Origin of the sequence: Bradyrhizobium huanghuaihaiense (assembly GCF_007830635.1) — a bacterium.
Lineage (GTDB): Bacteria > Pseudomonadota > Alphaproteobacteria > Rhizobiales > Xanthobacteraceae > Bradyrhizobium > Bradyrhizobium huanghuaihaiense.
In genome coordinates this window covers 55,814-170,594 of record NZ_VLLA01000007.1, presented here as the reverse complement: position 1 = coordinate 170,594, position 114,781 = coordinate 55,814, and the positions used below count along the sequence as shown (strand labels likewise).

Here is a 114,781-nt window from a genome sequence, read left to right as displayed (position 1 = left end):
GACGTCCTCTCCGATCTTGCCCGGGAACCGCCGGGCGCCGCACGCCCGATCGCTCCGGATATCCGCCTGGAGGTGGAGATCGCCGCGGGTGAAAGAATTGGCTCCGCGATCCTGGCAAACATCGCCGATCCGGCGGCGCTGACCTGCCCCAGTTGCGGCGGAGTTCTCTCTTCTGTGAAAGAAGCGCGTCCCATGAGGTTTCGCTGTCAGGTCGGCCACGCCTACACTGCCGATGCCCTCGCCAAGGAGCAGGAAGGGCAAGTCGACGAAGCCCTGCGCGTCGCGCTCCGGATCATCGAGGAGCGGGCCGAACTGGTGCAGCGCATGGCCGCAGATGGCCGTCGCAGCGGCAGGCCGGCAGTGACCGAAATGTACGAGCGGCGTGCGGCCGAATACCGCGAATATGCCGACATGATCCGGCGCGTCGTGCTACAATCGCTTGATCCTTCCCTCCCGCGAGGGAAGTGAAAGGCCGATATGGCAGTATCCCTTGCAGAGCGCACGCAGCAACTCCGCGACGAGCGGCGCCTTCTGAAGAAGGCCGACCTCGACATCGAGGAAGGCTGGCAGCGCATCCACAGGCAGGAGGATCGGGTGCGGGATCTGCAAGCCAGCGGATATGACTCCCAGCAGGCGGAACGGCTGGTCGACCTGCTCAAGCAGACCCTGGTGGAATGGGAACGGCACCGCACCCTCATCATTCAGAGGGTGAGTTACCTCCAGCAGGAGGTCGATCCGGTGCCGCCGATCACTTAGCGCCGGCAACGGTCCTCGTCGCCATGCCGAGGCCCACGCTTCGTTGGATCCGCGCGCGGCCAAGGTCGAACGTTTCCCGCTTTTAGCTGTTGGGATGATGTCGATTTCTGCTATTTGCAGAGACTGGAATCCGTCGGCCCCAGGGCAATTAGAGTAGCGGCAACCATGGACGAAGTCGACACGACGGCGGAGGAGCCGGAGCCTCAGGCCAAGGCGCCGCTGGTCATTGGCGTCGGGGCGTCGGCCGGCGCAATCAACAGAATCGAGCGGTTCTTCGCCAAGCTGACATTGGCCGACGACCAGGCGATCGTCCTCGTCCTCCAGAATGCTGAGGCGCTCGACGAGGCGCGGCTCCGCAGCATCGTCCAGCGCGCCGACGGCGCGCGTCTTGCCGACATCCGCGATGCGATGGTGGTCGAAGGGGGCGCGATCTATCTCAGCCCCGCGGCCATGATCACCACGATCCAGGACGGGCGTTTTGCGGTGCGCAAGGCCGAACAGGGCCCGGGCGAGCGGGCCACCATCGACAGCTTCCTGGTGTCGCTGGCCGAGGAGCGTGCCGAGCAGTCCATCGGCGTTCTCTTGAACGGGACCGGCGGCGACGGCACACTCGGCGCGGCCACGCTGAAGGACCATGGCGGGCTCGCGATTGCGGAAAGACTGGCCGGCGACGAGCAGTCCGACCATCTGGTCGACAGCAACAGGCCGGCGGCGATCGCAGACTATGTCCTGCCGCCCGAGGACATCCCGGACCACATCCAGATCTATGCCCGGCATCTGCGGCGGCTAGAGGAGAAGCAGGGCTTCGACGAGGTCCTGGCCGCGGCGGCAACCTCGCTGTCGCGCATCGCCGACATCCTGCGCAACAAGACCGGCAACGATTTCCACGGCTACAAGCAGAACACCTTCCTGCGCCGCGTGCAGCGGCGCATGCAGGTCGTGCAGCTCGAGGAGATCACCTCCTATGTCGACTTCCTGCGCAACGACAAGGACGAGGCCCATCATCTCTTCAACGACCTCCTGATCGGCGTCACCGAGTTCTTCCGCGACAAGCGCGAGTTCGAGGTGCTCGAGACGCAGATCATCCCGAAGATCTTCGAGGGCAAGGGAAGCGGCCAGCAGGTCCGCGTCTGGGTGCTGGGTTGCGCCACCGGCGAGGAGGCCTATTCGATCGCCATCCTGCTGCGCGAGCACATGGCCACGCTCGATTCCGCGCCGCAGGTGCAGATCTTCGCGACCGACATCGACGGCCGGGCGCTCGCGGCCGCCCGCGTCGGGCGCTACCGCACCAATATCGAGCAGGACATGTCTCCCGAGCGCCTGGCGCGCTGGTTCGTGCGCGAGGGCGACACCTATTGCGTGGTGAAGGAATTGCGGGAGATGTGCATCTTCTCGCAGCACAACGTGATCAAGGATGCCCCGTTCTCCAAGCTCGATCTCGTCTCCTGCCGCAACCTGCTGATCTATCTCAACGCGGAGCTTCAGAACCGGGTTATCCCGCTGTTCCATTTCGCGCTGCTGCCCGAGCGCTTCCTGTTCCTCGGCAACTCCGAGAACGTGACGCGGCACTCCAAGCTGTTTGCGCCGGTCGATCGTCGCGCCCGCATCTTCAGGAAGCTCGATACCGGCACGCGGCTTCCGCCGGAATTTCCGATCGCGACCGTGGCGGGGCGTGCGCCGGTCGAGGTACCGCCGGTCCGCTCGTTCGGGCCGGACGTGGGCCTCGAGCGCCGCGCCCAGCGCATCGCCGAGCGCTATGCGCCCGCTTACGTGATTACGGACGACAATTTCCAGATCCTGCACTTCTCCGGCCGCACCGGACGCTACATCGAGCCGACCGCCGGTGCGGCCTCGCTCGATCTGCTCCAGCTGGTGCATCGCGATCTCAGGCTGGAGCTGCGCACCGCCCTCTCCCGCGCCTCGGAGACCAACGAATCCGCCCATGCCGAGCAGGTTCAGCTCGGCGTCAACGGCCATCGTGTTCTCGTCGACATCACCGTCGAGCCGATCCAGGATGGCGCGGGCGGCCATCGCAACTTCATCGTCCTGTTCAAGGACGGACCGGCGCGGGCCGCCGACGTCCCCGAGAACAATCCCGGCGCATTGGTGCGGACCGAGCATGTCGAACGTCTCGAAGGCGAATTGCGGGCGACCCGCGAACGTCTCCAGGCAACGATCGAAGAGCTCGAAAGCACCAACGAAGAGCTGAAGTCCTCGAACGAGGAATATCAATCGCTCAATGAAGAGCTGCAGTCTGCCAACGAGGAGCTGGAGACCTCGCGCGAGGAGCTGCAATCGGTCAACGAGGAATTGACCACCGTCAATGGCGAGCTGGCGCACCGGGTTCAGGAGCTGACCCGCGCCACCAGCGACCTCAAGAATTTCCTCGAAAGCACGCAGATCGCGACCGTCTTCCTCGACAACGATCTCCGCGTCATGAACTTCACCCCCGCGATCACGCACATCCTTCATCTGGTCGAAACCGATGTCGGCCGCCCGATTGCCCACATCAAGGCACGCATTCCGATCGAGGAGCTCTACGACGACGTGCGCCGCGTGCTGCGCACGCTTGCCAGCGCCGAACGCGAACTGACCGCGCCCGACAGCGGCACGCGCTACATCGTCCGCATCCTGCCCTATCGCAGCATCGACAATTTCATCGCCGGCGTCGTGGTCACCTTCATCGACGTCACCGCGGTCACCCGCGCAGAGGAGCGGCAGCGCCTCCTCCTCGCCGAGCTTCAGCACCGCGTTCGCAATACGCTCGGCGTGGTGCGGTCGATCGCGCGCCGCTCCGCGGAGACGAGCTCCACGGTCGACGAATATGCCGCCCATCTCGACGGGCGCCTCAACGCCTTCGCGCGCACCCAGGCGCTGGTGACGCGGGATCCGGAGGGCGGCGTCGATCTCGAATATCTGGTGATCGAGGAGCTGCTGGCCTATAATGCCCACGAGGGCGAGCAGGTTCGCGCCTCCGGGCCGGCGGTTCGTTTCAAGCCGAAGGCGGCAGAGACCTTTGCGCTCGCAATCCACGAGCTTGCGACCAATGCGCTCAAATACGGCGCGTTGAGTCAGCCGGGCGGTCGGCTCGAAATCTCGTGGCGTATCGACGGGGCGGTCGAGCTCCCGCAACTGCTGTTCGAATGGCGTGAGCGCGGCGGTCCGGCCGTGACGTCACCACCGCGCAAGGGTTTTGGCACCGAGCTTCTGGAGCGCACCCTTGCGTTCGAGTTGAAGGGGCAGACGACCATGTCGTTCAACGCATCCGGCCTCATGTGCCTGATCGCGATCCCTTTGACCAGGCGCACCTTCCATACGCCGTCGCCGGAGGGATGATGCGAGCTCACGGGACCGAGGGCGGTGTGGCGCAGGCGGTCTTTCGCCGCTTCAACGCCTTGCGCCCGCTGCCTGACGAGGACGCCGCTGCGCTGGAGCATGCCATTCTCGAAGGTCTGCTGCGGGCCGGGCCAGGCGAGGACTTGATCACCGAAGGCGATCCCGTCGACAGCGTCCGCATCGTGCTCTCAGGTTGGCTGTTCCGTCACAAGACGCTGGAGGACGGGCGTCGGCAGATCGTCAATTTCATCCTGCCGGGCGAGACCTGCGACGCCCATGCCTATCTCCTGTCCACCCTGGATCATTCGATCACGACGGCGACGCCGGTCGCCTATGCCGAGATCAAGCGCGCGCGCTTCGAACAGCTGATGGCGGCTCACCACGCGCTGGCCGAAGCCTTCATGTGCGAGACGCTGCTGAACAACGCGATCCAGCGTGAATGGATCGTCAACCTCGGCCGGCGGTCGGCCTTCGAGCGCGTGGCCCATCTTTTCTGCGAAATCTTCGAACGGCTGCGACCCGTGGGCCTGATCGACGGCAATTCCTGCTCGCTTCCGGTGACCCAGACCGATCTGGCCGACGCGACTGGCCTGTCGGTGGTTCATGCCAACCGCACGATCCAGGAATTGCGCGCGTCCGGCCTGATCGTCCTGAAGGACCGGACCCTGACGATCGGAGATCTCGAAGCGCTCAAGAATGCGGCGATGTACTCGCCGGGCTATCTTCGGCTCTATCGGGCGAAGTGAACGCGGCCGACGACTTCAATCTGGCGGCTTCAAGGTGGCCGCCATGTTTCCGACAGCAGCACTGCCTGACCTATTGGAATTTCGTACAGCCCGCATTGGCTCTGATAGGAACGAGTTTGCCGCCCATTAGCTTATGTTAAAGCGGACGTATCGGGGGAGGCAGATGCGAAGCGCCGACGCCTTCGGGGGAACAGTGCCGCTCATTGACGACGGAGCGCTCGATCCGTTCGCCAAGGACACATGCTCGCGGCTTGTCGCCGAGTAGCAGACATCGGCCATCGTGGCGCGACCGCTGGGGAACGAGGCATTGGAGATCTGAGATGGCACGTTATTATTTCGATCTTCGGGATGAAGATGAGTTGGCGCCCGACGAGGAAGGCCTCGAGCTTTCCGGCCTTCGCGCAGCCCAGGTCGAGGCCGCCAGATCATTGGTCGATATGGCGAGAGAGGCGGCCTGCACGTCCGCTCCCGTGAATGGCACGCACCGCATGGCGATCGAGGTCCGCGACGCCGGCGGCCCTGTGATGCAGGTCAAGTTCACTTTCGAGGTCGAGACGCTGAAGCATTGAGGCGGCCCTGGGCGCCGCCGCTGCCGGCGCTCGACCTCCGTGTCTTCGCGCCTCACACCGGCGTGTAGATCACCAGCTTCAGCGCAGGATCGTCGTTGGCCTGGAAACTCGTGTGCTCGAAATGCAGCACGCCCTTTGTCGGATGGGTCATGGTCTTACGACCCGACAGGGTGCCGTGCACCTCGTGCGCGCCCCACCATTTGACGAATTCGGGGCTGCCATCGCGCAGCCGCGCCAGCAATTCCGCGAAGGCGGGATCGCCGGCCCAGACGTCGTGGGTGGCGCGAAACATCGCGACCATGCGCTTGGCCACATCGGCCCAGCCCGCGCCGTAGGATTTCCGCGTGCGCTTGCTGGTCATCATCAAGAGCAGCGTGTTGCGATCCTCCTCGGGCAGCCGGCCAAATGCGAAGACCTCCTCGGCGGCATCGTTCCAGGCCAGCACGTCCCAGCGCCGCCCGGTGATGTAGGCCGGATGCGGCAGGCTCTCGACCAGGCGCCGTATGGGCGGCGGCACCACCTCGCGGGTAAACGTGCCCCTCGCGCCGTCGCGCGCCAGCGCTTTGAGGTGCGTATGCTCGGTCTTTGAGAGGCGCAGCGCGCGGGCCAGCGCGTCGATCGTGGTGACCGAGGGGCTGACGGTGCGGCCCTGCTCGAGGCGGATGTACCAGTCGACGCCAATGCCGGCGAGCTGGGCGACCTCCTCACGGCGCAGGCCCGCTGTGCGCCGCCGCCGGCCGGCCGGCAGCCCGACGGTCTTCGGTGACAGCTTTTCACGGCGGGATCTCAGGAAGTCGCCGAATTCGACGCGGCGTGGATCGGCCATGGTGACAGTCCTCGATGGAGGGTCTTGGAAATACTAGGATAATACCAGGCCTTCCTGTCGCTTCAAGGGCGACGCATATCCAACTCACCCGTCCCCGAGGTGAACATCATGAAAGCTGCCGTGCTCAAATCCTTCGGCTCGCCGCTGGCGATCGAGACTGCCCCCGACCCGGTGCTCGGTACCGGCGAGGTCATCGTCGACGTCGTCGCCACGCGTGTGCTGTCCTACATGAACGAGGTCTTCAGCGGGGAGCGCAACTACGCGCTCGATCTACCGATCATCCCGGGCCCCGGCGGCATCGGCCGCGTGCGCGCAATCGGCCCGGATGCAACGAAACTGGCAGTCGGCGACTGGGTGTTCTGCGACCCGACGGTGCGCTCGCGCGACGACGCCGTGGCACCCGATATCGCCCTGCAGGGGCTCACGGCCGCCGGCCCCGGCGGCATGCGCCTGCAACAGCATTTTCGTCACGGCTCGTTCGCCGAGCAGATGCGCCTGCCGACCGAGAACGTCAAACGCCTCGGCGCGATCACGTCGGAGGACGCCACGCGGTGGTGCGCGCTGGGCACGCTGCTGGTGCCCTACGGCGGCTTTCTCGCCGCCAACCTGCAAGCAGGCGAGACCGTGCTTGTGAGCGGGGCCACCGGCAACTTCGGCAGCGCGGCGGTGTCGGTTGCACTGGCAATGGGGGCGGCCTGCGTGGTGACGGCGGGACGCAACGAAAAGATCCTCGCCGACCTCGTCCGCCGTTTCGGCAGCCGTGTGAAGCCGGTCAAGCTCAGCGGTCACGAGGACGACGACCGCGAAGCGATGAAACGCGCCGCGCCCGGGCCGATCGACTGCGTGTTCGACATCATGCCGCCCTCGGTGAGCCCGACCGTCGTGCGCGCGGCGGTCATGACGGTGCGCGCCTACGGGCGCGTCGTGCTGATGGGCGGCGTCGGCATGGCCGGCGGCGCAGGGCTCGAGCTGCCCTACCCCTGGATCATGCGCAACTGCATCAGCATCCACGGCGTCTGGATGTATCCGCCCGATGCGGCGGCCCGCCTGATCGCGCTGGTGCGCTCGGGCCTGCTGCGGCTGGAGGAATATGAGACGACGGCCTTCGACCTCGACCATGCCAACGAGGCCGTGGCGCATGCCGCGGCCAATGGCGGGCCGTTCAAATTGACGGTGATCAGGCCCTAAAACAGCCACCTGCCCGGCGATGCGCGGTCAGCGCCGTTTTGCCCGACACATCAAGCGCCTGGCGGGCGTCGGGCCGGCGCTGGCTGAAACAAGCCGGCTACTGTGCATGGGGTTGTTTTCGCAGTTTTTTTATTCGAGCTCGACCACCTGGCCGTTCGACAGCGAGACCCGCCGGTCCATGCGGCCGGCGAGCTCCATGTTGTGGGTCGCGATCAGCATGGAAACGTGGGTCGCCTTGACCAGCTGCATCAGGGCCTGGAAGACGTGATCGGCCGTGTGCGGATCGAGGTTGCCGGTCGGCTCGTCCGCGAACAGCACGCGCGGCGCATTGGCCACCGCGCGCGCGATGGCGACGCGCTGCTGCTCGCCGCCCGACAGCTCCGCAGGGCGATGGGTGATGCGGTCGCCGAGGCCGAGATAGCCCAAAATCTCCTTGGCGCGCTTGACGCTCTCGGACTTCTTCAGGCCGCGGATCATCTGCGGCATCATCACGTTCTCCAGCGCCGAGAACTCCGGCAACAGCCGGTGCGACTGGTAGACGAAGCCGATGTCGGTGCGGCGCAGCTGGGTGCGCTCGATGTCGGGCAGTTGCGAGGTCGGCGCGCCGTTGACATAGACCTCGCCGGAATCCGGCGCTTCGAGCAGCCCGGCAATGTGGAGCAGCGTCGACTTGCCCGAGCCCGACGGCGCCACCAGCGCCACCGACTGCCCGGCCCACAGCGCGAGCTTGGCGCCGTCCAAAATCGTCAGCGGCACCTCACCCTGCAAGTACTGCCGCTTTATCTCGTGGAGATAAATGACCGGTACATCGTCCGCCCCCTGCTGCTGCTCCATCAGCCCCTCACTCGTACCGGAGCGCTTCGACGGGGTCGAGGCGCGCGGCGCGCCAGGACGGGTACAGCGTCGCCAGGAACGACAGCGTCAGCGCCATGATGACGACTGCCGTAGTCTCGCCGATGTCGATTTCGGCGGGCAGCTTCGACAGGAAGTAGAGCTCCGGCGAGAACAGCTCGGTGCTGGTCAGCCAGGACAGGAATTGCCGGATGGACTCGATGTTGAGGCAGATCACGAGGCCGACGACGAATCCGACCAGCGTGCCGACCACGCCGATCGAGGCGCCGGTGATCAGGAAGATCCGCATGATCGATCCCTGCGAGGCGCCCATGGTGCGCAGGATCGCGATGTCGCTGCCCTTGTCCTTCACCAGCATGATCAGGCCGGAGACGATGTTGAGCGCTGCGACCAGCACGATCATGGTCAGGATCAGGAACATCACGTTGCGCTCGACCTGGAGCGCGTTGAAGAAGGTCGAGTTGCGCTGCCGCCAGTCGACCAGGAACACCGGCCGTCCCGCAGCCTCCGTCACCGCCTGGCGGAAGGCAACGATCTGATCGGGATTGGTGGTGAACACCTCGATCGAGGTGACATCGTTGCTGCGGTTGAAATAGGCCTGCGCCTCCGCCAGCGGCATGAACACGAAGCCGAGATCGTATTCGGACATGCCGATCTCGAACACGGCCACGATCTTGTACGGTTTTATGCGCGGCGTCGTGCCCATCGGCGTCACCGCGCCCTTGGGCGCCACCAGCGTGATGCTGTCGCCGGCATGCAGCGACAGCTGGTCGGCGAGGCGCCGGCCGATCGCGACGCCCTGCCCCTCGTCAAAACCCTCGAGCGAGCCCTGCTTGATGTTCTTGGCGATCGAGGTGAGGTTGTTGAGATCGTCGGAGCGGATGCCGCGCACCAGGACGCCAGAGGCGTTCCACGGCGAGGACGCCAGCGCCTGGCCGTCCACCACGGGTGCGGCGAGCCGGATACCTTTGACCTGGCTGAGGCGGTCGGCGACGTCCTTCCAGTCGGTCAGCGGCGATTCCAGCGGCTGCACCAGGATGTGGCCGTTCAGCCCCAGGATCTTGTCGAGCAGTTCCTTGCGGAAGCCGTTCATGACGGCCATGACGATGATCAGCGTCGCCACGCCCAGCATGATGCCGAGGAACGAGAACCCGGCGATGACCGAGATGAATCCCTCCTTGCGGCGCGCCCGCAGGTAACGCGCCGACAGCATCCACTCGAAGGGCGCAAAAGGCGCGGTTTGCACGGTTTCAGTCATGGTCTCGTCCATCGCTCGATAATCCCATGATTCGGGGTCAATTGTGGCCGGATTGGCGGCCGCGATATCGGGCGATGAACAATATTCAGCCGACCAGCCTTATCAGCCCACAAGTCTTGCGACCGCGTCCGCAGGCGACATGGTCTCGCGGGAGCCGTCGCTACGCCGCTTGATCTCGACCTTGCCGTCGGCGAGCCCCTTCGGGCCGATCATGATCTGCCAGGGGATGCCGATCAGGTCGGCAGCGGCGAATTTGGCGCCGGCGCGCTGGTCGGTGTCGTCGTAGAGCACGTCGACGCCCTTGGCCTGGAGCTCGGCATAGAGCTTCTCGCAGGCCGCATCGACCGCGGCATCGCCCTGCTTGAGGTTGAGCACCACCGCGCGGAACGGGGCGACGGCCTCGGGCCATTTGATACCGGCATCGTCATGGCAGGCCTCGATGATGGCACCCAGCAGGCGCGAGACGCCGACGCCGTAGGAGCCGCCATGGATCGGCACGTCGACGCCATCCGGGCCCGCCACGAGCGCCTTCATGGGCTCGGAATATTTGGTGCCGAAATAGAAGATCTGGCCGACCTCGATGCCGCGGGTGTTCACCCGCTTGTCGGCGGGCACTTCCTGCTCGAACCGGGCGGCATCGTGAACGTCTTCCGTCGCGGCATAGACCGAGGTCCATTGCTTGATGATCGGCGTCAGGTCGCTCTCGTAATCGACGTCCTCGCCCGGCACCGGCAGGTCGAGCACGTCGCGATTGATGAACACGCCGGATTCGCCGGTCTCGGCGAGCACGATGAACTCGTGGCTGAGATCGCCGCCGATCGGGCCGGTCTCGGCACGCATCGGGATCGCCTTCAGCCCCATCCGCGCGAAGGTGCGCAAATAGGCGACGAACATCTTGTTGTAGGCAACGCGCGCCGCCGCCTCGTTGAGGTCGAACGAATAGGCGTCCTTCATCAGGAACTCGCGGCCGCGCATCACGCCGAAACGCGGGCGCTGCTCGTCGCGGAATTTCCATTGGATATGATAGAGATTCAGCGGCAGGTTCTTGTAGGACTTCACATAGGCGCGGAAGATCTCGGTGATCATTTCCTCGTTGGTCGGCCCGTACAGCAGCTCGCGCTTGTGGCGGTCGGCGATGCGCAGCATCTCCGGGCCGTAGGCGTCGTAGCGGCCGCTCTCGCGCCAGAGGTCGGCGAGCTGCAGCGTCGGCATCAGCACCTCGATCGCGCCGGAGCGATCCTGCTCCTCACGCACGATCTGCTCGATCTTCTTCAGCACGCGGAAGCCGAGCGGCAGCCAGGCATAGATGCCGGCGGCCTCCTGCCGGATCATGCCGGCGCGCAGCATCAGCCGATGCGAGACGATCTCCGCCTCTTTCGGATTTTCCTTCAGAATGGGCAGAAAGAACCGCGACAACCGCATGGCAATACTCTGGGAATCAGTGAGGGGTTGCAGTGAAACCGGATTGCGAGCGAAAACACAAGGCCGGGAATGAGGAAAAGCCGCTAACGCAGCGGAATTCCTGTCATTTTTCCGTTGCCTTCAGATTCAGCTTGAACCGGTTTGCCTACGGCGCCAGCTCGAGGTCGTCCTCCAGCGTGATCTGCTCGAAATCGGTCACCAGCGCATCGATCCGCACGTGCCAGCGGCCAGCGAAGGGCAGCTCGACCTTTCGAACATGCCAGTAGCCGTCGGGCCCGAGCGAGGCAGCCTGCGCCATCGGCTCGATGCCCCGCTCCGGCAGGCTCAGGATCAGCGTCACCTCCTTCGCCCCAAGCAGCGTCCCCTCGCCGGTCATGAGCTGGAGCACGAAGTCGTTGGCGCCCGCCTTCCCCGGAGAGACCAGCACCTGGAACATCGCCTTGTCGGTGTGGATGTGGATCGCGAGCGGCGTCTCGGGAACGATGGTCCGCGGCGGCGGCGTGAAACGCCAGCCGGCAACGAGGGCGAAGATGCCGAGGGCGATGGCGCATTCGAGCAGGATCGAACGCCTGAGCGCGGGCGCGGCTTTTTCGTCCCGCGCCAGGGCCGAGGTCAGCCGGAACCGATTGAGTGCGGCAAGCGCCAGCAGCAACACGGCCAGACCAAGCTTGATCGACAGGATCGCCCCGTAACGGGTGTCGATCAGCGCGGACGGCCTTTCGAGCTGAACGATGGCAAGGCCAAGGCCGGTCAACGCCAGCATACCGACGGCCAGCACGGCCATACGCGAAAAGCGGTTCACGACCGGCAGCGCCGCAGTCGCCGGCTTCGACACCAGCGCGGCGAGCGGCGCGAGGGCTCCGATCCAGAAGGCGACGCCGAGGCCATGGAAGAAGATCGCCGGGCGTGTGAGCATCTCGGGCGGTGCCGTTGCTGCGTGCCCCGTCATGGCGAGCGACAGGCCGACGCCGATGAATGCGATCATCGCAAAGGCGCGCGCGTACCACGCGCTTCGCAGAGCCATGATGGCGAGCAGCATCGATGCGACCGCGACGAGTAGCGCGGGGCCAGCGCTGGTCGCGAACGCGACCTTCCACGGAGCAGCCGTCACGAGCGCCGCCGGCGGCAGGCCAAGGAGATCGAGGCCCAGCACGCCGAGCGAGACGATCGCACTCGGAATGCCGATGAGAAGCGCCATGCGCGGTACTGTCATGCCCGTCATCGACCATGCAATCCAGCGCGCGAAGAACACGCCGCCGACGCCAACGAACAGGCCGAGATAGAGACCGATCCGCGCGAGCCAAATCAGCGCACTCAATCCGGCGTCCGTACTGGTCGGCGGCTTCGTTGCCGTCGGAGCGCCGACCGAGAAGATCACCGATCCCGCGACGGGATGGCCGTCCTGCGAGATCACGCGATAGCTGACCACGGCCGTGCCTTGCGGCAGGTCCGGCGGCATCACGACCGAAATGGTCTCGCCCGCTGCCTCGATGCGCGCATCATCCCGTGCCCTGCCCGCGCCATCGATCAGCCGGATCGCGCCCGGCGTCACCGTCTCGTTGAAGCGCAGCTCCACCGCCTTCGGTGCGGTCTTCAGGATGCTGCCGCTCGCCGGATCGACCGAGACCAGAGCGGCATGCGCAGACGCGCCGGTCGCGAAGCCGGCAACGAGGAGCAGCGTCGCGAGCGCGGCGAAGAGGCGCATCAGGGCTTTGGCAGCAGCTTCACGCCTGGCGCCGGCGACTTGCCCTCGTGCGAATGCCCTGCCTGTTCCGCCGGGATTTCGATCCAGCGGCTGACGCCCGTTTCGCATTCCTGGACGACGGGAAAGTACAGCGTCGTGTTCGGCTTGAGCGCGTCGGTGAGCAGCGTCTGCATGACGAATTCGTCATAGTACTTGTCCGGCAGCTTGCCGCCGGACCACGCGACCTCCTTGACGCCCGAGGAGAGCTTGTTGCCGTGATAGTCGTATTCGGTTGCATATTTGCCCTCGACGACATCGACGCTCCAGCCCGCTTTCGGCATCGGTTTCACCGCGATCACCCCTTCGGGGATCTGCACCCGGATCTTGACCGTGGGCGAGCCCGCGCAGCCGTGGGGCACTGCGAAAACGGCCTTGTAGTACGAGCCAACCGTCGCCTGCTTGGTCTCGAGCGTGACATGTGCGGCCGCTGGCGAAGCAGCGAGCGCGGCCATCAGGAACAGAATGGGTCGCTTTGACATGGTCAGCCTCACGAGCGTGGTCATTTGATCAGGATCGGCGATTCCACGCTGACGTGATCGGCCTCGGAGATCGAAATCCCGAGCCCCAACGTCCAGCGTCCGGGCGTCAACTGCGCCACCTTCACACGCCAGCCATCCTCGCCGTCGCGCGATGCCTCGACCGGCGCGAGTTTCCGGCCGGTCTGCGTATCCACCAGCGTCACCGAAACGGCCTTGGCCGAGAGCGGCGTCTCGTCCGTTGTCTCCAACTGGATCGCGATCTCGACCGGGCCGGCGCGCCCCGGGGAAACCGTGACATTGGCCATCGCCTTCTCGGTGTGCAGATGCGTGAAGAAGCTGTCGTCATCGGTCGCCGCGGCAAGCGGTGTTGCGGCCACCGACAGCAGCGCAGTCATTGCGAACACGAGGCCCGCGATGGTTCGATTCGAGCTCATGAGGGACTTGATCTGTTTCATCACATCTTCATTCCCGAATGATCGTGCATCTTCTTCATCATCTGCCCGCCATCGCCCGGCGCCTGCGCGCCGACGCCTTGCACATCCAGGGAGACGGTGACCTTGCCAGCCTTCTCGAACTGAAGCGTCACCGGAACCTTGTCGCCCTGCTTGAACGGCCCCTTCAGCTCCTGGAGCATGAGGTGATAGCCGCCCGGAGCAAGCTTCACCGTCTTCCCCGGCTCGATGGCGAGCCCCTGGTCGAGGTGACGCATTTTCATCACGCCGTTATCCATCGCCATCTCATGGACCTCGGCCTTCCCTGCGATATCCGCGGAAACGCTGACCAGCTTGTCCGCGGCCGTCCCCTTGTTCTCGATCGTGAGATAGCCGCCCGCGACCTTGGCGCCGCCCGGCGTCGCCCGACTCCACGCCTGCGAGACGACGAGATCGCCGGCCTTGACGTCCTCGGCAGCCGCTGGTGCAGCTACGAGCACGAGAGCGAGCGCGGCGAGCATCACGTCTTTCAACATAGTCTTCATGTTAGTCTTCCCGTTTGCAGACAGATTTCAATGTGTGCCGAGCTGCTGGCCCGACCATTTCTCGAGATCGGCCATCTCGGCCGAGCCTTCGATTGTCATGATGGTCCCGTCCCGCGCGATCAGCATGGTTCGGGGAATGTCACCCTGCCAGGCCGGATCGATCTCGAACCGCAGCCGTTCGACAAAGCCGTCGCTGAAAATGAAATTCTCGGTCGCTGACAGCCCTGCCTTGTCGAGCATCGATTGCGTGGCGGCCGGCAGGTTCGGCACGAGATCGGCGCTGATCGTGACGACGTCGATCCCGGGGTGATCCTTCGCGAACTGCCCGAGCAAGGGGAGCTCGACCTTGCAAGGCCCGCAGGTCACGCCCCAGAAATGCACCAGCGTGGGGCGGCCCGCATGTTCCCTGAGCACGCTTTGCCACGTGCCGCGCTCAAACGGTTTGAGAGCCGGCGCCGCCCCGAGCATAGCGACCGACGCGACCAGGATACCCAGACCCAGGAGCCCTGCAAATCGATGTTTCATGGCTGATCCTCGATAGCTGTAAGACGGTATCCGTCCGCCTTCGTCATCCATGACAGGTAAGCCTGCCGGCCATTGGATACGAGCAAAGGATGGTCGGACGTGTCGGTCGTGCTCGATATCGTCTTCGGCGATGACCATGTCTCGCCATCGTCGCGCGAGATCGTCATCTGGACCGAGGTCTTTTCGCCATCGAACTCCTTCCAGACCATGACTGTTCCGGTCGGACCCGCAAGCACGTAGGGGCGCGTCGGATTGCGCCCCGGCTGCCCCAACGGCATCGGCGCCGAGAACGTGCGGCCCTCGTCGCGCGAATGCGCATAGAACAATCCCTTCCGCATCTTTCCGTTTGTGTACCAGGCGACGTGATAGATCCCATTCGGCGCAACGGTGAGGCTCGGCCCGTGATGCGGGCAGGCATTGATCTGCCAGTCGTCGTTACTGACCCGGCGGATTTCGCCTGGAGTCGCGACGTCGGTGAAGGTCATGACCGCATGATCGCGCACGCCGCCGTCAAAAATGTTTCTGAAGATCACGGCCGGCCGCCCCGGCGCCGCGAATGTCAGCCCCAACCGGCAGCATTCGCAGTGCCTTCGCGCGCCAGTCGGGCCTCGGCGTAGGTGGTGCCGCCGTCGCTGGATGAGGCAAAGAACAGCCCCGCCCCCTCGTACTTCTGTCCCGCTTCCTTCGCGAGAACGCGATTGCGCTTATCCAGCCACGCCGCAAAGACCGTTCCATCCTGATCGAGCGCAAGCGCCTCGAAACGCTGGCTCTCGTTGCTGGCGGTGATCGGCTTCAGTTCGGCAAAGCTCTTCCCGTGATCGACCGAGCGCGTGTAGAGCACTTGGCCGCTGAAGGCCTCGTCCCTGAAGATCGAGAACGCGAGCGCGATGCCCCCCTTGCGATCGACCACAATCTTCGGCCGCGCGTCTGGCCCCCAATCAAGGTTCAGCTGCTTCGCCGTGACCTGGGTGGGCGTCGAGAAGCTGCGACCTGCGTCCTGCGAACTCGCAACCGAAACCTGCCCGCCCGCCATCCAGACCAGCCACAGCGTTCCGTCCGGACCAAAGGCGGGTGTCACCTTGGTTGCGCAGCGCAGCGTCGGTTCGTCACAGGCAGCTTCAGAGGCATGCTGACCGTGCATCTGCGCGAGCGCCATGCCCGGCAAGAGCGCGAAAGCGACTATCCCGAGCAAGCCGCGTCGGACCATGGTCCTACCCCCTTCAAGAGCCCGGATCATTTGAATGCCACCTTCATACCCGCAACGAACAGGCGCGGCGAGCCGGCGTAGATCGAACCCGTCGTGTTTGCGAGCACGCTCGCAGAATTTTGAAGGCCAGCCGCCGTCACCGTGTTGGCGATGTTGTTTGCCGACGCGACATATGTGCGGTCGAACACGTTCCTGACCTCGAGAAACAGGTTCAGCGATCTGAAGGTGTCGGACACCAAATCGGTCTTGTAGTGGACATTCACGTTGACCAGTTCGTAACCCGGCGCCTTCAGTAGATTTGCATTGTCCATGTAGAAGGAATCCTTCCACTGGACCTCGACGAAGCCTCCGAGACCTGCGAGCGGCCCCGCAAACTCGTCATAGCCAACCCGGGCTGTCAGCTCGTTGGGAGAGATGCCGGGTATCTTGTTGCCGGCACGGTTGAAGCTGAACACCGCGCCATTGGTGATATTCTCGACATACTCGGTGTAGACCTCATCGAGGTAGGTATACGCCGCCATGAACCGCCAGCCCGGATAGAACTTCCAGTCGGCGGCGAGCTCGACGCCGCGATGCTCCGATCGCGGCGCGTTGAACGAATAATTTACGCCCGCGACCGGCGTCGCCTGGTTGACGATCTCGTTACGGAAAAACTCGTAAAAGCCAGTAGCGCTGAGCTTAAGTGCGTTGTTCGGCGTCCAATCGAACCCGAGATCGTAGCCAAGATTCTTCTGGGTCTGGAGCTGGGTATTGTTGCCCGACAACCCTGTCGGCAGGATGAAGAGGTTCGAAACCTGCGGAGTGCCGTACCCGGTGGCAACCCGTCCCCGGAGCAGCCACTCATTGTTAAGATTGTAGAGCAGCGCCAACTCAGGCGCGGCATTTTGAAACTGCCGGTCCGCAGTCGTGAGCGTTGTAGTGGTGATGCCAGTGGGGCCAGCATATGCGTATGCCGTATTGATTCCCCTTAGGAGGGTAGTCTCCCAGCCGATGCCGGCAACGGCCGTCAGCGAAGCTGCGAGCTTGAGCTCCTCCCTGGCGCGAACACCATAGTTGGTAGTATCGCTATAGAGGTTGCTCGAGAGCCTGCCGAGCCTGGCATTCCCTCCCGGCATCACATTCCACGTATCGCTCGAAGCCGTCAGCGTGTTGTAGAAGGCACCGAAGAACGTAGTCGACTCCAGGCCGAGAATTTCGCCGCGCTTGGTGACGTCACTCATGAAATTGTACGAGGGAAAATCTCCGATCGCGCTGGTCGTGCCGGTTGGCTGGTTGATGTTCCTGTCATCGAAGACGAACTGGTTGCGCCAGGTCGTGGTGTTGTCGAAATCGTGCTCCCAGCGGCCACCGACGATGGTGCGGCGATCATTGCGGCCGAGCCCGGCCTGCATGGCCGTCTCCGTGTCGGTTCCGGCGGTTGCGTTGAAGCCATTGTTGAACAGTCTGACCGTGCCACAGCCGGCCGCGGCCGTGACGCCGGTCGCGCAGCCCTGCTGGAACGGGTTTTGATAGTACTGGTTCAGCGACTGCCGGATCGGCAACCGCGCGCTGAGATCGTTGTTGATGATCTTGACCGTGAAGCGATCGTCCGGCGTCGCCTTCAGCGTTCCGAGGAAGTTGACGGTCTGCGTGTTGAACCAGCTATTGCCGATATAGCCGTCGCCCCGCATGTCACTTGCGAACAGCGAGCCCTCGAAATTCCCGACCTTCTTTCCGGCGGCAAGATAGTTGTTGAGATAGCCATAGCTGCCACCGTCGACGCCATATTCGACGCCGTCGATCGTGCCGCCGGGCCGCGTCCGGAAATTGAGCGCGCCGCCGGTCGCGTAATTGCCGTAGAGCGCCGACGAAGGGCCTCGGACCACGTCGATGGCACCATAGGCATGGGGATCGATCAGATCGCTCCGCGACAGGCCGTCCGGCTGCGTCACCGGAAAGCCGTCGTCGAAGATCACGAGGTTGCGGATGCCGAAGCCGTTCCTCGCGTTGGATCCGCGAATCGAGATGCCGAAGTCGCGCGGGCCGTTGCCCTGCTTGATGGAAATGCCGGGGCTGTCGCGCAGGACGTCGCTGACCGAGAACGCCGGGCGGTTGTCGAACTGGCTGCGATCGATGGTTGTCGCGGTCTGGCCGGCCGGCGCCTGATTGAGGCCATCTCGCGCTGCGCTTGCAGTCACGGCCCTGTTTTGGGTCGGTGCGCTGGCGCTCGCGGTCGGCGCAGCGGGTCTCGCCGCACGCCCGGCCGAAGCGGAGCGCGGTTTCGATGGCCGGGGAATCGGTTTGGCACGAGCCGCCTGCGGCGCATCGACGGTAACCGGCGGCAGCACTGTGCTGCTGCTCTGGGCGAGGACTCCGCTCGACGACGCAAGCAGCGCAGCCTGGACGGCAACGACGCTCACACCGCGGCGGGCATGACAACCTAACATGGGGTATTCCTGACGCCGGTTTTCTTCCCGGCTGTTCGACAGCATCAATCGCCAGCGGTCGAGCCGCGGCGATTACGAGGGTCGTCAGGAAATTCGAGGAGGCGCGCGCGCCTGGGCGCTTGAGCCCTTGTGGGCGACAACGGCAGACACATCCGCCGCGCGCCACACCACGCGTTCGGCGTGGCGGAACGGAGTGGCGAGCGCCAGCTGCGGCGGCGAATCGAGCGACGCGTTTGCCTGCGCCAGACAACAGAGTGCACACGCAGCGCCATGCGCGGTCGGCGAGCCGGTCCGATCGTTGAGGCCGCCCTGATCGCTCGCGCTATGGCAGATGACAGCGGCAGACAGCGGATCGGCAACGGCCTGGCCCGCCGCGAGACAGGCGGCAATCGGCGCCAGCACCTGCATCGCCAAAGCGAGCAGGACCAGAGGTAGGAATTTTTGCAGCCGTGCGCGCATCCACCGAACCATTCGTTCGTGCGCTAACTAAACACCGCGCCGGCACCCGAGTCGAGACCAGTTCCGCCATCCGCTTGGCCCAGCGCAAATTTCACTGAAACTGTGGTCGGATCCCCCTGCCCGCGGGCGGGGTCCGGCATTTGAGGCAGCCCAACCATCCCCGCCCATCCACAGATTTCTTATATTTGTCATATGCTTAGATGGCCAAAAGCCCGAACATTTCGTCAGCTGCTCTTATTTTGAACAATCGTTGCCGAAAATGATGACAAGTGAGAAAAGTTGATCTAGCATCCTCTTGCTCAGGCGCTGACCGCGAGGTCGAGGCCTGGTGGTCCAAGTCTCGGGAGGAGCCCCTGGCGCGCAAAATGCAGCGTCGCCCCGTCAATCAAGATTAAATCTTAAGATCGGGGATAATAGGGTCGACACAATTTTTGAGCGGGGCCAGGGCCCCGCTCTTTTTTTGCCCGCATGGCTAAAAAGCCGATGAATGCTTCTCCCAATTTGATCGAACAGAGTTTTGAGATCGCGGCACAGCGCTGCGCTGATCTCACGCCGCTCGTCTACCAGAGGATGTTCGAAGCACATCCGGAAACGCGAACAATGTTCCGGACGCAAGGCAGCGAGCTCGTGAAGGGATCGGTGCTGGCGCTGACGATCGAGGCGATTCTCGACTTCGCGGGCGAGCGCCGCGGGCATTTCCGGCTGATCGCCTGCGAGGTCGCATCGCACGATGCCTATGGCACGTCGCGCGCGCTGTTCATCGCCTTCTTCGCCATCGTCAGGGATACGCTGCGCGACCTGCTCGGCGATGAATGGACGCCGGACATGGCACTGGCCTGGGACGCATTGCTGGTCGAGATCGACACATACGCCGGCATTCCAGCCTGACGCTTTGCGCTGCACCAACGCGCGGGCAGCGGCGACGCTGCGGCGATCTCGCGATTGATTGCAGATTGAGTGCCAACAACTCTTGTGAGAGACTTTCGGACATCGGTCGCGCAGGCAATGACGCGCCGACGACAAAAGATATGGGAGCGAGCGATGTCCGGGACGAAAGATTTCTCGACGACGAGGCGCGATCTTCTTCAGGCGGCAGCGACCGCCGGCGCCGGGGCTGCCCTGTTCGGCAGCATGGGCATAAATCCAGCACTGGCCGCCGAAGTCGGGCGCAGCGAGAAGCCGTTGAAGGCGGCATTCTCCAACGCCGGCCTTCAGGCGACGTGGTGCGCGCAAGGCAAGCAGGCGGCGGAATTCTGGGGCAAGCTGTTCAACGTCGAGGTCACCTGGTTCGACGGCCAGCTCGATGCGGTGAAGCAGCGCGCGGCGATCGACAACATGGCCTCGCAGAAATGGGACTTCGTCGCGATCCAGGCGTTCGGCATCGGCACCCTCACCCAGCCGGTGCAGAAGATGATCGACGCCGGTACGCCCGTGATCGACATGGACACGCTGATCGCGCCGCTCGATCAGATCAACGTCCACTCCTTCCTCGCCCCCGACAACGAGTTCATGGGCGCCTCGGTGACGCAGGCGCTGTGCAACGCCATGGGCGGCAAGGGCAAGATCATCATGACGCAGGGCGCGCTCGGACATACAGGCGCGCAAGGACGAGCCAAGGGCTTCAATTCGGTCGTCAAGCAATTCCCGGGGATCGAGGTGCTCGACACCCAGCCGGCCGACTGGGACGTCTCCAAGACCGCCCGCCTCTGGGAAACGTACCTGACGAAGTATCCCCAGATCGACGCGGCGTTCTTCCACAATGACGACATGGCGCTCGCGGCGGCCAACATCATGAAGGCGCGCGGCCGTACCAACATCCTGATCGGCGGCGTCGACGCTATGCCGCCGGCGATCCAGGCGGTCAGCGAAGGCCGCATGTTCGCAACCGTCCGTAATCCGTCCTGCCGCATCCATGGCGGCGCGATCATCGCGGGCGTCTCCGCCGTGGTCGGCGGCGAGAAGAGCGGACAGGGAATCCCCAAGAACGTCGTCACCGACGGGCCGGTCGTGACCAAGGCCAATGCCGCCGGGATGCAGTGGATGCAGGATCACTTCCTGATCTGAGCCTCCAAGATCTGATCCTTCATGCCTGAGGTGCGTTCGCCCATCCTGGAACTGCAGGGCATCACGAAGAGCTTCGGCGGCGTCGAAGCGCTTCGTGGTGTCGACTTCGCGCTTCTCCCCGGCGAGATCCACGGTCTCGTCGGCGAGAACGGTGCGGGAAAAAGCACGCTGATGAAGATCATCGCCGGCGTGCACACCGAATTCTCCGGCCGTTTCCTGATCGACGGCAAGGAGACGCATTTCCGTTCGACCCGCGATGCGCATGCGGCCGGCATCGCCATGGTGCATCAGGAGCTCTCTGTCGCCCCCGATCTCACGGTCGCCGAGAACGTCTTCCTCGGCAACCAGCCAACCAACGCCCTCGGCCTCGTGCAATGGCGGCGGATGGCGCGTGAGGCCGGCGAGCAGCTCGCCCGCTTCGGCATCGACGTCGATCCGATGACAAGGCTCGGCGATCTCCCGATCGGGCTCCAGCAGCTGATCGAGATCGCGCGCGTCCTGTTCTCCGGCGCACGCATCGTCATCCTGGACGAGCCGACCTCCGCCCTCTCCCCGCCCGAGGTCGAGCGGCTGTTCGCGACGCTCCGGCGGCTGCGCGAGGAGGGCACGGCAATCGTCTTCATCTCGCATTTCATCGAGGACATCCTGCTCGTGTCCGACACGGTGACCGTGTTCCGCAACGGGCGGAAGGTCGCGGAGACCGCGAGCGCGGCGACCAGCAAGGGCGCGCTGATCGAGGCCATGATCGGCCGCGGCGGCGAGGCGCTCGAGCACAGCTACACCGACGATCTGATGCTGCCGCAGCCGAGCGACAGCACGGTTGTGCTGAAGGCCGATCAGCTGTCGCTGGCGCGCAGCCTGAAGGACGTCTCCTTCGAGGCGCGCGCCGGCGAGGTGCTCGGCATCTACGGCTTCATGGGCTGCGGCCAGCAGGAGCTGTCGCGCATCCTGTTCGGCAAGCTGAAGCCGGACGGCGGCACGCTGGTGGTCGAGGGCAGGCCCAAGACCTTCGCCAGCACGGCAGCGGCCCGGCGCGCGGGCGTGGCGCTGGTGCCGGAGAGCCGGCGCGACATGCTGTTCCATCAGGAGCCGGTCTACAAGAACATCTCGATCAGCATTCTGGACCGCATCTCGTCCCTGCTGCTCAAGCCGGCGCAGGAACGCGACATCGCCAAACGGCAGGTCGAGCAGCTGCAGATCAGGCCGCCCGTGGTCGGCCTCGATCTCGGCATGCTCTCCGGCGGCAACCAGCAGAAGGTGGCGCTGGCAAAATGGCTGACCTATCCGCCAAAACTGCTGGTGCTGTGCGAGCCGACCCGCGGCATGGATGTCGGCGCCAAGAACGACGTCATCAACATCGTCCGCGACCTCCGCGCCAGGGGGCTCGCGATCATCGTGCTGTCGACCGAGCCGGAAACGGTGCTGTCGCTGGCCGATCGCATCCTGGTGCTCAAGCGCGGCACCTTGGTGCGGGAATTCTCGAACGAGCCGGTCAGCAAGGACCGCCTGCTGGAAGCGGCGTGACGGAGAGGCACATGAGCAGCGAGACGGCCTTTGCGGAAGCCCATCGGGCGCGAGGGCTCGCGCCCTTCCTGCGCTCGCAGATGCGCAACATCGCGCCGTTCCTGACGCTGATCTGCCTGTCCGCCTTCTTCGCCTTTGCCAGCCCCTCCTTCGCGACGCTGGACAATCTCGGCAACATCCTGACGCAGGTGTCGGTCACGGGCATCATCGCCGTCGGCCTCACCTTCGTGATCCTCTGCGCCGAGATCGACCTCTCGATCGCCAGCATCGCCAACGTCACCGGCATCGCGGTCGCCTACTTCACGCTGCAGGAATCCTACGTCAACATCGCCAACATCCCCCTGCCCGGCGCAGTCGCGATCATCCTGTCGATCCTGCTCTGCGCCCTGCTCGGCCTCGTCAATGCGCTGGGGCTGACCGTGATCGGCATCCCCTCCTTCATCATGACGCTGGCGATGATGCAGATCGCCGCCGGCATCTCGGCCCTCCTGGTGCGCGGCCAGATCGCCTACAAGGTCCCGAGCCTGATCACGACGCTCGGCTCGGGCTCGATCAGTGGCATCCCCTGGATCGTCATCGTCGCCGCCATCATGCTGCTCGGCGGGCACCTGGTGCTGACCTACACGCGCTTCGGCCGCTACGTCTACATGGTCGGGGGCAATCGCGAGGCGGCCGAATATTCCGGCCTCAACGTCAAGCTCATCTTGGGTGCGGTGATGGTGATCTCGGCGGTCTGCTCCGGCATCGGCGGCATGCTCGGCGTCGCGCATTTCGGCAGCGCGCAGCAGAACGAGTTCGACACCTACCTGCTCGACTCCATCGCCGCCGTCGTCGTCGGCGGCACCAGCCTGTTCGGCGGCCGCGGCGGCATCGGTAACACCATCGTCGGGCTCTTTGTTCTAGGTGTCCTGAATAACGGCCTCGACCACGTCAACATCGACAGCTTCCTGAAGATCCTGATCCGCGGCCTGATCCTGCTGGCGGCGCTGATCATCAACGTCTTTGCGCAGCGCTTGAGGGAAAAAGCGGCGGAGTAGACACCCCGCCGCTTGAAATCGCGAAAACAACCCCATGCACAGTACAAATCATTGAGGAATTCGGCGCGGGGCGGCCGGGACCTCCGCAGCAAAGACGTTTGACAGGTCGGGCAAGACACCTGCACAATTGCATCATGGCGCAGGTCGCGTGTCTGCGGAGCGCTGAGCCCAAGCCGGGGACGCCCGGCACCGTCGTTCGAGCCGCACTCGTCTCCTTAGGAGCTTGAATGACGGTTTGACGACAAAGCGGACAACACGCAGCCCCCAAGAACTCGCGCGTCCTCCCGAGTTCGACGCGCAGCCTGATGCGGGCATCGGCCTATTGTAGGAGGGCGGAGCAAAAAGCAGGTGCGGCGCCCCCCGCGACAGGCGCGCCACGCCAGTCGTTCTGCTATAATGTCACTATGACGATCGGGATTTCCGGACCCGAACGGAAGGCACCAGGGCGAAGCGCCGTGGTGGGATTCATCATCGCGGCCATCATCGCCGCAATCGGCCTGATCCTGCTCGCTCTCGTCGCCGACTTCCTGGTCGACTGGATGTGGTTCTCGTCGATCGGCTACAAGCGGGTCTTCTGGACCACGATCGGCGCGAAAGCCGCCGTCTTCCTCGTTGTTTTCGCGGCGACCGCCGCCGTCTTGTGGACAAACGCGCGCCTTGCACTTGGCCTCGCCGGGCGCCGAAGCCGGTTGCCTGCGGCCTTCGACCCGCCGCTTGCGGGCGCTGCGGCGTCGCCCGATCCGTTGGAATTCCTGCGCGAGCGGCTGCCGTGGCGCATTGTGATCGCCGCGAGTAGCGGCCTCTTCGCTCTGTTCGTCGCCTGGGGCGAAGTCGGCAACTGGAGCACTCTTCTGCGCTTCATCTATCAGGTGCCCTACGGCACCAACGATCCCTTGTACGATAAGGATATCGGCTTCTACCTCTTTTCCCTGCCCGCCCTGGTGGCCATGAAGAATTGGGCATTGCTGATGCTCGTCATGGGCGCACTGTTCGCCGGATCTATCTACTGGATGTATGGCGACATCGAAGACCGAGCCCAGCGAATATCGCCAGCGGCGATCTCGCACGGTTCGGCGCTTCTCGGCCTCTTCTTTGGCGTGAAGGCGTGGTCCTACAGTCTCGACCGCTATCTCCTGCTGTACGGCGACAACGGCGTGGTGGTCGGCGCAGGCTTCACCGACGTCAATGTGGAATTGCCGCTCCTGTGGCTGCTGATCGCACTTTCGATCGTCGCCGCCTTGGCGGCATGCGCGAACCTGTGGGTGCGTACCTACCGCCTTCCCACCGCCGCGATTGTGCTGCTGTTCGGCGGCGCCTTGCTGCTGTCGGGCATCATCCCCGCGGTCTTTCAGCGCTTCTACGTCGGGCCGAACGAGCTGGAGTGGGAGCGGCCTTACATCGAACGCAACATTACCCTGACCCGCGAGGCCTACAATCTCAATCGGATCGTACCGAAGCCTTTCCCTGCGGAACAGAACCTGACTTTCAGGGCACTCGAGGCCAACAAGGCCACCATCGATAATATAAGGCTGTGGGATTGGCAACCATTGGCCGACACTTACGCGCAACTGCAGGAGATTCGCACCTACTACAAACTGCGCGACCTCGATGTCGATCGCTACTGGTTTGGCGATACCTACCAAAGCGTGATGATCTCAGGCCGCGAGCTGAATTCCGCGCTGCTGCCATCCAACGCGCAAACCTGGGTCAACCGCCACATCCTGTTCACCCACGGCAATGGTGTGGTGATGAGTCCGGTCACCCAGAAGAGCAGTGAAGGACTTCCGCTTCTCTATCTGCACGACATTCCTCCGGTCGCGCACGGAGGTCCCGCCATTCGCGAGCCGCGCATCTACTACGGACAGCAGACTGAGGACTATGTCATCGTCAAGGGAACCGTGCCGGAATTCGATTATCCCAAGGGAAAGGACAATGTCTACGCGTCCTATGACGGCTCCGGCGGCGTGCCGCTGTCGGGCATGGTGCGGAGACTGATCTTCGCCCACCATTTCAACGATGTGAACCTGCTGCTGTCAGACTACATCGGCGACGAAAGCCGGATCATGATCTGGCGCAACATCCAGAAGCGGGTCGGCATGATCGCCCCGTTCCTCGCTCTCGATCACGACCCCTATCTGGTCGTCAGCGAGGGCCGGATGTTCTGGATACAGGATGCCTACACGACGAGCGAATATTTTCCCTACGCACAGCCTGCGCCCGGCCACAACCTGAACTATATCCGCAATTCGGTGAAGGTCGTGATCGACTCCTACAACGGCACCGTCGACTTTTACCTGATGGACCCGGCAGACCCGATCGCCGCGACCTATCAACGAATCTTCCCGGACCTGTTCAAGCCGTTCGCGGCCATGCCGTCCGATCTGCAAAAGCACATTCGCTATCCCGAAGACCTCTTCCTGATTCAGGCGCGGCTTTTCCAGACCTATCACATGGAAGCGGCCGACGTTTTCTATAACCGCGAGGACCTCTGGCAATTTCCGCGTCAGCCGGCCGGTGACGGCGTCTCGTCCATGGACGGCGTTACCACGATGGCCCCTTACTACATCATCATGCGGCTGCCTGGAGAGGCGCAAGCCGAGTTCTTCATCATGATCCCGATGGTGCCGAGCCGTCGCGACAACATGATCGCATGGCTCGCCGCGCGCTGCGACGAGCCCGGCTATGGCAAGCTGGTCGTGTACGAATTTCCCAAGGAGAAGCTGGTCTACGGACCGTTCCAGATCGAGGCGCGAATTCATCAGAACACGGAGATATCCCAACAGATATCGCTGTGGAACCAGATGGGGTCGCGGGTGATCCGGGGAAATCTGCTCGTGATCCCGATCGAGAATTCGATTCTCTACGTGTCGCCGCTGTATTTGCGGGCCGAGCAAGGACATTTGCCGGAGCTCAAGCGGGTGATTGCCGCCTATGGCGAGCACGTCGTCATGAAGGAAACACTTGCTGAGGCCCTGTCGGCACTCTTCGTGGACGATGGGCCCGCGCCGGCGCCGGCTGCGACCGCGGAATCGCCCAGCGATGGGTCCGCGGCAAGGCGCGCGCAGGAGGCGCTCGATCACTACAATCGCGCCATGGAGCGATTGAAATCCGGCGATTGGACAGGCTTCGGCAAAGAGATCGGCGTGATGCGCGGTATTTTGGAGGAGATCCGCCGGCAATCGGGTAGCCGCTGATTGACCGATGAGCGCACGACCCAGCCGTTCGCGAAGTCCGGCTGCCGGTCCCGCACTTTTCGCGCAGCGCCGGTGACGTCGGCGATGGCCAGGAATGCCCCGTCTCCACCATCACCGCGCGCGCGAGCCGCACGGCGCGTGTTTCGCCGATGCATCGCGCGGCGCACGCCCTCTTCAGGAGCTTGAATCACGGCCCGGTGGGATGGGCGGCAGCAGACGTGCCCTCCGTTCTAGGGATGCCCGCTTAAGCTCGACGCCAACGCCGCCTGACCGGCAATCTCCTCACTCCGCCAGCATCTCACCGCATGCCCGTCCGGCCGCGTCTCCAGCACCGGCCCCGGCTCGCTCCGACACACCGCTTCCGCGTAACGACACCGCGGGCTGAAGGCGCAGCCGTTCGGCGGATTGAGCGGATTGGGAAGGTCGCCGCCTGTCGTCGCCAGCGGTGCGTGGCGCAGCGGATCGGGGATGGCGGCGATCAGGGCTTGCGTGTAGGGGTGCGCCGGACGTTCGAAAATCTCGCGCCAGTCGCCGTTCTCGACGATGCGGCCGAGATACATCACGGCGACGCGGTCGCTCATGTGCTCGACGACGCCGAGGTCGTGGCTGATCATGATGTAGGACAGGCCGAGCGTGTCCTTCAGCTCCAGCAGCAGGTTGATGATCTGGGCACGGATCGAAACGTCGAGCGCCGAGACCGGCTCATCGCAGATGACGATTTTTGGATTGAGGATCAGCGCGCGCGCAATGCCGATGCGCTGGCGCTGGCCGCCGGAGAATTCATGCGGGTATCGGTCGGCCTGCTCGGGGCGCAATCCCACATGCTTGAGCATCGTCGCGACGCGGTCCTCGATCTCGCTTTTCGCGGCCACCCCGTGCACACGCAAGGGATCTTCCAGCGTGCGGCGAACGGTCTGGCGTGGATTGAGCGAGGCGTAGGGATCCTGGAACACGATCTGCACGGTGCGCGCCAGGGCCTTGCGATCGGCGGATTGGCTGTCCGTCGCGACCTCCCGCCCGTCCACCACGATATGGCCGTGCGTCGGCTTCAACAGCCCAAGGATCGACAAGGCGACCGTCGACTTGCCCGACCCGGACTCGCCGACAAGACCGAGGCATTCCCCTCGCCTCAAGCTGAGATCGACGCCGTCGACGGCACGGAGCAGCCGACGCTCGCGGCCGAACAAGCCGCCTCCCAGCGGAAAATGAACCGCGAGATCCTCGACCCTGAGGATGAGATCGTCGTCCGGCTTCCGCTGCGGCTCATGCATGGTGGTAACACCTGACGAAACCGCCGGCCTCGAGGACATCCGTGTGCGGCGCGACTGTCCGGCAGATGTCGGTCGCCTGGGCGCAGCGCGGATTGAACCGGCAGCCGTCCGGAAAACCGGTGATCGCCGGGACCACGCCCGCGATTTCCTTGAGCCTGGTACGACCAAGCGCAGCGCGACTGCCCAGCCGCGGCAGCGAGGCGACGAGGCCCTGCGTGTAGGGGTGCGAGGGCGCGCGGAAGATGTCGGCCGAGCCGCGCTCCTCGACAATGCGGCCGGCATACATGACGGCGACGCGGCGGCAGACATTGGCGACGAGGCCGAGATCATGGCTGATCATCAGGATCGCCGTTCCGCGCTCGGCACAGAGATTGCGCATCAGCTCGATGATCTCCGCCTGCACGGTCACGTCGAGCGCGGTGGTCGGTTCGTCCGCGATCAGGAGGTCCGGACCACACGCGAGCGCAATGGCGATCATGACGCGCTGGCGCATGCCGCCGGACAGCTGGTGCGGATAGTCGTTCACGCGCCGCTCCGGCGCGGGCACGCGGACGCTCGCCAGCGACTCGACCGCAAGCTGGTTGGCCTCCCGCCAGCTCTTGCCCTTGTGCAGCACGAACATCTCGGCGATCTGCCGGCCCACCGGCGAGACCGGGTTCAGCGCCGTCATCGGCTCCTGGAAGATCATGGCGATGCGGTTGCCGCGCAGCTCCCGCTGCCCGGCGGCGGAAAGGTGCTGGATCTCCTTCCCGTCGAACCTGATGACGCCGCCGCCGATCGACAAGGGCGGCCGCAGCAGCCCGATCAGGGCGAGCGCCGTGATGCTCTTGCCGCAGCCGGACTCGCCGACAAGGCCGAACGTCTCGCCCCGGTCGATGCGGAACGAAATGCCCTCGGCCGCCGCAACACGCCTCGATCCATCATCGAGATCGATGCGCAGATCCTCGACCTCGACCAGCGGCACGCCCGTCATGTCCGCCGGCTCCGCGAGTGGGGATCGAGGATGTCGCGCAGGCCATCGCCGAGCAAATTGAGGCCGAGCACGGTCAGGAAGATGGCAAGGCCCGGAAACAGCGAGAGCCACGGCGCGGTCGTGATCTGGTCGCGGGCCTCCGAGAGCATGCTGCCCCAGCTCGGAAAAGGCGGACGGACGCCGAGACCCAGGAACGACAATGCGGCTTCGGACAGCACCGCGCTGCCCATGCCCAGCGTGCCGATGACGACGATCGGCCCTAGCATGTTCGGCAGCAGCTGCGTGATCATGATGCGCAGATCGCCGTAGCCGAGCACGGTTGCCGCCTGGACATAGCCCTGGTTCCGCAGCGACAGCGCCGAGGCCCGTGCGAGGCGGCAGGTGAAGGACCAGTTGGTCAGCCCGAGTGCGATCAACAGGCTGGTAAGGCCCGGTCCAAGCACCGCCATGATGGCGAGCGCGAAGATCAGCGAGGGGATCGCGAGCATCAGATTGGTCAGGGCGTTGACGACATCGTCCCACCAGCCGCCAAAATAGCCGGCGCTCAGGCCTAGCGCCACGCCGATGACGCTGTTGATGAGCTGGGAGACGATGCCGACCGTCAGCGAGACGCGTGCGCCGTAGAGGACGCGGGAATAGATGTCGCGGCCCTGCCCGTCGGTGCCGAACCACCAGGTCCAGCTCGGCGGCTCCTCCGCATTCATCAGATTGGCGTCCATCACGGGGTCGGTGTGCGCCAGCCACGGCGCGAGCAGGCCGACGATGATCGCGAGCGCGAACAACGACCCGCCGATGACGAGATTGGCGCGGAGCTTCATGCGTATCTGATCCTGGGATCGATCACGCCGTAGAGCACGTCGATCAGCAGATTGATCGCGAGAAAGAACAGCACCACCACGAGTATGGAGCCCTGGACGGCGGGAATGTCGCGCTGCAGCACACTGTCGACCAGCAGCGAGCCGATGCCCGGCCAGGAGAACAGCTTTTCGACGACAACCGCCTGCCCCATCAGCGCGCCGAATTGCAGGCCCATGGTCGTGAGGATGAGGACGAGCGCGTTGCGCATCACGTGCCACTTCACGACGCGGGTCTCGCTCATGCCCTTCGAGCGCGCCGTGCGGACGAAGTCGGCCGTCATGATCTCGAGGACCGCCGCGCGGGTCGTTCGGGCCAGCAGCGCCATCGGCGACACGCCGAGCGTCACGGCCGGCAGGATCAGATATTTGAGGCCGCCATCGCCATAGCCAAAGCTCGGCAGCCAGCCGAGTTTGAGCGCGAACAGGTACATCAGGAGCAGTCCGAGCCAGAACTTGGCCAATGACAGGCCCGACACCGCCAGGACCATCGAGACGGTGTCGACGAGGCTGCCCGGCCGCAACGCCGCGATGAAGCCGAGCGGCACGCCGAGCAGAACCGCAAACGCCATTGATGCGAAGATCAGCTGCAGCGTCGGCCATGCCCGCTTGGCGATCATGGTCGTGACCGGCTCGCGCGTCCGGAACGAGGCCCCGAGATCACCGGTCGCGAGCCTTGCGACATAGGCGCCAAAGCGCATGTAGACGGGCTGGTCGAGGCCGAGCTGCTTCTTCATGCGCAGCTCGACCTGCGGATCGCTGTCGTCGCTCATGGTCGAGGCGATGCTGCCGGGAACCACGCTGAACAGCACGAAGACGAGCAGCACCACGGCGAGCACGGTCGGAATGGTCTGCAGGAGGCGACGGATCAGGAACGCGAGCATCTCAACTTTTCCCGGCTCCCTCCATCGCCCGTTGCGCCGGAGGGAGCGCGCGTGTCACTTCGCGGGCGAGGTCTCGTCGACCCAGAGGTCTTCGACGTTCTGGTGGGTCAGCTCCGTCGCGTTCAACTGAACTCCCTTGAGCCAGGGCTGCACCGCCATGACCGCCTTGTTGTAGTTGAAGAACCAGACCGGCGCCTCGTCATAGAGCAGCGCATTGGCCTTTTGCAGAAGCTGGCCGCGCTTGGCGGGGTCGTCGGCCTGCCCGGCCTCATCGACCAGCTTGTCGAAATCGGCATTCTTGAAGTTCATGTAGTTGCAGGCCGATTGCGGCGTCGATGAGTGGAAGCATTTCAGCGCCGCCTGGGGATCCGGGCCGCTCTGCTGGGAGTAGACGAAGGCCTGGTAGTCGCCGCTGCGAACCACTTCCGCCAGCACCGCGGTCTCGACCTGCTTGACCTTGGCCTTGATGCCGACCTTGTCCAGCATCGGGATCACGGCCGTGACGATCGGCAGGCCCCAGCTCTCATTCTGGCTGGTGGTCCATTCGAACTCGAAGCCGTTGGGATAGCCCGCGTCTGCGAGGAGCTGCTTGGCCTTGGCGGGATCATAGGCGTAGGGCTTCATGGTCTTGTCGTAGAGGGGCGAGGTCAGCGGCAGCCAGCTGGTGGCGCGATAGGCCTTGTTCTTGACCAGCTTGTTGATGATCAGGTCTGTGTCGATCGCATAGTTGATCGCCTGCCGGACGCGCTTGTCGGCGAACGGCTTGAAGGAGGGGTTCATCCCCATGTAGCGCGTGAAGACCTCGGCGACCTCGACGATGGTGCCCTTGAGGGCGGCGTCGGACTGGTAGGCGACATACTGCGCAGGCCCCAGCACCGAGGTGTCGATCTCCTTGTTGCGGAAGGCGACATCGCGTGCCGCTGCCTCGCCCATGACCGAGACGATGACCTTGTCGGCGTAGGGCTTGCCAGGTTTGTAGAACCGGTCCCACCGCTCCAGCACGATGCGCGATCCCGGCACGTGCTCGACGAACTTGAAGGGGCCGAGACCGATCGGCTTCTGGATAAAGCTCTCCTTGGCGGCCTCGTCGGCGGGATAGATCGAGGTCAGCGCGGTGAAGAAGTAGAAGCCCGGATCGACCTTCTCGGTCAGCTTCATCTCGAGGGTGAAGTCGTCGATCTTCTTCAGGCCGGAGATGTCCTTGGCCTGGCCCTTCTCCACTGCGGCGGCGCCCTCGATCACGCGGACATAGCGCGCGCCGGGATAGGCTTTGGTGCCGTCCATGATGCGATTGTAGGACCAGATGACGTCGTCGGCCGTCATCTTGCGGCCATTGTGGAAATAGGCGTCGTCGCGCAGCTTGAAGGTGTAAACGAGGCCACCACCCGAGACGACGGCCTCCTTGGCAAGCTCCGGAACCGGCTTGCCTTCCGCGGAATCCCAGATGTAGAGCGAGCGGTGCAGCCCCTTGGCGTAGATCTCGTCCTGGGCGCGCTGGGTGGTGTGAATGTCGAGGCTGGTGAAGCTGGAGCCATAGGGCGCCGTCATGCGGATGGTTCCGCCCTTGCGTGGCGTCTGGGCCTCCACTGTTCCGGCTAGCGCCAGCCCCAAGCCGGCGACGATTGCAATCACCCTGAACATCATGAGTCCCCCAACAACGCAGGTTTGTTCCGACAACAGATTTGATCATTCGTCGCCTGTCGAAAGCAAGCTTCGTTTTGGTGGCAATCGATGCCGGTTCCTGAGGCAGTCCTCGACGGAGACCGCGGGGCAAGCCGATTGACGCGGTGCGTCATCCAGGGACCGGTGAACATTTTTCGTGATCGAGGCGACCAAGCTCAGGATCGTTATCTGAGCGCCAAGGATCGCGGAAAAAATGAATCGCCGAACGCTAGGTGCCCTGCTCGCCGGCAGTCTGGTCGTCGCCACGGCCGTGCTGGCAAGCCCGGTCGCGGCCAGCCTCGGCCGGGAGAGCTCGGCAGACAGCATCTGCTTCGGCTGGAGTCGCACCACAGGCGTGAACAACTATCTTGACGAAACGTGGTGGGCGGTCCGGGGCCATGACACTCCAGATAATTTCGTCGAACGACTGCTCAGCATCGCCGTCGGAGCGGTCGCACGGGGCGCAGGTGCGGGTTTCGAAACCAGAGTTTCCCAGGGCACCGGTCTGCCACTGCCAGAGAGCTGGAGCATCGCTACGGCGAAGAATTCGCCGTTCATCACGTCGGTCTACGCCGAGACCCCGCGCGATCTCGCGGCGGTGCTCGGCTTCTATCGCGCCGAGCTCGGCAAGCGTGGCTGGATCGAGACGGTGGTCGAACCGGACCGGGCCGTGATCACTTTCACGACGCCCCGTGGACCGGTCCTGCTCCGGCTTTCCCGTCAGGACGACAGGACAATCGCCGAGCTTTCGCTGCGCAGGCCGGGTATCGCGGATCCCGGCCTCCCGCCGAGGCCGAGGCAGGCAAAGCTGGTGCTCGGCAACCAGTCGGACGAAGCGGCGGTCATCACCATCGCCGACCAGACCATCAAGCTGCCGGCGCACGCCGGTGAGAAACTGGCGGACTCCGACTCCGCCGCAGCCGAAATACCGGACAGCCAAAAGATCGATCTGCCGCCGGGCAGGTACAAGGTCACCCTCAAGGTTGACGGCCGTGCGGCAGAGAGCCGGCAATTCGAGGTCGCGGCCAACGAGACCTGGGGTCTCCTGGCCGGCACGGACGGTGCCCTGCTGCCGATGCGACTTTATTGAGGCGCGCGACGATCTCTCGCCTCGTCATTGCGAGGAGCCCTTGCGACGAAGCAATCCAGAGTCTTTCCGGAGAGGGACTCTGGATTGCTTCGCTGCGCTCGCAATGACGGAGTGCGGCGGCACGCTCCTTGCCACAACGCTCTGTCAGCCCGTTCGCTCCGGCGCCCAGTCCCGCAGCTTTCGCGCGGCGCCTGTCACGTCGGCGATCGTCCGGAACGGCGCCGTCTCCACCATCATCGCCCTCGCCAGCCGCACGGCGCGGGCTTCAGTGGTCGCCCGATGCCTGGGATCCTCGATCAGCTCGAAATCGATATTGTGGGCGAGACCGAAGATACGGCGGATGATCTTGGCCGCGGCGAAGCCGACCGCATCAGTGAACAGGCGCTGCATGTAGGCCTGCCGCTCGGCCTCCAGCCGCGCGGCGCCCTTCTCACCGGGAAAGAGCGAGGCCGGATAGGCGTCACCGGCCACGCCGGCGCGCCAGAGGTCGAGGAATTTGCCGGCGAACCCGGTCCAGACCTTTTCGACTGCCTCCAGCACCCAGGCCTCGAAAGCGGCCCGTTCGCCCGGCGCGCGCTCGTGACCGGCGGAGGCGAAATAGGCCATCAGCAGATTGGCCAGCACCGCGCCGACGTCGAAACCCATCGGGCCGTAGAACGCAAATTCAGGGTCGATCACCCGCGTCTGGCTATCCGTCACCATGATCGAGCCGGTGTGGAGGTCGCCGTGCAGCAGCGCCTCTGGGCTCGCCATGAATTTCAGCTTCAGCCGGGAGATCGCGACATGCAGCTCCAGGTCGTCGCGCAGATCGGCCGCGAGGCCGTCGAGATATGGCGAGGTCCAGCAGTTCTGTTCGGCGATGCGGTATGGGTCGGTGAAGATCAGGTCTTCGGTGATCTTGCAGAGCGCGTGGTTGCCGGCGAAGGCCGCGATGCCCTCCTTCTTCTCGGCAGCTGACAGCGCGAGGTCTGAGGTGAAGAACAGCGTGCGCGCCATGAAAGTGGTGATGTCGTCCACGAAGCGCGAATAGCGCGTTCCCGCGACCAGTCCCTTGCGCATGATGATGTGGGGCTCGAGCAGCTCCATCACCGTCAGTGCCAGCTTTTCGTTGTGATGCAGCAGGGCCGGCACGAGGCCGGGCGCAAGCTCGGCCTGCCGGGACAGCGCGAGATATTCGTAATGGGCCCGCGACAGCGGCAGCGGCCAGCTTTCGCCGACGAGGCGGACGTAAGGCAGCGCCTGCTTCACGGCGATGCCGCCGTGCGCGCCCTTGACGATGAAGACGAGGTTGAGATTGCCGTCGCCGACCTCGGTGATTTTCCAGGATGCGGGATCGCCGCCGAGCACCGCCTTCAGGTCCGGAAGGCCCGCGAGATAGTCCCGCAGCGCCGCCTCATGCAGAATCCGATAGTCCCCTGCCCGGTCCCCGGTCATGCCGATCCCACCCCATGAAAATGGGCCGGATCGTTACTCCCGCTCCAGGAAGCTCGAGCCGATCTCGGCCTTTCTTTTGATCGGATCGTAATCGCAATAGACGCTGTCCGCCACCAGCGTGTAGCTGGCGACGACGTTGTATTTATCCGGCTTGACCGAGTTCAGGCCGATCACCGAGGTGCTCTTGCCGCCGTTCCATTTGAACGGCGTCGAGCTCTTGGCCTGCTCGCAGGCCATCACCGCTTCGTTGAAGACATAGCCCTCGACGAACGCCTTCAGGGTCCGGGCCTGAACGGCGATCTTCCATTCGAAATAGCCGATCGCGCCAAGGCCGGCCACGATCAGCACCAGAAGCGCAACGACGATCCTTTGAAATGTCATTCGTTCCCCCAATATACGAACTATCTCCGCCGTCTTTGCGAGCTTGGTCGATATCCTTCGTCCCTTACACCTCTAAAACGGCATGCCCATCATTTTCGACAGGCGTTCGATCGAGAGATAGCCGGCATGGTAGGCCACCATGCCGAGGCCGTAGATGACGGCCGAGATGATCGTGGTCCAGATCAGCTTGCGGCCCATCCGCGTCAGGACCGGCGCACCGGGGTCGGTCCCGGGGGCGCCGACGCCGTCCTCGTGCTGGCTGCGCACGCCGAATGGCAGCGTCAGGAACAGCGCGATCCACCAGATGACGAAGTAGATCGCAAGCGCGGTCGAGATCTGGATGGCCATGGGACGGCCTTACGCCTGCTCGATTTCGACCAGCGCGCCGGAAAAATCCTTCGGATGCAGGAACAGCACCGGCTTGCCGTGGGCGCCGATCTTCGGCACGCCGTCGCCGAGCACCCTTGCGCCCTCCTTCACCAGCGTGTCACGCGAGTGGATGATGTCGACGACCTCGTAGCAGACATGGTGGATGCCGCCGTCGGCATTGCGTTCGAGGAATTTTGCGATCGGCGAGGACTCACCAAGCGGCTCGATGAACTCGATCTTGGTGTTGGGCAGTGTCGCGAACACGGTGGTGACGCCATGCTCGGGCAGCGGCACGGCCTCGGAAATCTGGGCGCCGAATGCCGCGCCGTAGATCTTTGCGGCCTTGACGGCGTCCTTGGTCGCGATCGCGACATGGTTGAGGCGACCCAGCATGTTTCTTCTCCCTCAGCGCATGATCCGCAAGACCACGCCTAGTCTACACCGTCAGGACGTGTACCAGACAGGGGGGCTTTTTGCCCCAATGTTCGTTGATGACGGCCCGGACGGCGCGTCGCACCGACTCGGCCAAGGCATCCGGATCGCGCCGGCGCGCCCGCGGCAGCCCCTCGATCGTGGACATCACGGCATCGAAGACCAGGTCGTCGAAGGTCTCGCCCGCCCTGTTCTTCTCGGGGACGCCGACGAGATCGACCTCGGGTTCGTCGACGAGCTCGCCCTGCGCGGTCATGGCGATGGCGACGAAGGCGCAGCCGGAGAAGGCCATGCGGCGCCGCTCGACCACGGCACGGGATTTGGAGTCCTCCAGGATGGTGCCGTCCTTGTAGAGACGGCCCGAGGGCACCTCGCCGACGATGCCGGGATCGCCGGGGCCGAGCTTGACGAGATCGCCGTTGCGGCAGACCAGCACGCGCGGCACGCCGGCGGCGCGCGCGAGCTTTGCGTGCTCGTGCAGATGCAGGGCCTCGCCGTGGACGGGGATCAGCAGCTGCGGCTTCACCCAGGAGATCAGGTCGCGCAGCTCGTCGCGGCGCGGATGGCCGGAGACGTGGACCAGCGCATCGCGGTCGGTAATGATTTCGACGCCCTGGAGCACCAGATTGTTGATGATCGAGCCGACGGCCTTCTCGTTGCCGGGAATGGTGCGCGAGGAGAAGATGACGCTGTCGCCGCGGTTCAGGGTGATCTCGGGATGGTCGTCATTGGCAATGCGGGCCAGCGCGGCGCGCGGCTCGCCCTGGCTGCCGGTGCACAGCGCCAGCACCTTGTCCTGCGGCAGATGGCCGTAGACCTCGGGCGAACGGAAATTCTGCACGCCGTCGAGATAACCGGTCTCGCGCGCGACCTGGACCACGCGCTCCATGGCGCGGCCGACCACGACGACCTCGCGGTCGGCGGCTTTGGCGGCGTCTGCGACGGCTTTGACGCGGGCGACGTTGGAGGCGAAGGTCGTGACCGCGACGCGGCCCTTGGCCGATTTGACGAGGTCGATGATGGTCTTGGCGACCTCGGCCTCCGAGGGCGAGCGGCCGTCGCGCACGGCGTTGGTGGAATCGCCGATCAAGGCGAGCACGCCCTCCTCGCCGAGCTCGCGCAGCCGCTTCTCGTCGGTCGGCGCCCCCAACGTCGGGGTCGGGTCGATCTTCCAGTCGCCGGTGTGCAGCACGATGCCGGCTTCGGTGTGGATCGCCAGCGCATGCGCTTCCGGAATCGAATGCGCGACGGGAATGAACTCGACGTTGAACGGGCCGATATCGACGCGGCCGCCTGAGGGCACCACGGTCACCGGAATCTCGGGCGCATTGCGCTCGGCGGCGCATTTGGCCTCGAACAGCGCCGCGCTGAACTTCGTGGCGTAGATCGGGCATTTCAGCTTCGGCCAGAGATCGATGATGGCGCCGAAATGATCCTCATGGGCGTGCGTCAGCACGAGGCCCATCAGGTTCTTGCGCTCCTTCTCCAGGAAGCTGATGTCGGGCATGATCAAATCGATGCCCGGCAGATGCTCCTCGTCGCCGAAGGAGACGCCGAGATCGACCGCGAGCCAGGCACGCTGGTGGCGGTTGCCGAGGCCGTAGATCGACAGGTTCATGCCGATCTCGCCGACGCCGCCGAGCGGCGCAAACACCAGTTCGTCGGGCCTCGCCATCACGCAGCCCCCACTGAGCGGGCCGGGCCGAAGAACACCTCTCCCGCCGCGACCGGCACGCGCCGGCCCTCGGCGGTGCGGACGATCAGGCAGCCGGTCTCGTCGATGGTGTCGAAAATGCCTTCCAGCGTCGTCGTCCCCGTATGGATCGCGACCTTCTCGCCGAGGCCGGCGGCGCGCTCAAGCCACAGTTTACGGATATCGGCAAAGCCGCGGCCATTGTCCCAAATGCCACGGAACTCGACCCAGGCGTCCGACAGAGCCGTAAACAGCTCCTCCGCGCTGATCTGGACGCCGAGGGCGGCCAGCGACACGGCGGGCGTCGGCGTGCCCTCGGGCGCGGCGACCACGTTGGTGCCGATGCCGACGACGATGGCGAGACGGTCGCCGACGGCCTCCGCCTCGAGGCCAATGCCGACGAGCTTCTTGCCGTTGGCGAGGACGTCATTCGGCCATTTCAGGGCGTAGCGGGGACGGCCCTCGCCGAGCCGCAGCGCGGCCTCGAGGCTGACCTTCTCCAGGGCGGCCTCCTCCGCCAGCCCCGCCGCAAACCCGATGGTGGCGGCAACCGCGGGCGCGATGTCCAGGACTTCGAGCACGCTGGCCGCGAGATTACCCTTTGGCGCGATCCAGGCGCGCTGGCGGCGGCCGCGGCCGGCGGTCTGCTCGGATGTGACGAACCACATCGGGCCGCGTTCGCCGGCCCGTGCGTGCTCGATGGCGTCGGTGTTGGTCGAGCCGGTCCGTTCGAAAGCGGCGAGCTTGTAGCCCGCCGAAAGTGCGCGAGGACCGAGCGCGAACCCCATCCTAGAACAGCGACTTTGCCGCGGCCGAGGCAACGCTCACCACGGGGCCAGCGAACAGCGCGAACAGGATGTTGAAAAGGCCCGCAACCGCCAGCACCGTCTTCACCTCGACGCGCACCGGATCGACCTGCCCGGCCGGCTCGTCGAAATACATCGTCTTGACGATGGCCAGATAGTAGTAGGCGCCGACGACGCTGGAGAGCACGCCGATCACGGCGAGCGTGAACAGGTTCGCCTTGATGGCGGCGACGAAGACGTACCATTTGGCGAAGAAGCCGGCGAGCGGCGGAATGCCGGCGAGCGAGAACAGCAGCATAGCGAACATGAAGGCGAGCAGCGGATTGGTGCGCGACAGACCGGCGAAATCGCTGATCTGCTCGACGGCCTGGCCGTTGCGCTTCATGGCGAGGATGATCGAGAACGAGCCGAGCGTCATCGCGACATAGATCACGATGTACATCAGGACGCCCTGCGCGCCCTCGACCGTGCCGGAGGCAAGGCCGACCAGGGCGAAGCCCATGTGGCCGATCGAGGAGTACGCCATCAGGCGCTTGATGTTGCTCTGGCCGATCGCGGCGAAGGAGCCGAGCGCCATCGAGGCGATCGCCACGAACACCAGGATCTGCTGCCACTGCGAGACGATGCCCGGAAATGCGGTCAGCGTGACTCGGGTGAAGACGGCGAGCGCGGCCACCTTCGGCGCCGAGGCGAAGAAGGCGGTGACCGGCGTCGGGGCGCCCTCATAGACATCAGGCGTCCACATGTGGAACGGCACGGCCGAGACCTTGAAGCAGAGGCCGGCGAGCAGGAAGACCAGGCCGAACACGAGGCCGATATTCGAGGCCGTCACGGCCGCGGCGATACCGGTGAAGCTGACGGTGCCGGTGAATCCGTAGACCAGCGAGGAGCCGTACAGCAGCATGCCCGAGGACAGCGCGCCCAGGACGAAATACTTCAGGCCGGCTTCGGTCGACTTGGCGTTGTCGCGGTTCGAGGAGGCCACGACGTAGAGCGCCAGCGACATCAATTCGAGGCCGAGATAGAGCGAGATCAGGTCGCCGGCCGAGATCAGCACCATCATGCCGAGCGTCGAGAGCAGCACCAGGATGGCGTATTCGAAGATGCGGCGCGAGGGATCGGACAGGAACTCGGTCGACAGCACCAGCGTCACCGCCGAGCCGATCAGGGACAGGATCTTCATGAAGCGGGCGAAGTCGTCGACGATGAAGCTGCCGCCGAAAGTCACCTGCTTGCCCGCGGGCTGAGCGTAGACGAGCACGCCGACCACGACCAGGAGCAGGACCGCCAGCGACGTCACCGTCCTGGTCGTCTCCTGCCCGCGATAGGCCCCGAGCATCAGAAGCGCCATGGCGCCGACCGCGAGCACGAGCTCGGGCAGCACCGGCGCCAGTTGATAACCTGCAGTCGAAAAGCTCATGGCGATATCCTGACCTGCCCGATCACTGGAGCAGTGCGGCGGCCTTCACGGCCGTCACAGCGGTGTTGTAATTGTTGACGAGTTGCTGGACCGAGGCGGCCGACATGTCGAGCACCGGCTTCGGCCAGACGCCGAACAGGATCGTCAGCGCGACCATCGGGAACAGCGTCACGCATTCGCGCAAGGTGAGGTCCTTCATGCTCATCAGCGACGGCTTGACCAGCGCCCCGAACACGACCTTGCGGTAGAGCCACAGCGCGTAGCCTGCCGACAGGATCACGCCGAAGGTGGCGAAGAACGCGGTCGGGATCGAGACCTTGAAGGTGCCGAGCAGCGTCATGAACTCGCCGACGAACCCGCTCGTTCCGGGCAGACCGACATTGGCCATGGTGAAGACCATGAAGGTCATCGCGTAGAGCGGCATCCGGTTGACGAGGCCGCCATAGGCCGCGATCTCGCGGGTGTGCAGGCGGTCGTAGACGATGCCGACGCAGAGGAACAGCGCGCCGGAGACGATGCCGTGCGAGATCATCTGGAACATGCCGCCGGCGACGCCCTGCATGGTGCCGGCGAAGATGCCCATGGTGACGAAGCCCATATGCGCCACTGACGAGTAGGCGATCAGCTTCTTCATGTCCTCCTGCATCAGCGCCACCAGCGAGGTGTAGATGATGGCGATGGCCGAGAGCGTGAAGATCAGCGGCGCGAAGTCGTGCGAGGCCAGCGGGAACATCGGCAACGAGAAGCGCAGGAAGCCGTAGCCGCCCATCTTCAGCAGGATCGCGGCGAGGACCACCGAGCCCGCGGTCGGCGCCTCGACGTGCGCATCGGGCAGCCAGGTGTGCACCGGCCACATCGGCATCTTCACCGCAAAGGAGGCGAAGAAGGCAAGCCACGCCCAGGTCTGCAAGGACCGCGGCACGGCGGTGTGCATCAGGGTCGGGATGTCAGTGGTGCCGCCGTTCCAGTACAGCGCCATGATGGCGAGCAGCATCAGGACCGAGCCGAGCAGGGTGTAGAGGAAGAACTTGAACGAGGCATAGACCCGGCGCGGACCGCCCCAGACGCCGATGATCAGGAACATCGGGATCAGGCCGCCCTCGAAGAACAGGTAGAACAGCACGAGATCGAGCGCCGAGAAGGTGCCGATCATCAGCGTTTCCAGGATCAGGAACGCCATCATGTATTCGCGGACGCGGTTGGTGATCGCCTTCCAGCTCGCGATGATGCAGAACGGCATCACGGCGGTGGTGAGGATCACGAGCGGCAGCGAGATGCCGTCGACGCCCATGTGGTAGGTGATGCCGGTGGCGAGCCAGTTCGCCTTCTCGACGAACTGGAAGTCGGCGCTGTTGGGATCGAAGCGCATGACCAGGATCACCGACACCGCGAAGGTGATCAGCGTGGTCCAGAGCGCGATCCAGCGCGAATTGCGCCTGCTAGCCTCGTCATCGCCGCGGCTGAGATAGACGATCAGCGCGCCGACTGCCGGCAGGAACGTCGTGACCGAAAGAATGGGCCAGGTTGTCATTTACTGGCCTCCAAAGCCGAACATGAACCAGGTGATCAGGCCGGCGGCGCCGATCAGCATGGCGAATGCATAATGATAGAGATAGCCGGTCTGGATCTTCACGACGTTGCGGGTGACATCCAGCACGCGGGCGGAGACGCCGTCGGGACCGAAGCCGTCGATGATGAAGCCGTCGCCCTTCTTCCAGAGCTGATAGCCGATCCACTTCGCCGGACGGACGAAGATGATCTCGTAGAGCTCGTCGAAGTACCATTTGTTGAGCAGGAACTGGTACAGCATCGGATGCTCTTGAGCGAGCCGAACGGGGATGTAGGGCCGGCGGATGTAGAACAGGTACGAGACGAGGAAGCCCAGCACCATCATCACCGTCGGCAGGAAAGCGATGGTCTCGGGGATGTGGTGCATCTCCTCGATGATGTGCGGGTTCATCTTCACGGACTCGCGGAAGAACTCCTCGACGCCGTGACCGGCGAACAGCTCCTTGAACGGCAGACCCGCGACGAACGAGCCGACCGCGAGCACGCCGATCGGGATCAGGATCCAGAGCGGGGCCTCATGCGCAGCCTCGTAATGATGCTCGTCATGCGGCTCGCCGTGGAAGGTCTTGAAGATCAGGCGCCAGGAGTAGAACGAGGTCAGGCCGGCGGCGACGACCGTCATCAGGAAGCCGTAGACCCCGAACGGATTGTGCGAGGCGTAGGCGGACTCGATGATCGCGTCCTTGGAGAAGTAGCCGGCGGTGAGCGGGAAGCCGGTCAGCGCCAGCGTGCCGACCACCATCACCGCATAGGTGTAGGGGATCTTGCGCCAGAGGCCGCCCATGTTGCGGATGTCCTGCTCGTGGTGCATCGCGTAGATCACCGAGCCGGAGCCTAAGAACAGCAGCGCCTTGAAGAAGGCGTGCGTGAACAGGTGGAACATGCCGACCGAATAGGCCCCTGCTCCCATCGCCACGAACATGTAGCCGAGCTGCGAACAGGTCGAGTAGGCGACGATGCGCTTGATGTCGTTCTGGACGAGGCCGATCGTGGCCGCGAAGAACGCCGTGGTCGCGCCGAAGAACATCACCACGGCCTGGGCGGTCGGGGCGAGCTCGAACAGCGGCGACAGGCGCGCCACCATGAACACGCCGGCGGTGACCATGGTCGCGGCGTGGATCAGCGCCGAGACCGGGGTCGGGCCCTCCATCGCGTCCGGCAACCAGGTGTGCAGCAGGAACTGCGCCGATTTGCCCATCGCACCCATGAACAGCAGCAGGCAGGTCAGGGTCAGCGCATCGGCATGCCAGCCGAGGAAGTTGATGGTCTTGCCGGTGAGGCCCGGCGCGGCATGGAAGATGGTCTCGAAGTCGGTCGAGCCGGCCAGCATGAAGATCGCGAAGATGCCGAGCGCGAAGCCGAAATCGCCGACGCGGTTGACCACGAAGGCCTTGATGGCGGCCGCATTCGCGGAGGGCTTCTGGTACCAGAAGCCGATCAGCAGATAGCTGGCGAGACCCACGCCTTCCCAACCGAAGAACAGCTGGACCAGATTGTCCGCCGTCACCAGCATCAGCATGGCGAAGGTGAACAGGCTGAGATAGCCGAAGAAGCGCGGCCGGTACGGATCCTCGTCCATGTAGCCGATGGAATAGAGGTGCACGAGCGAGGACACGGTCGTCACCACCACCAGCATCACGGCGGTGAGCGTGTCGACGCGCAGGGTCCACCAGACCTGGAGGTCGCCGGAGAAGATGAAAGGCAGCAGCTGGATGCGGGCGTCATGGTGCATGAGGCCGACGTCGACCAGCGTCATCCAGGACAGCGCCGCCGCGACGAACAGCAGCCCCGTGGTGATCAGCTCCGCCGCGCGCGAGCCCGCAGCAGCCGGCTCGACCGGGCCGTGGCCGTGATCGTCATGGCCGTGATCGTCGTGGCCATGGTCATCATGGGCCGCCGACGCATGCGCATCACCGTGACCATGATCGCCATGATGCTCGACCTCGTCGCCCGAGGGGTTGCGGGCATGCGCGCCGACCAGGGAGATGAGGCCGGCCAGAATGGCGCCCAGCAGGGGCAGGAAAACGATTGCCTGAACCATTTGAGAGCTCAGCCCTTCATCAGATTGACGTCCTCAACCGCGATCGAGCCGCGGTTGCGGAAATAGACCACCAGGATGGCGAGACCGATTGCAGCTTCCGCAGCCGCAACCGTCAGCACCAGGAGCGCGAAGACCTGGCCGACGATGTCGCCGAGGAAGGTCGAGAACGCCACGAGGTTGATGTTGACCGAGAGCAGGATCAGCTCGATCGACATCAGGATGACGATGATGTTCTTGCGGTTCAGGAAGATGCCGAGGATCCCGAGCGTGAACAGGATCGCGCCGACCGCCAGATAATGTCCGAGCCCGATCGTCATTTCACCCACTCCGCCGCATCGGCATCCTGGAGTCCCTGCCCCGGCGCCACCTTGCGCATCGCCATCGCCATCTCGGGCGTGCGCGCGTTCTGAACGTTGATGTCCTGCCGCTTCACGTTCGCCTTGTGGCGCAGCGTCAGCACGATGGCGCCGATCATGGCGACCAGCAGCACCATGCCCGCGAGCTGGAAGTAGTGGATGTACTTCGTATAGAGCACGAGCCCGAGCGCCTCGGTGTTGGAGACGTTGGTCGGGATCGCCGCCGTGATCGTCTTGGCGACGCCGGGGTTGATGACCCAGAAGCCGACGGTGAGCAGCAGCTCGAACAGGAAGATGCCGCCGATCACGAGGCCGACCGGCAGGTACTCGATGAAGCCCTCGCGCAGCTCGAGGAAGTCGACGTCGAGCATCATGATCACGAACAGGAACAGCACCGCGACCGCGCCGACATAGACGACGATCAGCATCATGCCGAGGAACTCGGCGCCCATCAGCACGAACAGGCCGGAGGCGTTGACGAAGGCCAGGATCAGGTACAGCACGGAGTGCACGGGATTGCGCGAGACAATCACCATCACCGCCGAGGCGACGCAGATGCCGGCGAAGAGATAGAAGAACAGCGCGGGAAGGATCATGCCCTCACCTCACCGGTACGGCGCGTCGAGCTCGATCGCTTTCGCGATCTCGCGTTCCCAGCGGTCGCCGTTGGCGAGCAGCTTGGCCTTGTCATAGAACAGTTCCTCGCGGGTCTCGGTCGCGAACTCGAAGTTCGGACCTTCGACGATGGCGTCGACCGGACAGGCCTCCTGGCAGAGGCCGCAATAGATGCACTTCACCATGTCGATGTCGTAGCGCACGGTGCGGCGGGTGCCGTCGTTGCGGCGCGGACCGGCCTCGATGGTGATGGCCTGCGCCGGGCAGACCGCTTCGCACAGCTTGCAGGCGATGCAGCGCTCCTCGCCGTTCGGATAACGGCGCAGCGCATGCTCGCCGCGGAAGCGCGGCGAGATCGGGCCCTTCTCGAACGGATAGTTCAAGGTCGGCTTCGGCTGGAAGAAATAGCGCATGGCGAGGAAGAACGCCGAGACGAATTCCGACAGCAGAAGCGAGCGTGCAGTGGCGTTGATGTTGATACCCATGACGGCCCTCACTTCGGCGCGATACCGGCGAAATGCAGCACGCCGGCCACCACGATCACCATCGCCAGCGACAGCGGCAGGAACACCTTCCAGCCGAGGCGCATCAGTTGGTCGTAGCGGTAGCGCGGCACGATCGCCTTTGCCATCGCGAACAGGAAGAACATGAAGAACAGTTTCAGCGCGAACCAGATGATGCCCGGCACCCAGTTGAAGGGCGGCAGGTCCACCGGCGGCAGCCAGCCCCCGAGGAACAGGATCGTGGCCAACGCGCACATCGTGACGATCGCGACGTATTCGCCAAGCATGAACAGCAGGTACGGCGTCGAGCCGTACTCGACCATGAAGCCGGCGACGAGCTCGGATTCCGCTTCGACGAGGTCGAACGGCGGACGGTTGGTTTCCGCCAGCGCCGAGACGTAGAACACCACGAACATCGGGAACAGCGGCCAGACGTACCAGTTCAGGATGGTCAGCTGCGGCAGCCCGATCAGGCTGGCGAGGCCCCGCGCGTGCTGCGCCTCGACCACGGCCGAGAGGTTCAGCGTGCCGGCGCAGAGCAGCACCGTGATGATGACGAAGCCGATCGAGACTTCATACGACACCATCTGCGCCGCCGAGCGCAGCGCGGCCAGGAACGGGTACTTCGAGTTCGACGACCAGCCGGCCATGATGATGCCGTAGATCGACAGCGACGAGATCGCGAAGATGAAGAGGACGCCGACATTGATGTCGGAGATCACCCAGCCGAGATTGGTCGGGATCACCGCCCAGGCCGCGAGCGCGAGCACGCAGGACACCAGCGGCGCCAGCAGGAACACGCCCTTGTTGGCGCCGGCCGGGATGATCGGCTCCTTCAGCACGAACTTCAGGAGGTCGGCGAAGGATTGCAGCAGGCCCCAGGGGCCGACCACGTTCGGGCCGCGGCGGATCTGCACCGCCGCCCAGATCTTGCGGTCGGCGAGCAGGATGTAGGCGATCGCCACCAAGAGGACGACGAGCACCAGGACGCTCTCGGCGACCATGATGATCAGCGGCCAGAGGAAACCGGTCCAGAATGCGCTTTCGAAGAATTCCATCTAGCTCACTCCGCTGCGGTCAGCATCTGCCCGGAGGCAAGCCGCGAGCATTCCGCCATCACGGCGGACGCACGCGCGATTGGGTTGGTCAAATAGAAGTCCTCGACCAGCGGCTTGAACGGCGCCTTCTCGGGCGAGCCGCCCTTCCCCGCCAGCTTCTTGACCTGGTCGGCGGAGCCGGCCTCGATCTGGTCGAGACGGATCAGATGCGGCACGGCCTTGAAGATCGCCTGGCGCAGGGCGGGAAGCGAGTCATAGCCGAGCTTCTTGCCGAGCGCTTCCGACAGCGCACGGACGATCGCCCAGTCCTCGCGGGCTTCGCCCGGCGGGAACGCGGCGCGACCGGTCATCTGCACCCGGCCTTCGGTATTGACGTAGATTGCGGACTTCTCGGTGTAGGCGGCCGCCGGCAGGATCACGTCGGCGCGGTGCGCGCCGCGATCACCATGGGTGCCGATATAGACGACGAAGGTGCCGTCCGGCGCCTTGATCTCGTCGGCGCCGAGCAGGAACAGCAGGTCCAGCGTGCCGAACGTCGTCATCTGCGCCGCGTTCAGCCCGCCCGCGGTTGCGGCGAAGCCGATGTCGAGCGCGCCGACGCGCGAGGCGGTCTCGTGCAGCACGCCAAAGCCGTTCCAGCCGTCCTTGAGCGCGCCGACGTCGAGCGCGAGCTTGGCGGCGGCGGCGAGGATGGCGGCGCCGTCGTGACGGGCGGCCGCGCCCGCGCCGACCAGGATGATCGGGTGCTTGGCGTTCTTCAGCACGTCCATGAAGGAGTGCTTGCCGGCCGCGAGCTCACTGAGGGTCTCCGTGCCCGCGCCGAGATGGTCGTAATCATAGGTCAGGTCGGCCTTGGCGCCGATCACGCCGACCTTGAAGCCGCCGCCGCGCCAGCGCTTGCGGATGCGGGCGTTGAATACTGCCGCCTCTTTCCGCGGATTGGCGCCGATGATGAGCAGTGCGTCCGCCTGCTCGACACCGACGAGGGTCGGATTGAAGATGTAGGAGCCGCGGCCGAGCGCGGGATCGAAGGCGTCGCCGCCCTGCACCGCCAGATTGCTCGAACCGTACTTCGCCAGCAGGTCCTTCAGCGCGAACATCTCCTCGACACCGGCGAGGTCGCCGGCGATCGCGCCGATGCGCTTGCCGTCGGAGCGCCCCGCCTTGGCGGCGATCGCGGCGAAGGCCTCGGGCCAGTTCGCCGCGCGCAGCTTGCCGGCCTCGCGGATATAGGGCCGGTCGAGGCGCTGGGTGCGCAGGCCGTCGACGATGTGGCGGGTCTTGTCGGAGATCCACTCCTCGTTCACGGCCTCGTTGATGCGCGGCAGCACGCGCATCACCTCGCGGCCGCGGGTGTCGACGCGGATCGCCGAGCCCAGGCCGTCCATGACGTCGATCGACTGGGTCTTGCCGAGCTCCCACGGACGCGCCGCGAACGCATAGGGCTTCGAGGTCAGCGCGCCGACCGGGCAGATGTCGACGAGGTTGCCCTGCAGTTCCGACGTCAGCGCATGCTGGAGATAGGTCGTGATCTCCATGTCCTCGCCGCGGCCGGTGGCGCCCATCTCGGGCGCGCCGGCGACTTCCGCCGAGAAGCGGACGCAGCGCGTGCACTGGATGCAGCGGTTCATCGAGGTCTTGACCAGCGCACCGAGATACTTGTCCTCGACGGCGCGCTTGTTCTCGGCGAAGCGGCTGGTGTCGACACCATAGCCCATCGCCTGGTCCTGGAGGTCGCACTCGCCGCCCTGGTCGCAGATCGGGCAGTCCAGCGGATGGTTGATGAGAAGGAATTCCATCACGCCTTCGCGCGCCTTCTTCACCATCGGCGAACGGGTGGAGATCTCCGGCGGCTCGCCCTTCGGGCCCGGACGGCAGTCGCGCACGCCCCAGGCGCAGCTGGCGACCGGCTTCGGGCCGCCCTTCACCTCGACGAGGCACATCCGGCAATTGCCGGCGATCGACAGCCGCTCGTGATAGCAGAAGCGCGGAATCTCGGCGCCGGCCGCCTCGCACGCCTGAAGCAGCGTGTACTCGGCGGGGACATCGATCTCTTTGCCGTCGATGATGAGCTTGGTCATGTCTCTTACTCCGCCGCGACCATGTTCACGGGATCGCGGACGCCGATATCGTCGACATCGGCCTTATGCGAATATTGGTCGATGCGCGCTTCGATCTCGTGACGGAAATGCGCGATCAGGCCCTGGATCGGCCAGGCCGCTGCGTCGCCGAGCGCGCAGATGGTGTGGCCTTCGACCTGCTTGGTCACCTCGAGCAGCATGTCGATCTCGCGCTTGTGGGCGCGGCCTTCGGCCATGCGCGTCAGCACGCGCCACATCCAGCCCGTGCCCTCGCGGCACGGCGTGCACTGGCCGCAACTCTCGTGCTTGTAGAAATAGGAGATGCGGGCGATGGCGCGGATCAGGTCGGTCGACTTGTCCATCACGATCACGGCCGCGGTGCCGAGGCCGGAGCGCAGCTTGCTCAGGCTGTCGAAATCCATCGGCGTGTCGATGATCTGCTCGGCCGGCACCATGCGCACCGACGAGCCGCCGGGGATCACGGCCTTGAGGTTGTCCCAGCCGCCGCGGATGCCGCCGCAATGCTTGTCGATCAGCTCACGGAACGGAATGCCCATGGCCTCTTCGACGTTGCAGGGCCGCTCGACATGGCCGGAGATGCAGAAGAGCTTGGTGCCGACATTGTTCGGACGGCCGATGCCGGCGAACCAGGCGGCGCCACGGCGCAGGATGTCGGGCGCAACGGCGATGGACTCGACGTTGTTGACGGTGGTCGGGCAGCCGAACAGGCCGACATTGGCCGGGAACGGCGGCTTCAGGCGCGGCTGGCCCTTCTTGCCTTCGAGGCTTTCGAGCAGCGCGGTCTCTTCGCCGCAGATATAGGCGCCGGCGCCGTGCGCGACGTAGATGTCGAACGGCCAGCCGTTGACGTTGTCCTTACCGACCAGCTTGGCCTCATAGGCCTGGTCGATCGCGGCTTGCAGATGCTCGCGTTCGCGGATGAACTCGCCGCGGACATAGATGTAGCAGGCATGCGCGTTCATCGCGCAGCTCGCGATCAGGCAGCCCTCGATCAGGAGATGCGGATCATGCCGCATGATCTCGCGATCCTTGCAGGTGCCGGGCTCGGACTCGTCGGCGTTGACGACGAGATAGCTCGGCCGGCCGTCGGTCGATTCCTTCGGCATGAAGGACCACTTCAGGCCAGTCGGGAAGCCGGCGCCGCCGCGGCCGCGCAGGCCCGACGCCTTCATCTCGTTGATGATCCAGTCGCGGCCCTTGTCGATGATATTCTTCGTACCATCCCAGGCGCCGCGGCGCCGCGCACCCTCGAGGCCCCAGTCGTGGAGGCCGTAGAGGTTCTTGAAGATGCGGTCCTTGTCCTCGAGCATATCAGTGCTTTCCGATCAACGATTGGACTGCTTGTAGGCGAGTCCGGCGGCGCAGACGGCGAAGGTCAGCGCCCAGAGCAGGCTGGATTCCAGCGACGCGTTCAGGCTGAAGCGTTGCAGGAGAAAGATGAACGCACCCGCCACCGCGGCATGCATCGCGATGAAGCCCCACTTCTTCATGGCACCGCTCCCCTGCACCGAAGGCTGCGAGAGACCACGCATCAGGTGATCTCCTTCAGCGTGGTCGGCCCGGTGATCGGCGCCGAGAACTGGCGGCCGTTCTGCGGGCCGGGCTTGGGCGGATTGCCCGAAGCAAAGCCGTCGAGCACCTTGCCGAAGCTTTCCTTGGTCAGGTCCTCATAGGTGTCCTTGCCGATCAGCACCATCGGCGCGTTCACACAGGCCCCGAGGCACTCGACCTCCTCCCAGCTGAAATTGCCGTCCTTGGAGAGATGGAAGGGCTCGTGATGGATGCGGTGCTCGCAGACGTGGATCAGATCCTCGGCGCCGCGCAGCCGGCACGGCGTGGTGCCGCAGACCTGGACGTGGGCCTTCTTGCCGACCGGGGCGAGCTGGAACATCGTGTAGAAGGTCGCAACCTCGAGCACGCGGATATAGGGCATGTCGAGCATGTCGGCGATGACGCGGATCGCGGCTTCCGAGACCCAACCGTCGTGCTGCTCCTGCGCCCGCCAGAGAATGGCGATGACGGCGGAGGCTTGCCGGCCGGCCGGGTATTTCGCGATCTGCTGCTTGGCGAACGCGAGGTTCTCCTCCGTGAACGCAAAGCTCGCGGGCTGGACTTCCTTCGGTGCTAATCGGCGAACGGACATCTCTTATCTCTCACTGCATGCGGCGCGCGGTTTTCGCATTCAGGGCATTGATCCTCTCCTGCCAGAATGCGCTTGCGGTGCCGAAAACATTGTAGCCGACGTGGGTCGAGACCTTGATGCGGTCGAGGATCGACAGCTCGGTCACGGTCTCCATCCGGTTGCTGCGCGGATCGAACACGATCAGCTTCAGCGGGGTCTGTTCGAGGATGTAGCGCGACACCGCGTGGGAGCGGTCGCTGCCGTGCTCCTCGCACATGATGACGCTGTCGGCCTGGAGCAGCCGGGCGCCGCCCTTGATCGCCTCGATCTCGACACCCTCGACGTCGAGCTTGATCAAGTACTTGCCGCTGGCGGCGATCTTGCCGTCGTCGATCAGATTATCCAGCGCAATGACCGGCACCTCTTCGCCCCCCGCGGACGGATCGCCGGCGATGCTGAAGGCCTCGTGCTTGGTGCCGGAGAGCCGCGCCGTGCCGCGGGCGGCGCCGATGGCGCACTTCATGGTCTCGAAGCGATTACCGTTCACGCGGGCGTTATTGGCGAGCTTCGGATAGTTCTGGCCCGACGGCTCGATCGCGATCGCCTTGTGCGAGCCGAACGGCCTGCTCGACACCAGCACCGACCAGTAGCCGTAATTGGCACCGCAATCGAGCAGCGTGTAGTCGACGTCGATGGAATCGGCGAACAGCAGCTCGAGCTCGTCCTCGTAATTGTACGAGCGGTTGAGCAGCTTGCTCCAATAGCCGTCGCCATAGGGGAATTCGAACACGGCGTCGGGGTTGAGCTTGATCGCGATGTTGCGCCTCGGCAGCGTCTTCGCCAGCAGATTGGCGCAGGCGATGTAGCCCATGTGCGAGAAGTGCGAGGAGATCTTCGATCCCGTCACCAGCGCCAAGGCAGCCGTCCGCTCCCACAGGTTGGCCCCTTCAAGGGCCCCCGAGGCGCGGTCAAACTGGATTGGCGCCTGCGCCATCACCGATCGACCTCTCCGAACACGATGTCGAGCGAGCCCAGGATCGCCGAGACGTCGGCGAGCAGATGGCCGCGGCAGATGTGGTCCATCGCCTGCAGATGGGCAAAGCCCGGCGCGCGGATCTTGCACTTGTAGGGCTTGTTGGTGCCGTCGGAGACGAGATAGACGCCGAACTCGCCCTTGGGCGCCTCGACCGCGGCATAGACCTCGCCGGCCGGCACGTGGACGCCTTCGGTGTAGAGCTTGAAGTGGTGGATCAGCGCTTCCATCGAGCGCTTCATCTCGCCGCGGCGCGGCGGGGCGACCTTGTTGTCGGCGACGACGACGGGGCCCTTGCCCTCCGGTGCATTCAGCTTCTGGATGCACTGCCTCATGATGCGCACGGACTGGCGCATCTCTTCCATGCGGATCAGGTAGCGATCGTAGCAGTCGCCGTTCTTGCCGATCGGGATGTCGAAATCCATTTCGGCGTAGCACTCATAGGGCTGCGACTTGCGCAAATCCCAGGCCGCACCCGAGCCGCGCACCATCACGCCCGAGAAGCCCCACTCCCAGGCTTCCTTCAGCGGCACCACGCCGATGTCGACGTTGCGCTGCTTGAAGATGCGGTTGGCGGTGAGCAGCCGATCGAGGTCGTCCACGACCTTGAGGAACGGATCGCACCAGGCCTCGATGTCGTCGACCAGCTTCTGCGGCAGGTCCTGATGCACGCCGCCGACGCGGAAGAAGGCCGCATGCATGCGGCTGCCCGAGGCGCGCTCGTAGAACACCATCAGCTTCTCGCGCTCTTCGAAGCCCCACAGCGGCGGGGTCAGCGCGCCGACGTCCATCGCCTGCGTGGTGACGTTGAGCAGATGCGACAGGATGCGGCCGATCTCGCAATAGAGCACGCGGATGAGCTGGCCGCGGCGCGGCACCTCGATGCCGAGCAGCTTTTCGGCAGCCAAGCAGAAGGCATGCTCCTGGTTCATCGGCGCGACGTAGTCGAGGCGGTCGAAATACGGGATCGCCTGGAGATAGGTCTTCTGCTCGATCAGCTTTTCGGTGCCGCGATGAAGCAGGCCGATATGCGGGTCGACGCGGGCGACGATCTCGCCGTCAAGCTCCAAAACCAAGCGCAGCACGCCGTGCGCGGCCGGATGCTGGGGCCCGAAGTTGATGGTGAAATTGCGAAGCTGTTCGGGTTGCTCGTTCATGATCAGACCTTCGGTCCCGCCTTCTCGTCACCGGGAAGCGGATAGTCCGCCCCTTCCCACGGCGAGAGGAAATCGAACTTGCGGAATTCCTGGTTGAGCCTGACGGGCTCGTACACCACCCGCTTCTCCTGGTCGTCGTAGCGGACCTCGACGAAGCCGGTGAGCGGGAAATCCTTGCGCAGCGGATGGCCCTCGAAACCGTAATCGGTGAGGATGCGGCGCATATCGGGATGGCCGACGAAGAACACGCCGTAGAGGTCGTAGGCCTCGCGCTCGAACCAGTCGGCACCGGGGAATTCGTTGATCAGCGACGGCACCTGCGTGGTCTCGTCGGCGGCAACCCGCAGCCGGATCCGCGTGTTCAGGGTCGGTGACAGGAAGTGATAGATCACATCGAAGCGCTTTTCGCGCGAGGGGTAATCGACCGCGGTCACGTCGGTGATGTTGACGAAACGGCAGCTCGGGTCGTCACGGAGGTACTTGACCACCTCGACGATCTTGCCGGCCTCGACATCAACCGTGAGCTGGTTGAAGGCCACCGTGTGACCGGTGGCGGCGCCCGGAAGCGCGCTAACGATCGTTTGCCCAAGGGCGTCGAGCTTGCCGTCGTCCATGACGTAAAACCTTAGCGTTCGATGGTGCCGGTGCGCCGGATCTTCTTCTGCAGCAGCAGCACGCCGTAGAGCAGCGCTTCCGCCGTGGGCGGGCAGCCCGGCACGTAGATGTCGATCGGCACGATGCGGTCGCAGCCGCGCACGACCGAGTAGGAATAGTGATAGTAGCCGCCGCCGTTGGCGCAGGAGCCCATCGAGATGACGTAGCGCGGCTCGGGCATCTGGTCGTAGACCTTGCGCAGCGCCGGCGCCATCTTGTTGGTCAAGGTGCCGGCGACGATCATCACGTCGGACTGGCGCGGCGAGGCACGCGGGGCGAAGCCGAAGCGCTCGACGTCGTAGCGCGGCATCGACACCTGCATCATCTCGACGGCGCAGCAGGCGAGACCGAAGGTCATCCACATCAAGGAGCCGGTGCGGGCCCAGGTGATGAGGTCGTCAGTCGCGGCCACGAAGAAGCCCTTGTCGGACAGCTCGGAATTGACCTCGAGGAAGAACGGATCATTGGCCCCGACCGGCTTGCCGGTCGACGGATCCAGAATGCCCTTGGGGGCCGGTGCAACGACCGGACCGGCGGACGGTGCAGGATTCAATCCCATTCGAGTGCCCCTTTCTTCCATTCATAGGCGAACCCGACCGTCAGCACGGCGAGGAACACCACCATGGACCAGAAGCCGGTCGCGCCAAGCTTGCCGAACGCCACCGCCCAGGGAAACAGGAACGCCACCTCGAGGTCGAAGATGATGAAGAGGATGGCGACCAAATAGAAGCGGACGTCGAACTTCATTCGCGCGTCGTCGAAGGCGTTGAAACCGCACTCATACGCCGACAGCTTTTCCGGGTCCGGCTGCTGGAACGCCACGATAAAGGGCGCGATCAGCAGCACGAGGCCGATGAGGCCTGCTACCCCTATAAAGACGACGAGTGGAAGATAGTTCTGTAGAATGCCGCTCATTGACGAGCCCTTTTTCCCGCGACGTCGGGGAGCCGCGGATTCGTCCCGATTTGGAATTATTCTGAGCCTTAGCGCAGTGCACCAATGGGCGCAAGACACGCTCTTTTTAGGCCCTTTGTCGCCCCCAGAACGGTGGAAATCCCGGAATCACCCCGCGGCTGGTATGGAGCAGATCGCTCAGCCCAGCAAGGGCGACCGCAGTTTTGCACGGTGGCTTGTTCTGAGATTGCGGGGCACGGACCGGGACAGCGATCCGCCACACAGCATCAGGTCAAAATGCCCGATTTTTTCGTGCGGCAGCGCACCCAGACCTTGGCAATAACGGCCGTGGCGGCCCTTTCCGTCACTCAGGCGACATACTGGCCCGGCCGGGTGGCGCAACGGGCGGCCGGTGAAACTCGCGGGCGCAGGCAGGAACATGCGCGTCCGTAGGCGCGGCGGATCAGCCATGCATCATGACGGGACCGCACCTCGTCCGGCGAATGCGTCAGGGCAGCATCCGATCCGGAGCGACCGCGAGCGCGGCGGCGACTTGCTGGGCCGTCGCACACGCCGCGCTCGCATGAGCTTCGGGCCGGGGGGCATAGCCCGGGAGCTCATCGATCTCCCGATGGAAGATCAGCGGTCGTCCGGTCGGTAGAGCCTAGGAATGGCCGAGATCAGGGGCGCCTGACGCTGCACTCGCCTCTCCGCATCCCTTGCCTCACCATTTGTAGGAGACGCTGGCGGTCACGCGCCGGCGGTCGCCGTAGAAGCATGACGTCGCCGACGCACAGCTCGCGACGTAGATCTTGTCGGTCAGGTTGATCACGTTGAGCGCCGTGCGCCAGTTCTGCCATTCGTAGTGGAGCGCGAGGTCGCCAAGCACCACAGCGGGAACCTCAAGGGTGTTGGCGGTATCGGCCCAGGACGCGCCGATATAGCGGACGCCGCCGCCGAAGCCGAAGCCCTCGAGCGGTCCGTCCTTGAAGGTGTAGTCGGCCCAGCCCGACACCAGCATCTCGGGCGTGTTGGTCGGCGTCTTGCCAACCAGCGACGGGTCGAGATCCCGGCTGTTGAAGAGATGGTAGGCGGTGAACGCGCCGATCAGCTTCAGCTCCCTGGTGGCGTTCGCCACCGCTTCGAGCTCGATACCGCGCGAGGTCACCTCGCCGGTCTGGGTCTGCAAGACCGGCGTGGTCACTGTGGTCGTCGCGACGTTCTGGCGTTTCAGGTCGAAGAACGAGGCGGTGAAATAACCGTCGAACCCCTTCGGCGCGACCTTCACGCCGATTTCAGCCTGCTTACCGGTTTCCGGCAGGAACAGCTGGTTCTGCGCGTTGAGACCGATGATCGGATTGTAGCTCGTCGAATAGGAGACATAGGGCGCAATGCCGTTGTCGAAATTGTAGATCAGGCCGGCGCGCCCGCTGAACTTGCTGTCATTGCGGCTGGCGACATTTGCGCCGGTGTCGCGAGCGTCTTGCGTCGTCTCGACCCAGTCGTTGCGGCCGCTCAGCACGAGCGTGAAATTGCCGAGCTTCATCTGGTCCTGAAGATAGGTGCCGGCCTGCTTCTGCGTGATGAGGAAGTTGCGGAACGGCGCGCTCGGGAGCGGAGTTTCGGCTGCCCCATAGACGGGATTGAAGATGCTGATCGAGGGCACGCCAAACCCGAAGGCCTGATAGTCGTCGATCTGATAGCCCTTGAGATCGAGGCCGAACAGCATCGTGTGCTTCACCGGGCCGGTGTTGAAGCGATACTCGAGCTGGTTGTCGAGATCGGCCTGATTGGCCGTGTTCTTCGCATACCAATTGTATCGGCCCATCGTGGCCGTGTTGATGTTGTCCCAGCCGTTGCCGACGTAGCCGCGATAGGTCACGTCGACATGCGCAAAGCGCGCATTCTGGCGGAACGTCACATCGTCCGTGAGATTGCGCTCAAACTGGTAGCCGAGCATCTCCTGCTCGCGCGTGAACTTGTCGACGCTGGGATCGCCCACGAAGAAGCTCGTCGGGATCTTGCCGAACGGAGCGCTCGTCACCGTCCCCTGATAGGGCAGGAAGTTGATGCCGCGGGTGTCCTGCTTCGAGGCCGAGGCCAGCACTGTGAAGGTGGTGTCGGCATCCGGCTTCCAGGTGAAGGACGGCGCAATGAAGTAGTTGTTGTCGGGCGTGAAGTTGACCTGCGTCGGACCGTTCTGGACCTGGCCGACGACGCGGTAGAACAGCTTGCCGTCCTGGGGCTGCGTCGCGACCGGCCCGCCGAAATCAAACCCTACATAGGCGTTGCCGAAATTGTTGACGCCGGTCTCGACGTAGCGGATCGGCTCGGCCGGCGGCATCTTGCTGATGACGTTGACGATGCCGCTCGGGCTCGATCCGCCATAGAGCACTGCCGACGGACCGCGCAGCACCTCGACGCGTTCCATGTTCGGTGTCTGGAGCTTCCAGCTCGCATAGGACGTGTAGAACAGCTGCATGCCGTCGAGGAACAGTCCGATATCGTCGGACTTGAAGCCGCGGATCAGCCACCAGTCGTTGCGCGTATCCGCGCCAAAGGTCCCTGCCCGCACGCCGGCTGTGTAGCGCAGCACCTCGTCGAGCTTGTTCGCCTTCTGGTCGCGGATCTGCTCCGCGCCGATGACGGACACCGATTGCGGCGTCTCCATGATCGGCGTGTCGGTCTTGGTGCCCGACGAGCTGCGGCCGGCGACGTAGCCGTGCACCGGTCCACGCGGCGTCTCGACGAAGCCGGCGTTGCGCTGGGGCTGCGGCTTGCTTCTGTTCGCGGTCTGCACCATCCGCCGCGGCGCACTGCGCGCGGCGGATGCGGGTGTGCGGCGGCGTGCTTCCGGTGCGGTGACGGTCACGGACGGCAGGTTCTGCGCGCCGCTCTGCGTGGACGATTGTGCGAGCGATGCCTGCGGCATCAAAACCCAAGCCGATGCGGTCGCCAATACGGCCGACCGCAGCATTCCAAGACTGTTCAACGCGCCACCCCAAAAGCTGCATGTTTGATGCGTCATGCCGCCGTGTCCCCGGGGCGGCCTGCGCTTGCGGTGACGCTTATGTGAGGGTGCGCGAATTCCCTAATTGAAAGCCTCTTAGAGAGACTCTTAGAAGCGATCCATTGTTCCCCGGGACTATCGGAACGTCAGCGCGCGTTCTTCTCGCTCTCGAGCATCTCGGCGGCGATCGTCGTGAGCTGATCGACCTGCTGCAGCAGCATGTCGAACTCGGCGGCGCTCAGATGTTCCAGGAGGCGGCGGTTGCGCTCCTGCGCGCCTTCGACGATCGCATCATGCGCGGCGAGGCCCGCCGCGGTGAGCGAGATCAGCACCTCGCGGCTATCCTTCGGATTTGCCGACTTCGCGATCAGCTTGCGCGACACCAGATTGGCCAGCGCGCGGCTGATCTGGCCCTTGTCCTGGCCGACGGCCTCGGCGAGCCGCGCCACGCTCATCGGCGGACGCCGGCCGAGCGAGGCGACGAGACCGAACTCGACGGAGGACAATCCGGTCAGCCGCTTGTAGCGCAGGATGGCACCGCGCTTGAGCAGATTGGCGAGCACCATCAGCCGCGAGGACAGCATCGCGGTGATCGGCGCCGGCTCGCTCTCGCCCGGCTCGGGGGCCGTCCACCCGTCCCTGCTCGGTGTCTGGTTCATCGTCCACCTCTGCCAAGAAAGCCCGGTCCTGCCAAGCCTGAGCCGCCGCGGCCGGCCGTTCTCCTCAAATGCGATTAAGAGGCATTTAGAAGATCGTTGACAATGTCATCGATTTATCTTTCACTGCTCGCAAGACAGAAAAAAGGCCCGGACAGCACGGCCGGGAGCGGGAGGACCAGCATGACCATCACCCAGCGGGATCGCGATCTCGGCACGGCCTATGCGATGAAGCCGGCGCACACGCGCACCGAGCTCACCTCGGTCGTGCGCGGCACGCCGATGGGTGAGCTGCTGCGCCGCTACTGGCATCCGGTCGGGCTCGTCGGTGACGCCAGCGGCACGCCGAAGAAGGTGCGCGCGCTCGGCGAGGATCTGGCGCTGTTCCGTGACAAGCATGGCCGCGCCGGCCTCCTGCACGCGCGCTGCTGCCACCGCGGCACCACGCTCTACTATGGCAAGGTCGAGGAGGACGGCATCCGCTGCTGCTATCACGGCTGGAAGTTCGACACCGAAGGCCGCTGCCTGGAGCAGCCCTGCGAGCCCGATGGCGGCCAGTTCAAGGACAAGGTGCGCCAGCCCTGGTATCCGGTCGAGGAGCGTTACGGTCTGATCTTCGCCTATATGGGCCCGGCCGAGAAACGCCCGGTGCTGCCGCGCTACGAGTGCCTCGAAAACATGGACGACGGCGAGCTCGTCGAGGCCGACGATTCCTCGATCGGCGGCGGCGGTCCGGCGATCATCCCCTGCAACTGGCTCCAGCATTTCGAGAACGTGGTCGACCCCTACCACGTGCCGGTGCTGCACGGCTCGTTCTCGGGTCCGCAATTCACCAACATGATGGCCTCCATCCCGGAGGTGAAGTTCGAGAAATCGCCGCGCGGCGTCCTCGTGCGCTCCGAACGCAAGCAGGACGACGGCAAGGTGTTTTATCGCGTCAGCGAGGCGGCGCTGCCGACGCTGCGCGTGGTGCCGAACCCGCGCGTCGCGCAGTTCGCCCGTGTCGAGTCTATCGGCTGGGTGCTGCCGATCGACGATGCCTCGTTCCGCATCTATGTCGCCGGTCGCGTCAAAAATCCTGGCGACATCAGCCGCATGCGCTCGAAGTTCAACGGAAAATTCTGGTGGGACATGACGGAGGAAGAGCATCAGCAATTCCCGGGCGACTATGAGGCCCAGGTCGGCCAGGGCGAGGTGACGGTCCACTCCGAGGAGCATTTCGGCCAGAGCGACCGCGGCATTCTGATGATCCGGCGCATGCTGAGCGAACAATTGGAGGCGATGGAGGCAGGCCGCGACCCGATCGGTGTCTCGTTCGATTCGAGCGCCGAGCCAGTCGAATTCGAAGCGGGGAATTACATCCGCGAAGGCTGACCTGCCAGCTCGCATAGGAGCTGGACCGACAACGATAACAGAGACAAATTGGGGGAAGCGATGGTCGATGTAACGTCACAGATGTCGGTGCAAACGGCTGCCGCGGCAAAGCCCTCGGCGCGGCGCTACTACGTGCTGGGCTTGCTCACCGTCATCTACGCGCTGAACTTCCTCGACCGCACTATCTTCAACGTCCTGATCGAGCCGATCAAGAAGGAGTTTGCCCTCAGCGATACCATGATGGGCCTGCTCGCAGGCTTCGGCTTCGCGCTGTTCTACTCCCTGCTCGGCATTCCCATCGCGCGCGTCGCCGACCGGCTGAACCGGCGCAACATCGTCGCCGTCGCCTTCGCGTTCTGGAGCGCGATGACGGCCCTGTGCGGCGCCGCCACCAGCGTGACCTCGCTGGCGCTGGCACGCATCGGCGTCGGCATCGGTGAATCCGCGGGCTCCCCCGCCTCGCAGTCGATCGTCGCCGATCTCTTCGCCAAAAACGAGCGCCCGCGCGCGCTCGGCATCTATGCCATCGGCACCTATCTCGGCGTCTTCCTCGGCTATTTCGTCGGCGGCTACGTCAACCAGCACTTTGGCTGGCGGATGGCCTTCTACGTCGCCGGCCTGCCCGGCATCCTGCTCGCGGCTGTCCTGTGGCTGACGATCTCCGAGCCGAAGCGCGGCGCCATGCAGGAGAGTTTTGTGCCCGAGCCGCTCGGACCGACACTGCGCTTCCTCGCGTCCCAGCGCAGCTTCATCGTCGTCCTGATCGGCTTCTGCCTCACCACCTACACCAACTACGCGACCGCGGCCTGGATCCCACCGTTCCTCGCGCGCGTGCACCATCTGTCGAGCGCCGAGATCGGCACCTATGCCGGCACCTTCAAGGGCCTCGCCGGCATGGCCGGCACCCTGCTCGGCGGCTTCGTGGTGGCGCAGATCAGCCGCCGTGACGACCGCTGGAAACTGTGGGCCCCCGCGATCACCTCAGGGCTCGCCGGACCGGTGTTCGCGCTCTGCATGCTGACGCAGGATTTTGCGATGATGGTGGCGATGCTGGCGCTGACCTCGTTCCTGGTCGGCTTTCATCTCGGCCCGATCTTCGCGATCGCGCAGACCGTGGCCAAGCCCAGCATGCGGGCGCTGGCTTCAGCGCTGATCGCGCTCACCGCCACCTGCTTCGGCCAGGGCGTCGGTCCGCTCGCCGTGGGCATGGTCAATGACGCCCTGAAGGGCAGTTATGGCGCAGAAGCGGTGCGCTATTCCCTGCTTTCGGCGGCGGTCACGACCACGCTCGGCGCCCTGCTGTTCGTCTGGGCCGCCCGCTCAATCCGCAACGACATCGGCCGGGCGGCCGCCTGAGGCCCGCCCACCGCCAGCCCGGCGAAACCAAGCGGGCGCATTAATGAAACCATTTTGCGGAACCCGCGAAACCATCCGGAAACAGATGGTCCTTAGAAGATGAGCCCATAGACGACGGCAAAGCCCGTCGGGAGGCTCATATGAACCACTCAATTCACTCTGCTGATCGTGCGACCCACCTGAAGATCGTGGTGGTGGCGCTGGTTGCCGGCATTGCAGTGGCCGGTTTCGGGATTGCTGCCCGTACCAACGCCGATTACGGCCAGACCGCCCAGTCCACCCAGGTGATCAAGGCCGGCAAGCCCGTCGCGATCACCAGCGCGGGCACATCGGAGATTCGCTGACGGCGAAAAGGTCCGATTTGACTCCAAACGGCCGCCCTCGGGCGGCCTTTTGATTTCAGCCGCCGGCTGAAGGTGGCCTGCCAAGCCCTTGCAATATCGAGGGCGTATTCCAGAGCTCGACGAGTCGGCAGCCTGCGCCAACGTCAGTCGGCCCGGTAGCTGCCGCAGCAATGCTTGAATTTCTGCCCGGAGCCGCAGGGACAGGGATCGTTGCGGCCGGCATCGGCCTGCCCGTAGCGCAGCCGGTTCAATATCTTCCTGTTCTGTTCGAGGATCATCTTGCGGCGCACCTCCTGCACCTCGATGACCGCCGCATTGTCGCCGGCATCCCAGAATGCCTGCGGCTTCAGATGAGCGAGCTTGCCGCTGACATAGACGGGGTAAAACCAGCCGAGCGTTCCGTCGCGCAGGCGCTGCAGCGTCGTCAGGTCGTAGAGGAAGAAACCTGCCTCCAGCAGCGTCGCGTTGATGTCCTGGAAGTCGTCGATGTCGGCCTCGCACACGACGACGCTGCAATTTTCGAGCACGTAACGCGCGCCCTTCAGCGCGGCCTTTTCCGCGCCCTGTACGTCGAGCTTGAGCAGGAATGGCGGCTCGAGCGACAGTTCCTTGACCAGCGCATCGAGTGTCGTCGCCGGCACCTTGACCTTGCTCTTGATCAGATCGTTGACCCGCGCCCAGTAGAGATCGCCTGCCGGGCGCACAGACGACCAGTAGGGATGCACCGACTCGGTGATCTCGATCTCACCCTCATGGTCGGTGATGGCGCAGATGCGATAGTGGCCGCCAAGGGCCTCCTTGATGGCCTTCAGGGAGTCCTCATAGACCCGGTTGGCATCAATGTTGAGCGGCACCGCGCCACCGAGCCCTGACAGGTGGTTAAGGACGAAATGCCCATCGGCACAGCCAAGGTCGATCACGGTCCCGTAGCGCACGCCTTTGGCGAACAAATTTTGCAGCGTTGCGCTGAAATCGGCTGCCTGCATTGGATTGATCCGAATGAGAGCGGTTTGACCGGTCGTAGGCGGTCTGGCGGGTTGCACAATGTGTTGCACACCGCTTGCTGCGGGCAAGATCGGAAACACGAAGACATCGAAAATAACGACGGTCCGCTGGCCGGCCATCGAATCCGGTTTCGCTCCGCTGGCGGCTTGCCAAAGAGGGCTTGTATTCAGCGATTAAGTTATTGATTTCCGCCATAAAATGGCGCGAGAGACGGGGCTCGAACCCGCGACCTCCGGCGTGACAGGCCGGCGCTCTAACCAACTGAGCTACTCCCGCGTGGCGCACAGATGTCCGCGGAACGAGGGGGGACTTAAAGGCCGGGCTTGGTGAAGTCAAGGACGTTGCATCCACAGCCTGAAGAAGCGGATATCCGCCGGTGGCGCGCAGGAACGTGACCCGGCCGCGCCGGGCGGCGTAGTCAGTCCGGTCCCGAATCGTCTACGCCTCCGGGAACCTGCGGGGTCCGGGGGCGGTCTCCCAGCCACCGGCAAGAATCGAGGAGGCCAGACATGGCTAAGAAGGATTCGGCGAAGAAGGCAGCCGCTCCTGCCACCATCACGCTGAAGCACCTCGCCGCCGATATCGCGGAGAGCCAGGACCTGTCCAAGAAGCACGCCGAGGCCGTCCTGACCGACATGGTCGATCTGATCACCAAGCACCTGAAGAAGGGCGACCGGGTCCGCATCGTCGGCCTCGGCATCCTCCAGGTCCGCAAGCGTGCCGCCCGCACCGGCCGCAATCCCGCCACCGGCGAAGCCATCCACATCAAGGCCAGCAAGAAGGTCGCGTTCCGCCCGGTGAAGGAACTCAAAGAGGCGATTTAAGGCTACCATTCGTTAAGCCTGATCGGATGTCGTTCCTGGCCGCATCACGGCCCGCTTTTCTGATATACCGCCTGCATCCCCCAAAGACCCGGCGGTTTGACCAGAAATGTCCTCCCTCACCTTTTCGCACACCGTGACCGAGCGCTTCCTGCGCTACGTCACCATCGACACCCAGTCCGATCCCGATTCCCCTCACTCGCCCTCGACCGAGAAGCAGAAGAATCTCGGCCGCGTGCTCGCCGCCGAGCTGAAGGCCATGGGCGTCGCTGACGCCCATCTCGACGATTACGGCTATGTCTACGGCACCATCCCGGCCAACACCGACAAGAAGGTGCCGGTGATCTGCTTCTGCTCGCACATGGACACCTCGCCCGACGTCACCGGCAAGGACGTCAAGCCGCAAATGGTGAAGAACTATCGCGGCGGCGATATCGTGCTGCCGGGCGACACCAGCCAGGTGATCCGCTTCACCGAGCACCCGGCGCTGAAGAATCAGATCGGCAACGACATCATCACCACGGACGGCACCACGCTGCTCGGCGCCGACAACAAGGCCGGCGTCGCCGAGATCATGGATGCCGCGCATTTCTTCATCAACAATCCCGATGTGAAGCACGGCACCATCAAGATCCTGTTCACGCCGGACGAGGAGATCGGCCGCGGCGTCGACAACGTCGACCTGAACAAGCTCGGTGCCGATTTCGGCTACACCATGGACGGCGAGAGCGCGGGCTCCGTCGAGGACGAGACCTTCTCGGCTGATGGTGCCACCATCACCATCAACGGCGTCAGCGCCCATCCCGGCTACGCCAAGGGCAAGATGGAGCACGCGATCAAGATCGCGGCCGCCATCGTCGAGCGGCTGCCGAAGGAGGGCTGCTCGCCGGAGACGACGTCGGGCAAGCAGGGCTTCCTGCATCCGATCAGCATCGACGGCGCGCTGGAGCAGGCGAGCCTCTCCTTCATTGTCCGCGACTTCACCGAGGAAGGGCTGAAGGAGAAAGAGGACCTGCTCGAGGGCATCGTCAAGGACGTGATGAAGGACTATCCGCGCTCGACCTACACGCTCGAGATCAGGGAGCAGTACCGCAACATGAAGCAGGTGATCGACCGTCACCCGCACGTCCTCGAATACGCGATCGAGGCGATCCGCCGGGCAGGCCTGCGGCCGATGCGAACCGCCATCCGCGGCGGCACCGACGGCTCGCGCCTGTCCTTCATGGGCCTGCCCTGCCCCAACATCTTCGCCGGCGAGCACGCCTTCCACTCGCGCCTCGAATGGGTCAGCCGGCAGGACATGGAGAAGGCGGTGCAGACCATCGTCCACCTTGCGATGATCTGGGAGGAGAAGGCGTAGCTTGCGCTGAATTCAAATTCCGTCGCGGCTCACCTGTTCGTCCGTCCGGCCTCAGGCCGTCGCAGCAGCTTGCCCGCCGCGATACTCCGCCCACGCTTGCCGCAGGATTTGCAGCGATGAGGTGAGGAAGATTCCTGCCATCACCGCGGCGACAGCCAGATCGGGCCAAGCCGTCGCGGTGCCGAACACGCCAACGGCAGCAACCATCACGATGACGTTGCCAATGGCGTCATTGCGCGAGCAGAGCCATACCGAGCGCACGTTGGCGTCACCGTCCTTGTAGCGCGCGAGCAGGAGAACCGAGGTCAGGTTAGCCGCCAGTGCGGCCAGGCTCATCGCGCCCATCAGCTCTGCGCGGGGCAGCCCCAGGACGAGGGTCTGGTAGACCGTCGACCCGAACACCCAGGCGGCCATGGCGCTCAGCGACAGCCCCTTGAACAGCGCGGCGGTTGCGCGCGTCCTGATGCTCGCACCGATCACCGAAAGGCTTAGGCCGTAGGTGATTGTATCGGCCAGGAAGTCGAGGGCGTCGGCCTTGAGAGCCTGCGAGCCGGCCAAGTGGCCCGCCGCCATTTCGCTCACGAACATCGTTGCATTGATGGCGATGACGGTCCACAGCACGCGCTTGTATCGTGGATCGAGCCCGTCGAAGACCGGAACGCCTGCCGAGCAGCAGTCGGCGCAGCCTGACGTGGCGACCTTCTCCACTCGGGGTTTAACGGCTTCCCCGCAGCACGCGTCGTGTGAGCAGCAAGACTTTTCGGGCATTCCAGGCTCCTCTCCGCGTGCCATCTTACCATCCGCCCGCACCGGGTGACGACTCTAGGCATGTTCCACACTTGCCTGGGCCTCTAGCCCTTCGAGCGAAGCCATCCGACCCGCGTTGCGCCCCCCCTCGATCGGCCCCTTCGCACCGTGTTTCCCTTGAAGCCGGAAAATGAGAATCTTTCGAACTGACTGTAACCGGATCAGCAATACGACCGAACTAAGAGCCAAGTGGGTATGACGTCTCCAGAAAAAGAGCTCAAGGCACTGATGCTTGCCAGCCAGGACGGCGATGCGGCTGCGCATCGGGTGCTGTTGGAGCGGTTAAGCCGCCATTTGCGCGCCTATTACAAGGGCAAGCTCGCGAAAATAGGCCGAGGGCCAACGGAAGCCGAGGATCTGGTTCAGGAGGCCGTGCTGGCGATCCATCTCCAGCGACACACCTACGATCAGGAGGAGCCGTTAACGCCCTGGGTACACGCGATCGCGCGCTACAAGCTGATCGATTTTTTGCGCCGGAACCGGGCATCCGTCGCCGACGTGCCGATCGACGAAGCCCATGAAGTCACGGCGAATGACGATCACCTTGGCGCAGAGAGCAGCTTTGATGTCAGGCGCCTGCTAATGCACCTGCCCGAAAAGATGCGATGCGCCATCGAGGCCGTGAAACTGGACGGATTGAGCGTAGCTGAAGCGGCACGGCGCTGCCGTATTTCGGAATCTGGGGTGAAGGTCAATATTCATCGCGGGTTGAAGGCGTTGGCGGCGTTGATCGCACAGAGGACGCAAACATGAAGACGGACGAACTGATCACTGCGCTCAGCATGAACGTCGAACCGGTCAACCGGCGGCTGGTCAACCGCAGCGTAGGCATTGCGCTCGCGGTAGGAACTGCCGTTGCGATAGGTGTGACGCTCGTTGCGCTTGGCCTCCGCGCGGACCTGGCCACGCCTCGCGCCGTGATTTTCCTGTTCCTGAAGCTCCTGTTCGCGATCGGCACGGTGGGCGCGGCATCTGTCTATCTGGCGCGGCTGGCACGTCCCGGAGGGGAGCGAAGAGTCTCCTCAGGTCTCGCCGCGCTGCCATTTTTGGCGATCCTGCTGCTTGCCGGCGTCAGCCTGGGACAGGCGCCCAGCTCCCATTGGGACAAGATGGTGATGGGGAATGACTGGCTCGAATGCCTCGTTTCCATTCCGGTCATTGCGGTCGTCCCCTTTGCCGTCGTTATTTGGGCAGTGCGAAGGGCGGCCCCAACCAATCTGGTTCACACAGGCGCCTTCAGCGGGCTTGTCGCAGGCGGGATCAGTGCAGTCGCCTATGCGCTTCACTGTACCGACGACTCGCTGCCCTTTGTCGCGCTCTGGTATGGCGGCACAATTGTGCTGTGTACGCTCGCAGGCGCGATATTGGGGCCGCGGCTGCTGCGCTGGTAGCAGATCTCACGTCGGCGTGAGCTTGTAACCGCCGGACGGACGGCTCCGAACTCCTCAGTAGAAGCGCAATGAATGCGTTTCAGAAAAATGATGGAGCCGGAACTATGTTGACGAAAACCGTTCTCGCAATCACGCTTCTGGTGGCCCTTTCCGCCAGCGCTCAGGCAGGCTCTACCATTTCCGACAGGAGCTATTGGCCGAGCGAGGCCAGGCAAGCCACACAATCTAGCGGAGGTATCTCGCAACGCGACCTGAGCTCCGCGTTCGCCCGTCGGTGCATCCGGCTGGCGCTATGAGGGAGGACCCAAGTCCCACTAGTTCTTTGAGCGGCTTATATTCGCTTTGTCCGGCGTGGGATCGCGCAATAGTACGGTGGCGATCCCTCGCGTTCGAATTCACTGCGACGGGAGACACGTTTGATGATTCCAAGCGTCCATGCAGGCGTCAAAAAGGACGCAGACCGTTTTGAGCGACGATCCTTTCTGGGGTTGATCGCTGGTGCAACACTCGGAGTGGTGACGCGCCCCGCTTTTGCTGCTGAACCGGTGATCAAGGTTCACAAGGATCCGAACTGCGGCTGTTGCTCTGGTTGGGTACAACACTTGCGCGACGCAGGGTTCACCGTCGAAGCGGAGGATGCTTCTGACCTCCCGAGCGTGCGGAGGCGCCTGGGCGTCCCACCCGATCTAGCGGCGTGCCATACGGCAGAGGTGAGCGGCTACCTCATTGAGGGACACGTCCCGGCGTCGGCGGTGCAGCGGTTGCTGGCCGAACGCCCGAAGGCTACGGGGCTCGCTGTGCCCGGCATGCCCATAGGGTCGCCGGGAATGGAAGGTGGGGACCCCCAGCCTTATACTGTCGTGCTGTTTGGACTGGCTGGTCGGACGCCGTTCATGCGTTTTGTTGGCAAGGAAGCCATCGATTGACTCGTTTGAGACAATTTAACCACAGGACGCCTAGCTCGCGCATTTGTGAACCGGAGGACTTTCCAGCGCCTCCCCCGCGTGAGAGTGTCGCACCATGATTGCTCGTCGCATCCTCAGGCTTGTGCTCGCGGTCCTCGTGACCGCGGGGCTGATGGTTGCGCCGCTGGTGACACCAGCAGCGGCGGAACCTCTGATGGCGAGCGACATGCAGATGACCGACGCGCAGGACATGTCGGCCGACATGCCGTGCTGCCCCGACGAGCAGAACAGCAAGCAATGCCAGGACTGTCCGCTCCTCGCGATGTGCGTGCTGAAGGTGTTGCAGGCGGGACCTGCGATCGCGACAGCAATCCGCTATGCCCGTCCTCTCGCGCTGCTTCGGCCGCTCGATGATGCCCTCGTCGACGGCCTCACCCGCCCACCTCCGGATCACCCACCTCGATCGATCGTCTGACAGGCGCCCAGGCGCCTGGTGAACATGCGCGCCGGAAGCGGCGTGCATCGCTGCCTGCCGTCTCGCAACACGTCGCTGCGCGCGGCTCCATCAGACCCATCGAGGAATTGAAATCATGACAACGTCCAACTTCGCGCGTGCCGCCGTGGCCGCGCTGATCGCCTCTACTCTCGCGACTGCCGCGCGCGCCGAGATCAAGAACTACGAATTCCAGCTCGTGCAGCCGACCGTCAAGGCCGGCGCCGATCGCGTCGTGACGGTGCGGCTGGTCGACAAGAGCACCGGCAAGACGGTGCCCGACGCAGTGATCTTCGCCAGCCGGCTCGACATGGCGCCCGACGGCATGCAGGAGATGGCCACCAAGGTCACCGCGATGCCGGGCACCGAACCCGGCACCTATCGGTTCAAGGCGACCTTCGGCATGGCCGGGCGCTGGCAGCTCTCGCTCGGCGCCAAGGTGCAAGGCGAAACCGGAACGGTCGAGAACAAGCTCGTCGTCACGGCCGAGAAATGACCCGCCGCCTCCTCATCGGCGCTGCCGCTGCGATCCTCGCCACGGCAGGTATCATGCCGTTCGCGGGGCTGCTGCGACAGCAGCCGAGTGACAGCTCCATCGTATCCGCGGCAAACGCTGCGGATACGGCTGCCCCGATTTATTACCAGGACCCGGATGGCAAGCCGCTCTATTCGCTGACCCCGAAGAAGACCAAGGACGGCCGCGACTATCGTGCGATCCCCGCGGGCGCGGACATCAGCTTCGACGAGCCCGAGCAGCCCGCGGAGATGACGGCGGCCGAGCCCAAGACTGAGCCCAAGGCCGAGCATAAGGGCGATCGCAAGATCAAATATTACCGCAACCCGATGGGCCTGCCGGACACCTCGCCGGTGCCGAAGAAGGACTCGATGGGGATGGACTACATCCCTGTCTACGAAGGCGACGATAGCGACGACGGTTCCGTCCGGCTATCTCCGGGCAGGATCCAGCGTACGGGCGTCAGGTCCGAGCCCGCAGCGCTCCGCACGATCCGCACGAAGGTCCGTGCCCCCGGCGTCATTCAACTCGACGAGCGGCGAGTCTCCGTCATCTCGATGCGGTCCGAAAGCTTCATCCTGAAAGTCGCCAACGTGACGACCGGCTCCCACGTCGTGAAGGGGCAGCCTTTGATGGAGATCTACAGCCCCGCCGTCGCGACGGCAGCCGCCGAATATCTCGCCACCATCACGTCCAAGACGACGGGCGGTGACCAGGCCTACGGCCGCGGCTCCCGTCAGCGACTGATCAACCTCGACGTACCGGAAGCCGCCATAGCGGCGATCGAGAAAAGCCGGAACGTGCCGACCTCCGTCGAGTGGACTGCGCCACGCGATGGCATCGTCCTGGAGCGTAGCGCGATCGAGGGAATGCGCGTGCAGCCGGGCGGCGTGCTGTTCCGGATCGCGGATCACTCGGTGATGTGGGCGTTGATCGACGTAGCGGAACGCGATCTGGGCATGATCTCCAAAGGTCAGTGGGCTACCGTGCGGGCCCGGAGTTTTCCGGGCCGCGAATTCTCGGGGAAGGTCGAAGTGATCTATCCCGAGATCAACAAGGAAACCCGAACCGCGCGCATCCGCGTCGAATTGCCGAACCCAGACCTCGCGCTGCTGCACGACATGTACGTCGACGCCGAGATCGACACCGGGACGGGCGAGCCGGTCCTGACCGTCCCAGAGAGCGCGGTGATGGATACCGGCAGTCGGCAGGCCGTCTTCGTCGACAAAGGACAGGGCCGGTTCGAGCCGCGGGAGGTCAAGACCGGCCATCGCGGCTCGGGATACGTGGAGGTCAGGCAGGGTGTCGCCGATGGCGAGCCCGTCGTCGTGTCCGCCAACTTCCTGATCGACGCGGAGAGCAACCTGAAGGCGGCGCTCAAGGGCTTTGCCGAAGGAGCCCAGCAATGATCGCCCGCCTGATCGCCTGGTCGGCCCGCAATCTGCTGCTGGTGCTGTTCGGCGCCGGTTTCGCCGCGGCGGCCGGCGTCTACGCGCTTGTCCATCTGCCGCTCGACGCCATTCCGGACCTCTCCGACACCCAGGTCATCGTCTACACGGAGTATCCCGGCCAGGCACCGCAGGTCATCGAGGACCAGGTGACCTACCCGCTCACCACCGCGATGCTGACGGTGCCGAAATCGAAGGTCGTGCGCGGTTTTTCGTTCTTCGGCGTCTCCTTCGTCTACGTCATCTTCGAGGACGGCACGGACATCTACTGGGCGCGCTCGCGCGTGCTCGAATTCCTCAACGCCGCGACCTCGCGCATTCCCGCCGGGGTAACGCCGACCATCGGTCCGGACGCGACAGGTGTCGGCTGGGTCTACCAGTACGCCGTCATGTCGAAGGAATTGAATCTCGCCGACACGCGTACGATCCAGGATTGGAATCTGAAGTTCGCGTTGGCCAAGGCCGAAGGCGTCGCCGAGGTGGCGAGCGTCGGCGGCTTCGTCAAGCAGTACAACGTGATCCTCGATCCGCAGCGGATGCGCGACCTCGGCATCACCATGCAGAAGATGCGGGACGCGATCCGCGCCAGCAACGCCGACGTGGGCGGGCGGACCGTCGAGCTCTCCGAGTTCGAGTACGTGATCCGTGGAAAGGGCTACATCAAGTCCATCAACGACCTCGGCAACATCGTGCTGAAGACGAGCAACGGAACGCCGGTCAAGCTGCGCGACGTCGCCCGCGTCGAGCTCGGGCCGGACGAGCGGCGCGGCATCGCCGAGCTCAACGGCGAGGGCGAGGTGGCGAGCGGCATCGTGCTGCAGCGCTTCGGCATGAACGCGCTCGACGTGATCGAGAGCGTCAAGAAGCGGTTCAGGGAGATCGCGACCAGCCTGCCGAAATCAGTCGAGATCGTCCCGGTCTACGACCGCTCCAACCTCATCAAGGCCGCGATCGACACGCTCCGGCACACGCTGCTCGAGGAGAGCATCGTGGTGGCGCTGGTCTGCATCGTGTTCCTGCTGCATGTCCGCAGCGCGCTGGTCGCCATCCTGATGCTCCCGGTCGGCGTTCTCATGGCCTTCGGGGCGATGAAGCTGCTCGGAATCGGCTCCAACATCATGAGCCTCGGCGGCATCGCGATCGCGATCGGCGCCATGATCGACGCCGCCATCGTCATGATCGAGAACGCGCACAAGCATCTCGAGCGCGCCGAACCCGGCCAATCGCGGGTAACGATCCTGATCGAGGCCGCGGCGGAAGTCGGCCCCGCCCTGTTCTTCAGCCTCCTGATCATCACCGTCTCGTTCATGCCGATCTTCACGCTGGAATCGCAGGAGGGACGGCTGTTCAGCCCGCTCGCCTTCACCAAGACCTTTGCGATGGCGGCGGCGGCTTTGCTGTCGGTGACGCTGGTGCCGGCGCTGATGGTGATCTTCGTTCGCGGCCGGATCATCCCGGAGCACAGGAACCCGATCAACCGCTTCCTGATCTGGATCTACCGGCCGGTGATCTCAGGCGTGCTGCGGGCGCGGATCCCGGTGATCCTGCTCGCGCTCGGCGTGCTCGCCGCCTCGGTCTGGCCGGCCGGCCGGCTCGGCTCCGAGTTCATGCCGAACCTCAACGAAGGCACCCTGCTCTACATGCCGACGACGCTGCCCGGTATTTCCGTGACCAAGGCGGCCGAGCTGATGCAGACCCAGGACCGGATCATCCGCTCGTTTCCGGAAGTCGCCTCGGTCTACGGCAAGGCCGGCCGCGCCGCCACCGCGACCGATCCGGCACCGTCGGAGATGTTCGAGACCATCGTCGACCTCAAGCCGAAGGAGCAATGGCGCGCTGGGGTGACGATCGACAGCCTGATCGCCGAGATGGACAAGGCGCTGCAATTTCCCGGCGTCTCCAACGCCTGGACCATGCCGATCAAGGCGCGCATCGACATGCTCTCGACCGGCATCCGCACGCCCGTGGGCATCAAGGTCATCGGCACCGACCTCGTCGGGATCGACAGGCTGGCCCGGCAGATCGAGCAGGTGCTCAAGGCCGTGCCGGGCACGTCCTCGGCCTACGCCGAGCGGAGCCTCGGCGGCTACTATCTCGAGATCACGCCGGACCGCGAGGCGCTGTCGCGCTACGGCATCGCGGTGCAGGACGTGCAGGACACGATCGCCACCGCGCTCGGCGGCCAGACCGTGACGACGACGGTCGAGGGCCGGCAGCGCTTCACCGTCAACATGCGCTACCCGCGCGACCTGCGCGACAATCCGAAGGCGATCGCCAGCGACATCCTGGTGCCGATGCCGGGCGGCGGCGCCGTCCCGCTCGGCGAGGTCGCCAGCGTCACGCCGGCGCGCGGGCCGACCTCGATCCGGACCGAGAACGGACAGCTTGCCACCTATATCTATGTCGACATCCGCGACCGTGACCTCGGCGGCTATGTCGCCGACGCGCGGGCCGCCGTGCAGGCGAGCGTCCCGTTCCCGCCCGGCTATTACGTGGTCTGGAGCGGACAATACGAATATCTGGAACGCGCCACGGCGCGGCTGAAGATCGTGGTGCCGGTGACGCTGCTGATCATCTTCCTGCTGCTCTATCTCAACTTCCGCTCGATCACCGAGACCATGATCGTGATGCTGTCGCTGCCCTTCGCGCTCGTCGGCGGACTGTGGCTGATGTGGTGGCTCGGCTTCAACCTGTCGGTCGCGGTCGCCGTCGGCTTCATCGCGCTCGCGGGCGTGGCGGCCGAAACCGGCGTGGTGATGCTGATCTATCTCAACCAGGCCCTCGCCGAGACCAAGGCGCGCTGCGCGCATGCAGGCCGCGCCCTGACCCGCGCCGATCTCAATGAGGCCATCATGGAAGGCGCCGTCGAACGCGTCCGCCCGAAGATGATGACGGTGGTTGCGATCATGGCCGGCCTGCTGCCGATCATGTGGAGCAGCGGAACGGGATCGGAGATCATGCAGCGTATCGCCGTGCCCATGATCGGCGGCATGATCTCGTCGACGCTGCTGACGCTGATCGTGATCCCCGCCATCTTCGCCCTGGTGAAGGGTTTCGGGCTGCGTTCGGGCGACGCGGTTGTCGCGCCGAAGCAAATTCAGGAGGCCGCCGAATGAGCTCGCACATGTTGCGAGCCGGTCGCAGTCGCACGAAGACTCGGCTGCGACGTTGAGTTCCCCACACGTAACACTATTGCGGGTCGACACTGTTCCCGCTGCCATGCTAGGCCAGCCGGACCGACAGCAAGAGTGAATTCGTGCTCCCGAACCGCCGGCCCTTCAGACTGAGCTCCACGCGCAACTGGCGCGGGCTCGTGGCTGTGGTCGTCGCGGTCCTGTATCTGCTCTCGGGCGCGCTCCATGGCGCCCACGACATCGATGTGACCAGCCCCTCCGGCGGCTCGGAGATCGCCTCGATCCTCGACGAGGGCGCGGCCGGCCATGGCGACCACAAGGCGTTTGCCGGCCATCACTGCCACGGCTGCTTCTCCGTCGCTGTCCTACAGCCGATGCAGTCGGACGCCACAATCGATGTGATGGCCCCGCCGGTCCAACAGCGGCAGCCGGCGCTCGCCGGCATCGCGCCCGATACCGATTCCCCGCCTCCAAAACACCTGACCTGAACGGATCAGCCGGGCGCTACGCGCGCCCATCGGTTCTCCTTCACGGGTCTTTTTCATGTTTCGCAGACGAACGGCCGCGCGCATCGCGTGCGCGCTGGCTATTCTCATCAGCCCGCCCCTGGCGCTGACGTCATACGCCCAAACGCTGACCATGCGCGCGGCGCTCTCGCGCGCGCTGGCCGCGAGCCCGCGCCTGACGGCGGCGGAGCGTGATGTCGGCATCGCCACCGGCCAGCGCATCCAGGCCGGCGCGCTGCTCAATCCGGAACTGTCCTACGAGCAGGACAACTCGTTCGGCTCCGGCATCTATCGCGGCACCAAATCGGCCGAGACCACGCTCCAGATCAGCCAGGCCTTCGAGCTGTTCGGCAAGCGCGACGCCAGGATCGCCGCCGGCCAGGCCGGCATCGAGGTCGCCGCGATCCAGCGCAAGGCCGTCAGGCTGGAAGTGCTGTCGGAGACCGCCATCGCCTTCCTCAGCGTGCTCGGCGCGCAGCGGCGGATTCAGATCCTCGACGAGCAGATCGACGCGATCGACCGGCTGACGCCGCTGCTGCGCCGCCGCGTCGAGGCCGGCGCCTCCTCGCCGGCCGAGACCGGCCGCGCCGAGGTCGCCTCCGCGCTGGTGAAGGCCGACCGCGAGCGCCTCAAGGCGACGCTGGCGAGCGCCCGGCGCGAGCTTGCGGTGCTGATGGGCGATCCCGGGGCGAAATTCGGCGAGGTCTCCGGCCGGCTCGACACCACGGGACGTCCGCCGACGTTCCAGTCGGTGGTTGCCGCCATCGACGCCAATCCGCAGCTGGTGCGCTGGACCGCGGTCTATGCTCAGCGCAACGCCGAGCTGCTGATCGCGCGGCTCAAACCCTATCCGGACGTGCGGATCGCGGCCGGCTGGCGTCACTTCAACGAGAGCAATGACGACGCGGTGCGCCTCACCGTTTCGGTGCCGATCCCCGTGTTCGACCAGAACCAGGGCAACATCCTCTCCGCGCAGGAGAGCCTCGCCAAGACAAAAGCCGAGCGCGAGGCCAACCGAAACACGCTGATCGTGATTGCCGGCCGCGCCTATGACTCGGTGCAGGGCTCGCTGCGCGAGCTCGCGGTGCTGCGCGAGACCGCGATTCCCAAGGCCGTCGAAGCGTCCGAGGCGATCTCGCAAGGCTACGGCCAGGGCCGCTTCACCCTGCTCGAAGTGCTCGATGCGCAGGCGAGCGTCACGCAGGCGCGACTGCGCGAGCAGGAAGCGCAGCAGAATTTCCACGCTGGCGTTGCGACCATTGAAGGTCTCGTCGGCAATCCCTTTGCGCTTGCCCGGGAGAGCGCGCGATGAAGACATCCTCCACCATCCTCGTTGCCGTCATTGCGGCCGCCCTCGGCGCCTACGGCTATTCCGTGCTCGTGCCGGCCAAGGTTGCCTCGACGGAACATGCCGAGCATTCCGAACCGAAGAAACCGAACGACCATGTCGAGCAGGACGAGCACGGCGCCGACCGCATCCGCATCTCCGACGTCAAGCTGGCGGCCGCGGGCGTGACCTTGGCGGAAGCCGCGGGCGCCACGCTGACCGACACGCTATCGTTCAACGGCATCCTGCGCGCCAACCAGGAGGCGGTGGTTCAGGTCACGCCGCGCTTTCCCGGCATTGCAAAATCGATCCAGAAGCGGATCGGCGATAAGGTCGGCAAGGACGATCTTCTCGCCGCGATCGAGAGCAACCAGAGCCTCACCGTCTACGAGCTGAAGGCGCCGATCGCCGGCACCATCATCGAACGGCAGATCTCGCTCGGCGAATACGCCTCCGAGCAGAAGCCAGCCTTCGTCGTTGCCGACCTCTCCAGCATCTGGGTCGATCTGTCGATCTACCGGCAGGACCTGAAGCGCGTCCACATCAACGACGAGGTGCTGATCGATCCCGACGATGGCCGCGGCGAGATCAAGGGCACGATCTCCTACATGGCGCCGATCGGCTCGAGCGAGACCCAGACCGCGCTCGCGCGCGTGGTGCTGCCAAACCCCGAGGGCCGCCTTCGCCCCGGCCTGTTCGTCACGGCGCGGCTGATCCTCGCCGCCCGCAACGTCGCGGTCGCCGTGCGCCGAAGCGCGATCCAGACGCTGGAGAACAAGACCATCGTGTTCGTCCGCGAGGACGGCGACAAGATCGAAGCGCGCCCGGTGGAGCTTGGCGATTCCGATCCGAAATTCGTGGAGATCCGCGCGGGCCTGTCGGCCGGCGAGCGCTACGTCGCCGAGAACAGCTTTGTGGTCAAGGCGGAGATGGGCAAGGGAGACGCCGATCATGATTGACGCCCTGCTCGCCTTCTCGGTCCGCCAGCGCTGGCTCGTGGTCCTGCTCGCCCTCGCGGCCGGTGCCCTCGGCGCCTGGAATTTCACGCGCCTGCCGATCGATGCCGTCCCCGACGTCACCAACGTCCAGGTCCAGATCAACACGCGCGCGCCGGGCCTGTCGCCGCTCGAGGCCGAGCAGCGCATCACCTTTCCGCTCGAGACTGCGATGGGTGGCCTGCCCAGGCTCGACTATACGCGCTCGATTTCGCGCTACGGCCTGAGCCAGGTCACCGTCGTATTCCAGGACGGCACCGACATCTATTTCGCGCGCCAGCTCGTCAACGAGCGCATCCAGCAGGCGAAGGACCAGTTGCCTGCCGGCACCGAGGTCGCGATGGGGCCGATCTCGACCGGGCTCGGCGAGATCTATGTCTACTCGGTCGAGGCCAAGGCCGGCGCGAAATCGCCTGCTGGTGCCGAGTTCACGCCGACGGAGCTGCGCACCATCCAGGACTGGATCATCAAGCCGCAGCTCCGCACCATTCCCGGCGTGGTCGAAGTCAACTCGATCGGCGGCTATGAGCGGCAATTCCACGTGCTGCCGATCCCAGGCCGGCTGATGGCCTACAAGCTCGGCTTCCGTGACATCATGACGGCGCTGGCCGCCAACAATGCCAATGTCGGCGCCGGCTATATCGAGCGCAACGGCGAGCAATATCTCGTCCGCGCGCCCGGCCAGGTCGCCAATATCGAGGACATCAGGGACATCGTGATCGGCTCGCGCGGCGGCGTGCCGGTGCGCATCCGCGACGTCGCCGAGGTCCAGGAAGGCCAGGACCTGCGCAGTGGCGCTGCGACCACGAACGGCGGTGAGACCGTCCTCGGCACCGCCATGCTGCTGATCGGCGAGAACAGCCGTACCGTGGCCCAGCGCGTGAAGGCGAGACTCACGGAGGTCGCGAAATCGCTCCCCGACGGCGTGATCGCGCGCGCCGTCTACGACCGCACGCATCTGGTGGAAGCAACCATCCAGACCGTCGAGAAGAACCTCGTCGAGGGCGCGGCGCTGGTGATCGCGGTGCTGTTCCTGATCCTCGGCAACTTCCGCGCTGCTCTAATCACGGCCTGCGTCATCCCGCTGTCGATGCTGTTCACGATCACGGGCATGGTCGAGAGCAAGGTCAGCGCCAATCTGATGAGTCTCGGCGCGATCGATTTCGGCATCATCGTCGACGGCGCCGTCATCATCGTCGAGAATTGCCTGCGGCTGCTCGCAGTCGAGCAGCACCGGCGCGGCCGGCTGCTGACCCTGGACGAACGGCTCCAGACCATCCGCGCTGGTGCCAGCGAGGTGATCAAGCCGAGCCTGTTCGGCACGCTGATCATCGCCGTGGTCTATCTTCCGGTCCTTACCCTGACCGGGACCGAGGGCAAGATGTTCACGCCGATGGCGCTGACGGTGCTGATGGCGCTCGCCGGCGCGGCGCTGCTGTCGGTCACTTTCGTGCCAGCCGCGGTCGCGATTGCCGTCACCGGCAAGGTCTCGGAGACGGAAAACGTCTTCATGCGGGCCGCCAAGCGGCTCTATCTACCCCTGCTCGACCGCGCCATCCATTATCGTGGCAGCGTCGCGTTCGGTGCCGTGCTGATCGTCGCCGGCAGCATCTTCGCCGCGACACGCATGGGCGGCGAGTTCATCCCGAGCCTCGACGAAGGCGACATCACCATCGAGACCATCCGGATTCCCGGCACCAGCCTGACCCAGAGCGTCGACATGCAGCTTCGGCTGGAGAAGGCGGTCAAGCAGGTGCCGGAGGTCGCGACCATCTTCTCCAAGATCGGCACCGCCGAGATCGCGAACGACCCGATGCCGCCGAATGTCGCCGACACCTATGTCACGCTGAAGCCGCGCGAGGAATGGCCCGATCCCGCCAAGCCGAAGAATGAGGTGATCGAGGAGGTCGAACGCGCCGCCAACACCCTGCCCGGCACCGCCTATGGCATGACCCAGCCGATCCAGATGCGCTTCAACGAGCTCATCGCCGGCATTCGCAGCGACGTCGGCGTCAAGATCTTCGGCGATGATCTCGACGTGCTCGCCGGCATCGCTCAGCAGGTCAACGGCGTCGTTCGCGGCATCGAGGGTGCCGCCGACGTCAAGACCGAGCAGATCGCGGGCCTGCCGATCCTCACCGTCAAGCTCGACCGCCAGGCGCTGTCGCGCTATGGCCTCAGCCTCAGCGAGGTGCAGAACCTCGTCGAGATCGCGATCGGCGGCAAGCCGGTCGGCAAGCTGTTCGAGGGCGACAGGCGCTTCGACATCGTGGTGCGGCTGCCGGAAAGCCTGCGTGCCAATCCCGATACGATCAAGTCGCTGCCGATCCCGCTGCCGCCGGGCGAGGACATCGCTTCCGTCACGAAAACCGCCTGGCCGGGGACCTCGGGGACGACGCCGCGTTACGTGCCGCTCTCGTCCGTTGCGGCGATCGAGATCGCACCGGGTCCCAACCAGATCAGCCGCGAAAACGGCAAGCGCCGCGTCGTGGTGATGGCGAACGTTCGCGGGCGCGACCTGCGCTCCTTCGTCGCCGAAACTCAAGCCGCCGTTGCCGAGAAGGTCAAGCTGCCGCCGGGTTACTGGATCGGCTGGGGCGGACAGTTCGAGCAGCTGGTCTCCGCAACCAAGCGGCTGACGATCGTGGTGCCGGTGGCGCTGCTGCTGGTGTTCCTGCTGCTGTTCATGGGCATGGGATCGGCGGCGGATGCGGCACTGGTGTTCTCGGGCGTACCGCTGGCGCTGACCGGCGGCGTCGCGGCGCTGCTGCTGCGCGGGATTCCGCTGTCGATCAGCGCCGGCGTCGGCTTCATTGCGCTCTCGGGCGTCGCCGTGCTCAACGGCCTCGTCATCATCGCCTTCATCGAGCGGCTGCGCAGCGAGGGGCGGCCCATTGCGGAGGCAGTGCGCGAGGGCGCGCTGACGCGCCTTCGCCCGGTGCTGATGACGGCCCTCGTCGCCTCGCTTGGTTTCGTGCCGATGGCGCTCGCCACCGGCGCCGGCGCCGAGGTGCAGCGGCCGCTGGCAACCGTCGTGATCGGCGGCATCATCTCCTCGACCGTGCTGACGCTGCTGGTGCTGCCGGCGCTCTACGTGCTGTTCCGGCGTGACGGGGCGCACGAAACGCCTAGAATGGCGCCCGATTTGGCGGGTTCCGGGGAGCGCTAGGTTTGGGCAACCACGACCATCACCATCATGACCATGCCGGCCATTCGCATGATCACGGCCATGGTCACGACCACGATCATGGTCTTGGCCACGCACATGTCCATGCGCCCGCCAGCTTCGGCAGGGCGTTCGCGATCGGCATTACCCTCAATACCGCGCTGGTCGTGGCCGAGGCCGTCTATGGCTATATCGGCAACTCCACCGCCCTGCTCGCGGATGCCGGCCACAACCTGTCCGACGTACTGGGCCTGGTCGTGGCCTGGGGGGCATCGGTTGCGGCAAAGCGCGCGCCGAGCGGCCGCTTCACCTACGGCCTGCGCGCCTCCACCATCCTGGCAGCGCTGGCCAATGCGGTGTTGCTGCTGGTTGCGACCGGCGCGATCGGCTGGGAGGCAATTCTGCGCCTGCGCCAGCCCGAGCCGATCGCTGGCGTCACCGTGATGGTGGTCGCCGGCATCGGCATCCTCATCAACGGTTTCACCGCCTTGCTGTTCGCACGCGGCCGCAAGGACGACATCAACATCGAAGGCGCGTACCTGCACATGGCGGCGGATGCCGCCGTCTCGCTCGGCGTCGTGGTCTCGGCGGCGCTGATCATCTGGACCGGCTGGCTCTGGCTCGATCCCGTCACCAGCCTCGTCATCTGCGCCACCATCCTCTGGAGCACGACCAGCCTCTTGCGCGGCTCGATCGACATGTCGATGGCGGCCGCCCCCAAGGGCACGGACCTTGCCGCGATCAAGCTCTTCCTGCTGGAGCGGCCCGGCGTCTCTGCCATCCACGACCTCCACGTCTGGCCGATCTCGACCACCGAGACGGCGTTGACGTGTCACCTCGTCATGCCAGGTGGCGCCGGCGATGCGTTCCTGATGGAGACCGCGCGGATGCTGAAGGAGTCCTTCCGCATCGGGCACACCACGCTTCAGGTGGAGACGCATCCCGACAATGGCTGCGCGCTGGCGCCGGACGATGTGGTGTGAGGCGCTTACGTCGCCGTCACGCGAGTGCTCGGCTTCGAGCGGCTGCGATAGGCGACAATCCGATCGAAAGACAACCAGAGCAGGACGGCGCTCGCGCCGCCGAGGAAAGGAATGGTGTAATACGCGTAGCGATTGAGCCCGTAGATGAGGAAGGTGGGGAATGCGGCGCTGACCAGCGCAAGCAGGACCATCAATGCGCCGACGGCAACAAGGCCGCGGGGAAGCTGCCGGACGCCCCCCGCATAGCCCGCGGGAACGCCGACTAGAAGGATAAGAGCGAGAAGGAGTGTCGCCCCTGACAGCCACACGATCGGTCCGGGACGGTCGTCGTATTCCGTCGAGACCTTCAACCCGCAGCAGAACTTGACCAACCCCGAATTCGGCGCGTAGCCGCGCCCCATAAGCTGGCTCAGGCCGAGCTGAACCCCATCGGCGCCCGGCAGCAGCCGCGAGAGCGGCCACCAGGGTTTATAGTAGTCCTGAACCAGCTGTCCGGGCTTGAGCCCGGTCGGACTTTCGAAGAACGGAGAAGCATCCCGCTTGACGAAAAACTCGTAGGCCTGCGGATTGGGGGTCTGTCGCGCCACCGCGTTCCCGTCGAACAGCAGGAAATACATTTCCCGCAGGAAGTGCTTCGTGAGGTGTCGATAGAGCGTTGATGGCGTCGTCAGTGTTTCGATGAAGATATCGCGCACGACCCTCCCGAGGTCCGCGTCGGTGTCACCGGGCATCTTCAACCGCCCCACCGCCCCGAAGGGCCATTGATATTCACCGCCGTCGGCCCATCCGCTCGGAGTGTCCGCAGCCCGCATCTGTTCGACGAACGGCCGCGCCTGCGCCTTCCGGTCGAGATGAACGCCGTGATCGAAATCGCCGGAATAGCCGACCACGAAGGCCATCACAGCAGCGCTCTCGCTGCCTACGGCGGTCTTTCCAATCACTGCGTTGATCGCCGCTGGGGTGGAATAGACCGCGGAAGCAAGGACGGTGGCCAGCGCAACAGCACCCAGCCGACGCAAGACTCCCGCATCCAGCATCGAGAGCAGCCACAGCAGAATGACGGCGGCCTGACCGATCGCCGCCGACCGGCAAACCATCACCGCCCCGAGCGTCAGCCCCACTGCCGCCGAAGCGAGGACTACAGGCCATTTCCTGAAGGCGGCTCCAGCGGCAATGAAGGCCGCAAGCGCGACCAGGAAGTTGGTAATCGTCTCGGCGCCAACCGTGTTGTCATAGTGGATGATGCGGCCATGCAGCGCCGCGAAGAGAAAGGCCAAAAGCGCGAAGAAGCGGGGCGCGCCGGCCATGCGCACGGTCGCGGCGATGAGGAGTGCCGTGCCGACGCTGGCCAAGTGCTGGGCGACGACGAAGACCAGGATATGCGGGCCGAACAGCTTCGAAAGCAACACGAGGAAGACGGCCACGCCGTACGGCCGCTTGATCGCATCCTCGATATATTGCCCCTTCAGGATCGATTCCGCCTGAATGACGTAGGCACCGCCGTCCTCGTGGATGAAATGATCAGGCCAGGTCACCAGGAAAGCGAGGTGAACCATCAAGACGGCGCCGATCGCGCCGACCCAGATCCAGAACCACGCGACAGAACTCGCCCAGCCTGGCCGTGCGGGCAAAACTCCGGCGTGCCCGGCGCGTGCTCCGTTCATCTTCAATGCCCACCCTTGATATTCTCAGTCGCCGATTGACCGGGCGACGCCGCCGGGCGCGTGCCGGACACCGTCCAGCTATAGCCATGCCGGTGATAGAGTTGAACATCCGCAAATCCCGCATCCGACAACAACGCCTCGGCCTCGGCGCGCGTATAGTATTTCGCGTAGGCGGGATTGAGCTGGTCGTAGATGGTCAGGCGGCGAACCGAGCGCGGAAATTTCGCCAGGACGGAACGCATGTAGCTGCGCATCGGAAGCGGAAGAATCCGGCAGAGCCAGATATAGGCCGTTAGGGCTAGCTCCAGCAGATGCGACAGAGCCACAGCATCCGGTGCGGCATCCGCACTGTGAGCTTGCGCAGCGGGATTGCGATCGACAAATAGGTCTCGTTCCCTTCAACGCCGTAGAGCCACACGATGCAGCGTCCGCCCGGCCGCAGCGCCGCGAACGCGGCGCGGACGACGGGCTCCGGCACGGGGATATGGTGCAACACGCCCATCGAGACGACGTAGTCGAGCCCAAGATCGGGCGGCAGTTGATCGCCGGGCACCTGGAGATACTCGATGCGGTCCGCGTTGGCGGTGGTGTTCGCCTTCAGGACATCGAATGCAGCCGATGGTTCGACCGCAACGACGCGATCGGCGCCCGCATCGAGCAGCATGTTGACGATACGTCCGGTGCCGCTTCCGATGTCGGCGACCCTCGCGCCCTTCACATCGTCGAGCGTCAGCAGCGGACCGAACAGATCGGCGAGCAGATCCGCCGACCCGTAATAGCCGGGGTTGTCGCGGAAAGCAGTCCACTGCTCTCCGAAATCGCTGATCGTCTGTCCCTTCAGGTCCGGCATGCGCGCGTCCAGCTCGCTCAACGCGGCCGGGGGGCCGCGAGCCCCATCAGCCATATCCCCAACGTCAGAATGGGCCATAATGCGAAGGCGTTGTCACTGCGCCGCTCCAGATGGTCGCTCCACAGCGCCCGGATCGCATCCGGCTTGAGATAAGGCGCGAAAACGTCCGGCTCCTTGTTGAAGACGCGATCGCAGATCCCTTGCAGACCACCCCGCCTCATCAGCTGCGCGATGGGCACGTTAAACCCGCGCTTGCGCGACCACGCGGCCTCCCTCGGCATTCCCAGGCGCTCGGCCAGCGTGCGGAGCACGTATTTCGGAGCTCCTTTCGGCCACGGGTTGAGAAGGGCGACATCGATCGTGCCCGCGAGGTCCATGACCCGCCGGTCAAGGATCGGAACGCGCACCTCGAGCGAATGCGCCATGCTCATCGCATCAACCTTCGTGAGCACGCTTTGCAGGTGAAAACGCTGGTCGGCGATCAGCGCCCGATCCAGCACCTTGTCGTGCGGCTCCGCATAATATTCCGCATATTCCGCGAACGGATCCGCCGCCGCGACATCGGCCATCTCGGACGCGTAGATCTTCGCGGCAACAAATCCAGGGACCAGCCGCCGCCATTGCAAATGCGGGCTGTCGCCCTCCTCGCTGAGACCCAGTGCAAAACGGGCCAGTTGCGCCGCCGCCGGAAGACGTCTCTCATTGCCGCGGACGGCCGCATAGGCAAGCCGGCCGGTCATGCCCGCAACGCCGCGCGGCACGACGCGGCGCAAGGGCTCCGCCATGGCGGTTGCTGCGTAGGTCTCATACCCGGCGAAAAACTCGTCGCCGCCATCGCCAGACAGAACGACGCTGCAGTGCTGGCGGACTGCACCGGCGAGACGATAGAAGCCGAGAGCACCCGTATCCGCGCACTGCCCGTCGAAATGATGGACGATCGCGCGGAGGGCCGTCTCGGCATCCTCCCCCCCTTCCCCGTCGATCACGCTGACCGACAGGCCGGCGGCCGCGGCGATGTCCTTTGCTGCGGCGGATTCATCATGGCTCTTCTCGGTAAAGCCTGCCGTGAACAACGGCGGCTTCAATCCGAGCTGCTTCAGCGTGAGCGTGACGAGCGAGCTGTCGACGCCTCCGCTTTGCAGCACGCCGAGGGGCACGTCGCTCACCATCTGGCTCTCGACCACCGTCTGGATCGTCGATCGCAGACGGTCGACCGCGTCATCCAACCGGTCGATCGTTGGCGCACGAACGGGACGCCAGAAGCGGCGTTCGGTCCGTTCGCTGGCGGTGAAGCTCATCACCGTGCCCGGCGGCACTTGCCTGATGTCGCGGAAAAGACTCTGCCGCGTTCCGGGGTGCCCGGCGGCCAGGAACGTGTGCAAAGCAGCGGGATCGATATGCGCGGCCACGCGCCGGCTCGCCAGGATCCCCTTGGCCTCGCTCGCGAACACGACATCGCTGCGGTCCTCGAAGTAATAGAGCGGCTTGATGCCGATGCCGTCGCGCGCGAGGATCAGGCGACGCTCCTGACGGTCCCAGAGGCCGAGGGCGAAAAAGCCCTCCAGCCGTTCGAACATCGCCTCTCCCCAGGCGAGATAGGCATAGGGGAGAATTTCCGTATCGCAGTGCCCGCGGAACCGGAAGCCGAAGGAGCGCTCGAGCTCGTGGCGCAGCTCGCCGTCGTTGTAGATCTCGCCATTGTAGGTCACGACGATCCGGCCCGACGCATCGAGCATCGGCTGGTGCCCGGCGTCCGACAGATCCCGGATGGCGAGCCGACGATGGGCGAAGCCGACGGACTGATCCAGCCAGGAACCGTCACCATCCGGCCCGCGATGAATCAACGCCGCAGACATCGCTGCGACCGTGCCGCGGTCAGCCGCGCGGCCGTCGCGGTGGAAGATTCCGGCTATGCCGCACATCGCGCTTTGGCGTGATCAATGGTCATGGTCGTTGGTTCATGATCTGCTTCAGAAGCACCGCCAGCAGCCCCATCGCCACGACGAGAATACTGAGGAGGATGGCTCCGACCCCGAGGACGAAACCGCTGACGACCTGGAGAATGATCCCGCCGACCAGCGAAATCACGGCGAGCAGCATGCACATCATCGCCAGCAGCACGAAGATCTTCAGCGGGTTGTAGTAAGTGCAGGCTTCGAGGACGTATTGCAGCGTGCGAAGGGAATCGCGGAAGAGATTGACCTTGGACCGCCCGATCCGCTCCGCATAGTCGATGGGAATGTAATCGACGAATTTCGCGTTCATCATGTACGCGAGGGTCAGCGAAGTGGTGAAGCTGAAGAGATCGCTGACGTGGTCGAAAAAAGAAATGGCAACCTGGCGCCGGAAGGCGCGAAGGCCGGAATTGATGTCGGGGATCTCGCGATTGGCGGTGAACTCGACGATCACCTTGAGCACCGCACGAAGCGGCGACTTCAGCATCGACTCCCTGTAATTCGGGCCGGTTCGCGCGCCGACGACCATGTCGAACCCCTCATTGAGGCGTGCGATCAGCGCAGGTATGGACTCGATCGGATAGGAGCCGTCGGCATCGCTGATGACGATCGTCTCGAAGGACGCCATGCGAATGCCGTCCTTGAGCGAGCGCCCGTAGCCGATGTTGTGGGCGTGCCTCAGGACTTTTGCGCCGGCCTGCTCGGCCAAGGCACCGGTCCCGTCGTTCGATCCGTCGTCGACGACGATGATTTCGTAAGGAGTGAGTTGAGCTCCGTCGAGAACCGCTTTCGCCCGTGCGATCGTGTCAACGATGCCATTACGCTCGTTCAGCGCTGGAATGACGACTGAAATCATACGCGCCGTGCGATGCAGGTGACGGATTGCCCGAAAAAGCTCCGAGACAGGGGATCAAGCGCCCGCGACAACGGAACCATATACTTGTCGAACAGCGCGATCTGTCCATTCACGGCGTCGTCGTTCAAGGACTCGTGGCGTTTCAGACGGTTGGCGAGCCATCCCAACCCACCGATGGGATTGAAATAGCTGAGCCGGACCAGCTCGACAGGCTGCCCCGCCAGGATATCGCGCAGGCGCGTGGTGCTGTAGCGCCGGAAGTGTCCGGCAAGGCGATCCAGATCGTTGTAGAGCAGCATGAGGGCCGGAACGCTGATGAGGAGATGCCCGCCCGGCTTGAGCACGTCGACCAGATTGGCGACCGCCTTGGCATCGTCCTCGATGTGCTCGAGCACGTTGACGGTGAAGACCGCATCGACACCGTTGGGGAACAGCGTGCGGAGCTGTTCCGCGGCCAAAATGTCGCAGACGGCGAAGCTGCGGTCCGGCATCGCCCGACTGGCCTGCTCGACGCTGTCGCGGTCGTGGTCCACCCCGCAATAATCGCCGAGTTCCCCGAGCACCCTGCTGTAGAGCCCATGCCCAAACCCGACCTCAACGATCCGCCCCTTGAGATACGGACGGAATTGCTCGATGACCCAGTTCATGTAGTTCTGAGCATCGGCGATGCCGCTCGAATACGTCGCCGCCCCCGTCTTGAGACGGTCCTCAGGCGCAGGTTGTGACAGCCGAGTGACTTGAGCCATGGATCCCGAAACTCTGTTCGGCTGGGGATTAGCAGCAAGAGCAGGGTTTCTCAAGCGCGTTCGGCACCCGTTCGCCTGTCGGTTGAATCAGGCTCCGACCCGATCTCCCTTGCATCCTACGCCTCATGATGTCGACGCAGCACGCCGCACGGCTCGCAAATCACGTCCCACCCTCTCGCGCCCCGCGATCCGACCAACTGGATGCTTGCGCGGCAGCGATCATGCGGCATGAGAGCACCGGCTTCGTCGTCTGCCGATGGGGCGAAGGATTTTGCGTCTACCCCGCCTTCGCCGTCACGATCCAGATCGCGCCCTGCAGCGCCACGCTCTGTCCCTTCAGGAACGGCGCGAGCGTCTCGCGGATCGAGGCTTTGGCGGCCTCATAGGTCTCCGGCGGATGGCCCTGCAGCGCACGGCTGGCCGGGCCAATCTGCAGCGAGCCCTCGACCGCGGCGTCGAGGCCGCCGCCGATCGCGATATCCATCGCCAGATTGTGCGGCTCCATTGCGACGTCGACGAAGCCTCCGCCATTCAGGATGCGCATCACGCGCTCCTCCGAAGCAAAGGCGAACGGGCCCGGCTCCTCAGGCCCGACCGGAGGCATCTTCGGCACATGCTTATAGACCGCCATCAGCGGCGCCATCATCCAGGGATTTTCCTTCGGCTCGCGCCAGCAGACGAAGGCGAGCCGTCCCGAGGCCTTCAGCGCGCGGCGGAGATTGGCGAAGGACGCGACCGGATCGGCAAAGAACATGACGCCGAAGCGCGAGGCCAGGAGATCAAAGCTCGCCGGCTCGAACAGATGTACCGTCGCATCCGCCAGCACGAAATCGAGCGGCAGGCCCTTTGGCGCCAGCGACCGCGCCTGCGACAGCATCGGCTCGGACACATCGAGCCCGAGTGCAAAGCCATCCGGCGCGACAGCCCTCGCGAACGCCACCGTCGTCGCACCGGAGCCGCAGCCGACGTCGATCACGCGCTCGCCCGGCTTCGGTTTGGCGCGCTCGATCAGCACATCGGCGATCGGGCCGAGCAGCTTTTCCTGCACGGCGTGGCGATCGGCCCAGCGCTGCCCGCTGGGGCCGTTCCAATAGGCGATCTGGTCGGCGTTCTGCTCGTGTCCGCTAGGCTGTTGCATGCTGTCCCCGGTCGTTCCCGTCCCGCGCGATCCCCACCGCCACCGCGGTCCAACCGCATAGACCGGCACAGCGGCGATATCACGTCGGGATGCTTGGCGCACCTCGTGCTGCCGCCTGTGACCTTCGTCACACAGGGGTTTTTGCCTCGATGGCAGTCTGCGACTACTCTGGTCACATTGCGATTTGGGGCTGCAATGGGCGCGATTCGGATTTTTCTGTTTTTATTGGCCGTCTTCTGTCTTGGCTGCGGAAGTGCGCAGGCGGAAAAGCGCGTGGCGCTCGTGATCGGCAATTCCGCCTACAAGAGCGCGCCGAGGCTTGCCAATCCCGTGAACGACGCCTCGCTCGTCGGCGGCATGCTGAAGAAGGCGGGGTTCGACCTGGTCGACATCAAGCTCGACCTCAACGCTGCGGAGATGCGCAGGGCGCTGCGCGACTTCGGCGGCAGGACGCGTGAGGCCGATGTCGCCGTCGTCTACTATGCCGGCCATGGCATCGAACTCGACGGCACCAATTACCTAATCCCGACGGATGCCAGCCTCGAGACGGATAGCGACGTCCTCGACGAGACGCTGCCGCTGGAGCGCGCCCTGTTCGCGGTCGAGTCGGCCAGGCAGCTCCGGCTCGTCATCCTCGATGCCTGCCGGGACAACCCGTTCGCGAAAACAATGAAGCGGACCATGGCCGCGCGTGCCATTGGCCGCGGCCTCGCCAAGGTCGAGCTGACCAGCCCGAACACCATGATCGCCTTCGCGGCGAAGGCCGGCTCCACTGCCTCCGACGGAGACTCCAGGAACAGCCCGTTTGCGGCAGCGCTGGTCGAACGCCTCCCCACGCCCGGGCTCGACCTGCGCAAGGCGTTCGGCTTCGTCCGCGACGACGTGCTCAAGAACACCGGCTACAAGCAGGAGCCTTATGTTTACGGCTCGCTCGGCGGTGATGATCTGGCGCTGGTCCCGGCCAAGCCTGTCGCCGCAGGCCCGCAGGCAAACCCCGACAGCGAGCTCCGGCGCGACTACGAACTGGCGCTTCAGCTCGGGACGCGCGACGGATGGACAGCGTTCCTCAACCGCTTTCCGAACGGCTTCTATGCCGATCTCGCCAAGGGCCAGCTGAACAAGATCGCCGCCGAAGAAACCCGCGCGATCACGGCAGACAAGGCTCGCCAGGCGGAAGAGGAGAAGGCCCGCCTTGCCGCCGAGCGCGCCAACAAGGCCGAGCAGGAGAAGGCCGCGGCCGCAGCCAAGGCGGCCGAGGACAAGCGTCTTGCCGCCGAGAAGGCCAAGCAGATCGAGGAAGCCAAAGCCGCTGCAGCCGAGCAGCGGCGCAAGGACGCCGAAGCCGCGGTCGCGAAGGCGCTCGCCGAGAAGCAAGCCGCCGAGAAGGCGCTCGTAGACAAGCTCGCCAGCGACAAGGCCGCCGCCGAACTCGCCGCGAAGCAGGCGGCTGAGAAACAAGCCGCCGCCGCTGCTGCCGAGCAGAAGATCGCGGCTGTGACATCTTCCTCGACCCCTCCGGCCATGTCGCCGCAGGAAACCACCAAACTGGTGCAGTCCGAGCTGCGCCGCGTCGGCTGTTTGACCGCCTCGGCAGACGGCGATTGGAACCTTGCGTCACAGCGCTCGCTGACGCTGTTCAACAAGTACGCCGGCACCAGGTTCGACGCCAAGCTCGCCACCTTCGATGCGCTGGATGCGATCAAGGCCAGGCCGGGCCGCGTCTGCCCGCTGGTTTGCGACCACGGCTTCAAGGCCGACGGCGATGCCTGCGTGAAGATCGCCTGCCGCACCGGCTACCGCGTCAATGACGACAATGAATGCGAGAAGGTGCAGGACAAGAAGCCGGTCGCGACGCGCGATGAACCCAAGAAGCGGGATACTGAGCGCAAGCAAACGGAAGCCAAACCATCCAAGCCTCAGGCAAGCGGGCAGCTTATATGCGGCAACGCAGGCTGTCGTCCGGTCAAATCGGGATGCCGGGTCGAGGGTGGGAGCTCGTCGGGTGCGGGATCGGTCGGATACAGGGAAGTGTGTCCCTAACTCTTCGGCAGCTTCAGGAGTTTAGCCGGGTCGAATTTTGGTGCCGGCCCGTTCGGGCCCAGAGTTGGCTGTTCTTCACTTTCCGTGGTGCCAGCATTCCGCTCCCTCCCTAATCGTTGCCGATCTCGCTCAAGGCCGCCCCCGCGTGCATTTCATTGGGCCACCGCCTGTTGCGCAGGTGGATGTGCCTGCGGTGCACGTCGCTCCCGGTCGCATCGTGCCTGTCGAAGTGAACGCCGCGGGCGCAGCGCGGCGAAGGCGAGTCTTTCAAACTGGAACACCTGTCAAACCACGAGTGGTTTGATTGCTGTTCGACCTTTTGGCGTCGACGTTGAAGTGTTGCCTCGCTTTCGAGCAAAGCTTGGTGGGCGGTCACGGATTCGAACCGCGGACCCTCTCGGTGTAAACGAGATGCTCTAACCAGCTGAGCTAACCGCCCTCGCCGCCTCTTTAGCCTCACAGGCCCCGAAGGGGCAAGACCCCAGCCCAACGACGCCAGCCTCAATCCTGCGGCCTGCCCGGCAGCAGCGGCACGGCGTCGATCCACACGGCCGCCGACTGGCACCAGATCTGCCTGACGGGCCGCAGGGCGCCGCGCTGGCGGATGCTGCCCCAGCGGATGCCCCAATCGTCGGCCTCCTCGCCCTCGCCGCTGGTAAACAGCGGGGAACCGCAGTCGCCGCAGAAATGCTGGAAGCGCATCCGGCCGTTGTCGCCGCGCTTGCCGTAGACCTTGGGCGCGCCGGCGGTCAGCTTGACGTCGGCCGCGGTGCAGATCGCCGTCACCCGGAACGGTGATCCCGTCAGCGTCTGGCAGTCGGTGCAGTGGCACACCGAGACCGCCTCGGGGTCGATCTCGGCCTCGAAGGTGATCTTCCCGCAATGGCACTGTCCGTCGACCTGCATCGCTCTCTCCCGCCGCCGAAACGAAAACGGCGCCCGAAGGCGCCGTTTTATCATCTTTCGCTTGAGATCAGTGAGCGGTCAGGCCGCCGGCGGCTTCATCGCCGTCCGGCTTCACCGTCACCTTGGTGTCCTCTTCCCAGACGATCGGCACCGGCTTCTTCACCAGGGCCTTGGCGACGACGTCGTCGAGGCGCGAGACCGGGATGATCTCCATGCCGCCCTTGATCGCATCGGAAATCTCCGTGAGATCCTTGGCGTTGTCCTCGGGGATCAGCACCGTCTTGATGCCGCCGCGGGCCGCAGCCAGCAGCTTCTCCTTGAGACCGCCGATCGGCAGCACGCGGCCGCGCAGCGTGATCTCACCGGTCATCGCGACATCGTGGCGGACCGGGATGCCGGTCATCACCGAGATGATCGCGGTGGCCATGGCCACGCCCGCGGACGGACCGTCCTTCGGCGTCGCGCCTTCCGGCACGTGCACGTGGATGTCGCGGCGGTCGAACATCGGCGGCTCGATGCCGTAGTTGATCGCGCGGGAGCGGACGTAGGACGCCGCCGCCGAGATCGATTCCTTCATCACGTCACGCAGGTTGCCCGTGACCGTCATCTTGCCCTTGCCGGGCATCATGACGCCTTCGATCGTCAGCAGCTCGCCGCCGACATCGGTCCAGGCAAGGCCGGTGACGATGCCGACCTGCGGCTCGCTCTCGATCTCGCCGAAGCGGTACTTCGGCACGCCGAGCAGCTCTTCCAGAGTCTTCTCGGTGACCTTGACCGACTTCTTCTTGGAGATCATCAGCTCCTTCACCGCCTTGCGGGCGAGTGTGGAGAGCTCACGCTCCAAATTGCGCACGCCCGCTTCGCGGGTGTAGCGGCGGATCAGAAGCAGCAGCGCGTCGTCGTCGATCGAGAACTCCTTGGAGTCCAGGCCGTGCTTGGACACCGCGTTCGGGATCAGATGCTTGCGCGCGATCTCGACCTTCTCATTCTCGGTGTAGCCCGCGATCCGGATGATCTCCATGCGGTCCATCAGGGGACCTGGAATATTCAGCGTATTCGCGGTCGTGATGAACATCACGTTGGACAGATCGTAGTCGACCTCGAGATAGTGGTCGTTGAAGGTCCCGTTCTGCTCGGGGTCGAGAACCTCGAGCAGCGCCGAGGACGGATCGCCGCGGAAATCGGCGCCCATCTTGTCGATCTCGTCCAGCAGGAACAGCGGATTGGACGACTTCGCCTTCCGCATCGACTGGATGATCTTGCCGGGCATCGAGCCGATATAGGTGCGGCGGTGACCGCGGATCTCGGCCTCGTCGCGCACGCCGCCGAGCGACACGCGCACGAACTCACGTCCGGTCGCCTTCGCGATCGACTTGCCGAGCGAGGTCTTGCCGACGCCGGGAGGCCCGACGAGGCACAGGATCGGCCCGGTCAGCTTGTTGGCGCGCGACTGCACTGCGAGATACTCGACGATGCGTTCCTTGACCTTCTCGAGCCCGTAGTGATCGGAGTCCAAGATGGCCTGAGCGGCCTCCAGGTCCTTCTTCACCTTGGACTTCTTGTTCCACGGAATCGACAGCAGCCAATCCAGATAGTTGCGCACGACGGTCGCTTCCGCGGACATCGGCGACATCTGGCGCAGCTTCTTCAATTCGTGCTGCGCCTTCTCGCGCGCTTCCTTGGAGAGCTTGGTCTTGGCGATCTTCTCCTCGAGATCGGCGAGCTCGTCGCGACCGTCGTCGTCGCCGAGTTCCTTCTGGATCGCCTTCATCTGCTCGTTGAGATAATACTCGCGCTGGGTCTTCTCCATCTGGCGCTTGACGCGCGAGCGGATGCGCTTCTCGACCTGCAGCACCGAGATCTCGCTCTCCATCAGGCCCAGCACCTTCTCGAGGCGCGTGGTGACGGACAGCGTCTCCAGGATGCCCTGGCGGTCGGCGATCTTGACCGCGAGATGCGAGGCAACCGTATCGGCGAGCTTGGCGAAATCGGTGATCGCCTGCACGACGCCGACGACCTCGGCCGAGATCTTCTTGTTGAGCTTCACATAGCTCTCGAAGTCGGACACGACCGAGCGCGCCAGGGCTTCCGCCTCGACCGATTTCGCATCGGTGTCGGCGAGCGCCACGGCGGTGGCTTCATAGTAATCGGCGCGATCGGTGTACTTCTGCACGCGCGCACGCTCGAGCCCTTCGACCAGCACCTTCACGGTGCCGTCGGGAAGCTTCAGGAGCTGGAGCACGCTGGCAAGCGTACCGGTCTCGTAAATGGCGTCGGGCGCCGGATCGTCGTCGGACGCGTTCTTCTGCGTCGCGAGCATGATCAGCGCGTCGTTCTTCATCACCTCTTCAAGCGCGCGGATCGACTTCTCGCGACCGACGAAGAGCGGAACGATCATGTGCGGGAAGACGACGATGTCGCGCAGCGGCAGCACGGGATAGGCGTGCGCTTCGCCGTGGACGATGGTTGGCCGGGGTTTTGGATTAGTCATGGCCTTTTCCTTTTGCTTTGCCCCCTTGCACGCAGTCCGCCATGCTCATGCGCAACCGCCACAAGGTGCCGAGGTGATCCACAAAACCGGTCGGTCCTCTTGAAAGTTGGACCGGCTCGCCGGATCGGAACAGAGGCGAATCTTGAAGAGAATTCTCGCTCGCCGCCGACATTAGGTGGCTATCGACCCGGGGGGTGTCAAGTCATTGAAAAACGCGCGCCATCAGGCGCTTACGCACGCGGATAAGCGAACGCAACACCGGCTGCGGAGATACACGTCCGCAGCCCAACTCGATGAGACGATTGGAGCGTTCCAGCGCCGGAAATCAGGCGCTGGCATTCTCGACGGCGCGATCGGTCCGATCGGCGTAGATGTAGAGCGGACGCGCCGTACCTTCCACGACTTCGCGGGAGATCACGACTTCTTCCACACCTTCCAGGCCCGGCAGGTCGAACATGGTCTCGAGCAGGATCGCCTCGAGGATCGAACGCAGACCACGCGCGCCGGTCTTGCGCTCGATGGCCTTGCGGGCAACCGCGCCAAGCGCCTCGTCGGCGAAGGTCAGCTCGATGTTCTCCATCTCGAACAGCCGCTGGTACTGTTTCACCAGCGCGTTCTTCGGCTCGGTCAGGATCTTCTTCAGCGAGGTCTCGTCGAGGTCCTCGAGCGTCGCCACGACGGGCAGACGACCGACGAACTCGGGGATGAGACCGTACTTCAGGAGATCCTCAGGCTCGACGTGACGGAAGATCTCGCCGGTCCGGCGATCTTCCGGCGCCATCACCTGGGCCGCGAAACCGATCGAGGTCGACCGGCCGCGCGCCGAGATGATCTTCTCGAGGCCGGCGAAGGCGCCGCCGCAGATGAACAGGATGTTGGTGGTGTCCACCTGCAGGAACTCCTGCTGCGGATGCTTGCGGCCGCCCTGCGGCGGGACCGAAGCCACCGTGCCTTCCATGATCTTCAGCAGAGCCTGCTGCACGCCCTCACCCGACACGTCGCGCGTGATCGAGGGATTGTCGGACTTGCGGCTGATCTTGTCGATTTCGTCGATGTAGACGATGCCGCGCTGGGCGCGCTCGACATTGTAGTCGGCGGCCTGGAGCAGCTTCAGGATGATGTTCTCGACGTCCTCGCCGACATAGCCGGCTTCGGTCAGCGTCGTCGCATCCGCCATCGTGAACGGCACGTCCAGGATGCGGGCGAGCGTCTGCGCGAGCAGCGTCTTGCCCGAACCGGTCGGACCGATCAGCAGGATGTTCGACTTCGCGAGCTCGACGTCGTTGTGCTTGGTCTGGTGGTTGAGGCGCTTGTAGTGGTTGTGCACCGCGACCGACAGGACCTTCTTCGCATGGCTCTGGCCGATGACGTAGTCGTCCAGCACCTTGCAGATTTCCTTCGGCGTCGGAATGCCGTCGCGCGACTTCACCAGCGAGGATTTGTTCTCCTCACGGATGATGTCCATGCAGAGCTCAACGCACTCGTCGCAGATGAAGACCGTGGGACCCGCGATCAGTTTGCGGACTTCGTGCTGGCTCTTGCCGCAGAACGAGCAATATAGCGTGTTCTTGGAGTCGCTCGTGCCGACCTTACTCATTCATGTCTCCGTCCGCGGTTCGATCCCGTTCCGCTCGATCGCTCCATTCCGATACGATGGTCGGGATGAAGTTCAAATAGAGCAAATTCCGTACCAAAAAAGACCTACGCGTTACTACATCCCGTGCGAATCACGGTCACTCGATTCTCCCGCGATCATAGCCGATCAATCGTAGCCAACCATGCTGTCACCCGACTATCAAGAATTCGCTAATCGGGGGTCGCGCGCTACCCGTGACAATACCGTGATTTCCGGTCCTGGCACGGGCGAAGTGACCGAAATCACCCCGGCGTTGCTGGATTACCACGAAATAACAAGCACGAAAGCGGAACTTTCTGCCTGCCGCAGGGCCCAAAACGACGTTTTGCATTGCGCACACGCGTACCTAGCGTGAACGCCGCCCTGATGGGACCCCGGCGATCCCAGGGATCGCCGTTACGGTCCAGTAGTGCTACGGGGCCTTCGCCGGCGCCGGCTCCTCGGCGCGCTTGTCGATGACCTTGTCGACCAGGCCGAACTCCTTGGCGTCGTTGGCGGTCAGGAACTTGTCGCGTTCCAACGCATCCTCGATCGTCTTGTAGGTCTGGCCGGTGTGCTTCACGTAGATCTCGTTGAGCCGCTTCTTCAGGTTCAGGATTTCCTGGGCGTGCAGCATGATGTCGGTGGCCTGGCCCTGGAAGCCGCCGGAGGGCTGGTGCACCATGATGCGTGCGTTCGGCAGCGAGAAGCGCATGTCCTTCTCACCGGCGCAGAGCAGCAGCGAGCCCATCGAGGCGGCCTGGCCGGTGCAGAGCGTCGAGACCGGCGGGCGGATGAATTGCATGGTGTCGTAGATCGCAAGGCCCGACGTCACCACGCCGCCCGGCGAGTTGATGTACATCGAGATTTCCTTCTTCGGATTTTCCGCCTCGAGGAACAACAGCTGCGCGACGATCAGCGTCGACATGCCGTCCTCGACCGGACCGGTCACGAAGATGATGCGCTCCTTCAAGAGGCGCGAGAAAATATCGTAGGCGCGCTCGCCACGGTTGGTCTGCTCGACCACCATGGGCACGAGGTTCATGTAGGTTTCAACCGGATCGCGCATGAGTCACCTAGGGTTTTAGGAGGCGGACATCGCCAGTCTTGGCTGCCAGTTTGGGCTGGATGTGCCGGAAGGCCGATGGACGTCCCGTGATGCAGGAAGTTGGTAGAAGTAGAACGCTTGTTAGCAGAAGACTTGGGTACAGGGCGTACCGACACATATAGCCCAATTCGCGTCAGACAAGTGCGGAGCGAATTAAGGCTTAATCCACTGGGGACTTGAAGCTGATTCTCGCAAAAAGACCCAGCCGACCATCTGGCTAGCTGGGCCCCTTCGCTGATCATCCTTAATAGAAGACTGTCCTGGAGCCCCGTTCCGATGGAATCGGAAAGGGGCTCCAGCTTCTATTTTGACGCGTCTTCTTCACGCGAACCGGTATCCACTTCGCTCGAAAACGCTCTGGAGCCTTCAGGCTGCGGTCTTTTCCGCCTCGTCGTCCTTGTAGAGATCCTCGCGCGAGACCTTCCTCTCGGTCACGTTGGCAAGTTCGAGGATGAAGTCGACGACCTTGTCCTCGTAAATCGGCGCACGAAGCTGGGCCAGCGCCTGGGCGTTGCTGCGATAGTAGTCCCAGACCTCCTTCTCGCGGCCGGGCATCTGCCGGGCGCGCTCGATCACGGCGCGGCCGACCTCGTCATCGGTCACGGTGATCTTGTTCTTCTCGCCGATCTCGGAGAGCACGAGGCCGAGCCGCACGCGGCGGTCGGCGATCTTGCGGTACTCTTCCTTCGCCTTGTCCTCGGTGGTGTCCTCGTCGGCAAAGGTCTTGCCGGCGGAGTCCATCTCGGCCTTGACCGAGTTCCACATCAGATTGAACTCCTCGTCGACCAGCGAGGGCGGCGCCTCGAAGCGATGCGCTTCGTCGAGACGATCGAGCAGCGCGCGCTTGACGCGCTGGCGCGTCGCGGTCGCGAACTCGGCAACCAGACGCTCGCGCGCGGCTTCCTTCAGCTTGTCCAGCGATTCCAGGCCGAGTGTCTTGGCGAACTCGTCGTCGATCGCAACGTCCTGCGGCGCTTCGATCAGCGTCGCGGTGGTCTCGAACTCGGCCGGCTGGCCGGCGAGCTTCTCGCTCATGTAGTTCTTCGGGAACGAGACCTTCAGCGTGCGCGTCTCGTTGGCGCCGATGCCGATGAGCTGCTCCTCGAAGCCCGGGATGAAGGTGTTGGAGCCGATCACGACCTGGATGCCCTCGCCGGCACCGCCCTCGAAGGCTTCGCCGTTGATGGTGCCCTTGAAGTTGATGGTGACGCGATCGCCGGAGGCGGCCTTTTCGCCCTCGCCCTTGGCGGCATAACCACGGTTGCTGTCCGCGATGCGCTTGATCGCCTCGTCGACGTCGGAATCGGTCACTTCAGCAACGGGCTTCTCGACCTGGAAGGTCTTGAAGTCGGCGAGCGCGATCGACGGCACCACCTCGATCGCGACCGTGTAGGTCAGATCGGTCTTGCCGTTCAGCAGCTCCTCGACCTCGGCCTGCTCGGTCGGCATCGTGATCTTCGGCTCGGTCGCGAGACGGAAGCCGCGCTCGGAGAACAGCTGCGTGTTGGTGTCGCGGATGGTCTGGTCGATGGTCTCGGCCATCACCGAGCGGCCATAGACCTTCTTCAGATGCGTCACCGGCACCTTGCCGGGGCGGAAGCCGTTGATACGGACCTTGTCCTTGAGATCGACGAGCTTAGCGCCAGCCTTGGCGTCGAGATCAGAGGCGGGAACGCTGATCTTGAACTCGTGCTTCAAACCTTCCGAGAGGGTCTCTGTGACCTGCATGGCGTCCAATCTTCTTTTCGTTCGGCCCCGGCGCGCATGCGTCGGGACGCTGTCATTAATCGATCCGGCGCGAGGCAAGCGCCTCAACGCCGGTGGTTCATCGGACCGGCTTCAGGCGGACAACATCCGCCAGGAGCAGGCCCTCGTAATCCGTGCAAACGCGATAAGCGCTTGGTGCGGGCGGAGGGACTCGAACCCCCACAACTTTCGTCACTGGAACCTAAATCCAGCGCGTCTACCAGTTCCGCCACGCCCGCGTGAATTTGCATCAAGACCGGCCGCGATGCCGCGGGCGGCCGGGCTTATAACATGTGCCTGACTGTTCGCAGCAAAAAAATGGCCTGATGCGGGCAGGCTTAAAGTAGGCACGACGGCTGGACTTATCCAGCGCGGCGTGGTCCGGATCGCGCCATGAAGCCGCGGATTTTTGACCTGAACAGACGGGAGCTTTTGGCAGGCCTCGGAGCCTCGGCGGCAGGGCTGATCGCCGGCGGCGCCGGCCCGTCCGTGACCGCCCAGCTCGCACTTCAGGCAAGGCCGGCAACACTGGCTCTGAGATCGGGTCAGCCGGCGACACCAATCTGGGAGCTGGCCGCCGTAAGCCATCTCAAGGACGTCCGTCTCAAGCGCTTTGACCGCTGCGAGGTGGTGTTTCGGAACGACCTGCCTGTGCCACTTGCACCAGTCTGGTACGGCCTCAATGCCCCGGCCGCAGCGGACCCGCTCCGGGGACGCGCGCCGGCAGCCCCGAGCACGACCGAAACGTCAATTGTTTCAATATCTAACGCAGGAACCCTGCTGGCCGACTTCCGGCTCTTCGAGGACGGCCTGAAGCAGCCGGCGCGTCCGCTTCCGATCATCGCGGTCGAGACAAGCCCGGTTGCCGTCGATCGCGACGAGATCCTGCTGATCGAGGAATGGCGCCTGCGGCCGGATGGCACCGCGGTCCCGCCGGGCCAGGATCCCAAGGACACGACACCGCTCTACACGGTCAACGGGCAGACTTCATTCGAACTCTCAGCCGCAACCAATGAGAGGCTGCGGCTGCGCTTTATCAACGGCTCCCAACGTACTGTTCTGGCGATCAAATTGGAAAGCCATGAGGTCCGCGTGATGGCCCTGGACGGGCAGCCCGCCGAGCCGTTTCCGGCGCGCAACGGCGCCCTGGTGCTGGCGCCCGGCGGACGAGCCGACGCGTTTGTCGATACGGCCACAACGGCCGCATTCCTGCTGCATGACGGCAAGGAGGCGCGCCAGGTCGGCAGCCTCAAGATATCGGGCCAATCGGAGCGGCGCGCGCCGCTGTTGCCGCCGCAGCCCCTCCCATCGAACGACCTGCCCGAGAAGCTCGATCTGAAGGGCGCCCTGCGGTTCGATGTCGCGCTCGGCGCCCCCGATGCCGGCTGGGCCCGGCCTGCAAACTTCTCCACGGCCTCCGCCCCCGCCTTCCGCGCCAAGGCCGGCCGCACCGTCGTGCTGGCCCTCAAGAACCCTGCACCCGCGACCACCGTGTTCCACCTGCACGGCCATCCGTTCCGCCTGCTCGACAGGCTCGACGACGGCTGGAAGCCCTACTGGCTCGACACGCTCGCGATCGAGCCCGGCCAGACCCAGCGCATCGCCTTCGCGGCGACCTCGCCCGGACGATGGCTGCTCGAGTCGGTTGTGACGGACTGGGCCGCGCCGCGGCTGGTGCGGTGGTATGGGGTGGAGTGAGACTTCGTAGGATGGGTAGAGCGTAGCGAAACCCATCGTTACCGCACCAAGATTTGAGATGATGGGTTTCGCTTCGCTCTACCCATCCTACTTGGCAGCTCAGTATTCGATCCCCAGCGCATCATAGATGCGCCGGTGCACAGCCGGCAGCGTCTCGGTCAGGTCCTCCGCGATCAGGCCCGGCCCCGCTTCGCTTGCCCCCTCGCCATGCATCCAGACGCCGATGCTGGCGGCTTCGAAGGCCGGCACGCCCTGCGCGAGAAGACCGGCGATGATGCCGGAGAGCACGTCTCCGGCACCTGCCGTGGCCAGCCAGGGCGGCGCGTTGGCGGCGATGGTGGCGCGGCCGTCGGGCGCGGCGATGGTGGTATCGGGCCCCTTCAGCAGCACCACCGCGCCGGAGCGCTCGGCGGCGGCGCGGACGCGCTCGAGCTTGGAGCGGCCCGGATGCTTGTTGCTGAGATCGGAGAACAGGCGCGGAAACTCGCCCTCGTGCGGCGTCAGCACCACCGCACTGTCGTGCGAGGACTTGATCGATTCGAACAGGCGCTCGGGGTTTGCGGCAAAGCTCGTCAGCGCGTCCGCGTCCAGCACCAGATGGCGCTGCGCGGTGAGCGCGGTGTGCACCATGTCGCAGGTGCGCTCGCCTACCCCGGCGCCGGGACCGATGATGCAGGTGTTGTAGCGCTTGTCACCGAGCAGCTCGCCGAACTCGACCACGGTATCGACGGGGCGCACCATCACCGCGGTGAGCGCGGCCGCATTGATCGCGAGCGCATCGCGCGGAGTGGCCAAAGTCACCAGGCCTGCGCCGGCGCGTAGCGCCCCGCGCGCGGCGAGCCGCGCCGCGCCGGTCGCGGCCGCGTCGCCGGAGACCGCAAGCACGTGACCTCGCGCATATTTGTGGGCGTCGATGCGCGGCACCGGAAACGCCGCGCCCCAGAAATCCGGATCGTTCTCGAAAATCTGCGGCCCGATCTCGTCCAGAACCTGTGCGTCGATACCGATGTCGGCAACCCGCACCCGGCCGCAATGCATCCGTCCCGGCAGCAGCAGGTGCGCCGGTTTCTTGCGGAAGAAGGTGACGGTCTCGGTGGCGTTGACCGCCACGCCCAGCACCGCCGCGCTGGTGCCGTTGATGCCGCTCGGCAGGTCGACCGCGAGCACTGGCGCGCCGTTGGCGTTGATCGCCTCGATCATCTCCCACGCCTCGCCCTCGACGGGGCGGCTGAGGCCCGCGCCGAACAGCGCATCGATGATCAGCGCAGGTCTTCCGATCGCCTGCGGATTGAACGGGAGCACCGGATGCTTCCAGCCGCGCGCGGCCGAGGCCGCATCGCCCTGGAGCTGATCGCGCTCGCACATCAGGATCACCGAGACCTCGCGGCCTTGCGCGGCGAGCTCGGCGGCTGCGACAAAACCGTCACCGCCATTGTTGCCGGGACCGGCCACGATCAGGATCGGCCCCTCCTCCACCAGCGCGTTGGCGGCCTCCGCAACCGCCTGGCCCGCGCTCAGCATCAGCTTGAAGCCGGGGGTCCCGGCCGCGATCGCGAGCTGGTCGGCGCGCTGCATTTCGGCGTTGGTCAGAACTTCCATGCCACTTCCCTGGTACAAACGCCTCTTCAACAGGCATCTTTTGTGCCGATCCGTCCCCGGGGACGCCGATCTGCACAGATACTGAACTGTTTGCCTATTTCGTAGTCTTCGGTATTTTGGCCCGGTCGGCACCACCTATCAGAGATGCTCGTTAAAAGGCTGATAACGCTCCAATAATCAGGGCATTTGCAACTTGGCATAGACCCTGCTTTCGAGGAAGCCGCTTCGGTTCGTCGTGCTCACTGGCATTTATCAGGGTGTGGCCGGCCGTTGTTGCCGGACTGGTCAGGGATCCCGGCATAGCGAAGACAACATCGTGCGTTAAGAAAAGCGCATCCTGACGAAGACGTTGCTATTTGATCGAAAGGCCGGGAGGCGCGCAGTGAAGAAAATTGAAGCCATCATCAAGCCGTTCAAGCTCGACGAGGTGAAGGAAGCGCTTCAGGAAGTCGGCCTTCAGGGCATCACGGTCACCGAGGCCAAGGGCTTCGGCCGGCAGAAGGGTCACGCCGAGCTTTACCGCGGCGCAGAATACATCGTCGACTTCCTGCCCAAGGTGAAGATCGAGATCGTGATCGGCGACGATCTGGTCGAGCGCGCCATCGACGCGATCCGCCGCGCCGCGCAAACCGGGCGCATCGGCGACGGCAAGATTTTCGTCTCCAACATCGAAGAGGCGATCCGCATCCGGACCGGCGAATCCGGGCTGGACGCTATCTAAGCCGGGTGCTATCCCGCATTTTGCGACACTCTGACAAGAAATAAGGCTGCTTCGGCGGCCTGATTTCGTTTGTGCGGTCGCGCGCGAACTCGCCAAAAGCGAGAACAATCTTGCTCACCTGGAAACCGACCCGCAGAGCCAAAAGGGGTATGCATGAAGACCGCCAAAGACGTCCTGAAATCGATCAAGGACAACGACGTCAAATACGTCGACCTGCGCTTCACCGATCCGCGCGGCAAGTGGCAGCACGTCACGTTCGACGTCAGCATGATCGATGAGGACATTTTCGCCGAAGGGACGATGTTCGACGGCTCCTCGATCGCCGGCTGGAAGGCGATCAACGAGTCCGACATGTGCCTGATGCCCGATCCGGTGACCGCGACGATCGATCCGTTCTTCGCCGAGACCACGATGGTCATCACCTGCGACGTGCTCGAGCCGACCACCGGCGAGCCCTACAACCGCGACCCCCGCGGCATCGCCAAGAAGGCCGAAGCCATGGTGAAGTCGATGGGCGTGGGTGACAGCGTGTTCGTCGGTCCCGAAGCCGAGTTCTTCGTGTTCGACGACGTGCGCTTCTCCTCCTCCCCCTACAACACCGGTTTCCGCCTCGACTCCTCGGAACTGCCGACCAACACCGACACGGAATATGAAGGCGGCAACCTCGGCCACCGCATCCGCACCAAGGCCGGCTACTTCCCCGTCCCGCCGCAGGACTCGGTGCAGGACATGCGCTCCGAGATGCTCGGCGCCATGGCCAAGATGGGCGTCAAGGTCGAGAAGCATCACCACGAGGTCGCTTCCGCCCAGCACGAGCTCGGCATGAAGTTCGACACGCTGACGCTGATGGCCGACCACCTGCAGATCTACAAATACTGCATCCATCAGGTCGCCCACATCTACGGCAAGACCGCCACCTTCATGCCGAAGCCGGTCTACGGCGACAACGGCTCGGGCATGCACGTGCACCAGTCGATCTGGAAGGACGGCAAGCCGGTGTTCGCCGGCAACAAGTATGCCGACCTGTCGGAGACCTGCCTCCACTACATCGGCGGCATCATCAAGCACGCCAAGGCGATCAACGCCTTCACCAACCCGTCGACCAACTCCTACAAGCGTCTGGTCCCGGGCTACGAGGCCCCGGTGCTGCTGGCCTACTCCGCACGCAACCGCTCGGCCTCCTGCCGCATCCCCTACACCGCTTCGCCGAAGGCCAAGCGTGTCGAGGTGCGCTTCCCCGATCCGCTTGCCAATCCCTATCTCGGCTTCGCCGCGATGCTGATGGCCGGCCTCGACGGCATCAAGAACAAGATCGATCCGGGTCCGGCGATGGACAAGGACCTCTACGACCTGCCGAAGGAAGAGCTGAAGCAGATCCCGACCGTCTGCGGCTCGCTCCGCGAGGCGCTGGAAAACCTCGACAAGGACCGCGGCTTCCTCAAGAACGGCGGCGTGTTCGACGACGACTTCATCGACGCTTACATCGAGCTGAAGATGACCGAGGTCGAACGCTTCGAGATGACCCCGCACCCGATCGAGTTCGACATGTACTATTCGGGCTAAGCGGCCCGAACTCTCTGCAACAAGCAAAAGGCGCTCCGCGAGGGGCGCCTTTTCGTTTGGCATCGTAGGATGGGTAGAGCGCAGCGAAACCCATCATCTAACCATTTGCGAGATCGATGGGTTTCGCTGCGCTCTACCCATCCTACTCGGCCGCTACCACGTCGCCGTGAACGCCCGCTGCAGCTCGGCCGGCCCCGTCACCCCGCCCGCGATCAGCAACTGGGTGAGCACCCGCGCCTTCTGCGGATTGAGATCCTCGGACACGACAAACCCGTTCTTGTCGTCGTCGACCTCGACATTCCGCGTCACGAAGCCGGATCGAACCCGCGTCGAGCGGACGACGATGATGCCCTTCTTTGCGGCGGCCTCGAGCGCATCGAGGGCGGACTTCGACGTATTGCCGTCGCCGACGCCGGCCAGCACGATGCCCTTGGCGCCGTGCGAGATGGCATCCTCGATCGGAACGGCGTCCATATTGGCGTGTGAGTAGACGATCTCGACGCGCGGTAATTGCTCGCCGGCCGGGAGCTGATAGGTCGCGCGCTTGAAGCCGGCGGCCTGGGTCATGAAACGGATGCCGCCGGCGGTGTCGACATAGCCGACCGGCCCGTCATTGGGGGAGCTGAAGGTCTCGATGCTCGTCGTGTTAGTCTTCGTCACCGAGCGCGCGCCCTGAATCTTGTCGTTCAGCACGGCCATGACGCCGCGGCCGCGCGAGCGCGGATCGGCGGCGACCTGCACCGCCTCGTAGAGATTGCCGGGGCCGTCGGCGCTGACCGCAGTGGCCGGCCGCATCGAGCCGACGATCACCACCGGCTTGTCGCCGCGCACCACGTTGTCGAGAAAGAACGCGGTCTCCTCCAGCGTATCCGTGCCATGGGTGATGATGACGCCGTCGGCTTCGTTCTTGTCGAAGGCATCCTGGATGCGACGGGCCAGCGCGAACCAGACCTTGTCGTTCATGTCCTGGGACCCGATCGATGAAATCTGCTCGGCGTTCAGCTTTGCCAGCTTGTCGAGGCCCGGCACCGACGCCATCAGCTGCTCGCCGGTGATCTGGCCCGACTTGTAGGCGCCGGTCGCACGCGGATCGGCCTGGCCCGCGATGGTGCCGCCCGTCGCAAGCACGAGAATGCGCGGCAGGCTGCCGGCCGCAGCGTCCTTGCCCGGCTCTGCGGCGTGCGCGGCTGCGCCGATGCCGCCGGACCAGAGCGCAAAGGACAGCAGTGGAATGGCGAGCATGGATGTTCGAATTTGGCGACAGCTGGTTGGGCTGGCGGTAGGCTTCGTCATCGAATTGTCCTCACGTTTAAGGTGGGATCGATATTCGATACGCCCATTGAGGCCGAAGATGGGTCAGCCTGCTGCTTTCCCTAGGGGTTGTCCCGCCGTGGCATGAAATGATCGAGCAAACCCGTCGGGAGCGGAAAGACGACGGTCGACGACCGTTCGCCCGCGATGTCATGGAGAGCTGCGAAATAACGCAGCTGCATCGCCTGGGGCTCCTGCGCGAGAATCCGGCCGGCTTCGACGAGCTTTTCAGCAGCCTGCTGCTCGCCCATTGCATTGATCACCTTGGCCCGCCGCAAGCGCTCGGCTTCGGCCTGTTTGGCGATCGCGCGAACCATGGTTTCGTTGAGATCGACGTCCTTGATCTCTATGCCGGTGACCTTGATGCCCCAGACGTCGGTCTGCTTGTCGAGGATCTCCTGGATGTCGGCGTTCAACCTGTCGCGCTCGGCGAGCATCTCGTCGAGCTCGTGCTTGCCGAGAACCGAGCGTAACGTGGTCTGGGCGAGCTGGCTGGTGGCGGCCATGTAGTCGCCGACCTTGATAATGGCACGTTCGGGGTCGACGATGCGAAAGTACAGAACGGCGTTGACCTTGACGGACACGTTGTCCCGGGAAATCACGTCCTGCGGCGGCACCACCTGCACCATCACCCGGAGATCGACCTTGACGAGTTGCTGCACGACCGGAATGAGGAGGATGAGGCCCGGTCCTTTCACGCCGGTGAAGCGGCCGAGTGTAAAGACGACGCCACGCTCGTATTCGCGAAGGATTCGAATGGCCTGGGATAGAAACATGACGACAAGCAGCGCAAGCGCCGCATAAGTCAGATATTCCAGCATCATGATGGACCTCCCTCGCCGGTTCGGGCTGGTGCGCGCCGTATCAGCAGCGTCAGGTCGGTGACGCCCGCGACTTCGGCCATCTCTCCGGGCATGAACGTTTCGGCACCGCGCGCCTGCCAGCGCTCACCGTGGGCGAAGACATGACCTTCGTTCCCGTTCCAGTCGAGAACCTCCGCGGGCAAGCCTCGCATGGCCTTCGCCCCGACCAGTGCAGGAGCCTTGCGGATGCGCCGGAGTGAACCAAGCACGACGAGCGCAAAGCCGGTGAACACGGCCGTCGTGATGCCGATCACCCACCACGACAGCTGGTAGCCAGGCGCCTCGCCCCTGAAAAGCATCAAGGCTCCCAGCACGAAAGCGATGATTCCTCCGAGACCGATCACCACGGTCGGATTGAAGGCCTCGATCGTGAGAAGCACGAGCCCGACCAGCATCAGGGCGAAGCCGGCATAGTTGACCGGCAGCAGATTGAGCGCATAGAGGCCGATCAACAGGCAGATCGCGCCGATGACTCCCGGGGCGACGGCGCCGGGAGACATGAATTCGAAGATCAGGCCGTAGATGCCGATCATCAGGAGAATGAACGCCACGTTCGGATCGGTGATGACCGCCAGGAAGCGGGATATCCGTCCGGGGTCGATGGCTTCGACGACGGCATCCTTCGTCGCGAGGCGTTGCGTCCTGCCGCCTGCAACCTCCACCACACGGCCGTCGAGCTGCCTCAGCAATTCAGCCTGATCGCGCGCGACGAGATCGATGGCATGAGCCTCGAGCGCGCCGTTGGCAGAGAGCGTGGCAGCCTCTCGGACCGCCTTCTCCGCCCAGTCCACATTGCGGCCGCGCAGCTCCGCAAGGCTGCGGATGAAAGCGACCGCATCATTGGTCGCCTTCGCCGTCATTGGATCCTTGAGCTGATCCTTGAGCTGATCCTTGGCCTGATCCTTGGGCTCGCTCTGCTGGTCGCCGTCCTTCTTGTCCTTGCCGCCCTTGTCCGGCGCACCGCCGGGCAGACCCGGCAGCGGCCCGCCAATCTGCACCGGCGTCGCGGCGCCAATATTGGTGCCTGGCGCCATCGCCGCGATGTGGGTCGCATAGAGGATATAGGTCCCCGCACTCGCTGCGTGGGCGCCGGAGGGAGCGACGTAACCGACGATGGGAATCGGCGAGGCGAGCACATCCGCGATGATCTCACGCATGCTGGAATTGAGACCGCCGGGCGTGTTCATCCTCAGAAGCACGACCTCGGCGCGCCGTTCGCTCGCCTTGGCCAAAGCCTCCTTCACGTAGCTGGCCGACGCCGGGCCAATCGCCCCGTCGATCGAAACAATCAGTGCTACACGGCCGCTCTCCTCCGCTGAGCTGGGACGGAGGCAGCAGGTCAAAGCCACGACGGTGATCGCCGCAACGAGGGCCGCCTTCATGGTCTGCACGGCAAGGGCTCCCTTGCAGAGGATATGGTGTTCCTCTCGAGAACCTCAATGCTGCGCGTGGAGACCAACGTTGCGATTGTGCAACGCAATGGGAAGGCCATGCAGGATGGCGAGGTGATCGGTTGAGCAGAGGCAGTGGCGGACCATGACGACGACTGATCCGCCCCGTGCCAGCCGCTGCTACCGTGCCACCCTCACGCCATCGGCTCCGATCGCACCGAACGTGCTCGCGATGATCTCGCTCGTCGGCTGCATACCGCCGAGCGACCAGTGCGAGGGCTCCTGCTCCTCGATCCTGACCCAGACGTTGCGGCGGAAGTCCGGGCTGCCCTGCCCTTCGACCTCGACCATCACGTCGGTGATCCGCTCGAGCAGCGTCTTCTTCTGCGCGGCATCCAGGATGCCGCGGATGGTGGAAATGGTGATGTAAGGCATATCTCTCTCCAATCGTGTCGTGTGACGACGCTGCCAATTTGGACCCGGCAGGCCCGGCAAGGCAGTGGCGGATAAGCCAGAGATCGGGCAATTTCCGCCACGCGCGGGCGCGGCGATCGGCTAGGATCACAGCGTCCTCCTGGAGGTCTCATGAAGCTCGCAATTCTGGCACTGGAAGGTTGCATGCATTCGGCGATCGCCGGAATCGCCGACGTCCTCTCGCTCGCCAATCATGTGATGCAGCAAAGCGGCGCAGCGTCCCGCTTCAGCTGGCAGACGCTGTCGCTCGACGGCCGGGACGTGCGCGCCGGCGGCGGCCGGATGGTCGCGGTTGATGGCGCCATCGCCAGACGCGGCAGCTTCGATGCGATCCTCGTCCCCGGCAATCTCGTCGATCACGTCACGGCCGCGCGCCTAAAGCCACAATATGCCCGTGCCGGCGCCTGGCTGCGGCAGCAGCATGCGAACGGCCGTCTGATCGGCGCGTTTTGCAGTGGCGTCTTCCTGCTGGCAGGCAGCGGTCTGCTCGACAACCGCCGCGCCACCATCACCTGGTGGCTGCAAGGCGAGCTGCGGCAGCGGCATCCCACGATCGACCTCGCGGCCGACGCCGTCATCACGGTCGCGGACCGCATCGTCTGCGCGGCCGGACCGATGTCGTGGGTCGACCTCCTGCTCAGGCTGATCGAGATGGTCGACGGCAAGGAGATCGCAAAACTATGCGCGGACTACGTCGTGATCGATACCGCGCAGCGCAGCCAATCGATCTTCATGCCCGTCGGCTATCTGCTCTCGCAGGACCCGCTGCTGACCAAAGCCGATCTCCTGGTTCGCCGCACCGGCAAGAGGGCGATGACGGTCAAGCGCCTCGCGGGCGCGCTCGGCCTCAGCGAGCGCACGCTGAACCGGAAGTTTCAGGAGCTCACGCACGAGCCGCCGCAAGCCTTCATCATGCGCCGCCGCGTCGAGCATGCGCGCACGCTGCTGGAGACGACGACGCAGCCGATCAAGATCGTCGCCCGCGCCGCCGGCTATGAGGACGAAAGCAGCTTCCGCAAGGCGTTCCGCAAGCTGACCTTGATGTCGCCGCAGGCGTATCGCGCGCGACGGATGGAGCGAACGGCGTGAGGCAGGCCGCGAATGCCTGCTTCGCGAGCCGCTGAGCGGCCCAGTTAGCGCAGCAGCACAAAATGTCACGATGGGCAGTTGCAGACGAATTATTGCGCCCCGGCGCGGAGATGGGTTGGCCAACCGACACGGACTAACGTTTCATCTGGGTCAGAGATCGCAAATTCGTACATCCCCCACGGCTTGTCTTCGGGTGATTGCTGAAATTCGCGCGCTGCAGCATCAACATTCTCGAGGTAGAGATAAAGCCCAAAAGGGTTGCTGCCCGGCGTTAGCCATCCCTCGACCGCGTCCGTCAGATGTAGATATCCGCCCTTCCCGTTCGACAGCATGCGATAGGTGTCGGGCTCTCCCGGAGCAGGCCTTTCACCGTCCGGGCGCGCAAAGCCCAGCCGATTGTAGAACCGCTCCGACGCATCAAGGTCATTACACGGCAGGATCGCGATCAAAGCTCCGGAAGGACTCATTCGTGCACTCCAACGTCATGCAACCCGTCAGCCTTCGTTCCGCATCTGACTCCACTTCGTTCTCAAAGAACAAATCAGAGCCGCAAAAACAGGCCGGACCAATTCCTACTGATTGGTTTATCTCGTCCGAAATTTGGACTGCGCCTTGAATGCATGACGCAGTCCCGCAGGCCCTTCCCATCGCAAGCTACGGAAGCCGCAGATCTGAGTAGTGGCGCTCGCCTTCCCGTCATTGCGAGCGCAGCGAAGCAATCCAGATTCTTTCTGCGGAGGGATTCTGGATTGCTTCGCTGCGCTCGCAATGACGATGCGGCGAGGGCGTAGCTGAAACGCCTACTCACGCCTGAGTCCGCCCGCCTACGCCGCCGCCTTCTGCCGCGCCACCAGCGCTGCGCCGAAAGCCTCGAACAGCTTGCGGTTGATGGGATTGTGCTGCGGGTCGTATTCGGCATGCCATTGCACGCCGAGCGCAAAGGTCGGGGCTTCCGCGATGCGGATGGCCTCGATGGTGCCGTCCTCGGCGATGCCCTCGATCAGCACACGCTTGCCGGGATCCAGGATGCCCTGCCCGTGCAGCGAATTGACCCTGATCTTCTCGCAGCCGAGAATTTTGGCAAAGGCGCCTCCCGGCGTCAGGTCGACCTCGTGACGGTCGGCGAACACCACGGTCGGATCGGGATGGATCTCGCCGTTCTCGAGCCGGGGCATGCGGTGGTTCATGCGGCCCGGGATCTCGCGGATCTCCGGGTGCAGCGAGCCGCCGAAGGCGACGTTCATCTCCTGGAGGCCGCGGCAGATCCCGAACAGCGGCACGCCGCGCGCGACGCAAGCCACCGACAGCGCCAGAGCCACCTCGTCGCGATGGATGTCGTAGGGCTCGTGCTTCTCGCAGGGATCGACGTTGAAGCGGGTCGGGTGCACGTTGGCCCGCGCCCCGGTGAGGATGATGCCGTCGACGGTATCGAGCAGCGCCCCGATGTCGGTGATATCGGGCGAGCCCGCAAACATCACCGGCAAGCCGCCGGACACCTCGGCCACGGCGCGCAGGTTTCGCTCGCCGACCATCTGGACCTGAAATCGATTCTCGACGCGATGGGCATTCCCGATCACGCCGACGACCGGCTTTCTCATCTGTCGTTCCGACCTCCTCGCCGAAGAAGATTCTCCAAACATGCCCCTCGAATGGAACAAATTCAACAGAAGGGATCGCGGGACGGCAATGCTATTTTCGCGCAAATGCCGGGACCAGCGCGCGGATATGGCCCCTTTTGGCGCCGGGGACGTTGATGCTTTCAGGTTGGACGCGTCAAATCGGCACCGGGCCGGCACCGGGCCTGGCTTGATCCCCACCGGAATTTCGCGAAAGAGTGGCCGCCTGCAGCGTTCCGAAAAGGACCCGATGTGACCATTTCCAGAGATGAACGGCCCCGGACCCGCACCGATCAGGCTTGGGATCAGGCTTGGAATCAGGCCTGGGCGATCTCGGTCGGCGGCATCGGCATCGTGCTGTTCACCGCGCTGCTCGCCTTCACCTGGTATTTTGCGGCCACCCTGCTCCTGATCTTCACCGGAATGCTGCTCGGTGTCGGCCTCAACGCGCTGACCCATGCGCTCGGACGGCGCGTTCACCTGCCACACACAGTGCGGCTCGCGATCGTCTGCCTCGTCCTTGCGGTGCTGCTCGCAGGCGTCGCCTATCTCGGCGGCGCCACCATCGCCGAGCAGGCCTCCCTGCTCAGCAAGACCATCAAATCGCAGATCGGCAATGTCCGGTCCTTCCTGGAGAACCACGGCATCGACACCAGCGTGTTCGATCTCGGCAATGCCGCGCCCGCCACCTCCAGCGACGAGGGCTCGGCGCCCGCCCCAAGCCAGGCCTCGCACGGCGGCTTGCCGGGCGCAGGCGCACTCGCCTCCAGCGGCGGGGCGATCGTGAGCCAGACCTTCAAGCTGCTGTTCGGCGCGATCAGCGCCGTCGGCAACATCTTCATCGTGCTGTTTCTGGGGCTCGCCTTTGCCGCCCAGCCCGCCGTCTATCACGACGGCCTGCTGTTCCTCGCGCCTGCGAAGCACCGCACCCGCGTCACGCTCATCATCGACCGCATCGGCGAAACGCTGGAGCGCTGGCTGATCGCGCAGATCGTGGTGATGATCGCGGTCGGCGTCGTGACCTGGATCGGGCTCGCCATCATCGGCATTCCCGGCTCGTTCATCCTGGGGATCCAGGCCGGCCTGCTTGCCTTCATCCCCACCGTCGGCGCCATCATCGCCGGCGTCGTCGTGGTGCTGGCGAGCCTCGCCTCGGGCTGGATCCCGGCGCTGTCGGCCTTTCTGCTCTTCATGGTCGTCCACGCCATGGAGAGTTACGTGTTGACACCGCTCCTGCAGCGGCAGGCGCTCGACATCCCGCCGGCGACGCTGTTCGCGTTCCAGATCCTGCTCGGCGTCGTGTTCGGAATCTGGGGCCTCGCGCTGGCGCTCCCGCTGGTCGCCATCGCCAAGGTCATGATCGACCATTTCAAGACGTATGAGGCGCCGCCCCTCGCTGAGGCGGCGTAACCTCGCTCAGCTCGTCAGCACGGTCTCGGTGTGCTCGACCTCCGGCGGCGCGGCAAAATACTGGCCAACGAGGCCGCGCCATTCGATGAAATTCTCGGAGCCGCGGAAATCGACGGTGTGATTTTCCAGCGTCGCCCACTTCACCATCAGCCGGTAGCGCTGCGGCTTCTCGATCGACTTGTGCAGCTCGAAGCCGTGAAAGCCCTTGGAGCGGCCGAATGCGGCCTTGGCCTTGGCGACGGCGGCCTCGAAATCCTTCTCGCTGCCCGGCTTGACGTCGATTTGCGCGATCTCGGTGATCATCGGTTCCACCCTTTTTGTTGATGGCCGTGTCTACCGCAGACGGCGGCAAAGAAAAAGGCGCCGAAACGGCGCCCTGCCCGGCCAAAAAATGCAGGCCTGTCAGGCAAACAGCAGGGCCGTGCCCGCCACGATCAGCGCACAACCGACGAACAGCGCGAGCGGCCAATAGCTGCGGCCCTGCGTGTAGCGGCCCTGCGCACGGCGCTCGGTGATCAGCGCCGTCTCGTATTCGTCCGCGGTCGAGAACAGGCAGGCGAAGCCGCCGCGTGCCGAAGCGGCTTGCGCTTCGAGCGACATCAGGGCGGCCTGCGGGTTCTGTCGACGGATCGATTCCATGACCGCAATGGTAGGGATCGATTGGTAAACAGCGGATTACCGCAGGGCCGCCCTCGAGCTCACGCCGTGACCGGACGCGCCTGCGGCGCACCGACCCGCGCCGCGCTCTGGCGGCGCCAGTTCTCCAGCGACAGCGGCAGCTCCTCCGCCGCCTCGACGCGGTTACGGCCGCCGCGCTTGGCCTGGTAGAGCGCGGTGTCGGCCGAGGCCAGCAGCACCTCGAGCTCGGTGCCGGCCGGACCGCCGGCGACACCGATGCTGACGGTGGTGTCGACCGGGCCTTCATCGACGACGACGCCAGAGGTCTCGAACGCCTCGCGCACGCGCTCGGCCACCAGCACGCCCTCCTCCAGCGAACACGGCAGGAGCGCGGCGAACTCCTCGCCGCCGATGCGGCCCGAGAGGTCGGAGATGCGTAAGTTACTGACGACGACGGTCGAGAACAGTCTCAGCATCTCGTCGCCGGCGGGGTGGCCGAAGCGGTCGTTGATCGACTTGAAGTGGTCGATGTCGAAGATCATCACGGTGACGGGACGTCCGGCCTTGGCCTCGCGGTCGATCACGCGGCCGCAGGCTTCGGAGAAGCCGCGGCGGTTGAGCATGCCGGTCAGCGGGTCGGTCGACGCCGCGGTCCGGTGCGCCGTGACGGTGCGCTCCGACACCAGCATGAAGATCACGAAGACGGTGCCGACGGCGTAGAGCACGAGCTCGACCGCGAACACGGTGACCCAGATGCTGGAGGAGAAGCCGGCATCGTGCGGCCGCAGGAAGCTGCCGATCAGGATCGGCAGCATCAGCACGCAACCATGCATCACCGGCACGACAAAGGCAGGCCAGCGCCGTTGCAGGCTCTTGCGCCGCTCGACCCAGAGCTCGCTCGCCGTCACCGCCGCGTACACCGAGACGATGCCGGCGCCGATGATCATGCGCAGCATGGACGCAGTCGGATCGAGCAGCGTCACGGCGGCGACCCAGGCGAGCGCACCGAGCACGAGGCCGGGCCAGTTCGGCTTGCGGCCGTGGAACACGCGCGCCGCATTCCACACCATGCCGCAGGCCACGAAGCCGACGGCATTTAACGCCAGATAGAGATGCGGCCCCAGCCTCTCGCCGGCCGCCGTCCACAGTGCGACGGAGGCGGCACCGAGCAGATAGGCGGTGCCCCACCATTTCAGCGCAGGACTGTTCTCCTGCTTGCCAAAGAACACCATCATGGCGCCGAGCAGTGCGGCAACCATGGTGGCAACCAAATAGAGCGTGATGCTATCGAGCGACATCATGTCGGCCCCCTTGAAAACATAGCAGTTACGCGATCGGCACATCCGATTTGCGCGCCCTTCCGAATGCGACGCTATGTCCCGCGGGTTCCATTCAGGTTTTCACGCGTCCGCAAGTTTTCCGGAAACTCGTCGTCAATTTGCATACAAACGAACAATAAAAAGGGCGCTGAAAATCAGCGCCCTTTTGCATCTCATTGAAGCCGCTTTCGCGGCGAATGCGACCGAAGCGATTAACGCTTCGAGAACTGGAAGGACCGGCGGGCCTTGGCCTTGCCGTACTTCTTGCGTTCGACCACGCGCGAGTCGCGGGTGAGGAAGCCGCCCTTCTTGAGCACGGAGCGCAGCTCCGGCTCGAAATAGGTGAGCGCCTTGGAGATGCCGTGACGGACCGCGCCGGCCTGGCCGGACAGACCGCCGCCGGCGACGGTGCAGATCACGTCATACTGGCCCGAACGCTGGGCCACCGAGAACGGCTGCTCGATCATCATGCGCAGCACGGGACGGGCGAAATAGACCTCGACCTCGCGCGAGTTGACGGTGACCTTGCCGGCGCCCGGCTTGATCCACACGCGGGCGACCGCGTCCTTGCGCTTGCCGGTGGCATAGGCGCGGTTGAACTTGTCGACCTTCTTCTCGTGCTTGGGCGCCTCGGGCGCCGCCGCCGTCTTGAGCTGCGAGAGCTGGTCGAGCGACTGGATGGATTCGGCCATGTTATGCGGCCCTCGTGTTCTTGCGGTTCAACTTGGCGATATCGATCTTCTCGGGCTGCTGCGCCTCGTGCGGATGATCGGCGCCGCCATAGACACGGAGGTTGCCCATCTGCACGCGACCGAGCGGACCACGCGGGATCATGCGCTCGACGGCCTTCTCGAGCACGCGCTCGGGATGACGGCCCTCGAGGATCTGGCGCGCCGTGCGCTCCTTGACGTGGCCGACATAGCCGGTGTGCTTGTAGTAGGTCTTCTGCTCGCGCTTGCGACCGGTGAGGACCGCATGCTGCGCGTTGATGATGATGACGTTGTCGCCGCAATCAACGTGGGGGGTGTAGGTCGGGAGGTGCTTGCCGCGCAGGCGCATGGCAACGATGGTGGCGAGACGGCCGACGACCAGACCCTTGGCGTCGATCAGCACCCACTTCTTCGTCACCTCAGCCGGCTTTGCCGAAAAGGTTTTCATATCGGAGTTTCCGTGGACGGGAGATATCGGCGCGAACACCGCACCGGACTGGGCGGGTTTCTAGAGAAGTGGCGCGCAACGGTCAATGCCACAAGGTGGAAATTACACGCACAAAATCAATAGTTTAGAAATATGGTGCTATATTACCCGCAAAAAGCTCAAACATTTGGAATGGAATAGGTCGAGGTGACATGGGCGATCGGATCGGGTGAGGTGCCGGATAGGAGGTTCACCTCCCCGACCGCCAGGCGCTTGCCGAGCTTGAGCAGCCGCGCCTCGGCGAGCACGTCCTGCCCGGGCTGGCCCTTGCGCAGGAAATTAATGTTGAGATTGGTGGTGACCGCGAGGCCGATCGGGCCGATCGCGGACAGCAGCACCACGTACATCGCGAAATCGGCCAGCGCCATCAGGGTCGGGCCTGACACGGTTCCGCCCGGCCGCAGCATCCTTTCGCTGTAGCGCTGGCGCAGGAGGCAGGTCTGCCCGTCCGCGCTCTCGATCGTGATGTCGTCGCCACTGAAGGCCTGGGGAAACTCGTCACGGAGAAACTGCTCGACCTCCGCCACGCTCATTTTCGCCAACGCCATGCTGTTCCCCACCCTCGCTTCGGTCGCCCTGGTACATTAAGTTATCGGTGTCATCCAATTGCAATCATTCCACGGAAGTCGCGTCAATGTCCGTTCAGGCCGCCCGTGCCCCCTCCCCGCAACCGCAGATCCTGCTGCGGGAGACCGTCGGATCCATCGCGCTGCTGACGCTGAACCGTCCGACCGCGCGCAACAGCCTGTCGGCGGCGATGATCGCCGGCCTGCATGCAGAGCTTAATTCTATCCGCGACGACAAGGCGGTGCGCGGCGTCGTGATCGCCGCCAACGGGCCCGCCTTCTCCGCCGGCCACGACATGAAGGAGCTGACCGCGCGCCGCACTGACCCGGACCGCGGCCGCGCCTTCTTCGCCGAGATGATGAATGCCTGCAGCGCGATGATGCAGGCGGTCGTGCATCTGCCCAAACCCGTGGTCGCTGCCGTCCAGGGCATTGCGACCGCGGCCGGCTGCCAGCTCGTCGCCAGCTGCGATCTTGCGATCGCATCGGAGGATGCGAAGTTCGCGACGCCCGGCGTCGATATCGGCCTGTTCTGCTCGACGCCGATGGTGGCGCTGTCGCGCAACGTCCCGCGCAAGCAGGCGATGGAAATGCTGCTGACGGGCGAGCCTGTCACGGCCGACCGCGCCCGCGAGATCGGGCTCGTCAATCGCGTCGTGCCTGCCGGCACCGAAC

The 114,781-nt window shown here is 64.5% G+C and carries 103 protein-coding genes, 3 tRNA genes and 1 pseudogene (2 of these 107 cut by a window edge); 36 read left to right on the top strand and 71 right to left on the bottom strand.

Going from position 1 to position 114,781, the window contains the following annotated elements:
- The 5 genes from IQ16_RS16990 to IQ16_RS16970 form a co-directional block, all read left to right on the top strand.
- Nucleotides 1-468, top strand: partial view of a chemotaxis protein CheB gene (locus IQ16_RS16990; RefSeq protein WP_018642328.1) — the final stretch only. It extends 537 nt beyond the left edge of the window; the window shows 468 of its 1,005 coding nt (coding positions 538-1,005); its start codon lies beyond the left edge, outside the window; the stop codon is at nt 466-468.
- A 9-nt stretch (nt 469-477) separates the two neighbouring features.
- Entirely contained in the window at nt 478-756 is a 279-nt protein-coding gene (locus IQ16_RS16985) for a hypothetical protein (protein WP_018642329.1), read from the top strand.
- A 165-nt stretch (nt 757-921) separates the two neighbouring features.
- Nucleotides 922-4,092: a CheR family methyltransferase gene (locus IQ16_RS16980; protein WP_145831626.1), complete on the top strand. Its 3,171-nt coding sequence runs from the start codon at nt 922-924 to the stop codon at nt 4,090-4,092.
- Nucleotides 4,089-4,838: a Crp/Fnr family transcriptional regulator gene (locus IQ16_RS16975; protein WP_018642331.1), complete on the top strand. Its 750-nt coding sequence runs from the start codon at nt 4,089-4,091 to the stop codon at nt 4,836-4,838. Before IQ16_RS16980 ends, IQ16_RS16975 begins: the two co-directional genes overlap by 4 nt.
- A gap of 320 nt (nt 4,839-5,158) precedes the next feature.
- Entirely contained in the window at nt 5,159-5,407 is a 249-nt protein-coding gene (locus IQ16_RS16970) for a DUF6894 family protein (RefSeq protein WP_018642333.1), read from the top strand.
- Nucleotides 5,408-5,459: 52 nt separating this feature from the next.
- Here IQ16_RS16970 and IQ16_RS16965 read toward each other — a convergent pair whose 3' ends face one another.
- Nucleotides 5,460-6,233, bottom strand: a complete 774-nt coding sequence (locus IQ16_RS16965) for a helix-turn-helix transcriptional regulator (protein ID WP_018642334.1) — start codon at nt 6,231-6,233, stop codon at nt 5,460-5,462.
- A 108-nt stretch (nt 6,234-6,341) separates the two neighbouring features.
- On the opposite strand from IQ16_RS16965, the gene IQ16_RS16960 reads away from it, so the two are divergent.
- Nucleotides 6,342-7,421 (top strand): quinone oxidoreductase family protein, encoded by a 1,080-nt coding sequence (locus tag IQ16_RS16960; RefSeq protein ID WP_026311889.1) that lies wholly within the window; start codon nt 6,342-6,344, stop codon nt 7,419-7,421.
- Between the two features lie 129 nt (nt 7,422-7,550).
- On the opposite strand, the gene IQ16_RS16955 is transcribed toward IQ16_RS16960, so the two are convergent.
- From IQ16_RS16955 to IQ16_RS16905, 11 genes and pseudogenes are all read right to left on the bottom strand, one after another.
- Entirely contained in the window at nt 7,551-8,255 is a 705-nt protein-coding gene (locus tag IQ16_RS16955; protein ID WP_018642336.1) for an ABC transporter ATP-binding protein, read from the bottom strand.
- Between the two features lie 7 nt (nt 8,256-8,262).
- Nucleotides 8,263-9,543 carry a lipoprotein-releasing ABC transporter permease subunit gene (locus IQ16_RS16950; protein WP_018642337.1) on the bottom strand — a complete coding sequence of 427 codons (1,281 nt, stop codon included), beginning with the start codon at nt 9,541-9,543 and terminating at the stop codon, nt 8,263-8,265.
- 90 nt (nt 9,544-9,633) lie between these two features.
- A complete protein-coding gene (gene proS / locus IQ16_RS16945) occupies nt 9,634-10,953 on the bottom strand; it encodes a proline--tRNA ligase (protein WP_018642338.1) in 1,320 nt (439 codons plus the stop codon).
- Nucleotides 10,954-11,098: 145 nt separating this feature from the next.
- On the bottom strand, nt 11,099-12,658 hold the full coding sequence (locus IQ16_RS16940) for a copper resistance CopC/CopD family protein (RefSeq protein WP_020607838.1): 1,560 nt from the start codon (nt 12,656-12,658) through the stop codon (nt 11,099-11,101).
- Nucleotides 12,658-13,176 carry a YcnI family copper-binding membrane protein gene (locus tag IQ16_RS16935; RefSeq protein WP_026311890.1) on the bottom strand — a complete coding sequence of 173 codons (519 nt, stop codon included), beginning with the start codon at nt 13,174-13,176 and terminating at the stop codon, nt 12,658-12,660. The genes IQ16_RS16940 and IQ16_RS16935 overlap by 1 nt, the downstream gene beginning before the upstream one ends.
- Before the next feature lie 20 nt (nt 13,177-13,196).
- Nucleotides 13,197-13,610, bottom strand: a complete 414-nt coding sequence (locus IQ16_RS16930) for a hypothetical protein (protein ID WP_244635730.1) — start codon at nt 13,608-13,610, stop codon at nt 13,197-13,199.
- A gap of 20 nt (nt 13,611-13,630) precedes the next feature.
- Nucleotides 13,631-14,152 (bottom strand): copper chaperone PCu(A)C, encoded by a 522-nt coding sequence (locus tag IQ16_RS16925; RefSeq protein ID WP_018642342.1) that lies wholly within the window; start codon nt 14,150-14,152, stop codon nt 13,631-13,633.
- A gap of 27 nt (nt 14,153-14,179) precedes the next feature.
- On the bottom strand, nt 14,180-14,677 hold the full coding sequence (locus tag IQ16_RS16920) for a TlpA family protein disulfide reductase (RefSeq protein ID WP_018642343.1): 498 nt from the start codon (nt 14,675-14,677) through the stop codon (nt 14,180-14,182).
- Nucleotides 14,674-15,884 (bottom strand): annotated as a pseudogene (locus IQ16_RS16915) (sialidase family protein). The gene IQ16_RS16920 and the pseudogene IQ16_RS16915 overlap by 4 nt, the downstream one beginning before the upstream one ends.
- Nucleotides 15,885-15,910: 26 nt before the next feature.
- A complete protein-coding gene (locus tag IQ16_RS16910; protein ID WP_026311891.1) occupies nt 15,911-18,310 on the bottom strand; it encodes a TonB-dependent receptor family protein in 2,400 nt (799 codons plus the stop codon).
- An 84-nt stretch (nt 18,311-18,394) separates the two neighbouring features.
- Complete coding sequence (locus tag IQ16_RS16905) at nt 18,395-18,769, bottom strand: DUF2946 domain-containing protein (protein ID WP_018642346.1); 375 nt, start codon at nt 18,767-18,769, stop codon at nt 18,395-18,397.
- Nucleotides 18,770-19,252: 483 nt separating this feature from the next.
- Here IQ16_RS16905 and IQ16_RS16900 point away from each other — a divergent pair, with 483 nt between their 5' ends.
- The 5 genes from IQ16_RS16900 to IQ16_RS16880 all read left to right on the top strand — a co-directional run bounded on the left by IQ16_RS16900 (nt 19,253) and on the right by IQ16_RS16880 (nt 26,588).
- The gene (locus IQ16_RS16900) at nt 19,253-19,657 is read left to right on the top strand and encodes a globin (protein WP_018642347.1); all 405 of its coding nucleotides are present in this window, start codon (nt 19,253-19,255) and stop codon (nt 19,655-19,657) included.
- A 153-nt stretch (nt 19,658-19,810) separates the two neighbouring features.
- Nucleotides 19,811-20,833 (top strand): sugar ABC transporter substrate-binding protein, encoded by a 1,023-nt coding sequence (locus IQ16_RS16895; protein WP_026311892.1) that lies wholly within the window; start codon nt 19,811-19,813, stop codon nt 20,831-20,833.
- A 21-nt stretch (nt 20,834-20,854) separates the two neighbouring features.
- Nucleotides 20,855-22,357, top strand: a complete 1,503-nt coding sequence (locus IQ16_RS16890) for a sugar ABC transporter ATP-binding protein (protein WP_145831624.1) — start codon at nt 20,855-20,857, stop codon at nt 22,355-22,357.
- An 11-nt stretch (nt 22,358-22,368) separates the two neighbouring features.
- Complete coding sequence (locus IQ16_RS16885; RefSeq protein WP_145831623.1) at nt 22,369-23,394, top strand: ABC transporter permease; 1,026 nt, start codon at nt 22,369-22,371, stop codon at nt 23,392-23,394.
- Nucleotides 23,395-23,798: 404 nt separating this feature from the next.
- Entirely contained in the window at nt 23,799-26,588 is a 2,790-nt protein-coding gene (locus IQ16_RS16880) for a UPF0182 family membrane protein (protein WP_018642351.1), read from the top strand.
- Between the two features lie 230 nt (nt 26,589-26,818).
- Here the strand turns inward: IQ16_RS16880 and IQ16_RS16875 are convergent, their stop codons facing one another.
- Genes IQ16_RS16875 through IQ16_RS16855 form a run of 5 tightly spaced genes read right to left on the bottom strand, consistent with a single transcriptional unit; the run spans nt 26,819 to nt 32,214 of the window.
- Nucleotides 26,819-27,859, bottom strand: coding sequence for an ABC transporter ATP-binding protein (locus IQ16_RS16875; RefSeq protein ID WP_018642352.1), 1,041 nt, complete (start codon nt 27,857-27,859; stop codon nt 26,819-26,821).
- Nucleotides 27,852-28,832 carry an ABC transporter ATP-binding protein gene (locus IQ16_RS16870; RefSeq protein ID WP_018642353.1) on the bottom strand — a complete coding sequence of 327 codons (981 nt, stop codon included), beginning with the start codon at nt 28,830-28,832 and terminating at the stop codon, nt 27,852-27,854. Before IQ16_RS16870 ends, IQ16_RS16875 begins: the two co-directional genes overlap by 8 nt.
- On the bottom strand, nt 28,829-29,650 hold the full coding sequence (locus tag IQ16_RS16865; protein ID WP_018642354.1) for an ABC transporter permease: 822 nt from the start codon (nt 29,648-29,650) through the stop codon (nt 28,829-28,831). The genes IQ16_RS16870 and IQ16_RS16865 overlap by 4 nt, the downstream gene beginning before the upstream one ends.
- Nucleotides 29,647-30,570, bottom strand: coding sequence for an ABC transporter permease (locus IQ16_RS16860; RefSeq protein WP_018642355.1), 924 nt, complete (start codon nt 30,568-30,570; stop codon nt 29,647-29,649). The genes IQ16_RS16865 and IQ16_RS16860 overlap by 4 nt, the downstream gene beginning before the upstream one ends.
- Nucleotides 30,571-30,624: 54 nt before the next feature.
- Nucleotides 30,625-32,214 (bottom strand): ABC transporter substrate-binding protein, encoded by a 1,590-nt coding sequence (locus tag IQ16_RS16855; RefSeq protein ID WP_018642356.1) that lies wholly within the window; start codon nt 32,212-32,214, stop codon nt 30,625-30,627.
- A 232-nt stretch (nt 32,215-32,446) separates the two neighbouring features.
- On the opposite strand from IQ16_RS16855, the gene IQ16_RS16850 reads away from it, so the two are divergent.
- Nucleotides 32,447-33,322 carry a hypothetical protein gene (locus IQ16_RS16850; protein WP_145831622.1) on the top strand — a complete coding sequence of 292 codons (876 nt, stop codon included), beginning with the start codon at nt 32,447-32,449 and terminating at the stop codon, nt 33,320-33,322.
- Nucleotides 33,323-33,466: 144 nt separating this feature from the next.
- On the opposite strand, the gene mtnK is transcribed toward IQ16_RS16850, so the two are convergent.
- The 24 genes from mtnK to IQ16_RS16730 all read right to left on the bottom strand — a co-directional run bounded on the left by mtnK (nt 33,467) and on the right by IQ16_RS16730 (nt 57,630).
- Nucleotides 33,467-34,756, bottom strand: a complete 1,290-nt coding sequence (mtnK, locus tag IQ16_RS16845; protein WP_145831621.1) for an S-methyl-5-thioribose kinase — start codon at nt 34,754-34,756, stop codon at nt 33,467-33,469.
- 33 nt (nt 34,757-34,789) lie between these two features.
- Nucleotides 34,790-35,137 (bottom strand): hypothetical protein, encoded by a 348-nt coding sequence (locus IQ16_RS16840; RefSeq protein WP_018642359.1) that lies wholly within the window; start codon nt 35,135-35,137, stop codon nt 34,790-34,792.
- 72 nt (nt 35,138-35,209) lie between these two features.
- A complete protein-coding gene (locus IQ16_RS16835) occupies nt 35,210-35,485 on the bottom strand; it encodes a DUF1467 family protein (protein WP_018642360.1) in 276 nt (91 codons plus the stop codon).
- 9 nt (nt 35,486-35,494) lie between these two features.
- Nucleotides 35,495-35,899, bottom strand: coding sequence for a methylmalonyl-CoA epimerase (mce, locus tag IQ16_RS16830; RefSeq protein ID WP_018642361.1), 405 nt, complete (start codon nt 35,897-35,899; stop codon nt 35,495-35,497).
- A 43-nt stretch (nt 35,900-35,942) separates the two neighbouring features.
- The gene (locus tag IQ16_RS16825) at nt 35,943-37,613 is read right to left on the bottom strand and encodes a ribonuclease J (protein WP_026311894.1); all 1,671 of its coding nucleotides are present in this window, start codon (nt 37,611-37,613) and stop codon (nt 35,943-35,945) included.
- Nucleotides 37,613-38,419, bottom strand: coding sequence for a biotin--[acetyl-CoA-carboxylase] ligase (locus IQ16_RS16820; RefSeq protein WP_018642363.1), 807 nt, complete (start codon nt 38,417-38,419; stop codon nt 37,613-37,615). The genes IQ16_RS16825 and IQ16_RS16820 overlap by 1 nt, the downstream gene beginning before the upstream one ends.
- Before the next feature lies 1 nt (nt 38,420).
- A complete protein-coding gene (nuoN, locus tag IQ16_RS16815) occupies nt 38,421-39,857 on the bottom strand; it encodes an NADH-quinone oxidoreductase subunit NuoN (RefSeq protein WP_018642367.1) in 1,437 nt (478 codons plus the stop codon).
- 22 nt (nt 39,858-39,879) lie between these two features.
- Nucleotides 39,880-41,388 carry an NADH-quinone oxidoreductase subunit M gene (locus IQ16_RS16810; protein ID WP_018642369.1) on the bottom strand — a complete coding sequence of 503 codons (1,509 nt, stop codon included), beginning with the start codon at nt 41,386-41,388 and terminating at the stop codon, nt 39,880-39,882.
- Nucleotides 41,389-43,467: an NADH-quinone oxidoreductase subunit L gene (nuoL, locus tag IQ16_RS16805; protein WP_018642370.1), complete on the bottom strand. Its 2,079-nt coding sequence runs from the start codon at nt 43,465-43,467 to the stop codon at nt 41,389-41,391.
- Nucleotides 43,468-43,475: 8 nt separating this feature from the next.
- Nucleotides 43,476-43,784, bottom strand: a complete 309-nt coding sequence (nuoK, locus tag IQ16_RS16800) for an NADH-quinone oxidoreductase subunit NuoK (protein WP_008547737.1) — start codon at nt 43,782-43,784, stop codon at nt 43,476-43,478.
- Entirely contained in the window at nt 43,781-44,419 is a 639-nt protein-coding gene (locus tag IQ16_RS16795; protein WP_018642371.1) for an NADH-quinone oxidoreductase subunit J, read from the bottom strand. Before IQ16_RS16795 ends, nuoK begins: the two co-directional genes overlap by 4 nt.
- Nucleotides 44,420-44,428: 9 nt before the next feature.
- A complete protein-coding gene (gene nuoI, locus IQ16_RS16790; protein ID WP_026232873.1) occupies nt 44,429-44,917 on the bottom strand; it encodes an NADH-quinone oxidoreductase subunit NuoI in 489 nt (162 codons plus the stop codon).
- 14 nt (nt 44,918-44,931) lie between these two features.
- Complete coding sequence (gene nuoH / locus IQ16_RS16785) at nt 44,932-45,999, bottom strand: NADH-quinone oxidoreductase subunit NuoH (protein ID WP_018642373.1); 1,068 nt, start codon at nt 45,997-45,999, stop codon at nt 44,932-44,934.
- Between the two features lie 5 nt (nt 46,000-46,004).
- Nucleotides 46,005-48,080 (bottom strand): NADH-quinone oxidoreductase subunit NuoG, encoded by a 2,076-nt coding sequence (nuoG, locus tag IQ16_RS16780; protein ID WP_018642375.1) that lies wholly within the window; start codon nt 48,078-48,080, stop codon nt 46,005-46,007.
- A gap of 5 nt (nt 48,081-48,085) precedes the next feature.
- A complete protein-coding gene (nuoF, locus tag IQ16_RS16775) occupies nt 48,086-49,411 on the bottom strand; it encodes an NADH-quinone oxidoreductase subunit NuoF (RefSeq protein WP_018320146.1) in 1,326 nt (441 codons plus the stop codon).
- Nucleotides 49,412-49,426: 15 nt separating this feature from the next.
- Entirely contained in the window at nt 49,427-49,633 is a 207-nt protein-coding gene (locus IQ16_RS16770) for a hypothetical protein (protein ID WP_018642378.1), read from the bottom strand.
- Nucleotides 49,633-50,244 (bottom strand): NADH-quinone oxidoreductase subunit NuoE, encoded by a 612-nt coding sequence (gene nuoE / locus IQ16_RS16765; protein ID WP_011087680.1) that lies wholly within the window; start codon nt 50,242-50,244, stop codon nt 49,633-49,635. Before nuoE ends, IQ16_RS16770 begins: the two co-directional genes overlap by 1 nt.
- A gap of 10 nt (nt 50,245-50,254) precedes the next feature.
- Nucleotides 50,255-51,217 carry an FkbM family methyltransferase gene (locus tag IQ16_RS16760; RefSeq protein WP_018642380.1) on the bottom strand — a complete coding sequence of 321 codons (963 nt, stop codon included), beginning with the start codon at nt 51,215-51,217 and terminating at the stop codon, nt 50,255-50,257.
- On the bottom strand, nt 51,217-52,413 hold the full coding sequence (locus IQ16_RS16755) for an NADH-quinone oxidoreductase subunit D (RefSeq protein WP_018642381.1): 1,197 nt from the start codon (nt 52,411-52,413) through the stop codon (nt 51,217-51,219). Before IQ16_RS16755 ends, IQ16_RS16760 begins: the two co-directional genes overlap by 1 nt.
- A gap of 2 nt (nt 52,414-52,415) precedes the next feature.
- Nucleotides 52,416-53,027 carry an NADH-quinone oxidoreductase subunit C gene (locus IQ16_RS16750; RefSeq protein WP_018642382.1) on the bottom strand — a complete coding sequence of 204 codons (612 nt, stop codon included), beginning with the start codon at nt 53,025-53,027 and terminating at the stop codon, nt 52,416-52,418.
- Between the two features lie 11 nt (nt 53,028-53,038).
- Nucleotides 53,039-53,620, bottom strand: coding sequence for a NuoB/complex I 20 kDa subunit family protein (locus IQ16_RS16745; protein WP_371740171.1), 582 nt, complete (start codon nt 53,618-53,620; stop codon nt 53,039-53,041).
- Complete coding sequence (locus tag IQ16_RS16740) at nt 53,617-53,982, bottom strand: NADH-quinone oxidoreductase subunit A (protein WP_008136158.1); 366 nt, start codon at nt 53,980-53,982, stop codon at nt 53,617-53,619. The genes IQ16_RS16745 and IQ16_RS16740 overlap by 4 nt, the downstream gene beginning before the upstream one ends.
- Before the next feature lie 703 nt (nt 53,983-54,685).
- Nucleotides 54,686-56,938, bottom strand: a complete 2,253-nt coding sequence (locus tag IQ16_RS16735; protein ID WP_018642386.1) for a TonB-dependent siderophore receptor — start codon at nt 56,936-56,938, stop codon at nt 54,686-54,688.
- Between the two features lie 179 nt (nt 56,939-57,117).
- On the bottom strand, nt 57,118-57,630 hold the full coding sequence (locus tag IQ16_RS16730; RefSeq protein ID WP_018642388.1) for a MarR family winged helix-turn-helix transcriptional regulator: 513 nt from the start codon (nt 57,628-57,630) through the stop codon (nt 57,118-57,120).
- A 180-nt stretch (nt 57,631-57,810) separates the two neighbouring features.
- Between IQ16_RS16730 and IQ16_RS16725 the strand changes: the two genes are divergently transcribed.
- The 3 genes from IQ16_RS16725 (at nt 57,811) to IQ16_RS16715 (ending at nt 60,701) form a co-directional block, all read left to right on the top strand.
- Nucleotides 57,811-59,001 (top strand): aromatic ring-hydroxylating dioxygenase subunit alpha, encoded by a 1,191-nt coding sequence (locus IQ16_RS16725; RefSeq protein WP_018642390.1) that lies wholly within the window; start codon nt 57,811-57,813, stop codon nt 58,999-59,001.
- A 60-nt stretch (nt 59,002-59,061) separates the two neighbouring features.
- Nucleotides 59,062-60,357: a spinster family MFS transporter gene (locus IQ16_RS16720; protein WP_018642391.1), complete on the top strand. Its 1,296-nt coding sequence runs from the start codon at nt 59,062-59,064 to the stop codon at nt 60,355-60,357.
- Between the two features lie 140 nt (nt 60,358-60,497).
- Complete coding sequence (locus IQ16_RS16715; protein ID WP_018642392.1) at nt 60,498-60,701, top strand: hypothetical protein; 204 nt, start codon at nt 60,498-60,500, stop codon at nt 60,699-60,701.
- Between the two features lie 143 nt (nt 60,702-60,844).
- Here the strand turns inward: IQ16_RS16715 and IQ16_RS16710 are convergent, their stop codons facing one another.
- Complete coding sequence (locus IQ16_RS16710; protein WP_244635729.1) at nt 60,845-61,687, bottom strand: FkbM family methyltransferase; 843 nt, start codon at nt 61,685-61,687, stop codon at nt 60,845-60,847.
- Between the two features lie 218 nt (nt 61,688-61,905).
- A tRNA-Asp gene (locus IQ16_RS16705) sits at nt 61,906-61,982 on the bottom strand.
- A gap of 233 nt (nt 61,983-62,215) precedes the next feature.
- On the opposite strand from IQ16_RS16705, the gene IQ16_RS16700 reads away from it, so the two are divergent.
- Nucleotides 62,216-62,530, top strand: coding sequence for an HU family DNA-binding protein (locus tag IQ16_RS16700; RefSeq protein ID WP_018642395.1), 315 nt, complete (start codon nt 62,216-62,218; stop codon nt 62,528-62,530).
- 106 nt (nt 62,531-62,636) lie between these two features.
- On the top strand, nt 62,637-63,887 hold the full coding sequence (pepT, locus tag IQ16_RS16695; RefSeq protein WP_018642396.1) for a peptidase T: 1,251 nt from the start codon (nt 62,637-62,639) through the stop codon (nt 63,885-63,887).
- 51 nt (nt 63,888-63,938) lie between these two features.
- On the opposite strand, the gene IQ16_RS16690 is transcribed toward pepT, so the two are convergent.
- Nucleotides 63,939-64,655 (bottom strand): cation efflux transmembrane domain-containing protein, encoded by a 717-nt coding sequence (locus IQ16_RS16690; RefSeq protein ID WP_018642397.1) that lies wholly within the window; start codon nt 64,653-64,655, stop codon nt 63,939-63,941.
- Between the two features lie 234 nt (nt 64,656-64,889).
- On the opposite strand from IQ16_RS16690, the gene IQ16_RS16685 reads away from it, so the two are divergent.
- From IQ16_RS16685 to IQ16_RS16625, 12 genes are all read left to right on the top strand, one after another.
- Nucleotides 64,890-65,447, top strand: a complete 558-nt coding sequence (locus IQ16_RS16685) for a sigma-70 family RNA polymerase sigma factor (protein ID WP_026311896.1) — start codon at nt 64,890-64,892, stop codon at nt 65,445-65,447.
- Complete coding sequence (locus IQ16_RS16680; protein WP_018642399.1) at nt 65,444-66,085, top strand: DUF1109 domain-containing protein; 642 nt, start codon at nt 65,444-65,446, stop codon at nt 66,083-66,085. The genes IQ16_RS16685 and IQ16_RS16680 overlap by 4 nt, the downstream gene beginning before the upstream one ends.
- Before the next feature lie 419 nt (nt 66,086-66,504).
- Nucleotides 66,505-67,011, top strand: a complete 507-nt coding sequence (locus tag IQ16_RS16675) for a DUF411 domain-containing protein (protein ID WP_051122957.1) — start codon at nt 66,505-66,507, stop codon at nt 67,009-67,011.
- Nucleotides 67,012-67,105: 94 nt separating this feature from the next.
- The gene (locus IQ16_RS16670) at nt 67,106-67,465 is read left to right on the top strand and encodes a hypothetical protein (RefSeq protein ID WP_018642401.1); all 360 of its coding nucleotides are present in this window, start codon (nt 67,106-67,108) and stop codon (nt 67,463-67,465) included.
- 115 nt (nt 67,466-67,580) lie between these two features.
- Nucleotides 67,581-67,979 carry a FixH family protein gene (locus tag IQ16_RS16665; RefSeq protein ID WP_018642402.1) on the top strand — a complete coding sequence of 133 codons (399 nt, stop codon included), beginning with the start codon at nt 67,581-67,583 and terminating at the stop codon, nt 67,977-67,979.
- On the top strand, nt 67,976-69,406 hold the full coding sequence (locus IQ16_RS16660; RefSeq protein WP_018642403.1) for an efflux RND transporter periplasmic adaptor subunit: 1,431 nt from the start codon (nt 67,976-67,978) through the stop codon (nt 69,404-69,406). The genes IQ16_RS16665 and IQ16_RS16660 overlap by 4 nt, the downstream gene beginning before the upstream one ends.
- Entirely contained in the window at nt 69,403-72,561 is a 3,159-nt protein-coding gene (locus IQ16_RS16655; RefSeq protein ID WP_018642404.1) for an efflux RND transporter permease subunit, read from the top strand. Before IQ16_RS16660 ends, IQ16_RS16655 begins: the two co-directional genes overlap by 4 nt.
- Before the next feature lie 140 nt (nt 72,562-72,701).
- Nucleotides 72,702-73,067: a hypothetical protein gene (locus IQ16_RS16650; RefSeq protein ID WP_018642405.1), complete on the top strand. Its 366-nt coding sequence runs from the start codon at nt 72,702-72,704 to the stop codon at nt 73,065-73,067.
- Nucleotides 73,068-73,122: 55 nt separating this feature from the next.
- The gene (ihpA, locus tag IQ16_RS16645) at nt 73,123-74,397 is read left to right on the top strand and encodes a divalent metal ion exporter subunit IhpA (RefSeq protein WP_018642406.1); all 1,275 of its coding nucleotides are present in this window, start codon (nt 73,123-73,125) and stop codon (nt 74,395-74,397) included.
- The gene (ihpB, locus tag IQ16_RS16640) at nt 74,394-75,371 is read left to right on the top strand and encodes a divalent metal ion exporter adaptor subunit IhpB (RefSeq protein ID WP_018642407.1); all 978 of its coding nucleotides are present in this window, start codon (nt 74,394-74,396) and stop codon (nt 75,369-75,371) included. The genes ihpA and ihpB overlap by 4 nt, the downstream gene beginning before the upstream one ends.
- On the top strand, nt 75,364-78,576 hold the full coding sequence (gene ihpC, locus IQ16_RS16635) for a divalent metal ion exporter subunit IhpC (protein WP_018642408.1): 3,213 nt from the start codon (nt 75,364-75,366) through the stop codon (nt 78,574-78,576). The genes ihpB and ihpC overlap by 8 nt, the downstream gene beginning before the upstream one ends.
- Before the next feature lie 2 nt (nt 78,577-78,578).
- A complete protein-coding gene (locus IQ16_RS16625) occupies nt 78,579-79,556 on the top strand; it encodes a cation diffusion facilitator family transporter (protein WP_026311898.1) in 978 nt (325 codons plus the stop codon).
- A gap of 5 nt (nt 79,557-79,561) precedes the next feature.
- Here IQ16_RS16625 and IQ16_RS16620 read toward each other — a convergent pair whose 3' ends face one another.
- The 7 genes from IQ16_RS16620 to IQ16_RS16590 all read right to left on the bottom strand — a co-directional run bounded on the left by IQ16_RS16620 (nt 79,562) and on the right by IQ16_RS16590 (nt 86,765).
- Complete coding sequence (locus tag IQ16_RS16620) at nt 79,562-81,220, bottom strand: hypothetical protein (protein WP_035666074.1); 1,659 nt, start codon at nt 81,218-81,220, stop codon at nt 79,562-79,564.
- Nucleotides 81,221-81,222: 2 nt separating this feature from the next.
- Nucleotides 81,223-81,462, bottom strand: a complete 240-nt coding sequence (locus IQ16_RS16615) for a hypothetical protein (protein WP_145831617.1) — start codon at nt 81,460-81,462, stop codon at nt 81,223-81,225.
- A 56-nt stretch (nt 81,463-81,518) separates the two neighbouring features.
- On the bottom strand, nt 81,519-82,070 hold the full coding sequence (locus IQ16_RS16610; protein ID WP_158646936.1) for a class I SAM-dependent methyltransferase: 552 nt from the start codon (nt 82,068-82,070) through the stop codon (nt 81,519-81,521).
- Between the two features lie 17 nt (nt 82,071-82,087).
- The gene (asnB, locus tag IQ16_RS16605) at nt 82,088-83,992 is read right to left on the bottom strand and encodes an asparagine synthase (glutamine-hydrolyzing) (protein WP_018642413.1); all 1,905 of its coding nucleotides are present in this window, start codon (nt 83,990-83,992) and stop codon (nt 82,088-82,090) included.
- A gap of 22 nt (nt 83,993-84,014) precedes the next feature.
- A complete protein-coding gene (locus tag IQ16_RS16600; RefSeq protein WP_018642414.1) occupies nt 84,015-84,881 on the bottom strand; it encodes a glycosyltransferase family 2 protein in 867 nt (288 codons plus the stop codon).
- Nucleotides 84,878-85,528 carry a class I SAM-dependent methyltransferase gene (locus IQ16_RS16595; RefSeq protein WP_018642415.1) on the bottom strand — a complete coding sequence of 217 codons (651 nt, stop codon included), beginning with the start codon at nt 85,526-85,528 and terminating at the stop codon, nt 84,878-84,880. Before IQ16_RS16595 ends, IQ16_RS16600 begins: the two co-directional genes overlap by 4 nt.
- Nucleotides 85,529-85,904: 376 nt before the next feature.
- Complete coding sequence (locus tag IQ16_RS16590; protein ID WP_018642416.1) at nt 85,905-86,765, bottom strand: class I SAM-dependent methyltransferase; 861 nt, start codon at nt 86,763-86,765, stop codon at nt 85,905-85,907.
- Nucleotides 86,766-86,960: 195 nt separating this feature from the next.
- Between IQ16_RS16590 and IQ16_RS16585 the strand changes: the two genes are divergently transcribed.
- Nucleotides 86,961-88,805, top strand: coding sequence for a caspase family protein (locus tag IQ16_RS16585; protein WP_018642417.1), 1,845 nt, complete (start codon nt 86,961-86,963; stop codon nt 88,803-88,805).
- 362 nt (nt 88,806-89,167) lie between these two features.
- Here the strand turns inward: IQ16_RS16585 and IQ16_RS16580 are convergent.
- The 7 genes from IQ16_RS16580 to IQ16_RS16550 all read right to left on the bottom strand — a co-directional run bounded on the left by IQ16_RS16580 (nt 89,168) and on the right by IQ16_RS16550 (nt 96,910).
- Nucleotides 89,168-89,244: transfer RNA gene (locus tag IQ16_RS16580), tRNA-Val, on the bottom strand.
- Between the two features lie 62 nt (nt 89,245-89,306).
- Nucleotides 89,307-89,711, bottom strand: a complete 405-nt coding sequence (locus tag IQ16_RS16575; protein WP_018642418.1) for a GFA family protein — start codon at nt 89,709-89,711, stop codon at nt 89,307-89,309.
- 67 nt (nt 89,712-89,778) lie between these two features.
- Entirely contained in the window at nt 89,779-92,202 is a 2,424-nt protein-coding gene (lon, locus tag IQ16_RS16570; protein ID WP_018642419.1) for an endopeptidase La, read from the bottom strand.
- 325 nt (nt 92,203-92,527) lie between these two features.
- Nucleotides 92,528-93,799: an ATP-dependent Clp protease ATP-binding subunit ClpX gene (gene clpX / locus IQ16_RS16565; RefSeq protein ID WP_018642420.1), complete on the bottom strand. Its 1,272-nt coding sequence runs from the start codon at nt 93,797-93,799 to the stop codon at nt 92,528-92,530.
- Nucleotides 93,800-94,250: 451 nt separating this feature from the next.
- Nucleotides 94,251-94,886, bottom strand: coding sequence for an ATP-dependent Clp protease proteolytic subunit (locus tag IQ16_RS16560; RefSeq protein WP_018642421.1), 636 nt, complete (start codon nt 94,884-94,886; stop codon nt 94,251-94,253).
- Between the two features lie 405 nt (nt 94,887-95,291).
- The gene (gene tig, locus IQ16_RS16555) at nt 95,292-96,653 is read right to left on the bottom strand and encodes a trigger factor (protein ID WP_018642422.1); all 1,362 of its coding nucleotides are present in this window, start codon (nt 96,651-96,653) and stop codon (nt 95,292-95,294) included.
- Between the two features lie 172 nt (nt 96,654-96,825).
- Nucleotides 96,826-96,910, bottom strand: a tRNA-Leu gene (locus tag IQ16_RS16550).
- Between the two features lie 154 nt (nt 96,911-97,064).
- Here IQ16_RS16550 and IQ16_RS16545 point away from each other — a divergent pair.
- Nucleotides 97,065-98,369: a multicopper oxidase domain-containing protein gene (locus IQ16_RS16545; protein ID WP_145831614.1), complete on the top strand. Its 1,305-nt coding sequence runs from the start codon at nt 97,065-97,067 to the stop codon at nt 98,367-98,369.
- A gap of 99 nt (nt 98,370-98,468) precedes the next feature.
- Here IQ16_RS16545 and IQ16_RS16540 read toward each other — a convergent pair whose 3' ends face one another.
- Nucleotides 98,469-99,968 carry an NAD(P)H-hydrate dehydratase gene (locus tag IQ16_RS16540; protein WP_145831613.1) on the bottom strand — a complete coding sequence of 500 codons (1,500 nt, stop codon included), beginning with the start codon at nt 99,966-99,968 and terminating at the stop codon, nt 98,469-98,471.
- A gap of 382 nt (nt 99,969-100,350) precedes the next feature.
- On the opposite strand from IQ16_RS16540, the gene IQ16_RS16535 reads away from it, so the two are divergent.
- Both IQ16_RS16535 and glnA read left to right on the top strand, forming a co-directional pair.
- Nucleotides 100,351-100,689 (top strand): P-II family nitrogen regulator, encoded by a 339-nt coding sequence (locus IQ16_RS16535; protein ID WP_007603495.1) that lies wholly within the window; start codon nt 100,351-100,353, stop codon nt 100,687-100,689.
- Nucleotides 100,690-100,842: 153 nt separating this feature from the next.
- Nucleotides 100,843-102,252, top strand: coding sequence for a type I glutamate--ammonia ligase (glnA, locus tag IQ16_RS16530; RefSeq protein WP_018642425.1), 1,410 nt, complete (start codon nt 100,843-100,845; stop codon nt 102,250-102,252).
- Between the two features lie 153 nt (nt 102,253-102,405).
- On the opposite strand, the gene IQ16_RS16525 is transcribed toward glnA, so the two are convergent.
- The 4 genes from IQ16_RS16525 to IQ16_RS16510 form a co-directional block, all read right to left on the bottom strand.
- On the bottom strand, nt 102,406-103,494 hold the full coding sequence (locus IQ16_RS16525) for an asparaginase (RefSeq protein ID WP_244635727.1): 1,089 nt from the start codon (nt 103,492-103,494) through the stop codon (nt 102,406-102,408).
- A 131-nt stretch (nt 103,495-103,625) separates the two neighbouring features.
- Nucleotides 103,626-104,387: a slipin family protein gene (locus tag IQ16_RS16520; RefSeq protein WP_018642427.1), complete on the bottom strand. Its 762-nt coding sequence runs from the start codon at nt 104,385-104,387 to the stop codon at nt 103,626-103,628.
- Nucleotides 104,384-105,817, bottom strand: a complete 1,434-nt coding sequence (locus IQ16_RS16515) for an NfeD family protein (RefSeq protein WP_018642428.1) — start codon at nt 105,815-105,817, stop codon at nt 104,384-104,386. Before IQ16_RS16515 ends, IQ16_RS16520 begins: the two co-directional genes overlap by 4 nt.
- A gap of 180 nt (nt 105,818-105,997) precedes the next feature.
- Nucleotides 105,998-106,252 carry a tautomerase family protein gene (locus IQ16_RS16510; protein WP_018642430.1) on the bottom strand — a complete coding sequence of 85 codons (255 nt, stop codon included), beginning with the start codon at nt 106,250-106,252 and terminating at the stop codon, nt 105,998-106,000.
- 150 nt (nt 106,253-106,402) lie between these two features.
- Here IQ16_RS16510 and IQ16_RS16505 point away from each other — a divergent pair, with 150 nt between their 5' ends.
- Complete coding sequence (locus IQ16_RS16505) at nt 106,403-107,380, top strand: GlxA family transcriptional regulator (RefSeq protein WP_018642431.1); 978 nt, start codon at nt 106,403-106,405, stop codon at nt 107,378-107,380.
- Nucleotides 107,381-107,469: 89 nt separating this feature from the next.
- On the opposite strand, the gene IQ16_RS16500 is transcribed toward IQ16_RS16505, so the two are convergent.
- Entirely contained in the window at nt 107,470-107,847 is a 378-nt protein-coding gene (locus IQ16_RS16500; RefSeq protein ID WP_018642432.1) for a VOC family protein, read from the bottom strand.
- Between the two features lie 357 nt (nt 107,848-108,204).
- Nucleotides 108,205-108,978 (bottom strand): gamma-glutamyl-gamma-aminobutyrate hydrolase family protein, encoded by a 774-nt coding sequence (locus tag IQ16_RS16495; protein ID WP_020607842.1) that lies wholly within the window; start codon nt 108,976-108,978, stop codon nt 108,205-108,207.
- Between the two features lie 270 nt (nt 108,979-109,248).
- Here IQ16_RS16495 and IQ16_RS16490 point away from each other — a divergent pair, with 270 nt between their 5' ends.
- Nucleotides 109,249-110,406, top strand: a complete 1,158-nt coding sequence (locus tag IQ16_RS16490) for an AI-2E family transporter (RefSeq protein ID WP_018642435.1) — start codon at nt 109,249-109,251, stop codon at nt 110,404-110,406.
- A gap of 6 nt (nt 110,407-110,412) precedes the next feature.
- Here the strand turns inward: IQ16_RS16490 and IQ16_RS16485 are convergent, their stop codons facing one another.
- The 6 genes from IQ16_RS16485 to IQ16_RS16460 all read right to left on the bottom strand — a co-directional run bounded on the left by IQ16_RS16485 (nt 110,413) and on the right by IQ16_RS16460 (nt 114,088).
- Nucleotides 110,413-110,709, bottom strand: a complete 297-nt coding sequence (locus tag IQ16_RS16485) for an antibiotic biosynthesis monooxygenase family protein (protein WP_018642436.1) — start codon at nt 110,707-110,709, stop codon at nt 110,413-110,415.
- Nucleotides 110,710-110,808: 99 nt separating this feature from the next.
- Nucleotides 110,809-111,045, bottom strand: a complete 237-nt coding sequence (locus tag IQ16_RS16480; protein ID WP_018642437.1) for a hypothetical protein — start codon at nt 111,043-111,045, stop codon at nt 110,809-110,811.
- 59 nt (nt 111,046-111,104) lie between these two features.
- A complete protein-coding gene (locus tag IQ16_RS16475) occupies nt 111,105-112,325 on the bottom strand; it encodes a GGDEF domain-containing protein (RefSeq protein ID WP_018642438.1) in 1,221 nt (406 codons plus the stop codon).
- 230 nt (nt 112,326-112,555) lie between these two features.
- Complete coding sequence (rpsI, locus tag IQ16_RS16470) at nt 112,556-113,035, bottom strand: 30S ribosomal protein S9 (RefSeq protein WP_018642439.1); 480 nt, start codon at nt 113,033-113,035, stop codon at nt 112,556-112,558.
- Between the two features lies 1 nt (nt 113,036).
- Nucleotides 113,037-113,501, bottom strand: a complete 465-nt coding sequence (gene rplM, locus IQ16_RS16465; RefSeq protein WP_018642440.1) for a 50S ribosomal protein L13 — start codon at nt 113,499-113,501, stop codon at nt 113,037-113,039.
- A 158-nt stretch (nt 113,502-113,659) separates the two neighbouring features.
- Entirely contained in the window at nt 113,660-114,088 is a 429-nt protein-coding gene (locus IQ16_RS16460; RefSeq protein WP_018642441.1) for a PaaI family thioesterase, read from the bottom strand.
- Between the two features lie 86 nt (nt 114,089-114,174).
- Between IQ16_RS16460 and IQ16_RS16455 the strand changes: the two genes are divergently transcribed.
- A protein-coding gene (locus IQ16_RS16455; RefSeq protein WP_018642442.1) for an enoyl-CoA hydratase crosses the window boundary here: on the top strand, nt 114,175-114,781 show its 5' portion. Its footprint extends 218 nt past the window's final position; the window shows 607 of its 825 coding nt (coding positions 1-607); it begins with the start codon at nt 114,175-114,177; its stop codon lies beyond the right edge, outside the window.

Coding starts and splice junctions, on each gene's coding strand:
- IQ16_RS16985 (WP_018642329.1), top strand. CDS start 478: ATGGCAGTATCCCTTGCAGAGCGCACGCAGCAACTCCGCGACGAGCGG.
- IQ16_RS16980 (WP_145831626.1), top strand. CDS start 922: ATGGACGAAGTCGACACGACGGCGGAGGAGCCGGAGCCTCAGGCCAAG.
- IQ16_RS16975 (WP_018642331.1), top strand. CDS start 4,089: ATGATGCGAGCTCACGGGACCGAGGGCGGTGTGGCGCAGGCGGTCTTT.
- IQ16_RS16970 (WP_018642333.1), top strand. CDS start 5,159: ATGGCACGTTATTATTTCGATCTTCGGGATGAAGATGAGTTGGCGCCC.
- IQ16_RS16965 (WP_018642334.1), bottom strand. CDS start 6,233: ATGGCCGATCCACGCCGCGTCGAATTCGGCGACTTCCTGAGATCCCGC.
- IQ16_RS16960 (WP_026311889.1), top strand. CDS start 6,342: ATGAAAGCTGCCGTGCTCAAATCCTTCGGCTCGCCGCTGGCGATCGAG.
- IQ16_RS16955 (WP_018642336.1), bottom strand. CDS start 8,255: ATGGAGCAGCAGCAGGGGGCGGACGATGTACCGGTCATTTATCTCCAC.
- IQ16_RS16950 (WP_018642337.1), bottom strand. CDS start 9,543: ATGGACGAGACCATGACTGAAACCGTGCAAACCGCGCCTTTTGCGCCC.
- proS (WP_018642338.1), bottom strand. CDS start 10,953: ATGCGGTTGTCGCGGTTCTTTCTGCCCATTCTGAAGGAAAATCCGAAA.
- IQ16_RS16940 (WP_020607838.1), bottom strand. CDS start 12,658: ATGCGCCTCTTCGCCGCGCTCGCGACGCTGCTCCTCGTTGCCGGCTTC.
- IQ16_RS16935 (WP_026311890.1), bottom strand. CDS start 13,176: ATGTCAAAGCGACCCATTCTGTTCCTGATGGCCGCGCTCGCTGCTTCG.
- IQ16_RS16930 (WP_244635730.1), bottom strand. CDS start 13,610: ATGAGCTCGAATCGAACCATCGCGGGCCTCGTGTTCGCAATGACTGCG.
- IQ16_RS16925 (WP_018642342.1), bottom strand. CDS start 14,152: ATGAAGACTATGTTGAAAGACGTGATGCTCGCCGCGCTCGCTCTCGTG.
- IQ16_RS16920 (WP_018642343.1), bottom strand. CDS start 14,677: ATGAAACATCGATTTGCAGGGCTCCTGGGTCTGGGTATCCTGGTCGCG.
- IQ16_RS16910 (WP_026311891.1), bottom strand. CDS start 18,310: ATGTTAGGTTGTCATGCCCGCCGCGGTGTGAGCGTCGTTGCCGTCCAG.
- IQ16_RS16905 (WP_018642346.1), bottom strand. CDS start 18,769: ATGCGCGCACGGCTGCAAAAATTCCTACCTCTGGTCCTGCTCGCTTTG.
- IQ16_RS16900 (WP_018642347.1), top strand. CDS start 19,253: ATGAATGCTTCTCCCAATTTGATCGAACAGAGTTTTGAGATCGCGGCA.
- IQ16_RS16895 (WP_026311892.1), top strand. CDS start 19,811: ATGTCCGGGACGAAAGATTTCTCGACGACGAGGCGCGATCTTCTTCAG.
- IQ16_RS16890 (WP_145831624.1), top strand. CDS start 20,855: ATGCCTGAGGTGCGTTCGCCCATCCTGGAACTGCAGGGCATCACGAAG.
- IQ16_RS16885 (WP_145831623.1), top strand. CDS start 22,369: ATGAGCAGCGAGACGGCCTTTGCGGAAGCCCATCGGGCGCGAGGGCTC.
- IQ16_RS16880 (WP_018642351.1), top strand. CDS start 23,799: ATGACGATCGGGATTTCCGGACCCGAACGGAAGGCACCAGGGCGAAGC.
- IQ16_RS16875 (WP_018642352.1), bottom strand. CDS start 27,859: ATGCATGAGCCGCAGCGGAAGCCGGACGACGATCTCATCCTCAGGGTC.
- IQ16_RS16870 (WP_018642353.1), bottom strand. CDS start 28,832: ATGACGGGCGTGCCGCTGGTCGAGGTCGAGGATCTGCGCATCGATCTC.
- IQ16_RS16865 (WP_018642354.1), bottom strand. CDS start 29,650: ATGAAGCTCCGCGCCAATCTCGTCATCGGCGGGTCGTTGTTCGCGCTC.
- IQ16_RS16860 (WP_018642355.1), bottom strand. CDS start 30,570: ATGCTCGCGTTCCTGATCCGTCGCCTCCTGCAGACCATTCCGACCGTG.
- IQ16_RS16855 (WP_018642356.1), bottom strand. CDS start 32,214: ATGATGTTCAGGGTGATTGCAATCGTCGCCGGCTTGGGGCTGGCGCTA.
- IQ16_RS16850 (WP_145831622.1), top strand. CDS start 32,447: ATGAATCGCCGAACGCTAGGTGCCCTGCTCGCCGGCAGTCTGGTCGTC.
- mtnK (WP_145831621.1), bottom strand. CDS start 34,756: ATGACCGGGGACCGGGCAGGGGACTATCGGATTCTGCATGAGGCGGCG.
- IQ16_RS16840 (WP_018642359.1), bottom strand. CDS start 35,137: ATGACATTTCAAAGGATCGTCGTTGCGCTTCTGGTGCTGATCGTGGCC.
- IQ16_RS16835 (WP_018642360.1), bottom strand. CDS start 35,485: ATGGCCATCCAGATCTCGACCGCGCTTGCGATCTACTTCGTCATCTGG.
- mce (WP_018642361.1), bottom strand. CDS start 35,899: ATGCTGGGTCGCCTCAACCATGTCGCGATCGCGACCAAGGACGCCGTC.
- IQ16_RS16825 (WP_026311894.1), bottom strand. CDS start 37,613: ATGGCGAGGCCCGACGAACTGGTGTTTGCGCCGCTCGGCGGCGTCGGC.
- IQ16_RS16820 (WP_018642363.1), bottom strand. CDS start 38,419: ATGGGGTTCGCGCTCGGTCCTCGCGCACTTTCGGCGGGCTACAAGCTC.
- nuoN (WP_018642367.1), bottom strand. CDS start 39,857: ATGAGCTTTTCGACTGCAGGTTATCAACTGGCGCCGGTGCTGCCCGAG.
- IQ16_RS16810 (WP_018642369.1), bottom strand. CDS start 41,388: ATGACAACCTGGCCCATTCTTTCGGTCACGACGTTCCTGCCGGCAGTC.
- nuoL (WP_018642370.1), bottom strand. CDS start 43,467: ATGGTTCAGGCAATCGTTTTCCTGCCCCTGCTGGGCGCCATTCTGGCC.
- nuoK (WP_008547737.1), bottom strand. CDS start 43,784: ATGACGATCGGGCTCGGACATTATCTGGCGGTCGGCGCGATCCTGTTC.
- IQ16_RS16795 (WP_018642371.1), bottom strand. CDS start 44,419: ATGATCCTTCCCGCGCTGTTCTTCTATCTCTTCGCCGGCATCTGCGTC.
- nuoH (WP_018642373.1), bottom strand. CDS start 45,999: ATGGAATTCTTCGAAAGCGCATTCTGGACCGGTTTCCTCTGGCCGCTG.
- nuoG (WP_018642375.1), bottom strand. CDS start 48,080: ATGACCAAGCTCATCATCGACGGCAAAGAGATCGATGTCCCCGCCGAG.
- nuoF (WP_018320146.1), bottom strand. CDS start 49,411: ATGCTCGAGGACAAGGACCGCATCTTCAAGAACCTCTACGGCCTCCAC.
- IQ16_RS16770 (WP_018642378.1), bottom strand. CDS start 49,633: ATGCGTGGTCTCTCGCAGCCTTCGGTGCAGGGGAGCGGTGCCATGAAG.
- nuoE (WP_011087680.1), bottom strand. CDS start 50,244: ATGTCCGTTCGCCGATTAGCACCGAAGGAAGTCCAGCCCGCGAGCTTT.
- IQ16_RS16760 (WP_018642380.1), bottom strand. CDS start 51,217: ATGGCGCAGGCGCCAATCCAGTTTGACCGCGCCTCGGGGGCCCTTGAA.
- IQ16_RS16755 (WP_018642381.1), bottom strand. CDS start 52,413: ATGAACGAGCAACCCGAACAGCTTCGCAATTTCACCATCAACTTCGGG.
- IQ16_RS16750 (WP_018642382.1), bottom strand. CDS start 53,027: ATGGACGACGGCAAGCTCGACGCCCTTGGGCAAACGATCGTTAGCGCG.
- IQ16_RS16740 (WP_008136158.1), bottom strand. CDS start 53,982: ATGAGCGGCATTCTACAGAACTATCTTCCACTCGTCGTCTTTATAGGG.
- IQ16_RS16735 (WP_018642386.1), bottom strand. CDS start 56,938: ATGCTGCGGTCGGCCGTATTGGCGACCGCATCGGCTTGGGTTTTGATG.
- IQ16_RS16730 (WP_018642388.1), bottom strand. CDS start 57,630: ATGAACCAGACACCGAGCAGGGACGGGTGGACGGCCCCCGAGCCGGGC.
- IQ16_RS16725 (WP_018642390.1), top strand. CDS start 57,811: ATGACCATCACCCAGCGGGATCGCGATCTCGGCACGGCCTATGCGATG.
- IQ16_RS16720 (WP_018642391.1), top strand. CDS start 59,062: ATGGTCGATGTAACGTCACAGATGTCGGTGCAAACGGCTGCCGCGGCA.
- IQ16_RS16715 (WP_018642392.1), top strand. CDS start 60,498: ATGAACCACTCAATTCACTCTGCTGATCGTGCGACCCACCTGAAGATC.
- IQ16_RS16710 (WP_244635729.1), bottom strand. CDS start 61,687: ATGCAGGCAGCCGATTTCAGCGCAACGCTGCAAAATTTGTTCGCCAAA.
- IQ16_RS16700 (WP_018642395.1), top strand. CDS start 62,216: ATGGCTAAGAAGGATTCGGCGAAGAAGGCAGCCGCTCCTGCCACCATC.
- pepT (WP_018642396.1), top strand. CDS start 62,637: ATGTCCTCCCTCACCTTTTCGCACACCGTGACCGAGCGCTTCCTGCGC.
- IQ16_RS16690 (WP_018642397.1), bottom strand. CDS start 64,655: ATGCCCGAAAAGTCTTGCTGCTCACACGACGCGTGCTGCGGGGAAGCC.
- IQ16_RS16685 (WP_026311896.1), top strand. CDS start 64,890: ATGACGTCTCCAGAAAAAGAGCTCAAGGCACTGATGCTTGCCAGCCAG.
- IQ16_RS16680 (WP_018642399.1), top strand. CDS start 65,444: ATGAAGACGGACGAACTGATCACTGCGCTCAGCATGAACGTCGAACCG.
- IQ16_RS16675 (WP_051122957.1), top strand. CDS start 66,505: ATGATTCCAAGCGTCCATGCAGGCGTCAAAAAGGACGCAGACCGTTTT.
- IQ16_RS16670 (WP_018642401.1), top strand. CDS start 67,106: ATGATTGCTCGTCGCATCCTCAGGCTTGTGCTCGCGGTCCTCGTGACC.
- IQ16_RS16665 (WP_018642402.1), top strand. CDS start 67,581: ATGACAACGTCCAACTTCGCGCGTGCCGCCGTGGCCGCGCTGATCGCC.
- IQ16_RS16660 (WP_018642403.1), top strand. CDS start 67,976: ATGACCCGCCGCCTCCTCATCGGCGCTGCCGCTGCGATCCTCGCCACG.
- IQ16_RS16655 (WP_018642404.1), top strand. CDS start 69,403: ATGATCGCCCGCCTGATCGCCTGGTCGGCCCGCAATCTGCTGCTGGTG.
- ihpA (WP_018642406.1), top strand. CDS start 73,123: ATGTTTCGCAGACGAACGGCCGCGCGCATCGCGTGCGCGCTGGCTATT.
- ihpB (WP_018642407.1), top strand. CDS start 74,394: ATGAAGACATCCTCCACCATCCTCGTTGCCGTCATTGCGGCCGCCCTC.
- ihpC (WP_018642408.1), top strand. CDS start 75,364: ATGATTGACGCCCTGCTCGCCTTCTCGGTCCGCCAGCGCTGGCTCGTG.
- IQ16_RS16620 (WP_035666074.1), bottom strand. CDS start 81,220: ATGAACGGAGCACGCGCCGGGCACGCCGGAGTTTTGCCCGCACGGCCA.
- IQ16_RS16615 (WP_145831617.1), bottom strand. CDS start 81,462: ATGCGTTCCGTCCTGGCGAAATTTCCGCGCTCGGTTCGCCGCCTGACC.
- IQ16_RS16610 (WP_158646936.1), bottom strand. CDS start 82,070: ATGCCGGACCTGAAGGGACAGACGATCAGCGATTTCGGAGAGCAGTGG.
- asnB (WP_018642413.1), bottom strand. CDS start 83,992: ATGTGCGGCATAGCCGGAATCTTCCACCGCGACGGCCGCGCGGCTGAC.
- IQ16_RS16600 (WP_018642414.1), bottom strand. CDS start 84,881: ATGATTTCAGTCGTCATTCCAGCGCTGAACGAGCGTAATGGCATCGTT.
- IQ16_RS16595 (WP_018642415.1), bottom strand. CDS start 85,528: ATGAACTGGGTCATCGAGCAATTCCGTCCGTATCTCAAGGGGCGGATC.
- IQ16_RS16590 (WP_018642416.1), bottom strand. CDS start 86,765: ATGCAACAGCCTAGCGGACACGAGCAGAACGCCGACCAGATCGCCTAT.
- IQ16_RS16585 (WP_018642417.1), top strand. CDS start 86,961: ATGGGCGCGATTCGGATTTTTCTGTTTTTATTGGCCGTCTTCTGTCTT.
- IQ16_RS16575 (WP_018642418.1), bottom strand. CDS start 89,711: ATGCAGGTCGACGGACAGTGCCATTGCGGGAAGATCACCTTCGAGGCC.
- lon (WP_018642419.1), bottom strand. CDS start 92,202: ATGACTAATCCAAAACCCCGGCCAACCATCGTCCACGGCGAAGCGCAC.
- clpX (WP_018642420.1), bottom strand. CDS start 93,799: ATGAGTAAGGTCGGCACGAGCGACTCCAAGAACACGCTATATTGCTCG.
- IQ16_RS16560 (WP_018642421.1), bottom strand. CDS start 94,886: ATGCGCGATCCGGTTGAAACCTACATGAACCTCGTGCCCATGGTGGTC.
- tig (WP_018642422.1), bottom strand. CDS start 96,653: ATGCAGGTCACAGAGACCCTCTCGGAAGGTTTGAAGCACGAGTTCAAG.
- IQ16_RS16545 (WP_145831614.1), top strand. CDS start 97,065: ATGAAGCCGCGGATTTTTGACCTGAACAGACGGGAGCTTTTGGCAGGC.
- IQ16_RS16540 (WP_145831613.1), bottom strand. CDS start 99,968: ATGGAAGTTCTGACCAACGCCGAAATGCAGCGCGCCGACCAGCTCGCG.
- glnA (WP_018642425.1), top strand. CDS start 100,843: ATGAAGACCGCCAAAGACGTCCTGAAATCGATCAAGGACAACGACGTC.
- IQ16_RS16525 (WP_244635727.1), bottom strand. CDS start 103,494: ATGCTCGCCATTCCACTGCTGTCCTTTGCGCTCTGGTCCGGCGGCATC.
- IQ16_RS16520 (WP_018642427.1), bottom strand. CDS start 104,387: ATGATGCTGGAATATCTGACTTATGCGGCGCTTGCGCTGCTTGTCGTC.
- IQ16_RS16510 (WP_018642430.1), bottom strand. CDS start 106,252: ATGCCTTACATCACCATTTCCACCATCCGCGGCATCCTGGATGCCGCG.
- IQ16_RS16505 (WP_018642431.1), top strand. CDS start 106,403: ATGAAGCTCGCAATTCTGGCACTGGAAGGTTGCATGCATTCGGCGATC.
- IQ16_RS16500 (WP_018642432.1), bottom strand. CDS start 107,847: ATGAGTCCTTCCGGAGCTTTGATCGCGATCCTGCCGTGTAATGACCTT.
- IQ16_RS16495 (WP_020607842.1), bottom strand. CDS start 108,978: ATGAGAAAGCCGGTCGTCGGCGTGATCGGGAATGCCCATCGCGTCGAG.
- IQ16_RS16485 (WP_018642436.1), bottom strand. CDS start 110,709: ATGATCACCGAGATCGCGCAAATCGACGTCAAGCCGGGCAGCGAGAAG.
- IQ16_RS16480 (WP_018642437.1), bottom strand. CDS start 111,045: ATGGAATCGATCCGTCGACAGAACCCGCAGGCCGCCCTGATGTCGCTC.
- IQ16_RS16475 (WP_018642438.1), bottom strand. CDS start 112,325: ATGATGTCGCTCGATAGCATCACGCTCTATTTGGTTGCCACCATGGTT.
- rpsI (WP_018642439.1), bottom strand. CDS start 113,035: ATGGCCGAATCCATCCAGTCGCTCGACCAGCTCTCGCAGCTCAAGACG.
- rplM (WP_018642440.1), bottom strand. CDS start 113,501: ATGAAAACCTTTTCGGCAAAGCCGGCTGAGGTGACGAAGAAGTGGGTG.
- IQ16_RS16460 (WP_018642441.1), bottom strand. CDS start 114,088: ATGGCGTTGGCGAAAATGAGCGTGGCGGAGGTCGAGCAGTTTCTCCGT.